General features: G+C 69.2%; 104 protein-coding genes, 5 tRNA genes and 1 pseudogene (2 of these 110 only partly in view). 75 read left to right on the top strand and 35 right to left on the bottom strand.

All coding sequences use genetic code 11. The annotated features are described in order from the left end of the window. Window positions 1-191 carry the 5' end (the start) of an MFS transporter gene (locus ACFYO0_RS32505; RefSeq protein WP_388683285.1) on the bottom strand. It extends 1,363 nt beyond the left edge of the window, so the window shows 191 of its 1,554 coding nt (coding positions 1-191); the start codon lies at window positions 189-191; its stop codon lies off the left edge, out of view. A gap of 97 nt (window positions 192-288) precedes the next feature. On the opposite strand from ACFYO0_RS32505, the gene ACFYO0_RS32510 reads away from it, so the two are divergent. Further along, a complete protein-coding gene (locus tag ACFYO0_RS32510) occupies window positions 289-879 on the top strand; it encodes a TetR/AcrR family transcriptional regulator (protein WP_388683287.1) in 591 nt (196 codons plus the stop codon). Here ACFYO0_RS32510 and ACFYO0_RS32515 read toward each other — a convergent pair. Genes ACFYO0_RS32515 through ACFYO0_RS32530 form a run of 4 tightly spaced genes read right to left on the bottom strand, consistent with a single transcriptional unit; the run spans window position 827 to window position 5,848 of the window. Then, window positions 827-1,546, bottom strand: a complete 720-nt coding sequence (locus ACFYO0_RS32515; RefSeq protein ID WP_388683289.1) for an ABC transporter ATP-binding protein — start codon at window positions 1,544-1,546, stop codon at window positions 827-829. The genes ACFYO0_RS32510 and ACFYO0_RS32515 overlap by 53 nt on opposite strands. Beyond that, window positions 1,543-2,550: an ABC transporter ATP-binding protein gene (locus ACFYO0_RS32520; protein WP_388683291.1), complete on the bottom strand. Its 1,008-nt coding sequence runs from the start codon at window positions 2,548-2,550 to the stop codon at window positions 1,543-1,545. Before ACFYO0_RS32520 ends, ACFYO0_RS32515 begins: the two co-directional genes overlap by 4 nt. Further along, window positions 2,547-4,361 carry an ABC transporter permease subunit gene (locus ACFYO0_RS32525; protein WP_388683294.1) on the bottom strand — a complete coding sequence of 605 codons (1,815 nt, stop codon included), beginning with the start codon at window positions 4,359-4,361 and terminating at the stop codon, window positions 2,547-2,549. The genes ACFYO0_RS32520 and ACFYO0_RS32525 overlap by 4 nt, the downstream gene beginning before the upstream one ends. Beyond that, window positions 4,358-5,848, bottom strand: coding sequence for an ABC transporter substrate-binding protein (locus tag ACFYO0_RS32530; protein WP_388683296.1), 1,491 nt, complete (start codon window positions 5,846-5,848; stop codon window positions 4,358-4,360). The genes ACFYO0_RS32525 and ACFYO0_RS32530 overlap by 4 nt, the downstream gene beginning before the upstream one ends. Before the next feature lie 164 nt (window positions 5,849-6,012). Here ACFYO0_RS32530 and ACFYO0_RS32535 point away from each other — a divergent pair, with 164 nt between their 5' ends. Then, window positions 6,013-6,396, top strand: coding sequence for a metalloregulator ArsR/SmtB family transcription factor (locus ACFYO0_RS32535; RefSeq protein ID WP_388683298.1), 384 nt, complete (start codon window positions 6,013-6,015; stop codon window positions 6,394-6,396). Window positions 6,397-6,401: 5 nt separating this feature from the next. Continuing rightward, window positions 6,402-6,893, top strand: coding sequence for an SRPBCC family protein (locus ACFYO0_RS32540; RefSeq protein ID WP_388683577.1), 492 nt, complete (start codon window positions 6,402-6,404; stop codon window positions 6,891-6,893). A 20-nt stretch (window positions 6,894-6,913) separates the two neighbouring features. Here the strand turns inward: ACFYO0_RS32540 and ACFYO0_RS32545 are convergent, their stop codons facing one another. Continuing rightward, window positions 6,914-8,107, bottom strand: a complete 1,194-nt coding sequence (locus ACFYO0_RS32545; RefSeq protein WP_388683301.1) for a PucR family transcriptional regulator — start codon at window positions 8,105-8,107, stop codon at window positions 6,914-6,916. A gap of 179 nt (window positions 8,108-8,286) precedes the next feature. Here ACFYO0_RS32545 and ACFYO0_RS32550 point away from each other — a divergent pair, with 179 nt between their 5' ends. The 3 genes from ACFYO0_RS32550 to ACFYO0_RS32560 all read left to right on the top strand — a co-directional run bounded on the left by ACFYO0_RS32550 (window position 8,287) and on the right by ACFYO0_RS32560 (window position 12,090). Beyond that, a complete protein-coding gene (locus ACFYO0_RS32550) occupies window positions 8,287-9,213 on the top strand; it encodes a proline dehydrogenase family protein (RefSeq protein ID WP_388683304.1) in 927 nt (308 codons plus the stop codon). Between the two features lie 187 nt (window positions 9,214-9,400). After that, complete coding sequence (gene pruA / locus ACFYO0_RS32555) at window positions 9,401-11,032, top strand: L-glutamate gamma-semialdehyde dehydrogenase (RefSeq protein WP_388683307.1); 1,632 nt, start codon at window positions 9,401-9,403, stop codon at window positions 11,030-11,032. A gap of 161 nt (window positions 11,033-11,193) precedes the next feature. Continuing rightward, entirely contained in the window at window positions 11,194-12,090 is an 897-nt protein-coding gene (locus ACFYO0_RS32560; RefSeq protein ID WP_388683311.1) for a LysR family transcriptional regulator, read from the top strand. 71 nt (window positions 12,091-12,161) lie between these two features. Here ACFYO0_RS32560 and ACFYO0_RS32565 read toward each other — a convergent pair whose 3' ends face one another. The 3 genes from ACFYO0_RS32565 to ACFYO0_RS32575 form a co-directional block, all read right to left on the bottom strand. Beyond that, window positions 12,162-12,950, bottom strand: a complete 789-nt coding sequence (locus ACFYO0_RS32565) for an SDR family oxidoreductase (protein ID WP_388683313.1) — start codon at window positions 12,948-12,950, stop codon at window positions 12,162-12,164. A 342-nt stretch (window positions 12,951-13,292) separates the two neighbouring features. Beyond that, on the bottom strand, window positions 13,293-15,200 hold the full coding sequence (locus tag ACFYO0_RS32570; RefSeq protein ID WP_388683579.1) for a glycoside hydrolase family 97 catalytic domain-containing protein: 1,908 nt from the start codon (window positions 15,198-15,200) through the stop codon (window positions 13,293-13,295). A 155-nt stretch (window positions 15,201-15,355) separates the two neighbouring features. Continuing rightward, window positions 15,356-16,303 (bottom strand): NADP-dependent oxidoreductase, encoded by a 948-nt coding sequence (locus ACFYO0_RS32575; RefSeq protein WP_388683315.1) that lies wholly within the window; start codon window positions 16,301-16,303, stop codon window positions 15,356-15,358. 137 nt (window positions 16,304-16,440) lie between these two features. Here ACFYO0_RS32575 and ACFYO0_RS32580 point away from each other — a divergent pair, with 137 nt between their 5' ends. Both ACFYO0_RS32580 and ACFYO0_RS32585 read left to right on the top strand, forming a co-directional pair. Continuing rightward, window positions 16,441-16,989, top strand: a complete 549-nt coding sequence (locus ACFYO0_RS32580) for a GNAT family N-acetyltransferase (protein WP_388683317.1) — start codon at window positions 16,441-16,443, stop codon at window positions 16,987-16,989. Window positions 16,990-17,246: 257 nt separating this feature from the next. Beyond that, on the top strand, window positions 17,247-17,375 hold the full coding sequence (locus tag ACFYO0_RS32585) for a hypothetical protein (RefSeq protein WP_121406138.1): 129 nt from the start codon (window positions 17,247-17,249) through the stop codon (window positions 17,373-17,375). A gap of 72 nt (window positions 17,376-17,447) precedes the next feature. On the opposite strand, the gene ACFYO0_RS32590 is transcribed toward ACFYO0_RS32585, so the two are convergent. Beyond that, window positions 17,448-19,049 (bottom strand): fibronectin type III domain-containing protein, encoded by a 1,602-nt coding sequence (locus ACFYO0_RS32590; protein WP_388683320.1) that lies wholly within the window; start codon window positions 19,047-19,049, stop codon window positions 17,448-17,450. Between the two features lie 177 nt (window positions 19,050-19,226). Between ACFYO0_RS32590 and ACFYO0_RS32595 the strand changes: the two genes are divergently transcribed. From ACFYO0_RS32595 to ACFYO0_RS32615, 5 genes are all read left to right on the top strand, one after another. After that, window positions 19,227-20,267 carry a 3-isopropylmalate dehydrogenase gene (locus tag ACFYO0_RS32595; protein ID WP_388683323.1) on the top strand — a complete coding sequence of 347 codons (1,041 nt, stop codon included), beginning with the start codon at window positions 19,227-19,229 and terminating at the stop codon, window positions 20,265-20,267. Between the two features lie 242 nt (window positions 20,268-20,509). Further along, window positions 20,510-21,598, top strand: a complete 1,089-nt coding sequence (locus tag ACFYO0_RS32600; RefSeq protein ID WP_388683326.1) for a branched-chain amino acid aminotransferase — start codon at window positions 20,510-20,512, stop codon at window positions 21,596-21,598. 230 nt (window positions 21,599-21,828) lie between these two features. Beyond that, window positions 21,829-23,088: a TolB family protein gene (locus ACFYO0_RS32605; RefSeq protein ID WP_388683328.1), complete on the top strand. Its 1,260-nt coding sequence runs from the start codon at window positions 21,829-21,831 to the stop codon at window positions 23,086-23,088. A 332-nt stretch (window positions 23,089-23,420) separates the two neighbouring features. Further along, window positions 23,421-25,046, top strand: coding sequence for a citramalate synthase (cimA, locus tag ACFYO0_RS32610; RefSeq protein ID WP_388683330.1), 1,626 nt, complete (start codon window positions 23,421-23,423; stop codon window positions 25,044-25,046). Between the two features lie 97 nt (window positions 25,047-25,143). Then, the gene (locus tag ACFYO0_RS32615) at window positions 25,144-26,475 is read left to right on the top strand and encodes a hypothetical protein (RefSeq protein WP_388683332.1); all 1,332 of its coding nucleotides are present in this window, start codon (window positions 25,144-25,146) and stop codon (window positions 26,473-26,475) included. A 133-nt stretch (window positions 26,476-26,608) separates the two neighbouring features. Here ACFYO0_RS32615 and ACFYO0_RS32620 read toward each other — a convergent pair whose 3' ends face one another. From ACFYO0_RS32620 to ACFYO0_RS32635, 4 genes and pseudogenes are all read right to left on the bottom strand, one after another. Continuing rightward, on the bottom strand, window positions 26,609-27,391 hold the full coding sequence (locus ACFYO0_RS32620; protein ID WP_388683334.1) for a S1 family peptidase: 783 nt from the start codon (window positions 27,389-27,391) through the stop codon (window positions 26,609-26,611). A 279-nt stretch (window positions 27,392-27,670) separates the two neighbouring features. Further along, the gene (locus ACFYO0_RS32625) at window positions 27,671-28,522 is read right to left on the bottom strand and encodes an alpha/beta hydrolase (RefSeq protein WP_388683336.1); all 852 of its coding nucleotides are present in this window, start codon (window positions 28,520-28,522) and stop codon (window positions 27,671-27,673) included. Between the two features lie 328 nt (window positions 28,523-28,850). After that, window positions 28,851-29,345, bottom strand: coding sequence for an N-acetyltransferase (locus ACFYO0_RS32630; protein ID WP_388683338.1), 495 nt, complete (start codon window positions 29,343-29,345; stop codon window positions 28,851-28,853). Between the two features lie 145 nt (window positions 29,346-29,490). Continuing rightward, a pseudogene (locus ACFYO0_RS32635) lies at window positions 29,491-30,096 on the bottom strand (MFS transporter); the annotation flags it as partial. Between the two features lie 49 nt (window positions 30,097-30,145). On the opposite strand from ACFYO0_RS32635, the gene ACFYO0_RS32640 reads away from it, so the two are divergent. Both ACFYO0_RS32640 and ACFYO0_RS32645 read left to right on the top strand, forming a co-directional pair. Beyond that, complete coding sequence (locus ACFYO0_RS32640; protein ID WP_388683341.1) at window positions 30,146-30,367, top strand: hypothetical protein; 222 nt, start codon at window positions 30,146-30,148, stop codon at window positions 30,365-30,367. Window positions 30,368-30,464: 97 nt separating this feature from the next. Next, on the top strand, window positions 30,465-31,103 hold the full coding sequence (locus tag ACFYO0_RS32645) for a YdeI family protein (RefSeq protein WP_388683343.1): 639 nt from the start codon (window positions 30,465-30,467) through the stop codon (window positions 31,101-31,103). On the opposite strand, the gene ACFYO0_RS32650 is transcribed toward ACFYO0_RS32645, so the two are convergent. Further along, window positions 31,075-31,710, bottom strand: a complete 636-nt coding sequence (locus ACFYO0_RS32650; protein WP_388683346.1) for a hypothetical protein — start codon at window positions 31,708-31,710, stop codon at window positions 31,075-31,077. The genes ACFYO0_RS32645 and ACFYO0_RS32650 overlap by 29 nt on opposite strands. Before the next feature lie 185 nt (window positions 31,711-31,895). Beyond that, on the bottom strand, window positions 31,896-32,501 hold the full coding sequence (locus ACFYO0_RS32655) for a YceI family protein (RefSeq protein WP_386356746.1): 606 nt from the start codon (window positions 32,499-32,501) through the stop codon (window positions 31,896-31,898). Window positions 32,502-32,783: 282 nt separating this feature from the next. On the opposite strand from ACFYO0_RS32655, the gene ACFYO0_RS32660 reads away from it, so the two are divergent. The 7 genes from ACFYO0_RS32660 (at window position 32,784) to ACFYO0_RS32690 (ending at window position 42,267) form a co-directional block, all read left to right on the top strand. Beyond that, complete coding sequence (locus ACFYO0_RS32660) at window positions 32,784-34,142, top strand: serine protease (protein ID WP_388683348.1); 1,359 nt, start codon at window positions 32,784-32,786, stop codon at window positions 34,140-34,142. Beyond that, window positions 34,139-36,445, top strand: coding sequence for a tetratricopeptide repeat protein (locus ACFYO0_RS32665; RefSeq protein ID WP_388683351.1), 2,307 nt, complete (start codon window positions 34,139-34,141; stop codon window positions 36,443-36,445). Before ACFYO0_RS32660 ends, ACFYO0_RS32665 begins: the two co-directional genes overlap by 4 nt. Window positions 36,446-36,530: 85 nt before the next feature. Continuing rightward, on the top strand, window positions 36,531-37,940 hold the full coding sequence (locus tag ACFYO0_RS32670) for a hypothetical protein (RefSeq protein ID WP_388683353.1): 1,410 nt from the start codon (window positions 36,531-36,533) through the stop codon (window positions 37,938-37,940). After that, entirely contained in the window at window positions 37,937-39,016 is a 1,080-nt protein-coding gene (locus ACFYO0_RS32675; protein WP_388683355.1) for a hypothetical protein, read from the top strand. Before ACFYO0_RS32670 ends, ACFYO0_RS32675 begins: the two co-directional genes overlap by 4 nt. After that, the gene (locus ACFYO0_RS32680; RefSeq protein ID WP_388683358.1) at window positions 39,013-40,272 is read left to right on the top strand and encodes an ABC transporter substrate-binding protein; all 1,260 of its coding nucleotides are present in this window, start codon (window positions 39,013-39,015) and stop codon (window positions 40,270-40,272) included. The genes ACFYO0_RS32675 and ACFYO0_RS32680 overlap by 4 nt, the downstream gene beginning before the upstream one ends. A gap of 155 nt (window positions 40,273-40,427) precedes the next feature. Beyond that, the gene (locus ACFYO0_RS32685; RefSeq protein ID WP_388683360.1) at window positions 40,428-42,032 is read left to right on the top strand and encodes an acyl-CoA carboxylase subunit beta; all 1,605 of its coding nucleotides are present in this window, start codon (window positions 40,428-40,430) and stop codon (window positions 42,030-42,032) included. Window positions 42,033-42,078: 46 nt separating this feature from the next. Further along, on the top strand, window positions 42,079-42,267 hold the full coding sequence (locus ACFYO0_RS32690; protein WP_344392590.1) for an acyl-CoA carboxylase subunit epsilon: 189 nt from the start codon (window positions 42,079-42,081) through the stop codon (window positions 42,265-42,267). A gap of 210 nt (window positions 42,268-42,477) precedes the next feature. On the opposite strand, the gene ACFYO0_RS32695 is transcribed toward ACFYO0_RS32690, so the two are convergent. The 8 genes from ACFYO0_RS32695 to ACFYO0_RS32730 form a co-directional block, all read right to left on the bottom strand. After that, entirely contained in the window at window positions 42,478-43,059 is a 582-nt protein-coding gene (locus ACFYO0_RS32695; RefSeq protein WP_031224757.1) for an ATP/GTP-binding protein, read from the bottom strand. Continuing rightward, entirely contained in the window at window positions 43,040-43,639 is a 600-nt protein-coding gene (locus tag ACFYO0_RS32700) for a DUF742 domain-containing protein (protein WP_388683363.1), read from the bottom strand. Before ACFYO0_RS32700 ends, ACFYO0_RS32695 begins: the two co-directional genes overlap by 20 nt. Window positions 43,640-43,734: 95 nt before the next feature. Further along, window positions 43,735-44,148, bottom strand: a complete 414-nt coding sequence (locus tag ACFYO0_RS32705) for a roadblock/LC7 domain-containing protein (RefSeq protein ID WP_033321188.1) — start codon at window positions 44,146-44,148, stop codon at window positions 43,735-43,737. A gap of 10 nt (window positions 44,149-44,158) precedes the next feature. Further along, complete coding sequence (locus ACFYO0_RS32710) at window positions 44,159-47,425, bottom strand: nitrate- and nitrite sensing domain-containing protein (RefSeq protein WP_388683365.1); 3,267 nt, start codon at window positions 47,423-47,425, stop codon at window positions 44,159-44,161. Between the two features lie 350 nt (window positions 47,426-47,775). Further along, a complete protein-coding gene (locus ACFYO0_RS32715) occupies window positions 47,776-48,351 on the bottom strand; it encodes an ATP/GTP-binding protein (RefSeq protein WP_388683367.1) in 576 nt (191 codons plus the stop codon). Beyond that, window positions 48,332-48,730 (bottom strand): DUF742 domain-containing protein, encoded by a 399-nt coding sequence (locus ACFYO0_RS32720; protein WP_165339911.1) that lies wholly within the window; start codon window positions 48,728-48,730, stop codon window positions 48,332-48,334. The genes ACFYO0_RS32715 and ACFYO0_RS32720 overlap by 20 nt, the downstream gene beginning before the upstream one ends. 100 nt (window positions 48,731-48,830) lie before the next feature. Beyond that, entirely contained in the window at window positions 48,831-49,244 is a 414-nt protein-coding gene (locus ACFYO0_RS32725; protein WP_033321189.1) for a roadblock/LC7 domain-containing protein, read from the bottom strand. Between the two features lie 9 nt (window positions 49,245-49,253). Continuing rightward, window positions 49,254-53,072 (bottom strand): nitrate- and nitrite sensing domain-containing protein, encoded by a 3,819-nt coding sequence (locus ACFYO0_RS32730; protein ID WP_388683370.1) that lies wholly within the window; start codon window positions 53,070-53,072, stop codon window positions 49,254-49,256. 603 nt (window positions 53,073-53,675) lie between these two features. Between ACFYO0_RS32730 and ACFYO0_RS32735 the strand changes: the two genes are divergently transcribed. The 9 genes from ACFYO0_RS32735 to ACFYO0_RS32775 all read left to right on the top strand — a co-directional run bounded on the left by ACFYO0_RS32735 (window position 53,676) and on the right by ACFYO0_RS32775 (window position 57,715). Further along, the gene (locus tag ACFYO0_RS32735) at window positions 53,676-53,855 is read left to right on the top strand and encodes a hypothetical protein (protein ID WP_388683373.1); all 180 of its coding nucleotides are present in this window, start codon (window positions 53,676-53,678) and stop codon (window positions 53,853-53,855) included. Window positions 53,856-53,986: 131 nt separating this feature from the next. After that, the gene (locus ACFYO0_RS32740; RefSeq protein WP_388683375.1) at window positions 53,987-54,775 is read left to right on the top strand and encodes a fumarylacetoacetate hydrolase family protein; all 789 of its coding nucleotides are present in this window, start codon (window positions 53,987-53,989) and stop codon (window positions 54,773-54,775) included. After that, window positions 54,768-56,243 carry a glutamate--tRNA ligase gene (gltX, locus tag ACFYO0_RS32745; RefSeq protein ID WP_388683377.1) on the top strand — a complete coding sequence of 492 codons (1,476 nt, stop codon included), beginning with the start codon at window positions 54,768-54,770 and terminating at the stop codon, window positions 56,241-56,243. The genes ACFYO0_RS32740 and gltX overlap by 8 nt, the downstream gene beginning before the upstream one ends. Before the next feature lie 121 nt (window positions 56,244-56,364). Then, complete coding sequence (locus ACFYO0_RS32750; RefSeq protein ID WP_388683380.1) at window positions 56,365-57,132, top strand: HAD family hydrolase; 768 nt, start codon at window positions 56,365-56,367, stop codon at window positions 57,130-57,132. 89 nt (window positions 57,133-57,221) lie between these two features. Then, a tRNA-Gln gene (locus tag ACFYO0_RS32755) sits at window positions 57,222-57,293 on the top strand. Window positions 57,294-57,314: 21 nt separating this feature from the next. Continuing rightward, window positions 57,315-57,387, top strand: a tRNA-Glu gene (locus tag ACFYO0_RS32760). A gap of 62 nt (window positions 57,388-57,449) precedes the next feature. Further along, a tRNA-Glu gene (locus ACFYO0_RS32765) sits at window positions 57,450-57,522 on the top strand. A 20-nt stretch (window positions 57,523-57,542) separates the two neighbouring features. Then, a tRNA-Gln gene (locus ACFYO0_RS32770) sits at window positions 57,543-57,614 on the top strand. Between the two features lie 28 nt (window positions 57,615-57,642). Beyond that, a tRNA-Glu gene (locus ACFYO0_RS32775) sits at window positions 57,643-57,715 on the top strand. Between the two features lie 135 nt (window positions 57,716-57,850). On the opposite strand, the gene ndgR is transcribed toward ACFYO0_RS32775, so the two are convergent. Continuing rightward, window positions 57,851-58,567, bottom strand: coding sequence for an IclR family transcriptional regulator NdgR (gene ndgR / locus ACFYO0_RS32780; protein ID WP_381344720.1), 717 nt, complete (start codon window positions 58,565-58,567; stop codon window positions 57,851-57,853). A gap of 188 nt (window positions 58,568-58,755) precedes the next feature. Between ndgR and leuC the strand changes: the two genes are divergently transcribed. The 4 genes from leuC to ACFYO0_RS32800 all read left to right on the top strand — a co-directional run bounded on the left by leuC (window position 58,756) and on the right by ACFYO0_RS32800 (window position 62,075). Next, the gene (gene leuC / locus ACFYO0_RS32785; RefSeq protein ID WP_386346469.1) at window positions 58,756-60,189 is read left to right on the top strand and encodes a 3-isopropylmalate dehydratase large subunit; all 1,434 of its coding nucleotides are present in this window, start codon (window positions 58,756-58,758) and stop codon (window positions 60,187-60,189) included. 11 nt (window positions 60,190-60,200) lie between these two features. Continuing rightward, on the top strand, window positions 60,201-60,794 hold the full coding sequence (gene leuD, locus ACFYO0_RS32790; RefSeq protein WP_388683582.1) for a 3-isopropylmalate dehydratase small subunit: 594 nt from the start codon (window positions 60,201-60,203) through the stop codon (window positions 60,792-60,794). 300 nt (window positions 60,795-61,094) lie between these two features. Next, window positions 61,095-61,325: a hypothetical protein gene (locus ACFYO0_RS32795; protein WP_165258546.1), complete on the top strand. Its 231-nt coding sequence runs from the start codon at window positions 61,095-61,097 to the stop codon at window positions 61,323-61,325. A gap of 138 nt (window positions 61,326-61,463) precedes the next feature. Further along, complete coding sequence (locus ACFYO0_RS32800; protein WP_344392610.1) at window positions 61,464-62,075, top strand: HU family DNA-binding protein; 612 nt, start codon at window positions 61,464-61,466, stop codon at window positions 62,073-62,075. Between the two features lie 139 nt (window positions 62,076-62,214). Here ACFYO0_RS32800 and ACFYO0_RS32805 read toward each other — a convergent pair whose 3' ends face one another. Beyond that, entirely contained in the window at window positions 62,215-62,418 is a 204-nt protein-coding gene (locus tag ACFYO0_RS32805) for a hypothetical protein (RefSeq protein ID WP_235990986.1), read from the bottom strand. Window positions 62,419-62,428: 10 nt separating this feature from the next. Further along, window positions 62,429-63,061, bottom strand: a complete 633-nt coding sequence (cofC, locus tag ACFYO0_RS32810) for a 2-phospho-L-lactate guanylyltransferase (RefSeq protein WP_388683385.1) — start codon at window positions 63,059-63,061, stop codon at window positions 62,429-62,431. Between the two features lie 206 nt (window positions 63,062-63,267). Here cofC and ACFYO0_RS32815 point away from each other — a divergent pair, with 206 nt between their 5' ends. The 3 genes from ACFYO0_RS32815 to ACFYO0_RS32825 are packed head-to-tail and all read left to right on the top strand — an operon-like array spanning window position 63,268 to window position 66,287. Beyond that, window positions 63,268-64,053, top strand: a complete 786-nt coding sequence (locus tag ACFYO0_RS32815) for a lysophospholipid acyltransferase family protein (protein ID WP_388683585.1) — start codon at window positions 63,268-63,270, stop codon at window positions 64,051-64,053. Further along, window positions 64,050-65,069 carry an NAD(P)H-dependent glycerol-3-phosphate dehydrogenase gene (locus ACFYO0_RS32820; protein WP_388683386.1) on the top strand — a complete coding sequence of 340 codons (1,020 nt, stop codon included), beginning with the start codon at window positions 64,050-64,052 and terminating at the stop codon, window positions 65,067-65,069. The genes ACFYO0_RS32815 and ACFYO0_RS32820 overlap by 4 nt, the downstream gene beginning before the upstream one ends. Window positions 65,070-65,129: 60 nt before the next feature. Next, complete coding sequence (locus ACFYO0_RS32825) at window positions 65,130-66,287, top strand: D-alanine--D-alanine ligase family protein (RefSeq protein ID WP_388683388.1); 1,158 nt, start codon at window positions 65,130-65,132, stop codon at window positions 66,285-66,287. 30 nt (window positions 66,288-66,317) lie between these two features. On the opposite strand, the gene ACFYO0_RS32830 is transcribed toward ACFYO0_RS32825, so the two are convergent. Together ACFYO0_RS32830 and ACFYO0_RS32835 are read right to left on the bottom strand one after the other, a co-directional pair. Then, complete coding sequence (locus tag ACFYO0_RS32830; RefSeq protein WP_388683391.1) at window positions 66,318-66,800, bottom strand: DUF3515 domain-containing protein; 483 nt, start codon at window positions 66,798-66,800, stop codon at window positions 66,318-66,320. A 20-nt stretch (window positions 66,801-66,820) separates the two neighbouring features. After that, on the bottom strand, window positions 66,821-67,054 hold the full coding sequence (locus ACFYO0_RS32835) for an Lrp/AsnC ligand binding domain-containing protein (RefSeq protein WP_344392617.1): 234 nt from the start codon (window positions 67,052-67,054) through the stop codon (window positions 66,821-66,823). Between the two features lie 227 nt (window positions 67,055-67,281). On the opposite strand from ACFYO0_RS32835, the gene ACFYO0_RS32840 reads away from it, so the two are divergent. Further along, the gene (locus tag ACFYO0_RS32840) at window positions 67,282-68,247 is read left to right on the top strand and encodes a thiamine-phosphate kinase (RefSeq protein ID WP_388683394.1); all 966 of its coding nucleotides are present in this window, start codon (window positions 67,282-67,284) and stop codon (window positions 68,245-68,247) included. Further along, window positions 68,244-69,047, top strand: a complete 804-nt coding sequence (gene thiD / locus ACFYO0_RS32845; RefSeq protein WP_388683396.1) for a bifunctional hydroxymethylpyrimidine kinase/phosphomethylpyrimidine kinase — start codon at window positions 68,244-68,246, stop codon at window positions 69,045-69,047. The genes ACFYO0_RS32840 and thiD overlap by 4 nt, the downstream gene beginning before the upstream one ends. Window positions 69,048-69,155: 108 nt before the next feature. On the opposite strand, the gene rpmB is transcribed toward thiD, so the two are convergent. Further along, window positions 69,156-69,341 (bottom strand): 50S ribosomal protein L28, encoded by a 186-nt coding sequence (rpmB, locus tag ACFYO0_RS32850; protein WP_003993230.1) that lies wholly within the window; start codon window positions 69,339-69,341, stop codon window positions 69,156-69,158. A gap of 262 nt (window positions 69,342-69,603) precedes the next feature. On the opposite strand from rpmB, the gene ACFYO0_RS32855 reads away from it, so the two are divergent. The 9 genes from ACFYO0_RS32855 (at window position 69,604) to mutM (ending at window position 79,976) form a co-directional block, all read left to right on the top strand. Next, window positions 69,604-71,427: a DAK2 domain-containing protein gene (locus ACFYO0_RS32855; protein ID WP_388683587.1), complete on the top strand. Its 1,824-nt coding sequence runs from the start codon at window positions 69,604-69,606 to the stop codon at window positions 71,425-71,427. 109 nt (window positions 71,428-71,536) lie between these two features. Next, complete coding sequence (locus ACFYO0_RS32860; protein ID WP_388683399.1) at window positions 71,537-74,749, top strand: helicase-related protein; 3,213 nt, start codon at window positions 71,537-71,539, stop codon at window positions 74,747-74,749. A 45-nt stretch (window positions 74,750-74,794) separates the two neighbouring features. Continuing rightward, entirely contained in the window at window positions 74,795-75,382 is a 588-nt protein-coding gene (gene rsmD, locus ACFYO0_RS32865; protein WP_388683402.1) for a 16S rRNA (guanine(966)-N(2))-methyltransferase RsmD, read from the top strand. A gap of 26 nt (window positions 75,383-75,408) precedes the next feature. Next, window positions 75,409-75,888 carry a pantetheine-phosphate adenylyltransferase gene (gene coaD / locus ACFYO0_RS32870; protein ID WP_388683590.1) on the top strand — a complete coding sequence of 160 codons (480 nt, stop codon included), beginning with the start codon at window positions 75,409-75,411 and terminating at the stop codon, window positions 75,886-75,888. A gap of 133 nt (window positions 75,889-76,021) precedes the next feature. After that, window positions 76,022-77,107, top strand: a complete 1,086-nt coding sequence (locus tag ACFYO0_RS32875) for an ATP synthase F0 subunit B (protein WP_388683404.1) — start codon at window positions 76,022-76,024, stop codon at window positions 77,105-77,107. 169 nt (window positions 77,108-77,276) lie between these two features. Next, on the top strand, window positions 77,277-77,930 hold the full coding sequence (locus tag ACFYO0_RS32880) for a YceD family protein (protein ID WP_388683405.1): 654 nt from the start codon (window positions 77,277-77,279) through the stop codon (window positions 77,928-77,930). 2 nt (window positions 77,931-77,932) lie between these two features. Continuing rightward, the gene (gene rpmF, locus ACFYO0_RS32885) at window positions 77,933-78,106 is read left to right on the top strand and encodes a 50S ribosomal protein L32 (protein ID WP_033321093.1); all 174 of its coding nucleotides are present in this window, start codon (window positions 77,933-77,935) and stop codon (window positions 78,104-78,106) included. A 19-nt stretch (window positions 78,107-78,125) separates the two neighbouring features. Further along, window positions 78,126-78,950, top strand: coding sequence for a ribonuclease III (gene rnc / locus ACFYO0_RS32890; protein WP_388683409.1), 825 nt, complete (start codon window positions 78,126-78,128; stop codon window positions 78,948-78,950). Window positions 78,951-79,115: 165 nt separating this feature from the next. Continuing rightward, on the top strand, window positions 79,116-79,976 hold the full coding sequence (gene mutM, locus ACFYO0_RS32895; RefSeq protein WP_388683412.1) for a bifunctional DNA-formamidopyrimidine glycosylase/DNA-(apurinic or apyrimidinic site) lyase: 861 nt from the start codon (window positions 79,116-79,118) through the stop codon (window positions 79,974-79,976). Here the strand turns inward: mutM and ACFYO0_RS32900 are convergent. Next, window positions 79,949-80,338 (bottom strand): winged helix-turn-helix transcriptional regulator, encoded by a 390-nt coding sequence (locus ACFYO0_RS32900; protein WP_388683414.1) that lies wholly within the window; start codon window positions 80,336-80,338, stop codon window positions 79,949-79,951. The two genes, mutM and ACFYO0_RS32900, sit on opposite strands and share 28 nt — an antisense overlap. Window positions 80,339-80,409: 71 nt before the next feature. Continuing rightward, window positions 80,410-81,546, bottom strand: a complete 1,137-nt coding sequence (locus ACFYO0_RS32905; protein ID WP_388683417.1) for a CAP domain-containing protein — start codon at window positions 81,544-81,546, stop codon at window positions 80,410-80,412. 131 nt (window positions 81,547-81,677) lie between these two features. Between ACFYO0_RS32905 and ACFYO0_RS32910 the strand changes: the two genes are divergently transcribed. The 4 genes from ACFYO0_RS32910 (at window position 81,678) to ACFYO0_RS32925 (ending at window position 87,994) form a co-directional block, all read left to right on the top strand. After that, window positions 81,678-81,959 (top strand): acylphosphatase, encoded by a 282-nt coding sequence (locus ACFYO0_RS32910; protein ID WP_388683420.1) that lies wholly within the window; start codon window positions 81,678-81,680, stop codon window positions 81,957-81,959. 390 nt (window positions 81,960-82,349) lie between these two features. After that, complete coding sequence (locus tag ACFYO0_RS32915) at window positions 82,350-82,553, top strand: hypothetical protein (protein WP_165338055.1); 204 nt, start codon at window positions 82,350-82,352, stop codon at window positions 82,551-82,553. 213 nt (window positions 82,554-82,766) lie between these two features. Further along, window positions 82,767-86,348: a chromosome segregation protein SMC gene (smc, locus tag ACFYO0_RS32920; protein ID WP_388683592.1), complete on the top strand. Its 3,582-nt coding sequence runs from the start codon at window positions 82,767-82,769 to the stop codon at window positions 86,346-86,348. Window positions 86,349-86,575: 227 nt separating this feature from the next. Beyond that, on the top strand, window positions 86,576-87,994 hold the full coding sequence (locus tag ACFYO0_RS32925; protein WP_388683423.1) for a sugar porter family MFS transporter: 1,419 nt from the start codon (window positions 86,576-86,578) through the stop codon (window positions 87,992-87,994). Window positions 87,995-88,091: 97 nt separating this feature from the next. On the opposite strand, the gene ACFYO0_RS32930 is transcribed toward ACFYO0_RS32925, so the two are convergent. Then, complete coding sequence (locus ACFYO0_RS32930) at window positions 88,092-89,081, bottom strand: LLM class flavin-dependent oxidoreductase (protein WP_388683424.1); 990 nt, start codon at window positions 89,079-89,081, stop codon at window positions 88,092-88,094. Window positions 89,082-89,384: 303 nt separating this feature from the next. Here ACFYO0_RS32930 and ftsY point away from each other — a divergent pair, with 303 nt between their 5' ends. Continuing rightward, on the top strand, window positions 89,385-90,581 hold the full coding sequence (ftsY, locus tag ACFYO0_RS32935; RefSeq protein WP_388683427.1) for a signal recognition particle-docking protein FtsY: 1,197 nt from the start codon (window positions 89,385-89,387) through the stop codon (window positions 90,579-90,581). Between the two features lie 90 nt (window positions 90,582-90,671). Here ftsY and ACFYO0_RS32940 read toward each other — a convergent pair whose 3' ends face one another. Continuing rightward, the gene (locus tag ACFYO0_RS32940; RefSeq protein ID WP_388683429.1) at window positions 90,672-91,340 is read right to left on the bottom strand and encodes a bifunctional DNA primase/polymerase; all 669 of its coding nucleotides are present in this window, start codon (window positions 91,338-91,340) and stop codon (window positions 90,672-90,674) included. A 438-nt stretch (window positions 91,341-91,778) separates the two neighbouring features. Between ACFYO0_RS32940 and ACFYO0_RS32945 the strand changes: the two genes are divergently transcribed. The 5 genes from ACFYO0_RS32945 to ffh all read left to right on the top strand — a co-directional run bounded on the left by ACFYO0_RS32945 (window position 91,779) and on the right by ffh (window position 99,382). Next, window positions 91,779-93,263, top strand: a complete 1,485-nt coding sequence (locus ACFYO0_RS32945; RefSeq protein ID WP_388683595.1) for a hypothetical protein — start codon at window positions 91,779-91,781, stop codon at window positions 93,261-93,263. A 305-nt stretch (window positions 93,264-93,568) separates the two neighbouring features. Continuing rightward, window positions 93,569-94,852 (top strand): ammonium transporter, encoded by a 1,284-nt coding sequence (locus ACFYO0_RS32950; protein ID WP_388683431.1) that lies wholly within the window; start codon window positions 93,569-93,571, stop codon window positions 94,850-94,852. Then, window positions 94,849-95,187 carry a P-II family nitrogen regulator gene (locus tag ACFYO0_RS32955; RefSeq protein ID WP_165263595.1) on the top strand — a complete coding sequence of 113 codons (339 nt, stop codon included), beginning with the start codon at window positions 94,849-94,851 and terminating at the stop codon, window positions 95,185-95,187. The genes ACFYO0_RS32950 and ACFYO0_RS32955 overlap by 4 nt, the downstream gene beginning before the upstream one ends. A 25-nt stretch (window positions 95,188-95,212) precedes the next feature. After that, window positions 95,213-97,687 (top strand): [protein-PII] uridylyltransferase, encoded by a 2,475-nt coding sequence (locus ACFYO0_RS32960; protein WP_388683435.1) that lies wholly within the window; start codon window positions 95,213-95,215, stop codon window positions 97,685-97,687. 141 nt (window positions 97,688-97,828) lie between these two features. After that, complete coding sequence (gene ffh, locus ACFYO0_RS32965) at window positions 97,829-99,382, top strand: signal recognition particle protein (protein ID WP_388683437.1); 1,554 nt, start codon at window positions 97,829-97,831, stop codon at window positions 99,380-99,382. Between the two features lie 80 nt (window positions 99,383-99,462). Here the strand turns inward: ffh and ACFYO0_RS32970 are convergent, their stop codons facing one another. Then, window positions 99,463-100,347, bottom strand: a complete 885-nt coding sequence (locus tag ACFYO0_RS32970; protein WP_388683439.1) for an SAM-dependent methyltransferase — start codon at window positions 100,345-100,347, stop codon at window positions 99,463-99,465. A gap of 231 nt (window positions 100,348-100,578) precedes the next feature. On the opposite strand from ACFYO0_RS32970, the gene proS reads away from it, so the two are divergent. The 16 genes from proS to dprA form a co-directional block, all read left to right on the top strand. Then, on the top strand, window positions 100,579-102,021 hold the full coding sequence (gene proS, locus ACFYO0_RS32975) for a proline--tRNA ligase (RefSeq protein WP_388683441.1): 1,443 nt from the start codon (window positions 100,579-100,581) through the stop codon (window positions 102,019-102,021). A gap of 303 nt (window positions 102,022-102,324) precedes the next feature. Next, on the top strand, window positions 102,325-102,921 hold the full coding sequence (locus ACFYO0_RS32980; protein ID WP_388683443.1) for a hypothetical protein: 597 nt from the start codon (window positions 102,325-102,327) through the stop codon (window positions 102,919-102,921). Window positions 102,922-103,146: 225 nt separating this feature from the next. Further along, the gene (rpsP, locus tag ACFYO0_RS32985; RefSeq protein WP_388683445.1) at window positions 103,147-103,575 is read left to right on the top strand and encodes a 30S ribosomal protein S16; all 429 of its coding nucleotides are present in this window, start codon (window positions 103,147-103,149) and stop codon (window positions 103,573-103,575) included. Between the two features lie 2 nt (window positions 103,576-103,577). Then, window positions 103,578-103,817, top strand: a complete 240-nt coding sequence (locus ACFYO0_RS32990) for an RNA-binding protein (RefSeq protein ID WP_327353152.1) — start codon at window positions 103,578-103,580, stop codon at window positions 103,815-103,817. 124 nt (window positions 103,818-103,941) lie between these two features. Then, entirely contained in the window at window positions 103,942-104,532 is a 591-nt protein-coding gene (gene rimM / locus ACFYO0_RS32995) for a ribosome maturation factor RimM (protein ID WP_388683448.1), read from the top strand. After that, window positions 104,532-105,365: a tRNA (guanosine(37)-N1)-methyltransferase TrmD gene (gene trmD / locus ACFYO0_RS33000; protein WP_388683451.1), complete on the top strand. Its 834-nt coding sequence runs from the start codon at window positions 104,532-104,534 to the stop codon at window positions 105,363-105,365. The genes rimM and trmD overlap by 1 nt, the downstream gene beginning before the upstream one ends. A gap of 134 nt (window positions 105,366-105,499) precedes the next feature. Next, window positions 105,500-105,850 carry a 50S ribosomal protein L19 gene (gene rplS, locus ACFYO0_RS33005; protein WP_019760519.1) on the top strand — a complete coding sequence of 117 codons (351 nt, stop codon included), beginning with the start codon at window positions 105,500-105,502 and terminating at the stop codon, window positions 105,848-105,850. A gap of 44 nt (window positions 105,851-105,894) precedes the next feature. Then, complete coding sequence (gene lepB, locus ACFYO0_RS33010; protein ID WP_388683454.1) at window positions 105,895-106,635, top strand: signal peptidase I; 741 nt, start codon at window positions 105,895-105,897, stop codon at window positions 106,633-106,635. Further along, the gene (gene lepB / locus ACFYO0_RS33015) at window positions 106,628-107,689 is read left to right on the top strand and encodes a signal peptidase I (RefSeq protein WP_388683457.1); all 1,062 of its coding nucleotides are present in this window, start codon (window positions 106,628-106,630) and stop codon (window positions 107,687-107,689) included. The genes lepB (ACFYO0_RS33010) and lepB (ACFYO0_RS33015) overlap by 8 nt, the downstream gene beginning before the upstream one ends. Beyond that, window positions 107,598-108,557: a signal peptidase I gene (gene lepB, locus ACFYO0_RS33020; protein ID WP_388683460.1), complete on the top strand. Its 960-nt coding sequence runs from the start codon at window positions 107,598-107,600 to the stop codon at window positions 108,555-108,557. The genes lepB (ACFYO0_RS33015) and lepB (ACFYO0_RS33020) overlap by 92 nt, the downstream gene beginning before the upstream one ends. Window positions 108,558-108,641: 84 nt before the next feature. Beyond that, a complete protein-coding gene (gene lepB / locus ACFYO0_RS33025) occupies window positions 108,642-109,388 on the top strand; it encodes a signal peptidase I (RefSeq protein ID WP_388683463.1) in 747 nt (248 codons plus the stop codon). Between the two features lie 22 nt (window positions 109,389-109,410). Further along, window positions 109,411-109,920 carry an NUDIX hydrolase gene (locus tag ACFYO0_RS33030; RefSeq protein ID WP_388683598.1) on the top strand — a complete coding sequence of 170 codons (510 nt, stop codon included), beginning with the start codon at window positions 109,411-109,413 and terminating at the stop codon, window positions 109,918-109,920. 55 nt (window positions 109,921-109,975) lie between these two features. Beyond that, a complete protein-coding gene (locus tag ACFYO0_RS33035) occupies window positions 109,976-110,284 on the top strand; it encodes a DUF2469 domain-containing protein (RefSeq protein WP_003993268.1) in 309 nt (102 codons plus the stop codon). Window positions 110,285-110,435: 151 nt separating this feature from the next. Then, window positions 110,436-110,807 carry a YraN family protein gene (locus tag ACFYO0_RS33040; protein ID WP_388683466.1) on the top strand — a complete coding sequence of 124 codons (372 nt, stop codon included), beginning with the start codon at window positions 110,436-110,438 and terminating at the stop codon, window positions 110,805-110,807. Then, window positions 110,807-112,441: a YifB family Mg chelatase-like AAA ATPase gene (locus ACFYO0_RS33045; RefSeq protein WP_388683469.1), complete on the top strand. Its 1,635-nt coding sequence runs from the start codon at window positions 110,807-110,809 to the stop codon at window positions 112,439-112,441. Before ACFYO0_RS33040 ends, ACFYO0_RS33045 begins: the two co-directional genes overlap by 1 nt. Beyond that, on the top strand, window positions 112,347-112,951 hold the beginning of the coding sequence (gene dprA / locus ACFYO0_RS33050) for a DNA-processing protein DprA (RefSeq protein ID WP_388683471.1). The gene runs 697 nt beyond the window's last position; only the first 605 of its 1,302 coding nucleotides appear in the window; it begins with the start codon at window positions 112,347-112,349; the stop codon falls past the right edge of the window. The genes ACFYO0_RS33045 and dprA overlap by 95 nt, the downstream gene beginning before the upstream one ends.

Consider the following 112,951-nt stretch of genomic DNA (forward strand, 5'->3'; position numbering starts at 1 on the left):
ATGTCGAAGATCCACAACTGCTCTGTGCCGCTCGGCTCCAGGTCCGCGCTGATCGCCGGGACCGCGAAGTAGAGGACCGAGACGTCCATGGACACCAGGAGCAGCGGCAGCATCAGGACGCCGAGCGCGGTCCATTCACGGCGTCCGGCCAGGGGTGTGGGGGTGGTGGTCGCGCCATTCGGGTTCGTCATGCCGAAGAATGTACGGGTGTATTAAACGAATGTCTAGAACAATTGTGTAAGACGTGCGTCTAGGACGGTCGTCTGTCTCGGCGGTACGCTGATCCGCATGGGACATCGTGAGGATCTGCTCGAAGGCGCCAAGCGCTGCCTGCTGGCGAATGGCTTCGCGCGCACGACGGCGCGCGACATCGTCAAGGAGTCGGGGACGAACCTGGCGTCGATCGGCTACCACTACGGATCGAAGGACGCGCTGCTGGCACAGGCCTACGTGTCGCTGGTCGAGGACCTCGGCGATGCCTTCGAGGACGGCGGGAAGATCGAGAGCGGCAGCGAGCCCGGCTCGATCGAGCGGTTCCGGGAGGCGTGGTCCAACATCATCGCCACGATGCGGGAGCCCGGCTCACCGTGGCACCTCAGTATGGAGGTCGTGACCATGGGCGACCGCATGCCCGAGGTGCGCGAACATCTGGTGCGGGCCCAGCGGGAGGCGGGTCGCGGCATCATCCCGCTGTTCATGGGAGGGGCGGAGGAAGACGTCCGGGACGAGACCGTGGACACCCTCGGCAAGTTCTATACGACCCTGATGTCGGGCCTTATCGCGCAGTGGACCTTCGATCCGGAGGGCGCGCCCACCGCGGACGAACTCACCGAAGGGCTGCGGCAGGTGATCGCGCAGGCGGTTCGGGAGTCGTCCTGATGAGGCGGCCGTCGCGCATCTCCGCGACGCGGTCGCAGAAGTGGCGTACGAGCGCCATGTCGTGGCAGATGAACAAGTAGCCCAGGCCCAGGCGTTCCTGCAGTTCGGCCAGGAGGTTGAGGATCCCCGCGCGCAGGGACGGGTCGAGGGCGGAGACCGGTTCGTCGAGGATCAGGAGCTTCGGCTCGCAGGCCAACGCGCGGGCGATACCGGCGCGTTGGCACTGTCCGCCGGACAGCTCGTGCGGGCGGCGGTCGCCGTGGGCCGGGTCCAGGCCGACCCGCTCCAGCAGCTCCGCCACGCGGGCGGGGCCCGTGGTGCGGTCCCAGCTCCCTTGTACGCGCAGGGGTTCCGCGATGGCGTCGCGGATCCGGTGGCGAGGGCTGAGCGATCCGTACGGGTCCTGGAAGACGGGTTGCATGGCCTGCCTCAGCGGCCGCAGCCGTCGCTCGTCCAGTGCGGTCAACTCCCGGCCGTCGAACCAGACTTCACCGCTGTCGGGGCGACGCAGTTGCAGTACGGCCATGGCGGTGGAGGACTTGCCGCAGCCCGACGGGCCGATGAGGCCCAGCGTCTCGCCGGGGGCGATGTCGAAGGAGACGTGATCCACTGCGGTGCGGGTGCCGTGGCGGACCACCAGGTCGCGTACGTCGAGCAGGGGGCTCACACGGACTCCAGGAACAACTCGGCGGGGTTGTCGGTCAGTTCGCGCCAGCGGTGGCAGGCGACGGTGCGGCCGTCGTGGGCCTCGGGTTCGGGTTGCTCCGTGCGGCAGCGGGTGGCGTCCGCCAAGGGGCAGCGGGGTTGGAAGGCGCAGCCGGGTGGGAGATCGGTGGGGGCAGGGGGCGCACCGGCGATGGCGGGCAGCCGGCGTTTGTGCGCCACGGGCCCCGGCGCCACGGGCCCCGGAACCGACGCCAGCAACCCCGCCGTGTATGGCGCCCGAGGCCGTTCGAACACCTCGGCCACCGGCCCTGCCTCGACCAGCCGCCCCGCGTACATCACCAGCATCCGGTCGGCGTGCTCTCGTACCGTCGCGAGGTCGTGTGTGACCAGGACCAGGGCGGCGCCCGCGGCCCCCGTCCGGCTGGCCAGCAGGTCGAGTACCTGCTTCTGCGTTTCCGGGTCCTGCGCTGTGGTGGGCTCGTCCGCGATGACGAGGTTCGGCCGGTGGAGCATCGCCATGGCGATCACCGCCCGTTGGCGCATGCCGCCCGAGAACTCGTGCGGGTACGCCCGCGCCTTGTCCGGCGCGATGCCGACCTCCTCCAGCGCGGCCACCGAACGGGCCCGCGCCTCCTTGCGGGAGACGCGACCCACGGACCGTACGGCGGCGGCGAGTTGGTCGGCGACCTGGTGTACGGGGGAGAGCAACGAGAGGGCGTCCTGGGGGACGAGGGCGACGCGGCGGCCCCAGAGGGCGGTGCGTACGGAGCGGGAGGCGCCGACCAGTTCGTCCGCGCCCAGCCGTACGCTCCCCGTCACCGTTGCCTCGCGCGGCGGAATGCCCAGCAGGGCCCGCGCCGTCAGCGACTTGCCCGCGCCCGACTCGCCCACCACGGCGAGGACTTCGCCCTCGTGGACGTCGAAGGAGAGGCCCCGTACCGCTTCGACGGCGCCGAAGGAGATGCGCAGGTCCCGGACGGACAGGAGGAGTTCGGCGCTGCTCAACGGAGGGACTCCTTACGGGACTTACTGGGACGGAGCGCGGCAAGGGAGACAGCGAACCGGCGCCGCCCGGAGTCGGCCCGCGCGGCGCCGCCCTCCGCGTACGCGGCCAGCGATACCGCGAGGCCGGCCATCACTGCCAGCGCGACGGCGGGGGCCAGGGCCGCCCACGGCGCTCGCTCCACGTACGCGCGGGACTCGTCAAGGAGCAGCCCCCACTCCGGGGCGGGCGGCTGGGCGCCGAGGCCGAGGAAGCCGAGGGAAGCGAGGGCCAGGGCGATGCCCGGCAGGCGGAGCAGCGCGTGGCGGGCGACCGGAGCCGCCACGGAGGGCAGCACGTGGCGGGTGAGGATCCACCACGGGGTTGCGCCGATGGCGCGTTGGGCCTGGAGGAACGTCGAGGCGCGTACCTCCTGGACCAGTGCCGCCGCGTGGGCCGACAGCGCCGGCCAGGAGATCAGGGCCACCGCGAGTGCCGCGCCGCCCGTGCCGGGGCCCATCACCGCCGCGACCAGGATGCCGACGATCACCGGCGGCAGCGCGTTGGCGATGTCGGAGGCCCCGGACGCGACGGAGGGCACAAAACCCAGGGCGAGCGCGAGGAGCAGGCCGATCAGGCAGACCACTGCCGCCGTGCCGACCGTCGACGCCGCGCCGTGCCCGAGCCGGGCCAGCACGTCACGGCCAAGACCGTCCGTGCCGAGCGGGTACGCCCAGGACGGTGCCTGGAGCCGGGCGGTCGTGTCCACGGCGTACGGGTCGCGCAGCAGCCCCCAGCCGATACACGTCAGCAGAACGGTCCCGAGCGCCACCGAAACGGCCGGATGCGCGCGGACCGGACGCGCCGCGGGCAGCGTCAGCCCGGCGTCCCGCAGTGCGGGGCCCAGCAGACGGCGTCGTACGAGGGCCGCCAGCACGCCCGCGACCAGGCCCAGGGTGAGCAGCGCGAGGACCGAACCCTGGAGCAGCGGAAGATCCTGCGACTTGGCCGCCCCCAGCGCCGTACGCCCGATGCCCGGTACCGCGAACACGACCTCAACGGCGACCGCTCCGCCCGTAAGACCGACGGCGACCATGCCGAACTGCGGTACCAGCGGCGGCAGTACGCGACGCAGCGCGGCGGCCAAGATACGTGCCTGACGGACCCCGGCACCCCGCCACAGCTCGACCCACCGCTCTTCGAGGACGGCGGGCAGCGCGTCGGCGACCAGGCGGCCGAGCAGCCCGCCCGCGGGGATGCCCAGCGCCAGCGCGGGCAGCACCATGTACCGGGGGCCGATCCAGCCGGAGGTCGGCAGCCAGCCCAGCCACACCCCGCCCACCAGCAACGCGATCGTGGCGAGCAGGAATTCGGGCAGCGCGACGAGCATCGCGGCGAAAGCACCTGCTGACGCACGGGCACGTACGAGCACGGGCACGACCAGGGCGCAGGCGACCAGCAGCGCGACGACGAGGGCCGCGCCCATCAGGGACAGCGACACCTGGAGCCCGGCGACGACCGACGGCAGTACGTCGGTGCCCGACACCCACGAGGTGCCGAGGTCGCCGCGCAGCAGCCCGGAGGCCCAACTCCCCAGCAGGGAAAGGGGACCCGCGTCGAGGCCGAGGTCCTCGCGGATCGCGGTCAGTGCCTCCGGCGTCGCCTCCTGCTCGGCGGACCGGGCGCGCAGCACGGTGAGCGCGGGGTCGCGGCCGGAGAGCCAGGGGAGCAGTCCGACGGTGGCGAGGACTGCGGCGAGGCAGCCGAGCCGGGTGAGTCCGGCCCGGCCGCCCGGTGTCCACGCGGCCTTCAACAGGCGTGCCACGAGCGTCACTTGACGTACGTCTCCATGGTGATCAGCTCGCGCTCGCGCGGGTCGTGCGCGACGTCCACGACGCCGGCCGCGTCGCCCTGGATGACCCGCTCGTGCAGCATCGGCACGGCGGCGTCGGTGGCGAGCACCGCGGCCTCGGCGTCGACAACGGCCTTGCGGCGCCCGTCACCGGACTTCATCGCGGTGGCCTTGTCCAGGGCCGCGTCGACGGTCTTGTCCGACAGCTGGGAGATGTTGAAGGAACCCTTGGACCCGAAGTCGCTGTAGAGGTACGCGGCCGGGTCGCCGGAGTCGAGCACGGTCGCCCGGGACAGGATGAAGGCGTCGAACTTGCCCGCCAGCGCGTCGGACTCGATGTTCGCGTACTCGCGGACGTCCAGCTTCACCTTGAACCCGGCCTTCTGCAGCTGCTGTTGCAGCGTCTGGGCCACCTCGGGCAGCTCGGCGCGGTCGGTGAACGTACCGATGGTGATGGCCTTCCCGGCAGGGTCACCGGCCTTGGCACGCCGTACCGGCGGGCGCAGGTCGGCGGCCCACGGCAGCGCGGGCCCGAGCAGGCCCTCGGCGACGTCGGCGCGACCCTCGTACACACCGTTGACGATCGACTCGGCGTCGATGGCCTCGCGGGCTGCGGCCCTCAACGCGGCGTCCTTGAAAGGCCCTTCGGAAGTGTTCAGGTACAGGGTGTTGGTGCGCGGCATCGGCACCTCGGTGATCTGGTCCTCTTCGAGCAGCGCGGCCTGCGAGACCGGTATCGCCTCGACGACGTCGGCCTCTCCACTGCGCAGGGCGGCGGCACGGGCGGTGCCGTCCGGCACGAACTTCACGTCGATTCCGGGGGACTTGGCCTTGCCGCCCCAGTAGTCGTCGTAGCGGTCGAGGGACGCGGAGGAAGTGCCGTTCACCTTCTTCAGCTCGAAGGGACCGGTACCCGCACCGACGGGGCTGACCGTCCTCCCCTCGTACGCCTTCGCCGACAGGATCGACAGCTGCGGCGAGCTCAGCCGCTGCGGGACGAGCGGGTCCTCGGTGGCGGTGGTGACGGCGACCGAGTCGCCCTCGGCCTTCACCGTCAGGTCCACGCCGTCGAGGATGCGGGGCTTGGGGGAGGCGGTGGCGGCCTCGGTGAGCGACCGTACGACGGCCTCGGCGGTGAGCTTCGTACCGTCGTGGAAGGTGACGCCGTCACGTATCTCGAAGGTCCAGGTCTTCCCGTTCTGCTGCCACTTCGTGGCGAGCGCGGGTTGGGCGTCGCCCTCCGCGTCGAGCTTGACGAGCGTCTCGGCGGTCGACCAGCGGGACAGCTTGAAGGCGTCGTCGGACAGCGGCGAGAGCTCGGAGCGCGGCGGCAGCATGTGCGCTACGCGTACGCGCTTCTCGCCGCCCTCGACGGAGCTGTCCGAAGCGGCTCCCGAGAAGCAGCCGGTGAGCAGGGCGGACGCGGCGGCGACCGCGGACACGGGGAGAAGGCGGGCGGGCAGGCGCACGGGACCCTCCGGTAAAGGGGTGGTCAAGGGGACGTATGCCTGACCGTAGCATGATGACAATCGTTTTCAGTAGCGGCGTCCGGATTCCGGCTGTCCGGTGGGCGGCCCCAGCAGGCAATCCCGAAGACCGGGTGAACGCGTAACCTGTGGGTTACGCTTCAGTCGTGGACGAACTGACCGAGGTGGCCGACGCCATCGCCGATCCGGTGCGCCGGGAGATCCTGGTCATGCTGCGCCACGCCCCGCTGACCGCGGGCGAGATCGCCTCACGGTTCACCATCAGCCGACCCGCGGTGAGCCGTCATCTGCGGGTGCTGCGGGAGAGCGGCCTGGTGCGGGACGAGCAGGTGGGACGTCATCGGCGTTACTCGCTCGTACGCTCCCGGCTGGCCGGACTGGCCGCGTGGCTCACCCGGTTCGACGAACGGCACCTCGACTGGCCGACGCGCCTCGCGGCACTGGACACCGAAGTGCACCGCACGCGCCGGGACCGCGACCGGGCACAGCCCACCGACACCGCGCACCACTCCAGAGAGGACACGGCATGACTGGCATCACCCCTGAACCCACCGGTCGGCTCGTACCCACTGCGACGGGATACGACCTGATCCTCACCCGCACCTACCGCGCCCCCGTCGACGACGTGTGGGCGAGCGTCACCGAGCCGGAGCGTACGGCCCGCTGGTTCGGGCCGTGGCGCGGCGAGGCGGCGCCGGGCCGCACCATCGAGGCGCAGATGGCCTTCGAGGAGTCGGCGCCCTGGATGCCGATGCGCATAGAAGCCTGCGAACCGCCGCACCGGCTCGCCGTCACCACCGAGGACGAGGCAGGCGTCTGGTCGCTGGAGCTGCTCCTGGCCGAGACCGACGGCACCACCGAGCTCCGTCTGGTCCACCACCTCACCTCCACTGAGGACCTCGGCTCGACCGGCCCGGGCTGGGAGTACTACCTGGACATGCTCACCGCCGCCCGCACGGACGGCCCCCGCCCCGACTTCGACGACTACTACCCCGCCCAGAAGGCCTACTTCGAGTCCTTGGCCTGAGCCTCGCCGGCCGGGAGCGTTTATAGACGGTGTGCCTTCAGCGTCATGTGCAGGAGGAGGCGGTCCTCGCCGTCGTCCAGGTCCAGGCCGGTGAGCTGTTCGACGCGGGAGAGGCGGTAGTAGAGGGTCTGGCGGTGGATGCCCAGGTGGGCTGCCGTGCGGCCCGCCTGCCCCGCGCAGTCGAGGAACGCCTCGGCGGTGCGGGCCAGTTCACGGTGGGCCGGGTCCAGCAGGGGGACTACGACCGGGTCGTGGGCCGCCTCCGCGGGCAGCGCCGTCAGCAGGCGGTACGGGCCGATGGCGGCCCACTCGGCGATCGGGCCGATCCCCGGTTCGGCCAGAGCCGCACCGGCCGCGGCCGAGGCCTCCTGCCAGGCGGCACCCAGTCCGGCGAGGCCACTGCGGGGCGCCGCGATTCCCGCCGCCGGGCTTTCCGAGGCCGTTCTCGTCCCCTCCGCCTCCCTCAGCAGCCGCGCAGCCGCCGAAGTCGCCGGTGTCAGCACCGTCGACGAGCGCAGTCGCACCAACAGGGCGAGGCTCTGGCCGGTGGTGCCCCAGGGGACCGTGCACAGGGCCGTCGCCCCAGGGATCGTACGGACCGAAGGCGCGTCGTCCGGGTCGGCGGACGGCCAGGGGGTCACGCAGACCATCGTGTGCAGTCCCTCGCCGCGCACGCCCAGTGCCGTACGGAGTTCCGCCACCGCCATGTCCCGTGGCCAGCCGCGCTCGGCGGTCAGGACGGCGCGCAGTTCACGGGTCAGGTCCGCGCCCGCCTGGGCCTCGTCCGCCAGGAGGTCGCCGATCCGGGCCGTCACCTCCATGGCCGCGTCGAGCTGCTCCTTTGTGGGGCCCGGATCGTCGGCGAGCAGCCATACGTAACCGAGGACGAGCTCCCGATGGCGTACCGGAAGGCAGACGCGCCCCCGGTACACCCCGGCCTCCGGCGTCGGCGGGATACGGACCGGGCCGGTGGCACGGGCGATGCCGAAGCTCTCGAACCAGGTGCGGACCGCCGTGGTGGAGCGGCGGGTGAGGATCGAGCGGGTGCGCACGGGGTCCAGGGCGGACTCGTCGATCTCGCTGTCGCTGTCGTACGCGCCGAAGGCGATCAACTCGAAGTCCCGGTTCTCCAGCGTCGCGGGTGCGCCGAGGAGGCCCGAGATCTCGTCGACAAGTTCCTGGTAGTCGCCTTTCACTCGGGCATTCTCCCGCATTTCCCGCGCCCTTCATACAGATGTCTGAGATCCAGGGCACGGATGCGTGACGTCTGTCGATGGCCCACGATCGGAGGGATCCTTAAGTTTCACGGTGGTTCTCCGCGCCGTCGCCGAGGCGTTCACCCGCGAACGTTCGGTCACGGCCCCCTGCTGGTCGCTGTTGTGGAGGTTGCCCCGTGTTGGGACCCGTGATTCTCGCCGCCTCGCGCAGCGACAGGATGCGCCGCCTGGTGTCGGCGGCGCCGGTGACGAAGCCGGTCGTCGAGCGGTTCATCGCCGGTGAGTCGGTCGACGACGCCGTACCGGTCGTCAAGCACCTCACCGACCGGGGGCTGGAGGTCAGCCTGGACGTGGTCGGCGAGGACATCACCACGCCCGAGCAGTCCACGGCGGCGCGCGACGCGTATCTGCAGCTGATCGACCACCTCGAAGGTCTCGGCCTGGGCGAGCGGGCCGAGATGTCGGTCAAGCTGTCCCTGTTCGGCCAGGCGCTCCCGGAAGGCCATGAGCTGGCGCTCGCCAACGTCCGTCCCGTCGTCGAGGCCGCCGCCCGCATCGGCACCACGATCACGCTGGACGCTGAGGACCACACCACGCTCGACTCGATGTTCGCCGTCCATGAGGAGCTGCGGAAGGACTTCCCGCAGACCGGCTGCGTGATCCAGGCCTACCTGTACCGCACCGAGGCCGACGCCCGCCGTCTCGCCGCGAGCGGCAGCCGCGTGCGTATCGTGAAAGGGGCGTACAAGGAGCCCGCGTCGGTCGCGTTCCAGAAGAAGGCCGAGATCGACAAGGCGTACGTCCGCATCCTGAAGATCCTGATGGAGGGCGAGGGCTACCCGATGATCGGGTCCCACGACCCACGCCTCGTCGCCATCACCCAGGAGCTGGCCCGGCGCGTGGGACGCAAACTCGAAGACTACGAGTTCCAGATGCTGTACGGCATCCGCGGCGAGGAGCAGACCCGGCTCGCCGCCGAAGGGCACCGCGTACGCGTCTACACGGCATACGGCACCGACTGGTACGGCTACTTCATGCGCCGGTTGGCGGAGAAACCGGCGAACTTGCGCTTTTTCGCCCGCAGCATGCTGACCCGAGGCTGAGACATGACAGACACACGGAGTTTCGGCCGGGGGTCCGGCCCGTGGCGCAGCCACAGTCGGATGCTGCGTCCCCCGGGAAAGCACAGCATGCGCCGCCTCGCGGAGAAGCCGGCGAACCTCCGGTTCTTCGCCCGCTCGATCCTCACCAAGGGCTGACCCCACCGCTCAGTTAAGGAGTACGGAACACATGGACGCTGTGACCCAGGTCCCCACCCCCGTCAACGAGCCGGTGCACGGCTACGCCCCCGGCTCTCCCGAGCGCGCCCGGCTCGAGGCCAAGCTCAAGGAGCTGGCCGAGAACCCCCTCGACCTGCCCTGCACCATCGGCGGCGAGAAGCGGATGGGCGGTGGCGAGCCGTTCCAGGTCGTGCAGCCGCACCACCACAAGGCCGTGCTCGGCACCTTCCGCAACGCGACGCAGCAGGACGCGCAGGACGCGATCGACGCGGCCCTGGCCGCCGCGCCCGCCTGGCGTGCGATGTCCTTCGACGACCGCGCCGCGATCATCCTGCGCGCCGCCGAGCTGCTGTCCACGACCTGGCGCGAGACACTGGCCGCCTCCACCATGCTCGGCCAGTCGAAGACCGCGCAGCAGGCCGAGATCGATACCCCCTGCGAACTGATCGACTTCTGGCGCTTCAACGTCAAGTACGCCCGTGACCTGCTCGCCGAGCAGCCCGTGGCGAACTCGACGGGCGTCTGGAACCGCCTCGACCACCGCCCGCTGGAGGGCTTCGTCTACGCGATCACGCCGTTCAACTTCTCGGCGATCGCGGGCAACCTGCCGACCGCGCCCGCCCTCATGGGCAACGTCGTCGTGTGGAAGCCGTCCCCGACGCAGACCCACGCGGCCGTCCTGCTCATGCAGCTGCTGGAGGAGGCGGGCCTGCCCAAGGGTGTCATCAACCTGGTGACGGGCGACGGTCTGGCCGTCTCCGAGATCGCCCTGAACCACCGTGACCTCGCGGGCATCCACTTCACCGGCTCGACGAAGACGTTCCGGCACCTGTGGAAGACGGTCGGCGCGAACATCGACAAGTACCGCACGTACCCGCGTCTGGTCGGCGAGACGGGCGGCAAGGACTTCCTCGTCGCGCATCCCTCCGCGGACCGCGCCGTGCTGAAGACCGCGCTGACCCGGGGCGCCTTCGAGTACCAGGGCCAGAAGTGTTCGGCGACCTCACGCGCGTACATCCCGGCCTCCATCTGGAACGGCGGTTTCAAGGAGGAGTTCGCCGCCGAGGTCGACGGCATCAAGATGGGCGACGTCACCGATCTGTCGAACTTCATCGGTGCCGTCATCGATGAGCGCGCCTTCGCGAAGAACAAGGCGGCGATCGACCGGGCCGCGGAGGACCCGAAGTGCGCGATCGTCGCGGGCGGTTCGTACGACGACTCGGTGGGCTACTTCGTCCGCCCGACCGTCGTCGAGTGCTCCGACCCGGCCAACGAGGTCTTCACGACGGAGTACTTCGGCCCGTTCCTCGCGGTGCACGTCTACGACGACGAGAAGTACGAGGAGATGCTGACCCAGATGGAGTCGGTGTCCGACTACGCCCTCACGGGCGCCGTCATCGCGAACGACCGCGCGGCGGCGGCATACACGGCGGAGAAACTCCGCTACGCCGCCGGCAACTTCTACATCAACGACAAGTCCACCGGTGCCGTCGTCGGCCAGCAGCCCTTCGGCGGCGGCCGCAACTCCGGCACCAACGACAAGGCCGGCGCTCCCCAGAACCTCCAGCGCTGGACCCTCACCCGAGCCGTCAAGGAAACCCTGGTTCCGCCGACGGACTACCCGTACCCGCACATGGGCTGATCCGGTCGTCGGACCACCGAAGTCCTCGACCGCCTCGGCCTGTTCACGGACGACCGCGCTCCAGCCGCCGAACCGGTGGCTGGAGCGCAGCGGTTAGCCTCGGTCTACAAGGATGACAACGGGGTGGACCGCGGCCCACCGCAGGGAGGGGACGGGCGCCAATGAGTCTTCGTCAGTACGAGTACGCCCTGGCCGTTGCCGAGGAGGGCTCGGTGACGGCGGCGGCGGAGCTGCTGCACGTCGCTCAACCGTCTGTGTCCCAGCAGATCCGCGGCCTGGAGCGGGAACTTGGCGTGAAGCTGTTCGCCCGCACGCCGACCGGACTGGTGCCCACCGTGGTCGGCCGCGCGTTCCTGCGGGAGGCGGAGGTCGCGGTGACCGCGTCGCGGCGGGCGAGGGCGACGGCGCGGGCCGGTGCCGACGAGCTGGTGGGCGAGCTGGTGGTCGCGGTGCAGATGGGCTTTGGCACCCAACAGCTGCCGAGCGCGCTGGGCACGCTGCGTCGCCGCTTCCCGCGGCTGGAGGTCACCGTCTTCGAGGAGCCGAGCTCCGCCGAGCTGGAGCGGCTGTGCCGCCGGGGCGTGGTGGATCTCGCCCTGATGGCCTCGTGCGAGCGGAGTCCCTCCGACGCCCACCACCTCGGCGACGAGGAGTTCGTCGTGGTGCTGGGCGCCGGACACCGGCAACTCGCCGCGGACCGGGTCGAGCTGCGCGAACTGGAGGGGGAGCCGTGGGTGAGGTTCGACCGCGACAGCGCGCTCGACGGCGTGCTGCTGAGCGTGCTGCGGGACAACGAGCTGACCCCGGCCACGGCCGCCCGCGTGTCCCAGACGGCGACGGCCGTGCGCTGGGCTGCCCACGGGCTGGGGGTCACGCTCGTCCCGGCCTCCGCGGTGCCCCACGGTCACCAGGACCTTGTTCGCCCGGTGTTCCCGGTCGTGTCCCAGCCCGTCATCGCCGTGGTCCGGCAAGGCGCGGGCCCGGCGGAGACGGCGCTTCTCGAACTCCTGCGTCAGGAAACCTGGTCCGAGTCCACTTTCTTCTCACCGGTTTCCTGACGGCCGGGAACGAGACGGGCGACCGCTGAATTCTTCTTTTCGGAACCGGCGTTCCGGAATTCCGGTCGGCGTCAACCCATGGGGAATTCGCCGCCGTCCACGATGAGATTCCTCCCGGTCAGCCAGCTCGCCCGCTCGGACACGAGGAACAGCACCGCGTGGGCGATGTCTTCGGGCTGACCATCGCGCCCCAGCGGCGGGGTGTCGTCGGCGTTGGTCTCCGCCGGTGCCGCGCCCATGCGCGCGGACACCTCCGCCCACTGCTCCCGCGTTTGTTCGCCGCCGGGGGTGGCGGTTCTGCCGGGAGACACGGCGTTGACCCGGATTCCGAGCGGGGCCAGCTCCAGGGCCAGTCCCCGGCTGTAGTTCTCCAGCGCCGCCTTCGCCGTGGTGTAGTGCAGAAACGGTGCCATCGGGGTGAGGACCGCGGACGAGGAGACGTGCACGATCATCCCCGAACGCCGTTCCCGCATCCCCGGTATCAGCAGTGAGTCCAGCCGCACCGACGCCAGGAAGTTCAGGTCCAGCGCGTCCTGCCACTCCTCGTCGGGGATGGCCGAGCTGCCCTCGTGCGGTCGCGCCCCACCCGCGTTGTGGACCAGGACGTCCACGCCGCCGAGCACCTCCTGTGCGGCGGCGGCGAGTGCCTCCGCACCAGCCCGTGTCCGCACGTCGGCCTCCACGAAGGTGGCCCCCTCCGGCACCGTGCTCGTCGCCGACCTGGCCGTCGTGAGCACCTCGGCGCCCGCATCCAGGAGTTGGCGCACGACGGCCGCTCCGATTCCGCGCGAACCACCCGTGACCAGGGCCCGCTTTCCCGCGAGTTCTCGCGTTCCCGATCCGTTCTCGATCGTGGTCATGCCACCGGTCCTCTCGATCGCGTAATTGTCCGCTCGACGGAAAAAGGATCGACGTGCGCAGAGCGCGAATCTTCGGGAGAAATCGCAGCGAGCACCTCGTCGAGCTGTTTCACGGTACGTACGGAAAAGAACGAGAGGCAAAGACGAAATGTCAGCACGTGCTATAGGGGATTCCTATGTCGTCCCGGCCCTTCCGTCAGTGACCGGCGCAGGAAGCGGATCGAGGCGACCCCCGTCCTGGTCCTGAAGGGCTGAAAGCCGCTCAACCGGCCTGGGGCGGGCAACCTTCGCGCCGCGAGACGGGCGGTTGCCCGTCTCGCGGCGCTGAACGTCGTGCGGTGGTCAGCGGTCGCAGGTCGTGCGGCCCGCGTACCAGCGGCAGGCGAGGGCCGCGAAGCCGCCGTCCGTCACGACCGGGACGGTGAGGGTGCCGCCGCCGTGGACGACGCGCGGCTCCCGGACCAGACCCGACGGGCCGTCGGTCACGGTCTCCACGAGCCATTTGCCCGCGCCGAGACGCATGGGTACGTCCACACTCTGGGCCGCGCCCGCGAACGTACCGCCGATGAACCAGCGGCCGTCCGGAGCTTTCCGTGCCAGGACCGCGGAGCGGCCCGGGTCGCCGGTGAGCAGGCGGGTCTCCTCCCAGCCGGTGGGAAGCTGCTCCAGGTAACGGCGGGCCTCGGGGCGGGCGTCGTACGACTCCGGAGTGCCGGCGAGATTCTGGATGCCGGACTCGTAGAGCACGCTCAGGCCCAACTCACCGGCGTCCGACTGGACGTTGGGGCGGTACGGGCGGTGGAAGGCGCCCGGGGTGAAGTCCATGGAGCCGATGACGTTGCGGGTGAAGGGCAGTGCGGCCAGCTGCGCCGGGGTGTTGTTGCGCTTCTCCTCGCCGCCGACGCCCTCCAGCGTCATGACCTGGGGCCAGGTGCGCTGCATGCCCTTGGGGATCGTGGAGCCATGGAAGTTGACCATGAGGCGATGCTTGGCGGTGTCCTTCAGTACGTCGTCGTACCAGCTCATCCGCTCCTGCGACTCAGAGTCCATGAAGTCGATCTTCACGCCCTTGACGCCCCACTTCTCCAGCGTGGAGAGCCACTTCTCGCGTTCGACGGGGTCGGTGAGGAGGGTGTAGTGCAGCCAGACGTGGATGCCGACGCCGCGTTCCTTGCCGTAGCGCACCAGCTCCGGCATCCAGCTGTTCGTCTGCCAGTCCGGGTCGATGACCTCCCACTCGCCGGGCTTGAAGTACCAGCCCGCGTCCACGACTTCGTAGGGCCAGTTGCGCTCGGCCGCGTAGTCCACGTACTTCTTCTGCGCCTCCAGGCTCTGCCCGGCCTCCTTGCCGCCGGCCAGCCAGGTCCACAGCGCCGCGCCCGGCTTGATCCAGGAGGTGTCGCGGACCCGGGACTTGGGGGCGAGGTCGTCCGTGAACGTCGACTCTGTGACGGTCGCCAGATCACCCGTGATCACCGTGCGCCAGGGGGTGGTGAGCGAGCCGGACACCTGGATGGGGTCGTTGTTCCACAGACCGACGCCGTACGTCGGCGAGTCGGCGGCGTGGGTGAGGTGGGCGCCCGCGTAGCTGCCGGTCAGGTCCGACTCGGCGATCAGGGCGTAGCCGCCGTCCGTCTTGAAGAGGGCCTGCATCGAGTACGTGCCCTCAGGCGCGGCGGCTGCCGACTCGTAGCGGATGAAGGGGAGTTCGTTGTCCGCACGGTAGCGGTTGATGACGGCCTCGGCGGTGGCGGGGAAGGTGAAGGCGGAGGCCTCGCGGACGACGTCCCCGTGGTCGCCCGGCAGGACGTAGCGGTAGGCGACGCCGTCCGGTGCGACACGCGTGAGCAGGTCGAGCCGGGCGCCGTCGGCTGTACGGAAGCGGAAGCGGGACTCGGTCATCCGGGCAACGCGCTTGTGGGACTTGCCGGTTGAAATGGTGTAGCGCTCGTTGATCGTGCGGTCGGTACGGCCGGTTAAGGTCAAGTCCTTGGAGAAGTCGGCCTGTTCGGTGACGAGCCCGAGCGGAGACGGTTCGAGGACGGTGCGGCCCGCGCGTCTCACGGTGAGCGTCGGCCGGCCGTCGTCGAGAGCCACCACGGCCGTGGGGGAGCCGTGCGGGCCGCGCACCTCCCAGGATGCCGGGGCCGCGGGGGCCTCGGCGCGAGCGGGAAGCGCCGCGGTGGCCGTGGCGAGCAGTGCGGAGCAGAGCGTCAACACGATGGTGCGGGCCCGGAGTTGGACCGCCATGTAGAACCCTCCTGTCACAGACATCGGATGACTGTGAGGGTGAAGGGGCTCTTGAGGAGTGTCAAGGAGTCTGACAGCATCAGACATCGGATTGCTGATGAATGGTTCAGTACAGAGACCGGCCCTACAGCGTGGGAGGCGGCCGGAGGGAGGCGTCAGTCCGGGAGCGCGAGGACGAGCTTGCCCTGGACGTGTCCGGACTCGCTCAGCTCATGGGCCTTGGCCGCCTCCGCGAAAGGCAGGACCGCCTCCACGTGGATACGCAGGCGATTGCTCGCCAGGAGCGAGGCGATCTTCCCCAGGCGGACGCCCGACGGCTCCGTCTGGACGACCGCGAAGCGCATGCCTCGGGCGTCCACGTCCTCGGGGGAGAGGCCGAGGTCGCCGGGGATCGCCGAGATCAACAGACCTCCGGGACGCAGGGTGTTGAGCGTGCGCGGGCCGTAGTCGCCGCCGATCAGGTCGAGGGCCACGTCCATGTCGTGTACGACGGTGGCGAAGTCCGTGGCCGTGTAGTCGACCGCCTCGTCGATGCCGAGGTCGTACAGGAAGCCGTGCTTGTCGGCGCGCGCCGTGCCGATGACATACGCGCCCTCCGCCTTGGCGAGCTGTACTGCCGCGTGGCCGACACCGCCCGCCGCCGCGTGCACCAGCACACGTGTGCCCGGGGCGACTTGGGCCAGGTCGACGAGGGCCTGCCAGGCGGTGAGCGTCGCCGTGGGCGCGGCTGCCGCGTGGACGTGGTCCAGTGTCGTGGGCTTGGCCGCGAAGTGCTCGGCCGGCGCGGTGACGTGCTCCGCGTAGCCGCCGGCCGGGATCTTGCCGAAGACCTCGTCACCGGGGCGGAGCAGCGTGACACCCTCACCGGTCGCCTCGACCACGCCCGAGACATCGCCGCCCAGGGTGAACGGCGGCTCCCCGAGGACCGGAGCCGCCCCTGAACGCACCAGCCGGTCAAGGGCGTTGACCCCCACCGCACGCACCCTCAACAACACCTCACCCGGACCTGGAGCGGGCCGCTCCCGCTCCTCGATCACCAGAACCTCCGGTCCGCCGAACCGGTGCTGGGCCATCACACGCGTACGTGGGAGTGCGGTGGTCATCGGGTCTCCCTCCCGAAGCCGAAGCCGAAGCCGAAGCCGAAGCCGGAATCGCGAACCGCTCCACTCCCCATCGTGCTCCCGAAGCGAGCCGTCCGCACCCCGCCTTCCGCACCCGCCGCCCCCGCGATACTGGCGCGATGACCCTCCGACTGCGTACCGCTCACACGGCCGATCTCGCCCCCGCAGAGCTCCGCGCCGTCCGCACTCTCCTGGACGACGCCTTCGAGGGCGACTTCAGCGAGGAGGACTGGGACCACACGCTCGGCGGCGTCCACGCCCTCGTGCACGACGACACCGGTCTCGCCGCACACGGCGCGGTGGTCCAGCGCCGGGTGCTGCACCACGGCCGCTCGCTGCGCACCGGTTACGTCGAGGGCGTCGCGGTCCGCGCGGACGTCCGGCGCCAGGGGCTCGGCGGCCGGGTCATGGCCGCCCTGGAAGGGGTCATCGACCGCGCGTACTCACTCGGCGCGCTCTCCGCCACGAACGAGGGCGAGGGCCTGTACGCCGCTCGCGGCTGGCAGCCTTGGCCGGGCCGGATCCACGCCTTCAGCCCGGACAGCCCGGACGGCATCGTGCACCTCCCGGACGAAGAGGTCTGGCTCTTCCTCCGCCCTGCCTCCGTCGGCCGGCTCGACCCTGCGTACGAACTTGTCTTCGACTGGCGCGACGGCGACGTGCTCTGACCGGATCGGTCATCTACGCAGGTCAGGCGGGTGTGACTCATTCCACCGTCTCAGATAGTAGGAAGTCCGAGTAATTGTGGAGACAGACGCCCGGTCCTCGCTTAGCTTTGTAGAAGCCGAACGTCTCGCTCGATCAAGCGAATGGCGGTCGTGAGCCGGAGCCCTAGGCAGGCAACCCCTGCGGCCCGCTCGCCCGCCCCACCCGGCGTCTCGTAACCCCTTCCGCACTCCGTGCTGTCATAAGGAGTCGATTTCCCATGGCCGAGACGACCGTCCGCCGAGTCCGTCACGTCTCCCGTACGAGCGAGTCCGACCGTAAGAACGCCGCCGCCGCACTCCAGCGCGCCCTCGACCGCAGGGACAACGGCGGCGCGACGGGCCACTGAGCCCCCGCCTTCGATGGGCCGCTGAGCCCTCGGCTTCCGGGAGCCGCAACCCGTAAGTGGTGCGGCGCGGCCTCAACTGCCGCGCCGCACCTCGAAGTAGTCGATGCGCCCACCGTTCTGCGCGAGCGCCGACACCTTGAGTTTCGCGGACGAGCCGGTCTCCGCCTCGATCGCGAGAAACGAAAAGCCGGTGTAGCGAACCCGGGACCACTCCACGGTCTCCGGGTTCTCCGACTTCCCCTTGGTCCAGCGGAAGCTGTCGACCGACTCTCGGTCGTTCACCTTCCCCTCGTAACTGTCCTCCACCCCGTCCGGAAAGCCGTACAGCTCCTTGCCGGCGCCGCCCGCGGTGACGTACACGGTCCCGTCGCGCGTCGGATCCGTCGAGGCGCCCACGGGCACACGCTTGCCGACCTCGCCGCCCTTGATCGCATCGGTCCGTTCGTAGACGTGGTTGTGCCCGTTGATGACCAGGTCCACCTGGTGCTTGGTGAACAGCGGCAGCCAGGCGTCGCGCAGGCCGCCGTCCGAGGCGTGCGTCGACGTCGAGTACATGCAGTGGTGGAAGAACACCACAATGAAATCAACGGACTTGCGCAGCTCCCCGAGCCGCTTGTCCAGCCACTCGCTCTGCTTCCCGTCCGAGTAGCCGAGGTTGGCGGGTATCTCGTACGAGACGTCGTTCGCGTCGAGCGCCACGATGCCGACATTGCCGTACGTGAACGAGTAGACGCCCGGCGACCTCTTCGGATCGAAGCCGTTGTCCGGGAGTGACCAGCGGGCCGCCTGGCCGCCGTAGCCGTCGGGGGAGTACCAGGCCTCCATGTCGTGGTTGCCGGTCGTCACCATCCAGGGCACGGACTTCGCGACGGACTCGGTCTGTGCGAGGAACTGGTCCCAGACCCGGGCGTCGTATGTGTCCGAGTCCTTGCCGTGGCCCGTCGTGTCGGCGTAACAGATGTCGCCCGCGTGGAGGTGGAAGGACGGGTTCTGGCCGAGGATCACCTGGTCGTTGGCGAGCGCGTCATAGCTGACGCCCTGGTCGCCGAAGGCCGTGAACACGAACTGCTCGGGGCGTGCGGGCGCCGTACGGAATGAGCCGACCGTCGACAGGCGTTCTGCCGACGTCGGGTCGAAGCCCTCGTGGCCGACGCCGTAGTAGTACGTCGTGCCGGGCTTGAGGCCGTCGAGAGCGGCGTGCAGGTAGTACTGCTCGACCGCGGGCAGCTTCTTCGACAGGGATGGCGTGCGCAGGTCCCGGACCTCGGCGTCGATCCTGCGGCTCAGGTCCCAGGGCTTCGAGCCCACCCGCACATATGGCTTCCTGACGGCGAAAGGCACCTGCCAGGAGATCCGCATCTGCGTCTTCGGGTCGGCGCCGAAGGCGAGATGGCGGCCGAAGGGCGCGACCACGGAGCCGGGGACGCGACCCGTGACGGGATCCGTCACCGGTGAGGACGTCGTCCGCGCGGGGCTCGCCGAGTCCTCGCCCGTACAGCCGGCCAGCAGCCCCGCGCCCGCGAAGGCGCCGGCGGTCACCAGCGCGCGCCGCGACAGTCTCGCCCGCAGGTACTCGTGCTGCTCCGCCATGCTCATACGGCGGGCCAGCTGCTCGGGGATGCCGACGTTCGGGACGGGGTGCTCGGGCGGTGACCCGCCGGGTGGAACAGTCATGGTGGGAGAACTTCCCAGCGAGTCCCAACACAGGCCTGACTTCTGGGTGAACGGAGACTGACCAGCCGATGCGGCGTCACCCGACGCTCCGCAGACGGGCTATAGATGGGTCATGCATGTTGTCCGTATCGCGGACGCGTCGTGTCATCCCGTGGGACGGAGGAGTAGGGTGCCGACATGTCTCGCAGCCTCAATCTCGCAGTGATCCCCGGTGACGGCATCGGCCAAGAGGTCGTTGCCCAGGGCCTGAAGGTGCTCTCCGCCGTCCTTCCGCAGGATGTGAAGCTGGAGACCAAGGAGTACGACTTCGGCGCCAAGCGTTACCACGCCACCGGAGAGACCCTCACCGACGCGGACGTCGACGCGCTCAAGAAGCACGACGCGATCCTGCTCGGCGCGATCGGTGACCCGAGCGTGCCGTCCGGCGTCCTGGAGCGCGGCTTCCTGCTGAAGCTCCGCTTCCTCTTCGATCACCACGTCAACCTGCGTCCGTCGAAGCTCCTGCCGGGCGTCGCCACCCCGCTCGCGGGCCAGCCCGAGATCGACTTCATCGTGGTCCGCGAGGGCACCGAGGGGCCGTACACCGGCAACGGCGGCACCATCCGCAAGGGCACCCCCCACGAGGTCGCCACCGAGGTCTCCGTCAACACGGCCTTCGGTGTCGAGCGCGTCGTCCGCGACGCCTTCGCCCGTGCTCAGGCCCGCCCGCGCAAGAAGCTGGCGCTGATCCACAAGAACAACGTGCTGGCCTTCGCGGGTCACCTGTGGACCAACATCTTCAACAAGGTGGCCGAGGAGTTCCCCGACGTCACCACCGAGTACATGCACGTGGACGCGGCGACGATCTACCTCGTCACGCAGCCCGAACGCTTCGACGTGATCGTCACCGACAACCTCTTCGGCGACATCATCACCGACCTCGCCGCGGCCGTCTCCGGAGGCATCGGCGTCGCCGCGAGCGGGAACATCAACCCGTCCGGCGAGTTCCCCTCGATGTTCGAGCCCGTGCACGGCTCGGCGCCCGACATCGCAGGCCAGGGCAAGGCCGACCCGTCCGCCACCGTCCTGTCCGTCGCCCTCCTGCTGCGTCACCTCGGCTTCGAGGCCGAGGCCGCCCGCATCGAGGACGCCGTCTCGGTCGACCTCGCGGAGCGCGGCACCACGACCCGTACGACCGACGAAATCGGCGACGCGCTCGCCGCCCGAGTATCCGGCTGACCCGCCGGAACTCCTCGAGCCGCCGGGTCGCTTTCGCACCCGGCGGCTTTTCCTATGTCCCGCCGGGTGCCACCATCATCCCCTGGGCCGCATTCACACCCATATCCTCCACGGCTCCGTTCACGCGATAATCGAACGTGGAGCCGCGGATTGAGGGAATGCTCGGGCGTCCTAGCACTGGCCATCGGCCAGTATGGGCGTGAGCGCGGCCCCTACAGACAACCGGTGAAGGACAACCACTCATGACGACGCCCACGATCGAGCTCAAGCCCTCCGCGCAGCCGCTCTCCGACGCGGAGCGGGAGGCGATCCTCGCCAGCCCCGGGTTCGGCCGCCACTTCACCGATCACATGGTGACGGTCAAGTGGACCGAGGGTCGCGGCTGGCACGACGGGCAGCTCGTGCCGTACGGGCCGCTCTCCCTCGACCCCGCGACCAACGTCCTGCACTATGCGCAGGAGATCTTCGAGGGCCTCAAGGCCTACCGGCAGCCGGACGGCTCGGTCGCCACCTTCCGTCCGGAGAAGAACGCCGAGCGCTTCCAGCGGTCCGCCCGCCGTCTCGCCATGCCCGAGCTGCCCGTCGAGACGTTCATCGAGGCCTGCGACCTGCTCGTCCGGCAGGACAAGGCATGGGTGCCGGCGCATGGCGGCGAGGAGTCGCTCTACCTGCGCCCATTCATGATCGCGACCGAGGTCGGTCTGGGCGTGAAGCCCGCGAACGAGTACCTGTTCATGGTCATCGCCTCCCCGGCCGGCGCCTACTTCCCGGGCGGCGTGAAGCCCGTCTCGATCTGGGCCTCCGACGACCGCGTGCGCGCCGTCCCCGGCGGCATGGGCGACGCCAAGACCGGCGGCAACTACGCCGCGTCCCTGCTCGCCCAGGCCGAGGCCGCCGCGAAGGGCTGCGACCAGGTCTGCTACCTCGACGCCGTCGAGCACAAGTGGGTCGAGGAACTGGGCGGCATGAACCTGTACTTCGTGTACGGAGACAAGATCGTCACCCCCACACTGACGGGCTCCATCCTGGAGGGCGTCACCCGGGACTCGCTGCTCTCGGTCGCCGCCGACCTCGGTTACCAGTCCGAGGAGGCGCGCATCTCCATCGACCAGTGGCGCGACGACACCGCGAACGGCAGCCTCACCGAGGTCTTCGCCTGCGGCACCGCCGCCGTCATCACGCCCGTCGGTACGGTCAAGTGCCACGCCGGCGAGTGGCAGCAGAGCGGCGGACAGCCCGGCGCGGTCACACTGAAGCTGCGCGAGGCGCTGCTCGACATCCAGCGCGGGGTGAGCGAGGACAAGCACGGCTGGATGCACAACCTCGGCTGACGGCCTTTGTCCGAAGCCGTGTTGGTCCCCGCACTCCCCAATTGGAGGGCGGGGACCGGTTGTTCACGGTCCCGGAACGCCAACCGCCTGACACGCACGGACGCCTGACGCACCGTCCAGGTTGTACGCATTCCGTCTGATTGACCCCGTACCGCTGGTGCGTTTGTATCCCTGTGGGCCCCGGCGCTGGGCCGGGGGAGCAAGCGACCAACGGGGAACATGGGGGAAGCATGACCACTGCACGGAGGGTTGCGCTCGGCGCTGCCCTGATCACCGCGCTCACCGGCGTCGCGTTGCCCGCGTCGGCCGCGCCACAGCCCGTGCCGCGCACCGAGAAGGCCAGCGTGGCACCGGACGGCACCGATGGGGACGCCTGGTCGACGGCTGAGGGGTTAAGCGCCGACGGACGGTACCTCGCCTTCACCTCGCAGGCCACGAATCTCGTCCCGGGTGACACGAACGACGCGCGGGACGCCTTCGTACGGGATCTGAGAACCGGTGAAACCCGCCGGGTGAGCACCGCAGCGGACGGCACGCAGGCCGACACCGGAGTCCACGACATCTCGCTGAGCGCCAACGGCCGCTACGCGGCGTTCAGTTCCAACGCGAGCAACCTGGTGCCCGGTGACACGGGCGGCCGCACACACGTCTACGTGAAGGACCTCAAAACGGGTGCGGTCGACCGGATCAAGGACGTCGCGCCCGGATACGACACCGAGAACTCGCCGGTGATCAGCGCGAACGGACGCTATGTCGCCCTCGTCGCCGGACGTTCCGAACCCGTCCAGGGCGACGCGTGGGGCAGTGTCCACCGGGTCGACCGCAAAACGGGCACGGCGGTCAGGGTCAGCCAGGTCCCCGCACCCAACCGGCCCAGGTCGGTCACCAACATCTCGATCAGTGCCGACGGCGAACGGGTCGGCTACCAGTTCTTCGTCCCGTTCCCCTCCAGCGGCGACTGGAGCGACATCTACGTCCGCGACGTACCGAGCGGGAAGCTGTGGCAGGCCGACAAGGCGCCGGACGGTGCGGTCTCCGACGCTCAGTCCGAGTACTCGTCCCTCAGCGCGGACGGCCGTTATGCGCTGTTCCGCTCGCTCGACTCGAAGCTGACGCCGGGCGACACCAACAACGGACACAACGCGTTCATCCGCGACCTCGAGACCGGTGAGCTGCATCGGATCGACGCAACGGACCCGTCGGAGTCCACCGGGTCCGCCGTGCTCAGTGCCGACAACCGCCGTCTCGCGTTCGTCTCGTCCCGGCCGAACACCGGCGACCACACGAGCCATGTGTACGTACGCGATCTGCGCACCGGGCGCACCGAGCTGGTCAGTCCCGACAGCGAGGGCGGCCTGAACGACGACTCGGCGATCTCGCCGGTGATCGACGCGCACGGTCGCCGGGTGGCCTTCAGCTCGTACTCGGCCGACCTGGTGCCCGGCGACACCTACGACCATCAGCACGCGTACGTCCGCCATCTGCGCTGAGGTGCTCCCGACCCGGCGCACCCATGCGCTGGGTGACGTCCCGCTCGCATTCTGAGACAACCATGAGCACGGGGGCAGTCTGTGCCACACTGCCCCCGTGCTCTCGTTCGCCACGATTATTGGCAGCAGGCGCGCCGGTCCGCAGTGACCGCCCCGTACGACCACGTACGGGCGGACACCGTCGTCCTCGACCCGCGCGCAGACCTCTCGCACCCGCGAGAGGTTTTTCTGTTTCCCGGCCCAACCGCAGCCGGGGCCGGAGCGCAAGGGATTATGAGGGCGGTGGAGCCGGTCATTCCGGTAGACCGCATCCCACACAGGAGCCAGTAGAGATGACAGACGCAACCGACGAGAATCAGGGTCCCTCCAACGTCGACGACGACTTCCACGTCTTCGACACGACGCTGCGCGACGGTGCGCAGCGCGAGGGCATCAACCTCACCGTCGCGGACAAGCTGGCCATCGCACGGCACCTGGACGACTTCGGCGTGGGCTTCATCGAGGGCGGCTGGCCCGGCGCCAACCCGCGCGACACCGAGTTCTTCGCCCGCGCCGGGCAGGAGATCCACTTCAAGCACGCCCAGCTCGTCGCCTTCGGCGCCACACGCCGCCCGGGCGGCAAGGCCGCCGAGGACGCCCAGGTCAACGCGCTCCTCGAGTCCGGCGCGCCCGTCATCTGCCTGGTCGCCAAGTCCCATGACCGGCATGTCGAGCTGGCCCTGCGTACGACACTCGACGAGAACCTGGAGATGGTCCGCGACACGGTGTCGTACCTCCGCTCCCAGGGGCGCCGGGTGTTCGTCGACTGCGAGCACTTCTTCGACGGCTACCGGGCGAACCCCGAGTACGCGAAGGCGGTCGTACGGGCGGCCTCGGAAGCGGGCGCCGACGTGGTCGTGCTCTGCGACACCAACGGCGGCATGCTGCCGGCCCAGGTCCAGGCCGTGGTCGCCACGGTCCTGGCCGACACGGGCGCCCGGCTCGGCATCCACGCCCAGGACGACACGGGGTGCGCGGTCGCGAACACCCTGGCCGCGGTTGACGCGGGTGCGACGCACGTCCAGTGCACGGCGAACGGATACGGGGAGCGGGTCGGCAACTCGAACCTGTTCCCGGTGGTGGCGGCACTGGAGCTGAAGTACGGCAAGAAGGTCCTCCCCGAGGGCGCGCTGTCCGAGATGACGCGCATCTCGCACGCGATCGCCGAGGTCGTGAACCTCACGCCGTCCACGCATGAGCCGTACGTAGGGGTCTCGGCCTTCGCGCACAAGGCGGGACTGCACGCGTCGGCGATCAAGGTCGACCCGGATCTGTACCAGCACATCAACCCCGAGCAGGTCGGCAACACCATGCGGATGCTGGTCTCCGACATGGCGGGCCGGGCGTCGATCGAGCTCAAGGGCAAGGAACTGGGCATCGACCTGGGCGACGACCGTGAGCTGGTGGGCCGGGTCGTGGAGAGGGTCAAGGAGCGCGAGCTCAAGGGGTACACGTACGAGGCTGCCGACGCCTCCTTCGAGCTTCTGCTCCGGGCGGAGGTGGAGGGCAAGGTCCGTAAGTACTTCGAGGTGGAGTCCTGGCGGGCGATCGTCGAGGACCGTCCCGACGGCTCCCACGCCAACGAGGCCACGGTCAAGCTCTTCGCCAAGGGCGAGCGCATCGTCGCGACGGCGGAGGGGAACGGTCCGGTGAACGCGCTGGACAAGACTCTGCGCGTGGCCCTGGAGAAGATCTACCCGCAGCTGGCCAAGCTCGACCTGGTCGACTACAAGGTCCGCATCCTGGAGGGCAAGCACGGCACCTCCTCCACGACACGGGTCCTCATCTCCACGTCGGACGGTGCGGGGGAGTGGTCGACGGTGGGCGTGGCGGACAACGTGATCGCCGCGTCGTGGCAGGCCCTGGAGGACGCGTACACGTACGGCTTGCTGCGGGCCGGGGTCGAGCCGGCGGAGTAGAGGGAGCAAGGGGGCAAAGAGGGGCAAGGTGGACGGTGCTGCTCCCGGAGTGCACCGTCCACCCCACTTTGTGCCGTGCAGGAGTAAATTCGATGGTATGAAGGCCGCACTGAACCGTGGACTGACCATACTGGTGATCGCGTTCGCGGCCTTGGCGGTGCTCTCCGTCGGGGCCACGCGCGCCCATGCCGCAACAGATGTCTCGACGGTCGCGGAGGCCCTGCAGGAGAGCCCCGTGTACGTCGACCCGTCCATGTCCGGGCAACTGCCGAAGGCCGACGCCGAGGCCCTGGCCGACAAGATCGAGGACGCCGACAAGCCGGTCTTCGTCGCGGTACTTCCCGCCGACTTCCCGAAGCAGGACCTGTTCCAGAATCTGCGCACGGCGACCGGGGTCACCGGCCTGTACGCGATCCGGCTCGGTGACGAGTTCGACGCGAAGGCCGACGCGGCCGTCCTGCCGCCGAACGGCGTGGAGAACCTCGTCAACAGCGTCGAGGACGAGGACGGCACCAAGAACCAGCTCGACGACTTCACGGACCGCGCCCTCATGAACGTCGGTGGCTCCGCCCCCAGCAGCTGGACCAACGGTGGCGACGACGTCCCGACCGGCGCGCTGATCGGTGCCGGTGCGGTGCTCGCGGCCGGTGGCGCGGGTGCCTACACGCTCGTACGCCGCAACCGCCGTATGAAGGAAGAGGAGCGGCAGGCGGCGCTCGAGAAGCTCCGCGTGGTCGTCGACGAGGACATCACAGCGTTCGGTGAGGAGCTCGACCGGCTCGACTTCCACCCCGCCGAGAAGGGCGCGGACGACGCGATGCGCGCCGACTACGAGCGCGCCCTCGACGCGTACGAACAGGCGAAGTCGTTCATGGCCGCGGCGCAGCGTCCCGAGGAGGTACGCGCGGTCACCCAGGCGCTGGAGGACGGCCGCTTCTCACTCGCCGTGCTCGCCGCGCGTCGCGAGGGCCGTCCGCCGCCCGCGCGCCGTGCCCCCTGCTTCTTCGACCCGCGACACGGCCCGTCGGTCGCCGACACGACCTGGACACCCGACGGCGGCACACCCCGCGAGGTGCCGGTCTGCGCCGCCGACCGCACCCGCCTGGCCGACGGCCTCGACCCCGCCGCCCGGGAGGTCGACACCGACACCGGCCGCCGTCCCTACTGGGAGGCGGGCCCGGCCTACGGCCCCTGGGCCGGCGGCTACTTCGGCGGCGGCATCCTTCCCGGTCTCCTCATCGGCACGTTGCTCGGCTCGATGATGGCCAGCCCCTCGTACGCGGCCACCTACGGCTCCGGCTACGGCGACTTCGGAGGCGGCGGCTACGAGGGCGGCGATGTCTCCGGCGCGGACTTCTCCTCCGGTGACTTCGGAGGGGGTTTCGGCGACGGTGGCTTCGGTGGGGGCGACTTCGGAGGCGGTTTCTGAGGCATCCCGTAATCCCGTAAAGGGCAAGGGCAAGGGCAAGGGCAAGGGGAACGGGTCCGGCGCAAAGGGCGCCGGACCCGCGTACGTTCGTACGAAGCTGTGCGTCGGTACGAGGCGTCGTACCAGGCCTACGTCAGAGAGAAGCCGCCGCCGAAGCGATCGCCGAGGCGAACGTGGAGACCTCCGTGTAGACGCCCGGAGCGTCCGGTCGAGCGCAGCCGTCGCCCCAGCTGACTATGCCGACCTGGATCCATTCACCGGCGTTGTCCTTGCGGAACATCGGCCCGCCGGAGTCACCCTGGCAGGTGTCGACGCCGCCCTGCTCGAAGCCGGCGCAGATCTCTTCGCCCGCCACGAGGTCACTGTAGAAACCGCCGTAGCCCTCACACGTGGCGTCGTCGATGAACGGCACGGTCGCCTTGAGCATGTAGCGCTGCTGGGCCCCGCCCTCGGTGGCCGCACCCCAGCCGGCGACGGTGAAGTCACCGGTGTTGTACTGGCTGTTGGTGGCGATCTTCAGCGTCGGCAGGTTGATGGGCTGGGCGAGCTTGATGAGCGCCCAGTCCTTGCCGGTGCCGTTGTAGCCCGGGGCCTGGAGGACCTTGGTGGAGCGCACCTGGACACGGCCGCTCGAGCTCTGCAGGTCCACGACGCCGGCGGTGGCCGTGATGCTGGTGTTGTTGCCCGAGCGGCTCACGCAGTGCGCGGCGGTGAGGACGATCTGCTGGGTGTAGAGCGCACCTCCACAGCCCATGGAGAGCCGCACCATGAACGGGAACTCACCCTGCGCGGCGCGGGTTCCGCCCACGACGGGCGGAGTGGCGGCCGTAGCGCTGACGGGCTGAAGGCTGACGATCGCGAGGGCGGCGGCGCCGAGGACGGCGCATCTCTTGAACGCCTTGAGGAGCTTCTTCAACGTGATGCCTTCCGTGGGGGGTTGGGCATTGATGTTGGTTGATTTATGTCAGGAGCATGCCAAAGAGGTAACAGAAGATCGCACCTTCAGCGGCATGAGCTGGTGTTTTCTGTTGGAGGATTATGAGAACGCGGCACGCGCCGCCACAAGGCACGAATTCCGGCCATCCGTGTCCGATTCCCGGGCGGGGGCGCCCCCGCCCGGGGCACGTGGATTTGCGGCTCCGTCGGGTCGAAGGCTCCGACACCGGCACTGTCCGCTGCTGAAAGCCGAAAAAGTTCAGTTCAGCGTGGCAAGTTCACCCAGGACTCGGGCTGCCGGAGCCGGGGTGACCAACCACTTCAGGTGACTGCCCTCAAGAGTGCGGACGTCGTACGGATTGTCCGGCGTCAGCTCATTGCCCTCGCGGATCAGCCGGTCCTGCATGGCGAGCGGCATGCTCGCGTCGTCGGCCAGGCGGACGAAGGTCTTCGGGACGCGCCCCCACGTCGCTGCCTGCGCCCGGTCGGTGGAGGTGCCGACGTCCAGGTTCTCGTCGGGCTGGAAGGTGTTCAGGAAGGTCAGGAACTCCTCGTCGGTGCCGTCGGCGAGGAAGGCCGCCTTGAGCGCCGCGAGGGCGTCCGGATCCGCGGTGCGGAAGTTGACGCGGAGCAGGCCGAGTTCGGCCGGGTTCCCCGCCATCGCCGAAACCAGGGAGGCGGCGTCGACCGTGGTCATCTCCGGCTCGGCGTAGTAGTCGCCGACATCGAGAGCGACCGGGCACCAGGCCGCGACATAGACGATGCGGTCGATCAGGTCCGGCCGCGCGTTGGCCGCGGCCGTGGCCGTGGCACCGCCCCGGCTATGGGCGACAAGGATCACGGGGCCATTCCGCTTGGCCCGTTCCAGGATCCCGATCAGGTGCGCAGCGTTGTCGGCGAGCGTGACACCCTTGATCGAACCGGGCGCGGTGGCGAGCGCGTCCAGATCCTGGGGCGCCTGATAGGCGCGGGGGAAGGTCGCCCCGAAGCCGTGGCCGGGAAGGTCGACGGCGACCGAACGGTGTCCCAGGAGGCCGAGTTCGGCCTGGAGCGGTGCCAAGGAGAAGGAGTTCGCGAAGGCTCCGTGGACCAGTACGAACGTCGGTTGCATCTTTCTGCTCACTCTCTGGCGTCGGCGGCACGCGCATCGTCAGCCCCATCGCCACGAGTAACCTCGCGGCCGAGGAACGCGCCTTCGTCCTGCGGCACACCGTCCCCGCCGCAGCGACGTCTGGTGCGTGGTGAGCGCCAGCCGGTGAAGCGCGGAGCCTTCAGGCAGCGTGCGGACAGCTGTTTGGTCCGGCGGATCACACTACCCAGCGGAAGATCATCGGCACTACCCGTATGAGCCCTTCCGCTTGGGGCCTTCGCCCCGTCCGCGACCTCGACGGACAGACCCTGTTGTCACCGGAAGAAGGCTCCCGCACAAGCGACCCGCTTCAGCCGGCATCCGGCAGAGCCAGCCACTCCTTCCACGACAGATCCCGGCCGATGAACCGCGGCCGCTCGAAGGGCCACGCCTCCCCGATCCAGCGAGGCACGAACGCGTCGAGCTCCCGCTCCAGTTCAGTCCCGACGACGTCGTCCACCACCCACCACGAGACCTCGGCATCGGCGCCCGCCTTCTCCGGCGGATCGATGTAGACACACCCGTACTCGGTGGTGCCCGCCGCGTCGAACAGCACGTAATTGAACGACTCATGAGCAGCGATCTCAGCCGCGTGCCGCTCAAGATCCGCCTTGTTCGCCTCATAGGTGATGGTCTCCGCAGGCCACCCCCAGGCCTCCCCGAAGATGCTCCACAACCGTTCCCGCGACCCCATCACAGCGGGATAGTCGATCGGAGCGTCAGCTCCGCTGATCGGCCGGAGGTACTGCCCGCCGGGCAACTCGACACGTAGGGGATGGACGAAGTCCGAGGGCAGCCAGGTCATGGCGGAAGCGTACGGGCGAACGACTTGTCGCGCACCGGGTTAAGACGCTGCTGGCCAATCCCCTCTGCCGGGGCACCAGTTGCGCAAGCGTGAACACTTTCGGAAAGTGTTCACGCTTGCGCGGAGGGTACGCCTGGATCCCGTGTCACCGGCCGGATTCGCCAACAGGAACCGTCCGTGGACGTGACCTCTGCCGCGTGAGCCGCAGCCGCCCGGCCACTCTCATGGTGAGTGCGAGAGCCACAAGCACGGCACTCACCCACAACGGTGAGCGATATCCGAGCCCTGCGCCGATCACGACCCCACCGACCCACGGGCCCACCGCGGCGCCGACATTGAACGCCGCCGTGGCGAAGCCGCCCGCCAGGGTCGGGGCGTCGGCCGCCGCGTACAGGGCCTGGGAGATCAGCGTGGATCCGACGGCGAACGAGAGCGCGCCCCGAACGAAGGCGAGCGCGACCGCGGCCACCGGATCCCCCGCCGTCGGGGCGAAGACGCCCCATCCGACCAGGAGCGCCGACCCACCGACCACGAGGAGCGGTGCGGGCCGGGCATCAGCGATCCGTCCCCCGACGCACTCCCCCACAAACGACCCCAGCCCGAACAGCGCCAACACAACGGGCACCCATGCGGCCCCGAGCCCGGTGACCGAGGTGACCACCGGCGCGAGATAGGTGAACGTGCAGAAGGTCTCCCCGTTCACCAACGCACCCAGGAGCAGGGCCAGTTGAAGCCGCGGCCCTCGCAACGCCCACGGCACGGTCCCCGATCCGGCGGCGCAGGCGAGTCACGAGATCGACGTGGTGGTACGCGGCGCCGTGGGGCAGGACAACGGAGTCCTTCTCTCGCTCGGTGAGGCCAAGTGGGATCAGGTCATGGGCGCCGGACACCTCGACCGCTTGCGTCACGTCGAGTCCCTGCTCGCGGGGCGTGGGGTCGACACGTCAGCCGTGAGGCTCATCTGTTACAGCGGTGCGGGATTCACGGATGACCTGCGAGCCGCCGAGACCAAGGGGACGTGATCCTGGTGCATCTGCGGCGCTTGTACGGAGGGAAGTAGTAACCGACGTTGCATCTGTAGGACAGAAACCATCCTATACCCGCCCTACGGTGCCTCTCATGGACATTCTCGACGGCCTGGAGATCAAGGTTTTCGATGGCGCGGAACAGTTGGACGCCTGGCTCAGTGCTCATGCCGGTTCTGAGCGCGGGATCTGGCTGAAGATCGCCAAGAAGGGCTCCGGCCGGACCACCGTCACCGTGGCGGAGGCCCTCGACGTGGCCCTCTGCCATGGGTGGATCGATGGTCAGCGCAGGCGCTGCGACGAGACGTACTTTCTGCAGAAGTACACCCCGCGCCGGGCGCGCAGCGAGTGGTCCAAGGTGAACGTGCGCAAGGTCGAGGCCCTCACGAGGGCCGGGCGTATGCGGCCCCGTGGGCTCGCGGAGGTGACGGCGGCCAAGGCGGACGGGCGTTGGGCGGCTGCGTACGAGTCGCAGCGGAGCGCCACGGTTCCGGACGATCTCGCCGCCGCGCTGGAACGTGATCCCCCTGCGAAGGAGGCCTTCGCGCGGCTCGGCAGGACCGGGCAGTATTTGGTCATGCTGGGGCTGATGAAGGCGAGGACTCCGGAGGTCAGGGCCGCTCGGCTGGAGAAGGCGATCGCCGAGCTGGGGGGACCCCCGTCCCAGGCCGGCAGCCCCAGTCCCACGTCCCAGGCGGCCGGACCTAGTCCAGCCCCTCCTCCGCGTACTTGATGAGCCGCGAGAAGTCGATCGCTCCAGGATCCCCGTGCAGGTTCTCGGGGACATGCATATGCCCGCACACCCCGTTGAAGTCGTTCCACTCCGCACCGCTCATCCGCTGTCCCTCGTCGTTTCCGTACGACTTCGGGTAGGCGGGCCACGCCTTCGGGCCGGACAGCGGTACGTCGTGCTCGCTGTGCATCCAGGCCAGGAAGCGGGCGACTCCGCGCAGGGCCCAGTCGGGTGCCTTCGGCCAGTAGATGTGGGACTGGCCTGCCTCTTCCCACTTGGCGTGGGTGCTCGGGTCGCAGGTGCCGACCAGTTCGATCTGGCAGACGTTGAGCGCGTTCGTCTCCACGCCGCCCGACTCGTTGACCAGGGCACGGGACGAGGTCTCGATGTCGAAGTGCTGGTACCAGCGCAGCTTCTCGGCGGCCAGGTCCGGCACCGCCGTGAGGTTCGGGGCCGAGGCCCCGCCGCCGTAGTCCGGCAGGGTGCGGCCCTCCGTGGTGTGCAGGACGACGGCGTTGACCTCCATCGCGTCGCCGCCGTACTCGTCCTGGTACCAATGCGTCCGGCTCGCACCGGGGTAGCGCTGCGGTCCCGTCTTCGTGCTCAACTGCGGCTCCTGGAACTGGACTTCCCTGACTCCCCATGCCGGGTCGCCAGGAAGGTTCATCGTGCGTCAACAGCCGTACTGGGTACGGCTGTTGCACATTACGCACACGAAATGGTCGCAGGAGTTCCGCCCGCCCCGGAGAGGCGGGACGTGACAGAACGTGCAGAGAGACCGACCCCGCAGGATCAGGCGGCGTTCTTGATCGCCGAGATGTCGAAGTTCAGCTTGATCTTGTCGGAGATGAGGACGCCGCCCGTCTCCAGCGCCGCGTTCCACGTGAGGCCCCACTCCGAGCGCAGGATCTCCGCCTTGCCCTCGAAGCCGACGCGCTCGTTGCCGAAGGGGTCCTTCGCGGCGCCGTTGAACTCCAGGTCGATGGAGAGCTGCTTGGTGGTGCCGAGGATGGAGAGGTCGCCGGTGATGCGGTAGTCGTCGCCACCGAGGGACTCCGCCTTGGTGGAACGGAACGTCATCGTCGGGAACTCGTCCGTCTTGAAGAAGTCGGCGCTCTTGAGGTGGCCGTCACGGTCGGCGTTGCCGGTCTCGATGCTGTCCATCTTGACGTCGATGGTCGCGGTCGAGCGGGACGGGTCGCTGCCGTCCAGGTGCAGGCTGCCGGAGAAGTCGTTGAAGCTGCCCTTGACGTTGGTGACCATGGCGTGCCGGGCGACAAAGCCGATGGTGGTGTGCGACGCGTCGATGGTGTAGTCGCCGGTGAGGGCGGACAGATCGGCGGCGGGGGCAGCGGCGGTGGCGGTGTCGCTGGTGTTCTTGCTGCTGAAGAGGCCCATGACTGGCTCCTTGGGGGACGAGCCTCGGCTCTGCACCGAGGCTGGTTCAACGTTCAACGAAGTCCACCATAGAACTATTCCGGGTCTCATGCGGATATTCGTACGGGGTCGTTCTTACGGGTCGTGCTCACGAGGCACACCGAAACCGTCGGCGGAGCCCGGCAGAACCGGCCGGGTCCAGGCTCGCCTGCGCCATACCCCGTCCCCCTTCCGCTCATCGGCCGATCGATCCTGGTCACGAGTCTAGGGAGAGGCCATGTGACGCGCGTACGCTGATGCGGCATGGGGGAGCTACGGGCGGATTGGCGGTTGAGGCTGCGGCGCGGGGATGCGAACGGGCCGGTGTGCGGTGCGGGTGTGCTGATCGCCCCGGACACCGCGATGACGTGTGCGCACGTGGTGCGCGACCCGGGCGACGTGATGTGGGTGGAATTCGCCGAGAGCCGGGAGATCGAACCGGTGGCGGCACGTGTCGCCGAGGGCGGCTGGCTGCCCGGTCCCGACGGCCGGGGCGAGGACATCGCGTTACTCCGGCTGGAGAGCCCGCGCCCGCAGGCGCGCCCCGCCACGCTGGAGTCCCGGATGTGGGCCGGTCTCCAGGTGTACGCCACGGGGTACGCGAAGGGATTCGAGGACGGGATGTCCCTGCACGGCACGATCGGCGGCGTGAGCGGCGAGTGGGTGCAGGTGGACGCCGTCCACCGCAGGGGGGTCGTCCGCCGGGGCTTCAGCGGCGCCGCCGTGTGCACCAGGCCGGACGAGCGGATCTCGGCCCGGGTGATCGGGCTGATCGTCAGCTGGCGTGGCGATATGGGAATGCCGCTGCCCGACGACAACCGGCTGGCCTTCTCGTATCTGATCCCCGTCGAGCGCATCGCCGAACTGTCGTCCACGGTCAAGGAGTTGATCGGTCCGGATGCCTGGGACCACGGCTTCGAGGACCGGCTGCTCACCTGGTTCGAGGACCCCGGCGAGGATCCGGTGAAGATCACCGTCGTACCTCCGGACAGCGGCAAGGACCGCTCGCTGCAGTTCTTGCTGAACCGGGCCGGGCTGCGCTACCAGGGCGGTCGCTCCAGCAGACCCGGACTGGCAGACCATGCCATGGGTTACGTCGCGCACACGCCCGGACGGCAGTACCTGGCGTACTGGGACTGGCTGCTCGGCACCAGGCACCGGTCGGACCCGCCGACCCTGCGCGATCCCCGTCACCCCGTCACGGTCGCCGTCGACGGCCTGGACCAGGAGCCCGACCCCCGGCCGTTGATAGAACTCCTGGACAGGTTGCGCAGGGTGGGCTTCAGGCTGCTGATCGTCTTCCGTACCGAGGGCGGCACCGGCTGGACGGCGGCCCGCGACATACTGCTGACGCCGGCACTCGAGGACCACGCAGACCTGCTGCTCACCCGTCTGAACACCTTCGAGGTCAACCGCGCGGTCAAGGAGGGCGTGGTCAGCAGCGGCTCGCTGGGCTCGGAGTCCTTGGTGGCCGATCTGCGCCGCGCCGAACGTCGCGCGATCGACGGCATCAGCGATCCGCAGGAGCGGCTGAAGCGGCTGCGCAAGCTGATCAAGAGCCTGCGTGCGGACATCCGCGCCTATGTGCCCGCGGACCTCCGCTCCCACGGAGGGCCGGCATGACCTCCTGCCTGCACCGCCGCTTCACCGGCGCCCCGTGCGGCGGCGCCGTCCTGCCCACGGGTTACTGCGCCGAGTGCGGTCGCGCCGAGAAGAACGACCCGGGCCTGCCCCAACTCCCCGAGACAACCTTGGAGTTCGGCCCCCGGGAGCTGCTGGCCCTGCCCGAACACGAGCCGCGGGCACCCGAGGAGCGCCTGATCAGCGGCGAGGCCCCGCTGCGTATCCGGATGACCTGCTCCTCGGCGGACTGCGGCATCACCTTCGCCCCGCCCTTCACCGAGGGCCCGGTGCCGATAGAGGGCTACTGCCCGGCCTGCGGTGAGCGCTACTCGTACCGGCCCGAACTGACTCGAGGCGCTGTGCTGGGCGACAAGTACGAGATCATCGGGCCCATCGCGCACGGCGGCCAGGGCTGGGTCTATCTCGCCCGCGACACCAACCTCCGCGACATCGTCGCCGTCAAGGGCCTGCTCAACCGGTACGAGCAGGACGGCGCCAAGCACGCGGACGTGGAGCGCCGCAATCTCGTCGCCATCCGCCACCCCCGCATCGTCCAGATCCGCGACTTCGTCAGCCACCGCGACAAGTCCGGCAAGGTCACCGGCGGCTACATCGTCATGGACGACGTAGGCGACCGCACCCTCCAAGCGGTCATGGAGGAGACCCGGCGAGGGGAGTACGTGCTCGACATCGAGGATGTCGCTGCGTACGGCTGTCAGATCCTCGAAGCCCTCGGTGATCTGCACGCCGGGGGCGAGAAGCAGTTCGTGTACGGGGACATGAAGCCGTCGAACGTCGTGCACCACAAGGACGGCGTCAAGGTCATCGACCTCGGAGGGATGCGCGAGCAGGGCCAGAGCGAGCCGCCCGCCCACGTCACCCCCGGCTACATGGCGCCCGAGTCGGAGAACACCGCCACCCTCACCGTCGCCCACGATCTGCACACCGTCGGCGTCACCCTGCGCGAACTGGCCACTTATGCCGTCGGCGACGACGTACCGGGGCTCGGCACCGCCTCCTTCCACTGGGTCGTCGAGCGCACCACCCGTAAGGATCCCGGCCGCCGCTTTGCCGACGCCCAGGAGATGGCCGGCCAACTGCGCGGCGCACTGCGGGAGATCCGCGCCCTGCGCGGCAAGACCGACCCGCCCGAGCCCTCCGCGTACTTCCGGCCCTCCGCCCAACTGCTCGGCGCGCGGCTCGGCACTGTGCCCGGGATCGACCACTGGCGGTTCCGTCCGCGCCGCGACCGGCACAGCCCGCCCACCGCGCCCGCCCTGGACCTCGGCGCGCCCACGCCCACCGAGATCGCCCGGTATCTGCCGGTGCCGCGGCGCTATCCGGGCGATCCGCAGACCAGCCAGTTCGAGATAAGCAGTGGCTACGACCCCGGCAAACTTCTGAGCCAGGACACCGAGCGACCCACCTCGGTGGAGATCTGCTTGCACAACGTACGGGTCCTCCTGGGCCGGTACCGCAGGGACGACCTGGAGCGAGCGCAGGAGGAGCTCGACACCGCCGACTCCATCCCCGGACCCCGGGCCGTACGTGACTGGCGGCTCCAGTGGTACCGCGGCCTGATCGCGCTGCGCCGCGCCGACCTCCACAACGATCCGCGCCAAGTCGCCGAGGCCCAGGAGCACTTCACCCAGGTCCGCTTCGACCTGCCCGGCGAGTACGCGCCGAAACTGGCGCTCGCCTACTGCCTGGAAATGCTCAGCGAGGCCGCGCGAGCCGGAGCCGGAGTGGGCGGGGGCGGGGAGCCGACCGCCCGGCAGCTGTACGAATCGGTGCTCGCCCGAAACCGCTCGCACGGCGGCGCCGCCCTGGGCCTGGCCAGGATTGCGCTGCGCACCGGTGACCGCGCGGCCGCCCTGGACGTGCTCGGCCGGGTCCCCGTCGGCTCGCTCGACCACACCGTGGCCGCCATCGCCGCCCTGCGCGTCCGGGCCGCACGGCTGCCCGCCGGGTCACGTCCGCTGCCCGCCCCCGCCGACGTGGACGCCGGCCTCGACGAGCTGCGGCGCGCCGGCGAGCAGGCACCGGGCGCCTCCGAGCTGCGGCTCTCCGAGGACGAGGCCTTGCGGCTGCGTACCGAGCTGTACGAGTGGAAGCTCGACGCGCTGTACGCACGCGGCGACCGCCTCGGGCCGCGCCGCCCGCTGCCGGCCGCGGAGCGCGACGTACGCGAACAACTCGAACAGCACTACCGGCAGTTGGCCGTACGCCACCAGGACTCGGCCGCCGCACACGAGCACTTGGTCGACCTGTCCCACGCGATACGACCGCAGACCCTCGTCTGACCCCGGCCCGACCCCGCACAGGCACAGCGACAGCCACACCGAAGCACACACGAGCGCACCAAGCCGAAGGAGCGCTGGAGGATTCATGAGCAGCCCCACCCGGCCGCCACATCTGGACATTCGGCTCTCCGTCGATCACGAACGCGATCTGCCGCCGCACCGCGGCGCACAGCTCGAAGCCCACTTGCGAGTCGAGATCGCCGACACCGGCGTCCCCGCCGAACTCCCGGCCGTCGAACTGGCCGTGATCATCGCCCTCGACGTCGCCGAGCCGCGCCGCCACACCGTGCGGCACGCCCTGCCAGCGGCACTGCGCGCCCTGCCGGACGGCATCTCCTACGCCGTACTCGGCTCCGGCCCCGAGCCGGAACTGTGCTACCCGGTCGGCGGCGAGGAGTGGGCCATAGCCGACACGCACGACAAGCGCCGCGCCGCCTTCGCGGCCCAAGCCCTCGCCCTGCACCGGGACGGCTCGCGCCCGGCCGGGTACGCCGTTTGGATGGCCCGGGTACGGGCCCTGCTCGCCGCCCGCCCCTTGTCCGTACGTCATCTGCTGTTGATCACCGACGGCAGCAGCGGCCCCGGCGAAACCCGCCTGGAGGAGGAACTCGACGCCTGCGCCGGGCAGTTCACCTGCGATGTGCTGGCCATCGGCACGGACTGGGAGCCCGAACCGCTCCTGACCATCGCCGAACGCCTGCACGGCACCGCCGAGTTCGTGGAGGAACGGCTCGGCAACGCGATCACGGGGGCGATCCGGCGGCTGCGCCGGGTGCACAGCCCCGAGCTGCCCATCGAGGTGTCGGCCCGGCTCGCCGTCCGCCAGGTCGCCCTCGGTGAGAAGGCGCCACGGCCGCACCGGCTCGGCGGTCTGTTCGAGCCGGGAGAGCCGGGACGCCCGCACCGCTGGCAGTTCCCGACGTACCAGTGGGAGTCCGGTGTCCGCGACTACCTGCTCACCCTGGCCGTCGACGCCGAGGGCGACCCGCTGGAGACCGACCTTCAGTTCGCCGTGGTCAGCATCGGCGATCAGTCCGTGCCCGTGATAGCCCGCTGGCATCGCGCCGACGAGCGAAAGCCCTGCGTCGTGGACCCGGCAGGAGGCGCAAGCGTCCGCAGCATGCAAGACGTCACTGCCATGCACCTCGCTCTGCGCACCGGCCTTCGCGCCCTCGATCCGCTGCAACGCGAGATCGCCGAGCGGCACTTGGGCGAGGCCGCGCGCATTGCCACGCGGCTCGGCGTCGAGCATGTGCTGGAGAACATACGTGTGTTCGCGGACCTCATCGACGCCGAGGCGGGCCGGGTCCGGCTGCACGCCACGGTGAACACCGAAACGCTCGGCCAGAAGATCCTGTGGGCCGGATCGCGGCCCGGCGGACCGCTGATCCAGGCCCCGGCCAGGACGGGCAGCGGCCCGCGCTGCAGGGACTGTCAGCACCGCGCGGGCCGTGAGGCCCGCTACTGCATCAAGTGCGGAGGGCAACTGCTGTGAGCGACCAGGCGACGAAGCGTCCCGCCGCACCGGCCGGCGCCCGCCCTCGCACAGGAACGGGGCCGTCAGCCGCGTACCGCAGACGACTCAGCCGCTACCGGACCCGCAGGCTCCTGGAGTTCCACCTCCTGGCGATGGCCCTCGCAGCGGTCGTCGCGGTCAGCGCGCTCCTCGTCTCGTACCGCGAGGTGGTGCTGAGCGCAGACGGCCTGCGGTCACAGGCGGCCCCCGCCGTGCAGGACGTGGCCGCGACCCGGCTCGCGCTGCTGCGCGCCGACTGGGAGGCCAACTGGGTTCGGGAGAAGCTCAACGGGGTGCCGGGAGCGGAGGAAAGCTATCAGTCGCAGCTCTCGGCGGCAGACCAGAGCCTGTCCCGGCTCGCCGAGAGGACCAGTGACGATCTCGGCACGATCAACGGCCTGCTCGACTCGTACGGCACCTCCATCACGAACGGCGCCCTCTTCTATTACGACGACACGCCCATACAGGACCAGAAGTTCAGCGAGGCGGGCTCGCTGCTCAACCGCTCAGAGGTGGGCCTGCTGCCGCGCCTGGACAAGCTGCAGAACCGGCAGATGGATCGCGCGGAGGGGCTCGCCACGATGGGAGCACTCGGATACACCGGCTGGGTCGTCGCCGAACTCGCCCTGCTTGTCCTCGTTGTGACGCTGCTGTCCGCGCTGTGGGTACTGCGCGACCGCTGCGGCCGTGACTACAACCCATGGCTGCTCAGCGCCCTCGTACTCACCGTCGCCCTCACCGTGGTCCCACTCCTCGCCACAACCGTCACCCAGCGGCACCTGGACAACGCCCGAGACAAGCTCACCGCGATCACAACCATCGCGAAGCAGACCAAGCCCGAAACGAACGTGGACAACACCGACGCGCGCGCGAAGCTCGACCGCGACCAGAACGACGTCTCCAAAAAGTCTCAGGAAGTACGCAAGGAACTCAGCGCACGCGAGTGGCAGAACTCGGTGTACTACGGCGCGCTGGGCGGCGGCATCCTGGTCGTCCTCCTGCCCGCCACCGGCATCGGACGCAGGCTCAACGCCGACTACTGGAGGGCCCGTTGACCAGGCTCCGCACCGTACTCCTCGTCTGCGCCCTGCTCTTCACAGCATCGGGTTGCGAACTTGCCGTGCCGGGCCAGGCGGAAAGCGAGGAGAAGGTCACCATCCTCGGCACGTGGACCGGCTCCCAGGAAGTGGAGTTCAGGAAGCAACTGGAGGACATCGGCATCCCGTACGAGTACCAGGGCACAGCCGCGCAACGTGAGGTGCTGCTCTCCCAGGTGCAGGCGGGCGAGCCCCCGGACATCGTGATCATGCCCGGACTCGGTGAACTCGCCGATTACGCCAACCAGAGGCGCCTCACGGTGCTGACAAGCGACGTCTACAACAAAAGCGAGTACGGCCCGCCCTGGCAGCCCTCCGGCAAAGGCGCGGAAGAGGTGTACTGGGTGCCGCTGAGGGCCGACCTGAAGAGCATCGTCTGGCACGGGAAGGACACCGAACCGCCCAAATCACCCGCGCCGCCGACCAGTTGGTGCATGGGCATGGGCGACGACGGTCCCTCGGGCTGGCCCGGCAGCGACTGGATCGAGGACCTGGTGCTACAGCGCTCCGGACCCAAGGTGTACGAGCAGTGGGTGCGAGGCAAACTGAAATGGACTTCGAAGCCGGTCATGGAGGCCTGGTATGCCTGGGGCGACCTGCTCACCCAAGGCGACAAGGGGTTGGCAAGGCGGGCCCTGATCGCCGACCATCGGGGTCCCGATCGCAGTAATGGACTCCTGTTCAGCCAGGAGGGATGCACGCTGGAGCACCAGGGCTCCTTCGCGCCCTTCTTCTACAAAGGCAGGGCTGAGGAGGCCACCTTCACGGACTCGGCCGACCTGTTGCCCCGCGGCCCTTACGACGTGCAGGCCCACGAGGTGACCGGAGACTTCGCCGCCCTCTTCAGCGGCAGCACTCAGGCCAAGGAACTGCTGAGCGAGCTCGCTTCCAAAGAGCACCAGCAAACCTGGGCCGACGACGCCGGAGTATTCTCCGCCAACAACAAGGTCCGCCCCAGGAAGGGTGATGTCGCGCGCGCGATCACCAAACGGCTCACCTCCCCAGAAACCCCTCGCTGCCTGGACGCCTCGGACGTGATGCCCCCCGCGGTACGCGACGCGTTCCACGAGGCGACTCTGCTGACCCTCACCCGCTACAGCCAGGGCAAGGGGCCGGAGAGTATCAAGGGCATCCTGGACGACGTCCAGCTGGTGCAGAAGCATCAACCCGAGAACCGGTTCGCCCGCACCGACGTGTGCAGCACGCCACAGTAGCCCCCTTTGTAGAACCCCGACAAGCCAGACCGCCCCTGAGCTGGTGGTTGACCCGCATGCCTCCCGGGTTCTGTTCAGGGGTACCAGGAAAACGACTCGGAGACTGTGAGGAGTCGACGGCCCGCTTTCGTAGGTGGACTTCGTAAGGTCGCTACATGACCGTTTTGGACGATGCCGGATCCTCCGCCCCAGAAGCCGCAGGAGAACCCACCGACGCCCGCGGGCGCGTGGCCGAACTGCACGCGATCCGTGCGGAGGCCCTGCGCGGACCCAGCGACAAGGCGACCGAGGCACAGCACGCCAAGGGCAAGCTGACCTCCCGGGAGCGCATCGAGCTCCTGCTGGACGAGGGCTCGTTCAACGAGGTCGAGCAGCTGCGTCGGCACCGGGCCACGGGCTTCGGCCTGGAGGCCAAGAAGCCCTACACGGACGGTGTGATCACCGGCTGGGGCACGGTCGAGGGACGTACGGTCTTCGTGTACGCCCATGACTTCCGGATCTTCGGCGGTGCGCTGGGCGAGGCCCACGCCACGAAGATCCACAAGATCATGGACATGGCCATCGCCGCCGGGGCGCCCCTCGTGTCGCTGAACGACGGCGCGGGAGCCCGTATTCAGGAAGGTGTCAGCGCTCTCGCCGGCTACGGCGGCATCTTCCAGCGCAACACCAAGGCGTCCGGCGTCATCCCGCAGATCAGCGTGATGCTCGGTCCGTGCGCGGGCGGCGCCGCCTACAGCCCGGCGCTCACGGACTTCGTGTTCATGGTCCGCGACACCTCGCAGATGTTCATCACCGGGCCGGACGTCGTCAAGGCGGTCACCGGCGAGGAGATCACTCAGAACGGCCTCGGCGGCGCGGACGTGCACGCCGAGACCTCCGGTGTCGCGCACTTCGCGTACGACGACGAGGAGACCTGCCTCGCCGAAGTCCGCTACCTCCTGTCGATGCTGCCGTCCAACAACCGCGAGAACCCGCCCCACGCGGACTCCGAGGACCCCGCCGACCGCCGCTCCGAGGTCCTGTTGGACCTGGTGCCCGCGGACGGCAACCGGCCGTACGACATGACCAAGGTCATCGAGGAACTCGTCGACGACGGCGACTACCTGGAGGTCCACGAGCGCTGGGCCCGCAACATCATCTGCGCCCTGGCCCGCTTCAACGGCCAGGTGGTCGGCATCGTCGCCAACCAACCGCAGTCCCTGGCCGGTGTCCTGGACATCGAGGCCAGCGAGAAGGCCGCGCGCTTTGTGCAGATGTGCGACGCGTTCAACATCCCGATCGTCACTCTTCTGGACGTCCCCGGCTTTCTGCCCGGGGTCGACCAGGAGCACGGTGGGATCATCCGCCACGGAGCGAAGCTGCTGTACGCGTACTGCAACGCGACCGTGCCCCGGATCTCGCTGATCCTCCGTAAGGCGTACGGAGGCGCCTACATCGTGATGGACAGCCAGTCCATCGGTGCCGACCTCACATACGCCTGGCCGACCAACGAGATCGCAGTGATGGGAGCCGAAGGTGCCGCCAATGTGATCTTCCGCCGGCAGATCGCCGAGGCCGCCGACCCCGAGGCCATGCGAGCCCGCATGGTCAAGGAGTACAAGGCCGAGCTGATGCACCCGTACTACGCGGCCGAGCGCGGTCTGGTGGACGACGTGATCGACCCCACCGAGACCCGCGAAGTGCTGATCCGCTCGCTGGCGATGCTCCGCACGAAGCACGCCGATCTGCCGTCCCGCAAGCACGGCAACCCGCCGCAGTAACGCCGCGGTCCCCCTGCGGAAACCTCACTCACGGAGACTTACGCCCATGAGCACCCCTGACATTCGCGTCGAGAAGGGCCACGCCGAGCCCGAGGAAGTCGCCGCCATCACGGCCATCCTCCTGGCCCGCGCCGCCGCCGCTCCCACGACCACGGCTCACCGCGGCCGCACCAAGGCCGGCTGGCGCCGCCTTGAGCGCGAGCCGGGCTTCCGAGCCCCGCACAGCTGGCGCTGAGACCCGCGGCCCCGAAGGAGGCCGCAGGCCTCTCAGGGGCGCGGGGCTGTATCAATATGCGGCTCTGCCGCGTGGGCGCGACCAGCCACATACGGCCTGCGGGCGGCCAACTACCCGTAGGGGCAGCCCGGTAGCCGCGCTAAAGCGAAAAAAAGGGGGCGCCCTCTCCAAACGGAGAGGGCGCCCCCTTCGTGCACCGCGCGGCCAGCGCTAGCGCAAGCGCGCCATCAGTGCGTGCTCAACCAGAGTGATGAGGGTCGACTTCGCATCGGCCCGATGCCGCGCGTCCGTCGTGATGATCGGGGTGTCCGGGCCGATCTGCAGGGCCTCGCGGACCTCGTCCGGGTTGTACGGCTGGTTGCCGTCGAAGCCGTTGAGGGCGATGACGAACGGCAGTCCGCTGTTCTCGAAGTAGTCGACGGCCGGGAAGCAGTCGGCGAGACGCCGGGTGTCGACCAGGACGACCGCGCCGATGGCGCCGCGTACCAGGTCGTCCCACATGAACCAGAAGCGGTCCTGGCCGGGCGTACCGAACAGGTACAGGATCAGGTCCTGGTCCAGGGTGATACGGCCGAAGTCCATGGCGACGGTGGTCGTCGTCTTGTCTCCGGTGTGGGTGAGGTCGTCGATGCCCGCGGACGCGGACGTCATGACGGCCTCGGTACGCAGCGGGTTGATCTCCGAGACGGCCCCGACGAACGTGGTCTTGCCCACGCCGAAGCCACCCGCCACCACGATCTTCGCCGAGGTGGTTGAGCGGGAAGGACCGCCGCTAGAGCTTGCGAAGTCCACTGAGCACCCTTTCGAGCAGTGTCACGTCTGGCTGGCCGCCGGCGTTCTCGTCGCCGCCGGGCTGATGGATGGCGACCAGGCCCGCCTCCGCCAAGTCGGCGACGAGAATCCTGGCCACGCCGAGAGGGATGGTGAGCAGGGCCGAGACCTCGGCCACCGACTTGATCTCCCGGCAGAGGTTGCAGATCCGCTGATGCTCGGGCAGCTGGCCCTGCATCTGGTGCGGCTGCGCGGTGGTGTGCACCAGCGCCTCGATGGCGAGCTGGTACCGCGGCCTGGTGCGGCCGCCCGTCATGGCGTACGGGCGCACCAGAGGGTTTGACGCCCCGCCGGCAGGGGACGGCTCAGGGGAGCGGCGATGCGGCTGCACGGGCTGGATGCGCGGGGCCGACGGCTGGTCGTACGGCGAGGGACCAGGGCCCTGGGGGCTCTGGGGCGCGTACGGCTGGCGCTGCCGGTGGCTCGGGCCGGAGGGGAAGTTGTACCGGTTCGGGTTCTGCGAACCGGCACCCTGGTCCTGGCCCTGGCCAGGGCCGTAAGACCAGTTGCCCGAAGACGAACCGCCTGGGGGTGTTGCCACTTTCTCCTCCTCCGACTGTGCCGGGCACCCATCACTCTGGATAGCCGTGTCCGAAACCTTACGGCCACGGGACGCCAAAATGTATCGCTTGTCTGCTAGTTGAGAAGGCTGCCCTGGAGCTCAGCACGCAGATCAGGCGTCAGAACCGTACCGGCACGGTCCACCAGAAGGGCCATCTCGTACCCAACGAGACCGATGTCCGCTTCCGGATGTGCAAGGACCGCGAGCGAAGAACCATCGGAAATGGACATGATGAAGAGGAATCCTCGCTCCATCTCCACAACCGTCTGGTTCACACTGCCACCCTCGAAGATGCGGGACGCGCCCGCGGTCAGCGAGGTAAGACCCGACGCGACGGCCGCCAGCTGGTCGGCGCGGTCGCGCGGAAAGCCTTCGGACATCGCCAGAAGGAGTCCGTCGGCGGAGACCACCACCGTGTGAGACACCCCGGGGGTGTTGTCCACGAAGTTGGTGATCAACCAGTTCAGGTTCTGCGCCGCCTGGCTCATCGGGCTCACACTAACGCTCCTGGTTGTAGGTGCTGTCAGGACCGAAGCCCTGGCCGTTCGTTTCACTACCTGCGTTACGTCCCCGCTGGACGCCCCGGCGCAGGTTGCTCAGCCTGCCCCGGACATCCTCGGGGGCGCGGGAGACCTGGGGGCCGCCCTGGTGCGTGGATTCGGCGGTGCCCTCGACCAGGTTGGCCTTGGGTACCCGCCGCGGCAGGCCGGAGGAGGTGACCCCGCCCGCCTTGGGCTTCTTCAGCTGTTCGGCGCGCTGCCACCGCTGGTCGTTGGCCGACCGCCAGTCGCCGCTGCCGTTGCTGCCGTTGCCGTTGCCGTTGCTGTCCGAGGTGGCCGGCGCTTCCTGGCTCACGGGCTGCCGACTGCTCGCGCCGTTTGCGGGGGCACCGCGGCGCGGAAGCCCGGCGTCGGTCAGCTCGTGCGCGGCGGAGGGGGCCGGTCCCGGACGATCGAAGCCTACGCGGTCCTGCTCGGCCACGTCAGCGGCCTGCGCGGATTCCGTTTCCGGAGCGTACTCGGATCGATACCCGTTCCCGTATTCGTCCTGCTGAGGCCAGTCGTCCTGGTAGGACTGACCTTCGAACGCCGAGAACCTGTCCTGCGGGGATCCGTGGGCCTGCGGCTGCTCCTCCTGGACCGGCTCCGCATAGGAGGGTTCCGGGTAGCCGCCGTTCGACGGGTTCGACGGGAAGTACGTCTCGTCGTACGTCGGCCGCTGCTGCTCCTCGTACGCCGTCTGCTGGTCGTACGCGGGCTGCTCGCTGTAGGCGGACGGTGCGCCGTCGTATGCGGGCCTGCCGTCGTCGTAGGCGGGCTGCTCGGTTTCGTAGCCGGACTGGTTGCTGTCGTAGCCGGACCTGCCGTCGTCGTATCCGGGCTGCTGCCGGTCGTAGTCCTCGCGGAAGGACCCGGCCTCGAGCTCCGGCTGCTGCGACTGGGCCTCCAGGGCCGCTCGGCGCTCCTCACGCATCAGTGAACGGCCGACGGGGTCCAGCTCGCGTATGTCGTCCGGGACGTTGTCATAGCGGCTGTCGTCGAAGCCCAGCTCGGCGGCCGTGCGCAGGGGCGGACCCTGGAAGTTCTCGCCCGGGAAGGACTGCTGCTCCGGGATGATCTGCGAGACGGTGAACTCGTCGCCCTGGAGGTTCTGATCGCCACCGCCACCATGGGTGATCGCGTCGGGCAGCATGACGAGCGAGGTCGTACCGGCCTGCTCGCCGGAGGGGCGCAGCTGGACCCGGATGCCGTGCCGGTCGGACAGCCGGCCGACCACGAACAGGCCCATGCGCTGCGAGATCGCGGCGTCCACGGTCGGCGGGTTGGCCAGCTTGTGGTTGATGTCCGCGAAGTCCTCGGCGGTGAGGCCGATGCCCTTGTCGTGGATCTCGATCATCACGCGGCCGTCGGGGAGACGGGTCGCGGTGACGCGGACCTTGGTCTGCGGGGAGGAGAACGTGGTGGCGTTCTCCAGGAGCTCGGCGAGCAGGTGCACGAGGTCGGTCACGGCGCGGCCGTGGATCTCGGCCTCCGGGACGCCGGAGAGCTCGATGCGCTCGTACTGCTCCACCTCGGAGGAGGCCGCGCGCAGCACGTCGACCAGCGGGACCGGCTGGTCCCAGCGACGGCCGGGCTCCTCGCCGGCGAGGACCAGGAGGTTCTCGCCGTTGCGGCGCATACGGGTCGCCAGGTGGTCCAGCTTGAAGAGGTTCTCCAGCTGGTCCGGGTCGGCCTCGTTGTTCTCCAGGTCGGTGATCAGGGTCAGCTGGCCCTCGATCAGCGACTGGTTGCGGCGCGAGAGATTGGTGAAGATCGCGTTGATGTTGCCCCGCAGCAGGGCCTGCTCGGCGGCGAGCCGGACCGCCTCGCGGTGCACCTGGTCGAAGGCGCGGGCGACCTCGCCGATCTCGTCCGTGGAGGTGATCGGGATGGGTGCGACCCGGGTGTCGACCCGGCCGGGGTCGGTGCGCGAGAGCTGGTCGACCAGCATCGGCAGGCGCTGCTCGGCGACGCCGAAGGCCGCGTTGCGCAGCTGGCGCATCGAGCGGCTCATCTGGCGGGCCATGAGCGAGGCGATGATGAACGCGGCGAGCAGGGCGATGATGACGATCGCACCGTTGATGATGGCGTCGCGCTGGGCGTCGGAGGCGATCTGGTCCGCGTCGGCGACGGCCCTGTCGATGAGGTCGGCCTCGATCTGGTCGTAGCCGTCGAACTTGGCGGTGGCCGCGCCCATCCAGGTCGCCGGGGTGATGCCTTGCGTGACCAGTTCGTCGGGGCGCCCGGCGGCGACTCCCTGGACCATCTTGTCCAGCGCGGGCGGGGCCACGAACTCGCGGCCCGCGGCCTCGGCCTGGCGCTTGGCCTCGGCGACCTGCTGCTTGCCCTCCTCGGTCTTCTGCGCCATGACCGCACGGAGCTTCTCGGCGTCCTGCGCCGTACCGCCGGAGATGTACTCCTGGACGGCGATGCCCTCCAGGTAGGCGTAGGAGGTGAACGCGACACGCTGCCGGTTGTACGTGGCCTCGTCCTCGCTGGGCCTGACGAGCAGATGCATACCGATCGAGCGCTGCAGCGAGGCGGCGCCCTTGGCCAGCGCGACGGCGTACACGGTGCGGCCGTAGCTGGTGATGTTGCCGGTGCCGAGACCCAGCTCGTTCGTGAACTCGAGCAGATAGTGCTCGATGTCGACGTAGTCCTCTTCGGTCTTCACCGGTTCCTGCGACGTCTTGTACGCGTTCTTGCGCAGGTCCGCGAGTTTCGGCTCGGCCCCCTCCACGAGGCGGAGGCGGCGCTCCAGGCCGTATCCGGAGGGCATGCCCTCGACGGACTTGTGGAAGGCTTCGGCCTTCTCGTCGGTGGTGGCGCGGACGTCTTCGACGACCTTCTCGTCCTTGGCGGACGGGTTCTCCTTGAGGCGTGGCTCCGCGGAGAGGTCGCGCTCGTTCAGCAGGGCCGCGGCGTACTCCGAGGCGGAGGCCACGATCTGCGCGATCTTCTCGGCGTCCTGAGCTTCGTTCCAGGTGTCGATCGAGCTCTTGACGTTGAAGCCGCCCATGACGAGGCCTACCAGCACGGGTATGAGCAGGATGGCATTCAGTCTGGTCGGTACGCGCCAGTTACGCGGAGACAGCCGGCTGCCGCTGGACGCGGGTGGGGCCGTCGGCTCCGCCTTCCGGGGCGCGGGTGCGGGTGCCGCTCCTCGCGGCGGCGGGGTGAAGTTGCCCCGCGCCGACGGCTCGGGACCGTTCTTGCTTCGCCTCACTCGACCAACAACCTCTCGGCGTCGGCACCAACGTTGTGCCGCGTGTGTCTTCCCAGCCCTGGGCTACCGGGCAGTTCAGGCATTCCAGCACGTCAGGCTGTGCTCGTCCAAACACTCGGAACCGAGGATTCCGGGCTGCGTAAGCCCCAGATAAAACGGTCATAAAGAGCGAGCCCCGCCAAAAGGCGGGGCCGATATGAGCACAGCGGCACCATGCGACCGCGACGCGTGTCGATGCCACGCAATTTCTCTGTCGAAACGTTATGAACAGCCTGGCCGGCCGTGTCAAAGGACACAGCCGGCTCCAAGGCTTCTACGACAACTGCCGTATGACATGGCTGATTTCAGTGCTATCGAAGACGCGCCATGAGCGCGTGCTCGACCAGCGTGATCAGCGCACTCTTGGCGTCCGCGCGATGCCGGGCGTCCGTCGTGATGATCGGGGAGTCGGGGCCGATTTGCAACGCCTCCCTCACTTCGTCGGGGGTGTACGGCTGGTGCCCGTCGAAGCCGTTGAGGGCGATGACGAACGGCAGTCCGCTGTTCTCGAAGTAGTCGACGGCCGGGAAGCAGTCGGCGAGACGCCGGGTGTCGACCAGGACGACCGCGCCGATGGCGCCGCGTACCAGGTCGTCCCACATGAACCAGAAGCGGTCCTGGCCGGGCGTACCGAACAGGTACAGGATCAGGTCCTGGTCCAGGGTGATACGGCCGAAGTCCATGGCGACGGTGGTCGTCGTCTTGTCTCCGGTGTGGGTGAGGTCGTCGATGCCCGCGGACGCGGACGTCATGACGGCCTCGGTGCGCAGCGGGTTGATCTCGGAGACAGCTCCGACGAACGTGGTCTTGCCCACGCCGAAGCCACCCGCCACCACGATCTTCGCAGAGGTGGTCGCCCGCCCTCCGTCAGAGCTTGCGTAGTCCACTGAGCACCCTTTCGAGCAGTGTCACGTCCGGCTGGCCACCGGCGTTCTCGTCGCCGCCGGGCTGATGGATGGCGACGAGACCGGCCTCCGCGAGGTCCGCGACGAGAATCCGTGCCACGCCCAGGGGCATGGACAGGAGCGCCGACACTTCGGCGACAGACTTCACCTCACGGCAGAGGTGGCAGATGCGCTGGTGCTCGGGGAGCAGCCCCATCAGCTGCGCCGGGTCGGCCGTGGTGCTGATCAGTGCCTCTATGGCGAGCTGGTAGCGCGGCCGGGTCCGGCCGCCGGTCATCGCGTACGGACGTACCAGCGGCTGGTCGCCCTCGTCTCCGTACGGCTCTGCGTACGGATCGTGAGAGGCGGTGGGCGGGGTCATGAATCCTCCGGGCGGGACAGCATGTCGGTCATTCGTGCCGTCGATGAGGGCCGGTGGGGGAACGGGCGGCCTGACGGTGGGTCTTGCCTTGTGGGGCGATCTAGTGCAACAGGCTGCCTTGCAGTTCGGCCCGCAGATCGGGCGTCAGTACGGCGCCCGCACGGTCGACGAGCAGGGCCATCTCGTATCCGACGAGACCGATGTCGCAGTCCGGGTGGGACAGGACCGCGAGCGACGAGCCGTCGGAAATGGACATCAGGAAGAGGAAGCCGCGCTCCATCTCGACCACCGTCTGCGCCACCGTGCCGCCCTCGAAGATCCGGGAGGCACCGGCGGTGAGCGAGGTCAGTCCGGAGGCGACGGCCGCGAGCTGGTCCGCGCGGTCGCGCGGAAAACCCTCCGACAACGCCAGAAGGAGACCGTCGGCGGAGACGACGACGGTGTGGGACACCCCGGGGGTGTTGTCAACGAAGTTGGTGATCAACCAGTTGAGGTTCTGTGCCGCCTGGCTCATCTGGCTCAACTAACGCTCCTGCTGGTGAGTGGGGCTGGGGAAGCTGCCGGTCTGGCCCGAACCGGCCTGGCGACCCTGCTGGATGCCCCGACGGAGATTGGTCAGCCGGCCGCGTACGTCATCAGGCGCACGCGAGACCTGCGGACCGCTTTGGTGCTGTTGCTGCTGAGCCGTCCCCGCGACGAGGTTCGCACGGGGCACCCGGCGCGGCAGACCCGAGACGGTCACGCCACCCGCGGTGGGCTGGCGTACCTTCTCGGCCTGGCGGCCGAGTTCGTCATTGGGAGAGGCCCGCCAGGACGACGTGACGGCCGGAGCCGGCTCCGGCGCCGGGCGCTGTGGGGCCGCGGGTGCCCGGTTGGGCTGCGGCGGGGTGTCCATGGAGGACGCCGAGGACGCCGACTCGGTCCGGGAGCCGTTGCTCCGGCCCTGGTCCTGGTCCTGACCTCCCTGACCCTGGTGGAACCAGTTGGTCTCCAGGGTGTCGTACAGCGGTGTACGTCCGTCGCCGGGACCCGACGCCGGAGGCAGACCCTCCGGCTCACGCGGGGGATGCGACGGCTGCGGGGGGAGCGAGGGGCGCCGACGCGGCTGCGGACGCTGGGGGCGCCGGCTGCCGTTCGGACCGTTCGTCCCGTTGGTTCCGGGTCGCTCGAACTGGCCGGTGTCTCCACCGCCCTGGCGCTCGCCGCGGCCGTCCCGGTCCGTGGTGGAACCGTTGTAGCCGGACGCCGGGGGCTGCCCGTTCGAGGGCTGGTCCTGGCGGCCATCGCGACCCGGCACGGCGAACTGGCCGGTCGAGGACGGGTCCTGCCTGGCGGAAGGATTCGGTGGACCGAACACATCCGGGCGTACGAACTGTCCGGTGCCCTGGCCGGGACCCGGGATGCCGAAGTCGGCGGGACCCGTACCAGCATCGGAACCGGGACGCTGAGCGTCGAAGTCCGGCCGGGCGTACTCACCCGTGGAACTCGAACCCTGGCGGTCGTCGATCCGGGGGATCTCCTCGGTCGAGCCCGGACCCTGGCGGCCGTCCACGCGCGGCATGCGCGAGGTGGCGTCCGGCTCCTCGTGGCCGCGCGGGGCGTCCATCGAGTCCCGCCGGCCCGGCTCGTCGCTCCAACTGCTCACGCGCGGCTTGGGATTGCCACCGGGCAACTCGGCACGAGGACCACCGGGCGGCGGCAGCTGCGGCTGCCCGGGACGATGGCCCTGCTCGAAGTTGTCGCTCTCGGGGCGCCGCTGCGGCGGTACGGGACCACGGGAGCCGAACGCGTCCTGGCGGCCACTGTCGCTGAAACCGTCGAAGCCCTGCGGAGTACCCGTACCGGCGCCCTGAAGACCCTGCGGAGCACCGGCCGGAGCCGGCCTGCCCTGCGGGGGCGCGGGCGGCATGGGCGGCTGTGGTCCACGTGAGCCGCCCGGCCCACCCGGACGACCACCCGAGTCGCTGCCGGTCAGCGCAGGCCTCGGACCCGAGCCCGCACCGACCTGCCCGCGCTGCGGACCCGCGTTCAGGCGCCCGGGGCCACCGGGCGCACCGGCACCAGCACCCGCGCCGAGCGCGGGACCGCTGCCGGCCCCGCCACGACGGGCTGCCGCGACACCGGCCGCGGCCTGCGCGGCGGCCGGACCGCCGGAACCCGCACCCTGGCCGGGCTTGCCCGGCGCCTTCTTGCCGCCCTGGGCGACATCGACGGGGAGCATGACCAGCGCGGTCGTACCACCGGAGTCGGAGGGACGCAGCTGGATTCGGATGCCGTGCCGTTGCGAAAGACGGCCGACCACGAACAGACCCATACGGCGGGAGACCGAGACGTCCACGGTGGGCGGCGAGGCGAGCCGCTCGTTGATCGCCGCGAGGTCCTCGGGGGAGAGACCGATACCGGTGTCGTGGATCTCGATCAGTACGCGGCCGTCGGGCAGCGCGTGACCGGTGACCTTGACCTTGGTCTGCGGCGAGGAGAACGAGGTGGCGTTCTCGAGCAGCTCGGCGAGCAGGTGCACGAGGTCGTTGACGACCCGGCCGGCGACCTCGGTCGCGGGGACCGAGGCGAGTTCGATGCGCTCGTACTGCTCCACCTCGGACGCGGCGGCGCGGAGCACGTCGACCAGCGGGACCGGGCGGGTCCAGCGACGGCCGGGCTCCTCACCCGCGAGAACGAGGAGGTTCTCACCGTTACGGCGCATACGGGTCGCGAGGTGGTCCAGCTTGAACAGCGAGGACAGCTGGTCCGGGTCGGCCTCGCGGGACTCCAGCTCGGAGATCAGCGACAGCTGACGCTGGATGAGGCCCTGGGAGCGCCGCGAGAGGTTGGTGAACATCGCGTTGACGTTGCCCCGCAGCAGGGCCTGCTCGGCGGCCAGTCGTACGGCCTCGCGGTGCACGTCGTCGAAGGCCGCGGCCACCTGGCCGATCTCGTCCTTGGAGTGCACACCGACCGACTGCACGGAGGTGTCGACGTCCTGCGGGTCGGACTCGGACAGCTGCTTGACCAGTTCGGGCAGCCGGTCCTGGGCGACCTTGGTCGCGGTGTCCTGGAGCCGGCGCAGCGAGCGGATCATGGATCGGGCCACCACGAAGGCGCCGACGAGAGAGACACCCAGCACGAGCAGGATCAGCGCACCGGAGATGATCGCTTCCTGCTCGGACTCGTTGCGCAGCTCACGGGCCTTCTGCTCCATCTGGTTGAGCAGCGTGAGCTCGATCTTGGACATCTCCTGGAGCTTGGCCGAGTCGGCGTCGACCCAGTCCAGGTACGAGCGCTTCTCCCGCTGCTCCAGGCCGTCCTGCCGGCCGAGCACGCGCTGCGCGTAGTTGTCGGCTTCCTCGATGGTCGGGCTGCCGTCGTCGATCGGCTTCATCAGGGCCGACGCGTTGCCGTCGTAGATGCTGGCGAAGCCGGAGAGTTCGGACTCCTGGTTGTCCAGCGCGGAGAGGGCGTACTGGCGGTCGTTCTCCGAGAGAGAGCCGAACGTCTTGTTGGTCGCGGGCAGCGCCGCGGCGATCACGGCACGCTGGATGGACGCGTACTCCTTGGCGGAGGAGAAGGCCGCCAGGGCGCGCGTGCGCTGGATCATCTCCGGGTTGCTGGTCGCCTGCGCCATGTCCTGGGAAAGGCCCAGCAGCCGCTCGATGAGCCGGTGGTACGCCTCGACCGTCTGGGAGGAGTTCTCACGGTCCGTGTAGGCGCTGTTGCGGATGTTCTTGATCTTGCTCAGCTCGGAGACGATGGAGACGACGTTGTCGCGGACGCCGTCGAGGGTTTCGTCATTGCTCGCGTCGTCGATCTCGCGCGAGCCCTCCATGAAGGCGGTGCGCGCGCGGTCCGTCTTGTCCCGTACACCCTTGACCGTGAACTCGGTCCCGTCCGCGCCGTGCGAGAGCGGTCCGGCCGACTTGTCGCGCTCCTCCTGGAGCGCCGCGGCGAGCTCGGTCGCCTGCTTGGTCATGTCGGTCAGCAGCCTCATGTTGTCGAGCTGCTGGATGTCGTCCATGGAGTCGCTGATGCGCAGCGCGCCGAGCGAGGTCGCGGCGACCACGGGGAGCGCGAGCAGCGAGACCAGGCGGGTGGAGATGCGCCAGTTGCGCAGCGCTATTCGGGAGCCGGGGCCGGTCGGGCCCTTCGGCTTCGCCACCGGGGCGGCGGGTGCCGAGGCGGCGGGTCCGCCCGACGGACCTGCCAGGCCTGGGCGCGAGCCGCGATCACCGCTGTCGCCGGTCTGTGCCGGTCCTTGGTTCTGGGCGTGCTGGGGCGACGAACCGCGGTCGGTCCCGCCGTGCGGCTCCGCCGAAGCGCTGCCATCCCTCTTGAAACGTCCCTGCACTAGCGTCGCAACCTCTGGACCAGGCGCCCCTCCGCAAAACGGTGGGACGGTGTCGGCGTCGTACCGGCGCAATGCGCCTTTTGTCGGTCTCCGGTGACCGGCGCTGGCTTCCCTTCCCGCCGCCACGCGGCGCTGCGTTGCGCCCCCTGTGCGCCGGTTCTGTCCCGCGGCGGTTCGTGGAATTCCAGCACAGTGCCCGATCTCCAACAAGGGCCATGGGTCATGCTGTGACCTACGTGACCCCTTGTGAGGGGCGAGTCACCGGTCGTAGAAAGTGATCCCCCGCAAAACGGCCACAACCGGGCGATCCGCTCGTGCGCGAGACGTGTCCCAGTCGCCATGATCAGGAGCGGAATGATGTATTCAGTGGGGCAATGTCCGTTTTGTTTGCGTGGAAGGTCGGCGTGAATTGACCGTTTTGACGGGCGGTTCGTGAGGAAACTCACACGGTGATCATGGGGTCTTCACAACTTTCTCCGGGAACCGGACGTTTAGCCTGAGGCTTTACAGGCACAGCAAATCCGACAACACGCGCTTGTGCGACGGCCGTTGGCCGCGCAGGCGCCCGTACGACGGGGTCGAACACCGCACATGAAGACGCTGATGTTCCAGAACATAGCCAATCCGCGACGCACCACGCTGGCGCATCTCGAAGACGCCGGCGAGCTGCGCACGGAGCAGCAGGAACACCAGGAGCACGCCGTCGAGCTCCCCGCCCAGACCGCCAACCCCCGCCGCACGGTCCTGGTGGACGTCCCGGAGGGCGCGGGCGCCGAGCAGTAGGGCCGCAGTACGACTCGGAGTCGAGGACGAGCCCTACCGGCCCCGCGTAATTGCGTGAGGTGGCACCCCTTCCCCGCGTTAGCCTGGAGCGTCATACTCCGGCCGGCTCAGTAGAGGGGCGCAAGGTTCCCGTGCGCATCGCCAGGTTCTCCATCGACGGCAACGTCGCGTTCGGCGCGGTCGAGGGCGACAGCCCTCCTGGATCGACCGACGGGCTCGTCCTCGACATCATCAAGGGCATCCCCTTCACGGACTTCGAACTCTCCGGTACGAAGCTGCCGCTGAGCAAGGTCAGGCTCCTCCCGCCGGTGCTCCCGAACAAGGTCGTGGCCTTCGGCCGCAACTACGCGGAGCACGCGAAGGAACTCGGCAACGAGGTGCCCGACGCCCCCTTTGCCTTCTTCAAGCCGTCCACCTCGGTGATCGGCCCCGGCGACGAGATCGCGTACCCCGCCTTCTCGCGGGAACTGCACCACGAGGCCGAGCTGGCTGTGGTCATCGGCCGGATGTGCCGCGAGGTCCCGCGCGAGCGCGTCAAGGACGTCATCCTCGGCTACACCTGCGCCAACGACGTCACCGCGCGCGACGTCCAGAAGCGCGAGAAGCAGTGGGCGAGGGCCAAGGGCTTCGACTCCTCGTGCCCGCTCGGCCCCTGGGTGGAGACGGATCTCGACCCCTCCGACCTGACGATCCAGTGCACGGTCAACGGCCAACAGCGACAACTGGGTCGTACCAGCGAGATGATCCACCCCATCGAGGATCTGATCGTGAACATCACGGAGGCCATGACGCTGCTCCCCGGCGACGTGATCCTCACGGGCACCCCGGCAGGGGTCGGCCCGCTCAGTGTCGGCGACGAGGTCGCCGTCACCATCGAAGGCATCGGCACTCTCACCAACAAGGTGATCAAGCGTGGCTAACGCGAACGTCCGCGTACGTTTCTGTCCCTCGCCGACCGGCAACCCCCATGTGGGCCTGGTCCGCACCGCCCTGTTCAACTGGGCGTTCGCCCGCCACCACGGCGGCACCCTGGTCTTCCGCATCGAGGACACCGACGCGGCCCGCGACTCCGAGGAGTCCTACGAGCAGCTGCTGGACTCCATGCGCTGGCTCGGCTTCGACTGGGACGAGGGCCCTGAGATCGGCGGGCCGCACGCGCCGTACCGCCAGTCGCAGCGGATGGACATCTACAAGGACGTCGCCCGCAAGCTCCTGGACGCCGGCCACGCGTACTACTGCTACTGCTCGACGGCGGAACTGGACGCCCGCCGCGAGGCCGCCCGCGCGGCGGGCAAGCCCTCCGGCTACGACGGCCACTGCCGCGCGCTCACCGATGAGCAGATCGCCGCGTACAAGACCGAGGACCGCGAGCCCATCGTCCGCTTCCGCATGCCCGACGAGGCGATCACCTTTACCGACCTGGTCCGCGGCGAGCTGACGTTCACCCCGGAAAACGTTCCGGACTTCGGGATCGTTCGAGCCAACGGAGCGCCCCTCTACACGCTCGTGAACCCCATCGACGACGCCCTCATGGAGATCACGCACATCCTGCGCGGCGAGGACCTGCTGTCCTCCACCCCGCGGCAGATCGCCCTCTACAAGGCACTGATCGAGCTGGGCATCGCCAAGTCCGTACCGGCCTTCGGGCACCTGCCGTACGTGATGGGCGAGGGCAACAAGAAGCTCTCCAAGCGGGACCCGCAGTCCTCGCTGAACCTCTACAGGGAGCGCGGTTTCCTCCCGGAGGGCCTGCTCAACTACCTCTCCCTGCTGGGCTGGTCGCTCTCCGCCGACCAGGATGTCTTCTCGATCGACGAGATGGTCGCGGCCTTCGACATCAAGGACGTCGTCCCGAACCCGGCCCGCTTCGACCTGAAGAAGTGCGAGGCGATCAACGCCGATCACATCAGGCGGCTGGACGTCAAGGCGTTCATCGAGGCGTGCGGGCCGTGGCTGAAGGCACCGCACGCACCGTGGGCGCCGGAGGACTTCGACCAGGCCAGGTGGGAGGCGATCGCCCCCCACGCACAGACACGCCTGACGGTCCTGTCCGACATCACGAAGAACGTCGACTTCCTGTTCCTGAGGGAGCCCGTCGAGGACGAGGCGTCCTGGACGAAGGCTATGAAGGAGGGCTCGGACGCGCTCCTGCGCACGGCCCGCGCGAAGCTGGAAGCCGCGGACTGGACATCACCGGAGTCCCTGAAGGACGCCGTCCTCGCGGCCGGCGAGGAGCACGGCCTCAAACTGGGCAAGGCCCAGGCCCCCGTCCGCGTAGCCGTCACCGGCCGCACGGTGGGCCTCCCCCTCTTCGAGTCCCTGGAAGTCCTGGGCAAGGAGAAGACCCTGTCCCGCATCGACGCGGCCCTGGCGAAGCTGACCGCGTAGCGCACCCTGCAAGGAGGGGCGGCACCCACGCCGGTGCCGCCCCTTCGCGCTGCGTGCCCGAAGGGGTCTGGCGGCGCAGCCCCCAGTTTCGGGAAGGGGCGGGGCTGGGGAAGGTCACACCATGACGATCAGAGCCGTGGTCTGGGATGTGGACGACACGATCTTCGACTACACCGCGGCCGACCGGGCCGGAATGCGCGGGCATCTGGCGGCCGAGGGCCTGCTCGAGGGGTACGCGTCCGTGAAGGAGGCGCTCCGGCGGTGGCGGGAGATCACCGATCAGCAGTGGGCCAGGTTCGCGGCCGGAGAGGCCTCCTTCGAGGGGCAGCGGCGGGACCGGGTGCGGGCCTTCCTGGGGGAGGAGCTGACCGACGCCGAGGCCGACGCCTGGTTCCTGCGGTACATCGACCACTACGAGGCTGCCTGGGAGCTCTTCCCGGACGTTCTGCCCGCGCTCGACATCCTCGCCGTCAGCCACCGACACGCCGTGCTGTCCAACTCCAGCCTCCACGTCCAGGACCGCAAGCTCCGCGTCCTTGGTGTATACGACCGCTTCGAGGCGGTGTTGTGCGCGGCCGAGCTCGGCGTCTCCAAACCGGAGGCCCAGGCCTTCCACGCCGCCTGCGAGGCACTTGCGCTGCCCCCGCATCAGGTCGCGTACGTCGGTGATCACCCGGAGATCGACGGACAAGGTGCGGCCGACGCAGGGCTCTTCTCGGTCTGGATCGACCGCACGGGCGTGAGCGCGGTCACCGGCGCGGGCCCGGACGCCGGCGCACGGGCCGCTCCGGATCAGCCCGCCGGCCTGCGCCGCATCACTTCACTGGCCGAACTCCCCGCGATCCTTGCGGCCGATACCCGTTTTGGAGCGCCGTCCACCTTCGGGTAATGTTCTTCCTGCGCCCACCGGGAGCGGGTCGAACGGCCGACCCGGAAGCGCAAACTAAGACAAGATCCCCGCCGGGGGTTGCGTTTCAGTGGCCTATGGTGTAATTGGCAGCACGACTGATTCTGGTTCAGTTAGTCTAGGTTCGAGTCCTGGTAGGCCAGCTCGCAGAGCTCATCTGCAATGCCCCCGTTGTGTAGCGGCCTAGCACGCCGCCCTCTCAAGGCGGTAGCGCCGGTTCGAATCCGGTCGGGGGTACAGATCCTTCCCAGGGAGACAGTCCGGGTCGCACCCGCTGCTTCTCATGCAGGATCGCTAGGGCCCCCGTTGTGTAGCGGCCTAGCACGCCGCCCTCTCAAGGCGGTAGCGCCGGTTCGAATCCGGTCGGGGGTACAAACTGGTCTAAACCACTTTGGTCTATGGTGTAATTGGCAGCACGACTGATTCTGGTTCAGTTAGTCTAGGTTCGAGTCCTGGTAGACCAGCTCGGATCTGCGGAAACGCAAGATCCTCGCCCCCGTTGTGTAGCGGCCTAGCACGCCGCCCTCTCAAGGCGGTAGCGCCGGTTCGAATCCGGTCGGGGGTACGTGACGAAGAAGCCCTCCCCAGCAGGGGAGGGCTTCTTCGCGTTGATTCCTCGTGTTGAGTTGAACGGCAGGACAACCTCAACGCCAGCCGGTCGCTGCGGCGTTGAAGCGACCGGTCGGATCGACTCGGTGTATCAACCGGTGCGGCGCAGCGCCTCCGAGAGGCGGGAGGCCGCGTCGATGACGGCCTGGGCATGCATCCGGCCCGGGTGCCGGGTCAGGCGCTCGATCGGCCCGGAGACCGAGACGGCGGCCACCACCCGGTTCGAGGGTCCGCGCACCGGCGCAGAGACGGACGCGACGCCCGGCTCGCGCTCACCGATCGACTGAGCCCAGCCCCGGCGCCGTACGCCCGACAGCGCCGTCGCCGTGAAGCGGGCGCCCTGCAGGCCACGGTGCAGGCGCTCCGGCTCCTCCCAGGCCATCAGGATCTGGGCCGAGGAGCCCGCCTTCATGGTGAGCGTCGAGCCGACCGGGACCGTGTCCCTGAGGCCCGACAGACGCTCCGCCGCGGCGACGCAGATACGCATGTCGCCCTGGCGGCGGTAGAGCTGCGCGCTCTCGCCCGTGACGTCACGGAGGTGGGTGAGGACCGGCCCCGCGGTGGCGAGGAGACGGTCCTCACCGGCCGCCGCGGCCAGCTCGGCCAGCCGCGGACCGAGAATGAAACGGCCCTGCATGTCCCGCGCCACCATGCGGTGGTGCTCAAGTGCCACGGCGAGACGATGTGCCGTGGGTCGTGCCAGTCCGGTCGCCGCGACCAGGCCCGCGAGGGTGGCCGGACCGGACTCCAGAGCGCTCAGGACAAGGGCTGCCTTGTCCAGAACGCCGACGCCGCTACTGTTGTCCATGCAACGATACTCGCGTCTCACTCTGTGAAACGCAAGTTCAATTTTCCGTGGAACGCGCCACCCTGTACGTACAACGGCCCGTAGACCAGCGGGCCCGGCGGCGGACGTCCGGTGCGGGGGTGACGGACGCGGCCATCCCGAAGTCTCTAGTTGGGCCGGCGCCATACAGGCCGGCCGGAGGGAAAGCGATGGGTAGGACACTCGCGGAGAAGGTCTGGGACGACCATGTCGTCCGGCGCGCGGAGGGCGAGCCCGACCTTCTCTTCATCGATCTGCACCTGCTGCACGAGGTGACCAGCCCGCAGGCCTTCGACGGCCTCCGCAAGGCGGGGCGCCCCGTGCGCCGCCTCGACCTCACCATCGCGACCGAGGATCACAACACTCCGACCCTCGACATCGACAAGCCCATCGCCGACCCGGTCTCGCGCGTCCAGCTGGAGACGCTGCGCAAGAACTGCGCCGAGTTCGGCGTACGCCTGCACCCGCTCGGCGACGTCGAGCAGGGCGTCGTCCACGTCGTGGGACCCCAGCTGGGACTGACACAGCCTGGCATGACCGTGGTCTGCGGCGACTCGCACACCTCCACGCACGGCGCCTTCGGTGCTCTGGCGTTCGGCATCGGCACCTCTCAGGTCGAGCATGTGCTGGCCACCCAGACGCTGCCGCTGGCCCGCCCGAAGACCATGGCCATCACGGTCGACGGTGAACTGCCTGAGGACGTCACGGCCAAGGACCTGATCCTGGCGATCATCGCCAAGATCGGTACGGGTGGCGGCCAGGGCTACATCCTGGAGTACCGCGGCTCCGCCATCGAGAAGCTCTCGATGGAGGCCCGGATGACCATCTGCAACATGTCCATCGAGGCCGGTGCCCGCGCGGGCATGATCGCCCCCGACGAGACCACCTTCGAGTACATCAGGGGCCGCGCCCACGCTCCCGAGGGCGAGGACTGGGACGCCGCCGTCGCGTACTGGAAGACCCTCAAGTCGGACGAGGATGCGGAATTCGACGAGGAGGTCGTCATCGACGCCGCCTCCCTCGCGCCGTTCGTCACCTGGGGCACCAATCCCGGTCAGGGCTCGCCGCTTTCGGCGTCCGTCCCCGACCCTGCTTCGTACGAGGACGCTTCGGAGCGCCATGCCGCCGAAAAGGCCCTGGAATACATGGGGTTGACCGCCGGGCAGCCGCTGCGCGACATCAAGGTCGACACCGTCTTCGTAGGCTCCTGCACCAACGGCCGTATCGAGGACCTGCGTGCCGCCGCCGCGATCGTCGAGGGCCGTAAAGTCGCCGACGGCGTACGGATGCTGGTCGTTCCCGGCTCCGCGCGCGTGGGGTTGCAGGCCGTCGAGGAGGGACTGGACCTCGTCTTCAAGGAGGCCGGCGCCGAATGGCGGCACGCGGGCTGCTCGATGTGTCTGGGCATGAACCCCGACCAGCTGGCCCCCGGTGAGCGTTCCGCGTCCACCTCCAACCGCAACTTCGAAGGCAGGCAGGGCAAGGGCGGCCGTACGCACCTGGTCTCGCCGCAGGTCGCCGCCGCCACCGCCGTGCTGGGCCACCTGGCGTCCCCCGCCGACCTGAACGATCAGTCTGCCGTCCGTACGCCCGCTGGAGTCTGAGAACCATGGCCATGGAAGCATTCACCACACACACCGGACGGGCCGTCCCGCTGCGCCGCAGCAACGTCGACACCGACCAGATCATCCCCGCCCACTGGCTCAAGAAGGTCACCAGGGACGGCTTCGAGGACGGACTGTTCGAGGCCTGGCGCAAGGACCCGTCCTTCGTCCTCAACCAGCCTGAGCGCAAGGGCGCCACGGTCCTCGTCGCGGGTCCCGACTTCGGTACGGGTTCCTCGCGCGAGCACGCCGTGTGGGCGCTGCAGAACTATGGGTTCAAGGCCGTCATCTCGTCGCGTTTCGCCGACATCTTCCGCGGCAACTCGCTCAAGAACGGTCTGCTCACGGTCGTTCTGGAGCAGAAGATCGTGGACGCGCTGTGGGAACTCACGGAGAACGACCCGCAGACTGAGGTCACTGTTGACCTTGAGGCCCGTGAGGTTCGCGCGGAGGGAATCACCGCCTCCTTCGAGCTCGACGAGAACGCCCGCTGGCGGCTGCTGAACGGGCTCGACGACATCAGCATCACGCTCCAGAGCGAGGCGGACATCGCCACGTACGAGTCCAAGCGGCCCGCCTACAAGCCGCGGACACTCCAAGTCTGAGCGGACGCTCTGAGTCTCGGAGTCCGAGAACGAACGGACCCAAGCCCGCAAGGCTGATTCCAGCCACCTCAATAGGCCTCAGTACCCCCAATCGTGGACGGTTGGGGGTACTGCCGTATGTGCCGGAGGACGAGGTCAGCGGCCTGTTCTGATTGGCTTCAACTCCCCTTGTTTCAAGGGGGTTTGTTGGGGTAGTCGAGCCTTGGCACAGCCTTGTGCGGAGGGACGCGGGAAGCGCCTGGGAGGCGGCAGTTACCCCCACCGCAGGCGACAACTCGCCCCAGATGGCACAATCTGTGCATGGAACACGACGGCCAACTCGAGCTCTATACGGCAGTCGCGTCCCAACTCAAGGAAGCGCACGCAAGGGTGCGCGCACTGCAAGTCCCGGAGGGCGTACGGATGGCGCTGACCCGGAAGCTGCTGGTCATTACGGCCGTGGCCAAGCACGATCTCGCCGATGCGACAAGGCGTCTGGAGCGGTTCACCGCGGACCTCGATGAGGGGCGATTCCCCGAAGAAGGTCTCTGAGGAACTCCGCGACAGTCCTGGTTCGTTGCGGCACTAGGGTGATTAGCCCGTTTCGTGTTTGATTTGCGGTATATATCTGCCTAACGTGCGAAAAAGCTAGAACACTTTCGTTCTGGCAATGTCTCCGAAGGGGAAGACGTGAACAAGGCGCAGCTCGTAGAAGCGATTGCGGACAAGGTCGGCGGGCGTCAGCAGGCCGCCGACGCGGTCGACGCCGTACTGGACGCCGTGGTCCGTGCGGTTGTCGCAGGGGAACGGGTCTCGGTCACCGGTTTCGGTTCCTTCGAGAAGGTTGATCGTCCGGCCCGCTATGCACGTAACCCCCAGACCGGGGAGCGTGTTCGGGTCAAGAAGACCTCCGTGCCGCGGTTCCGCGCGGGCCAGGGTTTCAAGGACCTGGTGAGCGGTTCGAAGAAACTCCCGAAGCACGATGTGGCGGTCAAGAAGGCGCCCAAGGGCAGCCTGTCCGGAGGCGCTGCCGCCACGGTCAAGAAGGCGGCGGCCAAGAGGACCGCCGCCAAGAAGGCGGCGACGCCCGCCAAGAAGACCACGGCCAGGAAGACGACCGCCGCCAAGAAGGCGACGACCGCCAAGACCGCGGCCAAGAAGACCACCACCAAGAAGGCGGCGACCGGCAAGACCGCTGCGGCCAAGAAGACCGCCGCCAAGAAGGGGGCTGCCAAGAAGGCGCCCGCGAAGAAGTCGACGGCGCGCAAGACCACCGCCAAGAAGACCACCGCCCGCCGGTAGACAGGGCGCTGGGACACTCACGCGCCGGGCCGGGCTCCACACGGAAGAGAGCCCGGCCCGCGGCGTATTCAGAGATCTTGGGGCCTTGGGTACGGCCCTGAGGGTCTTCAGGGCGTCATCAGGGCGTCTTCAAGGGGCTTCAGAGGGTTTGCAGCGTGACCAGAGTGATCCGGCGCGCGTCCCCCTCGCCCTCCGTCTCGATCCGCACCCGCTGCCCCGGCCGCAACAGCCTGAGCCCGCCCGCCTCGAACGCCGGGCCGTCGAAGGGCACCGGAGTGCCGTCATCGAGCAGCACCTGACCGCTACGGGTCTCGGGGTCGTACGTATACGCGGTCGCCTGCATGAGGCCCAGACTAGGCGACGTTCAACGCCGCGACCGCTGCCGCCGTGCGCGGGCCCACGCCCAGGGCCAGAGCCGCTCGCAGGTCGTCGCCGGTGTCCACGTCCTGACGTACGGAATCCACCGCGTCCAGGGGGAGTTCCACGGCGCCCGATGCCCGGTGGCGGGCGCGGGAATCCAGGCCGAACGTGGGGAGCAATTCACGGTCCGCGGACGCGGTCAGCAGAGTAGTGCCGGTTCCGGCGGCATCCGCGAGAAAGGCGCGAGGGAATTCGGTGGCCGCGTCGAGGACGCGGGCCAATTCCAGGGGGCGCAGTGCGGGGAGATCGGCGTTCAGGGCCGCCAGAGGGCTTTCGGGGCTTTGGGAGCGTACGAGCGACGCCCCGTGCGCGAGGGCGGCGTTCAGGCCGCCCGCGGGCTCGTCCGGGACGATCCGGGCGCCCAGAGCGGCCAGTTCGCGGCCGGCCAGCACGTCGTCCGTGACGACCGCCACATCGCGTACCGCGGCACAGGCGAGGGCCGCCGCCACGGTGTCCTGCGCGAAGGCGAGGGCGAGCCCGGGGCGCAGTCCGTCGGCGGCGGTGTCCGACAGCCTGCTCTTCGCCCGCGTGAGGGCTTTCAGGGGTATGACCAAGGTCCACTGCACCAGCGATCCATCCCTCTCTTGTCGCGCCCATTGTGACCTGGACAGTGAGTGAGACACCCTGGCGGGGCCGGTCCCCTGAGCGCAGGGGGCGAAGCTCCTTGCCAGGGCGGTGGCGGGAGACGGGCGGGCGTACGGTGTTCTCGACAGACCGTCGGCCTGGAGCGACACTTGTGCGGCCCACCCAGGTCCTGGAGGAAGGTGTCCGCGTGCCCCGCCGCAGAATCGGCTTCTGGTACCGCTTCGCAGCGGTCCTCTGCAAACCACCGCTGGTGGTTCTGGTCAAGCGGGATTGGCGTGGAATGGAGAACATTCCGGCCGAGGGCGGATTTATCACCGCGGTGAACCACAATTCTCATGCGGATCCGTTCGCCTACGGGCATTATCAGTACAACACCGGGCGCGTTCCACGTTTTCTGGCGAAGGCCGGGCTTTTCAAAAAGGGATTCGTCGGGGCCGCGATGCGCGGTACTGGACAGATTCCCGTGTACCGCGAGAGCACCGACGCGCTGAGCGCCTTCCGGGCCGCTATCGACGCCGTGGAACGGGGGGAGTGCGTCGCCTTCTATCCGGAAGGCACCATTACCCGCGATCCCGGCCAGTGGCCGATGATCGGCAAGACCGGTGCCGCACGCGTCGCGCTGCAGACCAAGTGTCCGGTCATTCCGGTCGCCCAGTGGGGAGCCAACCTGCTGCTGCCGCCGTACGCCAAGAAACTCAACATCCTTCCCCGCAAGACCCATCACGTGCTCGCGGGCCCCCCGGTGGATCTGTCGCGCTTCTACGACAAGGAGATGACCCCGGAGGTCCTGAAGGAGGCCACCGAGGTCATCATGGCGGCGATCACCGTGCAGCTGGAGGTGATCCGCGGCGAGAAGGCACCCCAGACGCCGTACGACCCGAAGCAGGTGCGCATCGAGCAGCGGCGCAGGGCGCGGGCTCACGAAACGCGGCCACACGAAATGACAGAACAGGAAGAGGGGCACGGCAAGTGACGACATCCGGCAAGCCCGTCAGGGCGGCCGTCTTCGGGACCGGATCGTGGGGCACGGCCTTCGGCATGGTGCTCGCCGACGCCGGATGCGAGGTGACCCTGTGGGGACGGCGGGCCGACCTCGCCGAAGCGGTCAACTCCACGCGTACGAACCCCGACTACCTGCCGGGCATCGAACTCCCCGAGAACCTGCGCGCCACCACGGACGCGGCCGAGGCGGCGCACGACGCCGATTTCACCGTGCTTGCCATCCCGTCGCAGACGCTGCGCGGAAACCTCGCCGAATGGACCGGGCTGCTCGCGCCCGGCACCGTCCTCGTCTCGCTCATGAAGGGCGTCGAACTCGGTTCCGCGATGCGGATGAGCGAGGTCATCGAGGACGTCGCCAAGGTCGGCGCGGACCGCATAGCGGTCGTCACCGGACCCAACCTCGCCCGGGAGATCGCCGCCCGGATGCCGGCCGCCGCGGTGGTCGCGTGCAGCGACGAGGCGGTGGCCCAGCGCCTCCAGGCCGCCTGCCACACGCCGTACTTCCGCCCGTACACCAACACCGACGTGGTCGGCTGCGAACTCGGCGGCGCCGTCAAGAACGTGATCGGCCTCGCCGTCGGTATCGCGGACGGCATGGGGCTCGGCGACAACGCCAAGGGTTCGCTCATCACCCGCGGGTTGGCGGAGACCACCCGCCTCGGCCTCGCCATGGGCGCCGACCCGCTGACGTTCTCCGGACTCGCGGGCCTGGGCGACCTCGTTGCCACCTGCTCCTCGCCGCTCTCGCGCAACCACACCTTCGGCACCAACCTGGGCAAGGGCATGACCCTTCAGGAGACCATCGCGGTCACCAAACAGACCGCAGAGGGCGTCAAGTCCTGTGAGTCCGTGCTGGATCTGGCACACCGCCACGGCGTCGACATGCCCATCACGGAGATGGTCGTCGGCATCGTTCATGACGGCAAGCCGCCCGTGGTCGCCCTCAAGGAGCTGATGGCGCGCAGCGCCAAGCCGGAGCGGCACTGACACTCGGGAGCCCGGCAGGCGCTGACTCACCGCACTACCAACGGGTACTCTCAACGCGATATGAGCACCGAGAACCTCCCCCAGAGCCCTGGGCAGAAGCCTCGTAAGCCGCGTGTGGCCGTCGTGTTCGGCGGCCGCAGCTCCGAACACGGGATCTCCATCGTCACCGCCGGCGCCGTCCTGCGCGCCATCGACCGGACGAAGTACGACGTCCTGCCGATCGGCATCACCCAGGACGGCCGCTGGGCCCTCACGGCGGACGAGCCCGAGCGGATGGCCATCGTCGACCGGCGCCAGCCGAGCGTGGAGCAGCTCGCCGAGTCCGACGAGGGCGGGGTGATCCTCCCCGTCGACCCCTCCAACCGCGAAGTCGTCTACAGCGAACCCGGTTCGGTCCCCAAGGCCCTCGGCGAGGTGGACGTCGTCTTCCCGGTGCTGCACGGCCCGTACGGCGAGGACGGCACCCTCCAGGGCCTCCTGGAGCTGTCCGGTGTCCCGTACGTCGGCTCGGGTGTGCTCGCTTCGGCCGTCGGCCAGGACAAGGAGTACATGAAGCGGGTGTTCACCTCCTTCGGGCTGCCCGTCGGCCCGTACACGGTGATCCGCCCCAGCGAGTGGGAGCGCGACGAAGCAGCGGCCCGCAGGAAGATCGTCGACTTCGCGGGCGAGCACGGCTGGCCGCTGTTCGTGAAGCCCGCGCGCGCGGGGTCGTCGATCGGCATCACCAAGGTCGACGGTCTGGGCGGTCTCGACGAGGCGATCGCGGCGGCCCAGCAGCACGACCCGAAGATCATCGTGGAGGCGCTGCTGCGCGGTCGCGAGATCGAGTGCGGGGTCCTGGAGTTCGAGGACGGGCCGCGCGCCTCGTTGCCCGCCGAGATTCCGCCGGTGCAGTCCCACGAGTTCTACGACTTCGAGGCGAAGTACATCGACTCCGCCCCCGGGATCGTGCCCGCGCCACTCACCGACGAGCAGACCGCCGAGGTGCAGCGGCTGGCGGTCGAGGCCTTCGAGGCGGCATCGTGCGAGGGTCTCGTACGGGCGGACTTCTTCCTCACCGAGGGCGGCGACTTCGTGATCAACGAGATCAACACGATGCCGGGCTTCACGCCTATCTCCATGTACCCGCGCATGTGGCAGGAGAGCGGGGTCAGCTACCCGGAGCTGGTGGACCGTCTGGTGCAGGCGGCGCTGCGGCGCTCCACGGGGCTGCGCTGAGCCCTGGCGATCCCCTTCGTGGAGTGCGAGCTAGTCGGCGATCCCTTCGGGGATCGCCTTCTTGATGGGCTCGGCAAAGTCGACGAGCGGGCCCGCGCCCTTCGCGGCCTGTTCCTTGTTGAACGCGACCTCCACGTATGCCTCGCGCAGGCCCGTGGTGAAGACGTACGAGCCGTCGTCCTGTTCCTGTACGAGCCAGGCCACGCCGTTCACCTCGGTCGTGGACGCCTTGGGGTCCAGCATCTCGGCGGGCTGTTCGACGCCGCAGCGCAGTATGATCGCCGGGCCTCCCCAGCCCGCGGTCAGCGTGGACCGGGGCTCGGGATCCTCCCGGTCGAGACCGTCCACCTTCGGCGGCAGCCGTTCGTCCAGGTTCTGGCACAGCTTGGTGACCTTCGTGTCCGGGCTGGGAACCGCGGCCGACGCGCTGTCGTCTGCCGAGGAGCAGCCTGTGGCGGAGATCAGCAGGACAAGGGCGGGGAGACCGAACAGCCGGGAACGGAACAAGTTCACCGGCACAGGGTAGACGGGGGCTACAGGTGCACCACCGGGCAGGTCAGGGTACGGGTGATGCCGTCCACTTGCTGGACTTTCGCGACCACCAAGCGGCCGAGATCGTCAACGGTGTCGGCTTGGGCCCGCACGATCACGTCGTACGGTCCGGTCACGTCCTCGGCCTGGATCACCCCCGAAATCTTGCTGATCGTCTCAGCGACGGTCGACGCTTTGCCGACCTCCGTCTGGATCAGGATGTACGCCTGTACCACGGAACCTCCAGGGCGGCCACGAGGATCATGTGGGGAAAAGGAACGCCACGGTATCGCGTCGCCGCTCACCGCGGGGAGACCCGCGGGGGCCGATCTTGCACGCCGAGGTGCATGGACGACAGAAGTTGCCGGTCGACTCGACCGTACCCAGGTCCGTGACAGCTCGCGACCGGGCGGCGGCAAGTGACAGGCCGGGTAGCGGCAGTAACAGAAGGAGACGTACGACAATGAAGGGAACCGTGGGCGAGTTGGGGGAGTTCGGGCTCATCAAGGAGCTCACCTCACGGCTCACCACCACACCGGCGGTACGCGTCGGGCCGGGCGACGACGCCGCCGTGGTGGCCGCCCCCGACCGCAGGGTCGTGGCGAGCACCGACATCCTCCTGGAGGGGCGGCACTTCCGTCGCGACTGGTCCACGGCGTACGACGTCGGGCGCAAGGCGGCGGCGCAGAACCTCGCGGACATCGCCGCCATGGGGGCCGTACCCACCGCGCTGCTGCTCGGCCTGGTCGTCCCGGCCGAACTCCCGGCCACCTGGCCCTCCGAGCTGATGGACGGCCTGCGCGACGAGTGCCAGGTGGCGGGCGCGGCCGTGGTCGGCGGCGATGTCGTGCGCGGTGACACCATCATGGTCTCGATCACCGCGCTCGGCGATCTGCGCAACCACGAGCCGGTCACCCGCGCGGGCGCCCAGCCCGGTGATGTCGTCGCCGTCACGGGCTGGCTGGGCTGGTCCGCGGCCGGCCACGCGGTGCTCTCGCGCGGCTTCCGCTCGCCGCGCGCATTCGTCGAGGCCCACCGGCGGCCCGAACCGCCGTACCACGCGGGCCCCGCGGCCGCCGGGCTCGGCGCGACCTCGATGACAGACGTCAGCGATGGGCTGATCGCCGACCTCGGACACATCGCGGAAGCCAGCAAGGTACGGATCGACGTCCGCTCCGGCGCCGTCGACATCCCCTCGCAGATGAACGACATCGGGCAGGCCGTCGGCGTCGATCCGCTCCAGTGGGTGCTCACCGGCGGAGAGGACCACGCGATCGTCGCCACCTTCCCCCCGGATGTGAAGCTGCCCGCACGCTGGAAGGTGATCGGCGAGGTCCTCAACCCCTCGGCCCTGCCCCAGGTCACCGTCGACGGGGCGGCGTGGACCAGCAAGGGCGGCTGGGATCACTTCGCGGACATCGAGTCATGAGCGCTCCGCCGCGTGTGCTGACGGTCGCGGGTTCCGACTCCGGTGGAGGGGCCGGAATCCAGGCCGACTTGAAGACGATGCTGGCTTTCGGCGTGCACGGCATGAGCGTGCTCACGGCGGTCACCGCCCAGAACTCCCTGGGCGTGCAAGGCGCTTGGGAGCTTCCGGTGGAGGCAGTGCGGGCCCAGTACCGCAGCGTGGTCGACGACATCGGGGTGCAGGCGGTCAAGACCGGGATGCTGGCCTCGGCCGAACTCGTCGAGACCGTCGCCGAGTTGATCGGTGGCACGGACGCGCCCACGGTCGTCGACCCGGTCGGCGTCTCCAAGCACGGTGACTCCCTGCTGGCCGAGGACGCCCTGGATTCCCTACGCACAAAGCTGCTGCCCGTCGCCACAGTGGCCACCCCGAACCTCGACGAGGTCGCCCAACTCACGGGCGTACGGGTCGAGTCGGAGGACGGGATGAGGCGGGCCGCGGCGGTCCTGCTCTCGTACGGGCCGCAGTGGGCCCTCATCAAGGGCGGCCATCTCGTAGGTGACGCCGTGGACTTCCTCACCGACGGCTCCGAGGAACACTGGCTGCGTGCTCCCCGTCTCGACAACCGGCACACCCACGGCACCGGCTGCACACTCGCGTCCGCGATCGCCTCGGGGCTGGCGAAGGGGCGGTCCGTGCCGGAGGCGGTGGCCGCGGCCAAGGAGTACGTCACCGGGGCGATCGCGGCGGGGTTCGCGCTGGGGAGCGGGATCGGGCCGGTGGATCATGGATGGCGGTGGGCGGCGGGGCGGCGCGCGTAAGCGTTCGCGTAGACGTGTGCGCGCCGTCCGGGCACAGCAAGAAGCCGGCCCACCCTCCGGTGGACCGGCCATGCAGCGAACCAGCAGTGGCCGCGCGCTAGCAGAGCGTCAGCGCGAGACCTTGCCGGCCTTGATGCACGAGGTGCAAGCGTTCACGCGCTTCGGCGTCCCGCCCACCACGGTACGGACGCGCTGGATGTTCGGGTTCCAGCGACGGGACGTACGGCGGTGCGAGTGCGAGATGTTGTTGCCGAAGCCCGGCCCCTTGCCGCAGACGTCGCAGTTGGCAGCCACGGGTCACTCCAAAGACTTCAGATGCTCTTACGGTTGATCCCGGCATGCCGGAATCAGGATCTAGGAATCCAGGATCTGAGTGGCGGTGCCAGGGGAAGGCCCGATCGGATCGGGCAACCGGAGCAGCATACAACGACTGCGTCCGTGCAACGAAACTACCATGGTCGGCCCGGGGCCCGCCCCGGCCCACTACCGGCGGAAACCTGACCCGGGTCTACGCTGCGTCCCACGTTCGCTGCTCAAGGAGGCGCAGGTGCCGCAGGTGCCAGAGAGGGAGGAGCGGCCCGAAGGGCCTCGGTTGAGGGCGGCGGTGGGAGACGGGCGGGCATTGGACGCTGTCGCGGTGCGCGCCTGGTGCGGATTCGCGCTCGAGGCACTCGGCCGCGCGCGCGAGGAGATCGACGCGATCAACGTCTATCCGGTCGCGGACGGGGACACCGGTACCAATCTGTATCTGACCGTGGAGTCGGCGGCCGGGGCGGTCGAGGCGGTGTTCGCGGCGCACGACGCGGTCTCCGGTGGTGCCTCCGAGGCCTCTGGTACTTCCGGCGCTTCCGGCGTTTCCGGTGCCTTCGGCGAAGGAGCGGCGGGGGCGGTCGAGCGGCCGACGCTCGCCGACGCGGTACGTGCGATGGCCCACGGCGCGCTCATCGGGGCCCGGGGGAACTCCGGGACGATCCTCGCTCAGCTCCTGCGGGGCATGGCCCAGGTGCTCTCCGCCGACGGCGAGACCGCCCGCACCGACGGCCAGGGACTGCGGCTCGCCCTCAGACAGGCGGCCGACTCGGCACGGCATGCCGTCGCGCACCCCGTCGAGGGCACGGTCCTCACGGTCGCCTCGGCCGCCGCGGACGCGGCCTCCGGGGCCGAGGGCGACTGCGGGGCGGTGGCACGGGCGGCGTACGAGGGCGCTCGGGCCGCCCTGGCGGCGACTCCGGGGCAGTTGGCGGCCCTGAAGCGGGCAGGAGTGGTGGACGCGGGCGGGCGCGGGCTCGTGGCCGTACTGGCCGCGCTGGTCGAGACGTTCACGGGGGAGGCGCCCGGTGCCTCGGGCGCGGTGCCGGTTCTCATGGGGCACGCGCGCGTGGAGGCCGCTGCCGTGGAGCCGCTCGGGGACCTGGGGGAGTGCGCGGACCCGGCCCCGGCTCCGGAGGAGGGCGGGCCCGCGTTCGAGGTGATCTATCTCCTGGAGGCGGAGGACGCCGCTGTGGACCGGCTGCGGGAGCGGCTCGACGGGCTGGGCGACTCGCTCGTCGTGGTCGGCGGTGACGGGCTGTGGAACGTCCATGTGCACGTCGACGACGCGGGCGCGGCCGTGGAAGCGGGCGTCGAGGCCGGGCGGCCGTACCGGATCCGGATCACGCACTTCGGGGCCGGTGACGCGCATATGGCGGGCGCCGCCGGGCGGCCGGTCCGTGAGCGGGTGCAGCGCGCGGTCGTGGCCGTGGTCCCCGGAGAGGGGCTGGCCGGGCTGTACAGCGAAGCCGGAGCGACCACCGTCCTCGCGCGCCCGGAGGAGCCGCCCGCGAGCGGAGAGCTCGTCGAGGCGATACGGCGGGCCCACGCGCGCGAGGTGGTGCTGTTGCCCAACGACGCCGAACTGCGGCACACGGCTGCCGCCGCGGCCGAGCAGGTCCGCGCGGACGGAGTCCGGGTCGCCCTGATCCCCACGCGTTCCGCGGTGCAGGGGATCGCGGCGCTCGCCGTGCACGAGCCGGAGCGGCGCTTCGACGAGGACGTCGTGTCGATGACCTCGGCGGCCGGGGCGACCCGCTATGCCGAACTCGCCGTCGCGGAACGGGAGTCCTGGACCATGGCCGGCATCTGCCAGGCCGGGGACATCCTGGGCCTCATAGAGGGCGATGTCGCGGTGATCGGCACCGACATCACGGCCACCGCCGAAACCGTCCTCGACCGCATGCTCTCGGCGGGCGGCGAGATGGTCACTCTGGTCCTGGGCGACGAAGCTCCCGACACGATCGCCGCCCACCTCGAAGCCCGGGTGCGCGAGTCCTACCTGGCCGTCGACACGGTGGTGTACCGGGGCGGTCGACAGGGCGCGTTGCTGCTGATCGGCGTGGAGTAGCCCGGGAGCTGAGGGCGTGGGTTCGGGCAAGCCGAACCGCTCGAGAGCGGATCCGACTGACCAGCGGATTTCCGTGACGTATACGGCATTGTCAGTGGTGTGGTGTGCAATGGATCTCGTGCCCGCGCTAGATGAACCACTGAGCAAAGTGCTCGGCCCCGCCACCGCGAAGGTGATGGCCGAGCACCTCGGCCTGCACACCGTCGGCGACCTGCTGCACCACTATCCGCGCAGGTACGAGGAGCGTGGCCAGCTCACCCACCTCGCCGACCTGCCCATGGACGAGCACGTCACGGTGGTCGCTCAGGTCGCCGACGCCCGTCTGCTCACCTTCGCCTCGCCCAAGGCGCCCCGCGGGAAGGGCCAGCGCCTCGAGGTGACCATCACGGACGGCAGCGGCCGTCTCCAGCTGGTCTTCTTCGGCAAGGGCGTCCACAAGCCGCACAAGGAGCTCCTGCCTGGCACGCGCGCGCTGTTCGCGGGCAAGGTCTCCGTCTTCAATCGCCGACTCCAACTCGCCCATCCTGCCTATGAGTTGCTCCGTGGAGACGGCGAGGAGGCCATCGACAAGTGGGCAGGATCGCTCATCCCGATCTACCCGGCCACCGCCAAGCTGGAGTCCTGGAAGATCGGCAAGTCCATCCAGACCGTACTGCCGAGCGCCCAGGAGGCCGTCGATCCGCTGCCGGACTCCCTCCGGGCCGGCCAGGGCCTGGTCCCCCTCCCCGAGGCGCTGCTGAAGATCCACCGCCCGCACACCAAGGCGGACATCGAGGACGCCCGCTCCCGCCTCAAGTGGGACGAGGCCTTCGTCCTCCAGGTGGCCCTGGCCCGCCGCCGCCACGCAGACGCCCAACTCCCGGCGGCGGCCCGCAAACCCAAGCCCGACGGTCTCCTCACGGCCTTCGACGACCGCCTCCCCTTCACCCTCACGGAGGGCCAGCAGAAGGTGTCGAAGGAGATCTTCGACGACCTGGCGACTGAGCATCCGATGCACCGGCTGCTGCAGGGAGAGGTCGGATCGGGTAAGGCTCAGCCCCTCGACTCACTCGTGCTCACGCCTGCTGGTTTCCGCCGGATGGGGGAGTTGAGGGCCGGGGACGAAGTCGTCGCACCGGACGGGGAGATCGCACTGGTCGACGGTGTCTTCCCGCAGGGAGAACGCGATGTCTGGCGGCTGGTTCTCTCCGACGGAAGCTCCGTCGAATGCGACGACGAGCACCTCTGGATCGTTGGTACGAGTTGTGCGTGGCATCGAGGTCAGGCTCCCAAGATCATGACAACTCGGGAGATCCGCCTGGACACCTTCGAGGCCAACGGATCTTCGAAGTGGTACCTCCCGGCAGCCACTCCGGTCGATCTCGGGGGCGACTCCGGGCTGCCTCTCGATCCCTACCTGTTCGGCCTCCTCCTGGGAGACGGCTCATTCCGGCATGACCTGCGTCTGTCCACGATGGACGCCGAGATCCGTGATGCAGTGGCGACGGCCGTGGCACCCGAATGCCTCCTGGTTCCGGTGAAGGGGTCCCGCTGCGACTACACGATCCAGTCGACCAGCCGTACAGGAGACGTTCGCAATCCAGTGATCCAGGTCTTGCGTGGCTTGAGCCTTTGGGGTGTGACCTCGCATGGCAAGTTCGTTCCTGACGTATTCAAGAACACGTCGATCAAGAACCGTCTCGCTGTCCTCCAAGGGCTCATGGACACCGGTGGCACCGTGCACACAGGCGGCCTCAGCGCCTCGTTCTGCTCGGCCTCGCTCAGTCTCGCGGAGGATGTCGCCTGGCTGGTGCGCTCGCTTGGAGGACGAGCGCGAATCCTGCCGAAGCGGGCGGCAATCAACGTCTCGGTGTCCCTGCCTGACCTGTACGCCCCGTTCAGGCTGACGCGCAAGGCCGAACAGGTAGGTCCCCGCCCGAAATACAACACCTTCCGACGCGGAATTCGCGCGGTCGAGTACGTGGGGCGAAAGCCGGTCCAGTGCATCAGCGTCGCTCACCGGAGCCACGCCTACATCACTGACAACTTCACAGTGACCCATAACACAATGGTCGCCCTCCGCGCCATGCTCGCCACCGTCGACGCCGGCGGCCAGGCCGCCATGCTCGCCCCCACAGAGGTCCTCGCCCAGCAGCACCATCGTTCCATCGTCGAGATGATGGGCGAGCTGGCCGAGGGCGGAATGCTGGGCGGCGTCGAGCACGCCACCAAGGTGGTGCTGCTCACCGGCTCGATGGGGACGGCAGCACGCCGCCAGGCCATGCTCGACCTGGTTACCGGCGAAGCCGGAATCGTGATCGGCACGCACGCGCTGATCGAGGACAAGGTGCAGTTCCACGACCTGGGCCTGGTCGTGGTCGACGAGCAGCACCGGTTCGGGGTCGAGCAGCGCGACGCCCTGCGCGGCAAGGGCAAGCAGCCGCCACACCTGCTGGTCATGACCGCCACACCCATCCCGCGCACGGTCGCGATGACCGTCTTCGGTGACCTGGAGACGTCCGTCCTCGACCAGCTCCCCGCCGGGCGCTCACCCATCGCCAGCCATGTCGTCCCGGCCGCCGACAAGCCGCACTTCTTGTCGCGCGCGTGGGAGCGCGTGCGCGAGGAGGTCGCGGGCGGCCATCAGGCATACGTCGTCTGCCCCCGTATCGGGGACGAGGAAGACGGCTCGGTCAAGAAGAAGTCCACCGAGGACGAGGCCGAGAAGCGTCCGCCCCTCGCCGTCCTGGACGTCGCCGACCAGCTCGCCAAGGGCCCGCTCCAGGGGATCAAGGTCGAGGTACTGCACGGCCGTATGCAGCCGGACGACAAGGACGCCGTGATGCGCCGCTTCGCCGCGGGCGAGACGGACGTGCTGGTCGCCACGACGGTGATCGAGGTGGGGGTGAACGTCCCGAACGCCACGGTGATGGTGATCATGGACGCGGACCGGTTCGGTGTATCGCAGCTGCACCAGCTGCGCGGCCGGGTCGGCCGGGGCTCGGCTCCGGGGCTGTGCCTCCTGGTCACCGAGATGCCGGAGGCCGGCGCGGCCCGGGCCCGCCTCGGTGCCGTGGCCGCCACGCTCGACGGCTTCGAGTTGTCCCGCATCGACCTCGAACAGCGCCGCGAGGGCGACGTCCTCGGCCAGGCCCAGTCCGGCGTGCGTTCCTCGCTGCGCATGCTCACCGTCATAGAGGACGAGGACATCATCGCCGAGGCCCGCGAGGAGGCGACCGCGGTCGTCGCCGCGGACCCCGATCTCACGGGCCTGCCCGCCCTGCGCACCGCTCTCCAGGCCTTGCTGGACGAGGAGAGGGAGCAGTACCTGGAGAAGGGCTGACAGACTGGGACTGTCACAGCCGCTCGTTCCACGACAAGGACAGAGATGACCCGCGTGATCGCCGGCCGAGCCGGCGGACGCCGCTTGGCCGTCCCGCACGGAACCCGTACCCGGCCCACCTCCGACCGGGCACGCGAAGGCCTCTTCTCCACCTGGCAGTCCCTGCTCGGCGGCCCCCTGGAGGGCGAGCGCGTCCTCGATCTGTACGCCGGCTCCGGCGCCGTGGGCCTGGAGGCACTGTCGCGCGGCGCCGGGCACAGCCTCCTGGTCGAGGCCGACGCCCGAGCGGTGCGCACCCTCAGGGAGAACGTGAAAACGCTCGGGCTGCCCGGCGCCGAGGTGAGATCCGGCAAAGCGGCGCAGATCATCCGCGCGGGGGCGCCGACAGCCCCGTACGACCTGATTTTTCTCGATCCGCCGTACGACGTCCCGGACGACGATCTTCGCGAGATACTGCTCACACTCCGTGCAGAGGGCTGGCTCGTGGGCGAAGCTCTCGTCACCGTTGAACGCAGTACTAGAGGCGGCGAATTCCGGTGGCCCGGCGGCTTCGAGGCACTGCGCTCCCGTCGTTACGGCGAGGGAACGTTTTGGTACGGTCGCGCCGCCTCTACGTGCGAAGACGCACGATGACCGGACCGGAGAGCGAGGGACCTCAGTTGCGCCGCGCCGTCTGTCCCGGGTCATTCGACCCGATCACCAACGGACACCTCGACATCATCGCCAGAGCGTCCAAGCTGTACGACGTCGTGCACGTCGCGGTGATGATCAATCAGTCCAAGAAGGGCCTCTTCGAGATCGACGAGCGGATCGACCTGATCCGCCAGGTCACCGCGGAGTTCGGGAACGTCGAGGTGGAAGCCTTCCACGGCCTCCTCGTCGACTTCTGCAAGCAGCGCGACATCCCCGCGATCGTCAAGGGACTCCGCGCGGTCAGCGACTTCGACTACGAGCTGCAGATGGCCCAGATGAACAACGGCCTCTCCGGAGTCGAGACCCTCTTCGTCCCCACCAACCCCACCTACAGTTTCCTGTCCTCCTCGCTCGTCAAGGAGGTCGCGGCCTGGGGCGGCGACGTCTCCCACCTGGTGCCGCCGGTGGTCCTCGAAGCTCTCACCGAACGCCTCAAGAAGGACTGAGCCGGGCGCCTCAAGGAGACCGTGCCGGCCCCTGCGGGCTGACAGTGCGTCATCCGGTGTCGGATGGTGCGGGAGTGGCCGTACAGTCGATCCGTCCGTCTCCATCACAGCTGTAGAGAGTGGCGAGCACACGGTGGACGTGCAGAAGAAGCTCGATGAGATCGTCTCGGCGGTCGGCAGCGCCCGTTCCATGCCCATGTCGGCCTCGTGCGTGGTCAACCGCGCCGAGCTCCTCTCCCTGCTCGAAGAGGTGCGCCAGGCCCTGCCCGGCTCCCTCGCCCAGGCCCAGGAACTCATCGGCGGGCGCGAGCAGTTGGTCGAGCAGGCCCGCGAGGAGGCCCAGCGGATCATCGAGTCCGCGCACGCCGAGCGCGGCTCGCTGATCTCCGGCACCGAGGTCGCCCGTCGCTCCCAGGACGAGGCCGATCGCATCCTCGCCGAGGCCCGCAAGGAGGCCGAGGAGATCCGCGCGGAGGCCGACGACTACGTCGACTCCAAGCTCGCCAACTTCGAGGTCGTCCTCACCAAGACCCTCGGCTCCGTCGGCCGGGGCCGCGAGAAGCTCCTCGGCACCGGACCCGGCCTCGACGAGCACGGTTACGAGGACGAGGACGCGCCCGAGCGCAGCCACGACCCTCAGACCTTGCGTCGCAATGCCGATGAATACGTCGACGTCAAGCTCGGCGCCTTCGAGGCCGTCCTCGCCAAGACCCTGGAGGCCGTCGGCCGCGGTCGCCAGAAGTTGCACGGTCGTATCGCCTCCGACGACCTGGGCGCGCTCACGGACGACGGTTCGCCCGTGCAGCACACCACGGACGCCGAGTACCTGGACGGCCTCGCGGCTCCCGCGGACACCTCCGCCCGGCCCGCCGGACCCGCCCCTGCCGTTCCCGCCCAGCAGCCGTACGGCGGGCAGGACCAGCAGCAGTACGCGTATCAGCAGCACACCGACGCGTACGGCTATCAGCAGGCATACGGGCAGCAGGATCAACAGCAGTTCGCGTACCAGCAGCAGGCCGATCCGTACGCTGCCTATCCGCAGCAGGCCTACGACCCGAACGCCCAGCAGGCCGGATACGACCCCGACCAGGGGCAGCAGGCCTACGGGCAGCAGCCCGAGCCGCAGGCGCACGCCCTCGACGAGACCAGCCTCTTCGACACGAGCATGATCAGCGCCGAGCAGCTGCGCCAGTACGAACAGGAGCGCGGCGGACGCTGAGGGGTGCTCCCAGCGGCGTACGCCGGTGTCCTGGACGGCCGGTGCGCACCGGATTGGGCCGAGAGCGCAAGGTCCAGTATCCTGGCTCTTCGGTCGCGCGTTCGTCCGCGATCCACGCTGCCCGGGAACATAGGGCGGCGAACTCTGAGTTTCAAGATCGAAAGCAGGAATGGCCCTGAACGCCCGCCTCGACCACCGCAACCCTCTCGTGTTCGACACACACGAGCTGGGGCGACGTCCTGGTGCGCTGCAGCGGCTGACCCGCGCGGTCGGCGCTCCCAAGGACTTCGGTATCCAGGGAGTCATCGGAGTGCCGGAAGGCGCGCCGGTGGAGCTCGAACTCCGGCTCGAGTCGGTCATGGAAGGTGTGCTGGTCACAGGCACCGCCCGGGCCGTCGCCGAGGGGGAGTGCGTAAGGTGTCTGGAGCCGCTTCAGCTGGAGCTCGAAGCGGACTTCCAGGAGATGTTCTCGTACCCTGACGCCGACGACCGGGGCCGCCCCAAGGCGGAACCGGCCGACGACGCCGAGGGATCCACAGAAGACGAGGACAGGCTTTTCATCGAGGACGGCTTGTTCGACCTCGAGCCTGTGCTGCGTGATGCGGTGGTGCTCGCACTGCCGATGCAGCCGGTGTGCCAGGAAGACTGTGAGGGACTGTGCTCCGAGTGCGGAGTACGTCTCTCGGACGAACCGGGCCACCACCATGACGCCGTCGACATCCGTTGGGCGGCACTGCAGGGACTCGCCGGTTCACTCGAAGATGGCGAGAAGGACGAGATCAGCGGCGCCGAATCGGGCGCCGACGAGAAGCAGGAGAAGTAGCCGTGGCTGTTCCGAAGCGGAAGATGTCGCGCAGCAACACGCGCCACCGCCGGTCGCAGTGGAAGGCTGCGGTCCCCAACCTGGTTGCGTGTGAGCGCTGCCACGAGCCCAAGCTGCAGCACATCGCGTGCCCTGCTTGCGGCACCTATAACAAGCGCCAGGTCCTCGAGGTCTGAGCGGCTGGTGAGAGGCTTCATGTCTGACGCCAAGGCGGATTCGAACGCCAAGAAAAAGGCGGACAACACAGCCTCGTCCCACACGCTTCTGGAAGGGCGGCTCGGCTACAGGCTCGAGTCCGCCCTTCTGGTGCGTGCGCTGACCCACCGTTCGTACGCATACGAGAACGGCGGTCTGCCGACCAACGAGCGACTGGAGTTCCTCGGGGACTCCGTGCTCGGCCTGGTCGTCACGGACACGCTGTACCGCACCCACCCCGACCTGCCCGAAGGCCAGCTGGCCAAGTTGCGGGCCGCGGTGGTCAACTCGCGTGCGCTGGCGGAGGTCAGCCGCGGGCTGGACCTGGGCTCCTTCATCCGGCTCGGCCGGGGCGAAGAGGGCACGGGCGGCCGGGACAAGGCTTCCATCCTTGCTGACACCCTGGAAGCGGTGATCGGCGCGGTCTATCTCGACCAGGGGCTCGACTCGGCGGCGGAGCTGGTGCACCGCCTGTTCGACCCGCTGATCGAGAAGTCCTCGAATCTCGGTGCCGGCCTGGACTGGAAGACCAGTCTCCAGGAGCTCACCGCGACCGAGGGGCTCGGCGTTCCCGAGTACCTGGTCACGGAGACCGGCCCGGACCACGAGAAGACCTTTACTGCTGCCGCCCGCGTCGGAGGCGTCTCGTACGGCACCGGCACCGGCCGCAGCAAAAAGGAAGCGGAGCAGCAGGCCGCGGAGTCCGCCTGGCGGGAGATCCGCTCCGCCGCGGACGAGCGCGTGCAGGCGACGAAGGCCGCCGCGGACGCCAAGGGGGAGGCCGACATCCCCTCCGCCGCGAGCTCCGACGCCGCTCCCGCCTGACCCACGGCCACAGCCGTAGCCGATCGCCCGCCCCCTGACAGCACGTAGGGGGCGGGCGATCGTGTTCCGCGACCCCACTCGGGCCCGCCCATGGCGCGGCGGTACGCTGCGGGCGCGCGGCCCCAGGGGGCGCCCGAGTCGTCCACGCATCCCGAAGGAGAAACCGTGCCCGAGCTTCCTGAGGTCGAGGTCGTACGGCGCGGTCTGGAGCGCTGGGTCAGTGGACGGATCGTCGCCGACGTACAGGTGCGGCATCCGCGCGCGGTGCGCCGGCACATCGCGGGCGGCGAGGACTTCGGGGCCCGGCTGAAGGGGCACCGGATCGGGCTGCCTCAGCGTCGCGGCAAGTACCTCTGGCTACCGCTCGCGGATCAGCCGAGTGCCGTTCTCGCGCACCTCGGTATGAGCGGCCAGCTGCTCGTCCAGCCGGAGGGCGCGCCCGACGAGAAGCACCTGCGCATCCGTGTTCGCTTCGACGACACCCTCACCACCGAACTCCGCTTCGTCGACCAGCGCACCTTCGGCGGGCTCTCCTTGCACACGACCACCCCCGAAGGGCTGCCCGACGTCATCGCGCACATCGCCCGCGACCCACTGGACCCGCAGTTCGACGACGCCGCCTTCCACGAGGCGCTGCGGCGGAGACGTACGACCATCAAGCGGGCTCTGCTCGACCAGTCGCTGATCAGTGGCGTCGGCAACATCTACGCGGACGAGGCGCTGTGGCGCGCGCGACTGCACTACGAGCGCCCGACCACCGGTTTCACGCGCCCGCGCACCGCCGAACTCCTCGGCCACGTACGGGACGTGCTGTACGAGGCCCTCAGCGCCGGCGGCACCAGCTTCGACAGCCTGTACGTCAACGTGAATGGTGAGTCCGGCTACTTCGACCGGTCCCTCGACGCGTACGGGCGGGAGGGCGAACCGTGCCGGCGTTGCGGCACCGCGATCCGGCGGCGGCCCTGGATGAACCGGTCCAGCTACTTCTGCCCGCGCTGTCAGCGGGTGCCGCGCGCCTCGTCGTAACGCTCGCGCGCCGCCAGGACCTCGCCCATGCGCCCCTCCGTGAAGTGGATGAGGGCCAGCAGCCGCTCGGCGACCCCGCGGCCGAGCGGCGTCAGTTCGTAGTCCACGCGCGGCGGATTCGTGGGCTGCGCCTCGCGGTGCACCAGACCGTCGCGCTCCAGTGCGTGCAACGTCTGCGACAGCATCTTCTCGCTCACGCCGTCGACGCGCCGCCGCAGCTCATTGAAGCGGAACGGGCCTTCGTACAACGCCCCGAGCGTGAGTCCGCCCCAGCGCCCCGTGACGTGCTCCAGGGTGCCCCGCGAGGGACACCCCTTGGAGAACACGTCGAACGGAAGATCCTGTGTCTCCGTGAGGTCCATACCTTCAGCGTACTCCGGCGCAGCGCCTACCAACAGGTGGCGCTAACCAAGAGAAACCGCTCAGTGGTCGCTCAGTAGCCGAAGTCCTGCGTCCACCAGGGGCCGCCCGCAGCGAAGTGGGCGCCGACTCCGAGGGTCTTGAAGTCGCAGTTCAGGATGTTCGCGCGGTGGCCGGGGCTGTTCATCCAGGCCTCCATGACCGCCTCGGCGTCGGCCTGGCCACGGGCTATGTTCTCGCCGCCGAGGTTCGCTATGCCGAGTACATCCGCCCGGTCCCACGGGGTGGCCCCGCTCGGGTCGGTGTGGTCGAAGAAGTCCCGCTCGGCCATGTCCTCGCTGAATGCCTGGGCCAGCTTGGCGAGCGTGCCGGACGCCGTCACCGGGCTGCAGCCCGCCTTCTCCCGCTCCTGGTTCACCAGCTTGAGTACCTCGGCCTCAGCCGCGGTCTGCGGGGACACCGCCTTGGGCGGGGTCGGCTTGGGCACCTTCGTGGCCGTACGCGACGGAGTCGGAGTGGGCTTCGGCTTCGACTTCTCCGGAGTTTTCGTGGTCGGCTTCGCCGAAGGCTCCTTTGCGGGCTCCTTCGTCGGCTTCGTGGGCGTCGGCGAAGGCGAAGGGGAACGGTCGGCGTCACGGCTCGTGCCGGAACCGTCGCGGTCGTCGGCGGAGCCGTCCGCACCGCCCTGGGTGCCCAGGCCGGTCGGGAAGTCCGAGGTCTGCACCTTGCCCGCGTTGTTGCCGCCGGCCGTGTTGGTGTCACCGCCGCCCGGAATCAGCCCGGAGGCGACTGCGACGGCGCCCATCGCGACGGCCGCGGAGGCCCCGAGCAGACCGGTGCGCACGGGCACTGCGGCCTTGGCCTTCTTGCGGCGGCGGTGCGAGCGCCCGCCGCGGGGGCCGGGGACGGACGCGAAGCTGGTCGTGGCGTACGCGTCGACGTCGCCCGTCGCGTAGAGGTACGCGGCACTCCCCGGAGCGGTGTCGCCCTCTGCGAAGAGATATGCGTCACTGTGCGCGTAGGCATTGTTCTGCGGGTGGAGGGCATGCCCCTCGTAACGGCCCTGCCCGGCCGCCGAGATGGCGTCGGTCGCGTAGTAACCCGCACCGGCCGTTGAGTAGCCGCCGGTGCGTGATCCGTACGTTTGCGTGACGCCGGTGGCGCGGCCTGTGGCGGCGCGGCCGGCGGCGGAGCGTCGGTGGCGTCCCATCTCCTGGCCTTCCTCATCCTTGCAGTCAACGTTCCTCACCCGAACGAGTGAGGTGCATTGCGTCGGGACGGTACCGCATGACGCATGAGGAGGAAGTGCTCAGGAACCAAATGACTGGTTAGCGTGCACCCATGAACGACGATGTGCGACTCGTGGCCTGGGTGCGCGGAAGCGTCCAAGGTGTGGGTTTCCGCTGGTTCACCCGTGCCAAGGCGCTGGAGCTCGGCGGCCTGAGTGGCTTTGCTCTCAATTTGCAGGACGGCCGGGTTCAGGTGGTCGCCGAGGGGCCGCGGGCCGGCTGTGAGGGACTGCTCGACTGGCTGCGAGGGGACGACACACCCGGCCGGGTCGACGGAGTCACCGAGATTTGGGACACACCCCGCGGCGGCTATGACGGCTTCGCCATCCGCTGAGATCCACTGCTCCTCGCGGGCCGCAACACCGCAGGCCGGGGAGCGTGAGCGTCCTGGGGCACCTGCCGGAGGCAGAAACTACCTGGTGGTTGCCAAGAACGGCTTGCCGTGGCAGGCTCGCGAAGGAAGGATGATCTCTACGCCCTCGGGGCCCCGCAGGAGAGGCAGCGCCGCCCGTTTCCAGGCCGCGCGCCCCGGGTCGCCCGTCAATACGGGGCGTGATCGTGTTGACCGTCAAACTTTTTGGTGAGACGCTGAAAGCCCCGCGCACCTTAGCTGTTTGGCATGTAAGAACGGCAGCAACAACTGAACAGTGCCAAGCACCACGGGTGCGATTCCCTCACGACCCAACCGCTTCGGTCGGTCACTCATTGTGGAGGACCATCCATCATGGCAAAGGCGCTTCTCGGTTACGTCGGCGGCTCTGACCCGCGACTCCTCGCCGAGATGCGACGGCTCCAGCAGCGCGTCCAGGACCTGGAATCCGAGCTCGTACGGATCCAGGCCGAGAACGACGAGCTGACGGCTGCCGCTTCTCACGAACAGCTTCTGAAGAGCATCGACGTACCCCAGGCGGAGCCTGCGCTCACCTGACCACTACGGCAAACGACGCCGCCAGTGATCAGGCTGTCCGTGTCAGCCGCTAACCAGAATTGCAAGGGACGCTTCGGCGTCCCTTCTTTTTTGGCCCCGCCTCTGTCCCGCGCACTCTTTCACTGTCTTTAACGTCTGGTCTGCCCTGCACGTTCATGGGTGAAACCGTTCGTTCATGGAGTGAGACAGACCCGGACGGTAGAGTCCGGCGGCGTGCACCTCAAGGCCCTGACCCTGAGAGGGTTCAAGTCGTTCGCTTCGGCGACCACGCTCCGGTTCGAGCCGGGGATCACGTGTGTCGTCGGTCCCAACGGTTCGGGCAAGTCCAATGTCGTGGACGCGCTCAGCTGGGTCATGGGCGAGCAGGGCGCCAAGTCGCTGCGCGGCGGCAAGATGGAGGACGTCATCTTCGCCGGCACGACCGGGCGACCGCCCCTCGGCCGCGCCGAAGTGTCCCTCACCATCGACAACTCCGACGGTGCGCTGCCCATCGAGTACGCCGAGGTCACCATCACGCGGATCATGTTCCGCAACGGCGGCAGTGAGTACCAGATCAACGGTGATACGTGCCGATTGCTGGATATTCAGGAGCTGCTGTCCGACTCCGGCATCGGCCGCGAGATGCATGTCATCGTCGGCCAGGGACAGCTCGACTCCGTGCTGCACGCCGATCCGATGGGCCGCCGTGCCTTCATCGAGGAGGCCGCGGGCGTCCTCAAGCACCGGAAGCGCAAGGAGAAGGCGCTGCGGAAGCTGGACGCGATGCAGGCGAACCTCGCGCGCGTGCAGGACCTGACGGACGAACTGCGGCGCCAGCTCAAGCCGCTCGGCCGCCAGGCGGCCGTCGCGCGCCGGGCCGCCGTCATTCAGGCCGACCTGAGGGACGCCCGGCTGCGGCTGCTCGCCGACGATCTCGTACGACTCCGCCAGGCGCTCCAGGCCGAGATCGCCGACGAGGCCGCACTCAAGGAACGCAAGGACGCCGCCGAGGCCGAGCTGAAGAAGGCCCTCCAGCGGGAGGCGCAGCTCGAGGACGAGGTGCGGCGCCTCACACCGCGGCTCCAGCGGGCACAGCAGACCTGGCACGAACTGTCGCAGCTGGCCGAGCGGGTGCGCGGCACGATCTCGCTGGCCGACGCCCGGGTCAAGAGCGCGACCTCCGTGCCGCCCGAGGAGCGGCGTGGGCGCGATCCCGAGGACATGGAGCGCGAGGCCGCACGGATCCGTGAACAGGAGGCCGAGCTCGAAGCGGCCCTCGAGGCGGCCGAGCGGGCACTGGAGGACACGGTCGCGCACCGGTCCGAGCTGGAGCGCGAACTGGCGCTGGAGGAACGGCGACTGAAGGACGTGGCCCGCGCCATCGCCGACCGCCGCGAGGGGCTCGCCCGGTTGAACGGCCAGGTCAACGCGGCTCGTTCGCGTGCCGCCTCCGCCCAGGCGGAGATCGACCGCCTGGCCTCCGCACGGGACGAGGCCCAGGAGCGGGCGGTCGCGGCGCAGGAGGAGTACGAGGCGCTCAAGGCCGAGGTCGACGGCCTGGACGAGGGAGACGCGGAGCTGGCCGAGCGGCACGAGTCGGCCAAGTCCGCGCTGGCGGAGGCGGAGTCCGCCCTGGCGGCGGCCCGCGAGGCGACCACCTCCGCGGAACGCAAGCGCGCCGCCACCCAGGCCCGCCACGAGGCCCTGGCCCTCGGCCTGCGTCGCAAGGACGGCACGGGGGCCCTGCTCGGTGCAAAGGACCGTCTCACCGGCCTGCTGGGCCCGGCCGCCGAACTCCTGTCGGTCACCCCGGGCTACGAGGTCGCCCTGGCCGCCGCCTTCGGGACGGCAGCGGACGCCATCGCGGTGACCACCCCGAACTCGGCCGCCGACGCCATCCGCCTGCTCCGCAAGCAGGACGCCGGGCGAGCGGCCCTGCTGCTTGCGGGGGCACCCGAGGAGGTGCCGGCATCGGGCGACGGCGCCCCCAGTGGTGTAACCCCGGGGCACGACAGACCTCCGTACGCCGCCGACCTGGTCCGAGGACCCGCCGAACTCATGCCCGCCGTACGGCGCTTGCTGCGGGGCATCGTCGTGGTGGGGACCCTGGAGGACGCCGAGGATCTGGTGAGTGCGCGGCCGGAGTTGACCGCGGTGACCGCCGAAGGCGATCTGCTCGGGGCGCACTTCGCGCACGGAGGGTCGGCCGGGGCGCCGAGTCTGCTCGAGGTGCAGGCCTCCGTCGACGAAGCCGCAGCCGAGCTGGAAGAACTCGCCTTGCGATGCGAGGGGTTGACCGAGGCGCAGCATTTCGCAGCCGAGCAGCGCAAGGAACGGGCCGCGCTCGTCGAGGAGTTGGGGGAGCGGCGGCGAGCCGGGGAGCGGGAGAAATCAGCGGTCGCCCAGCAGCTCGGGCGGCTGGCCGGGCAGGCCCGAGGGGCGTCAGGAGAGGCCGAGCGCAGCACCGCCGCTGCCGCGCGGGCGCAGGAAGCCCTGGACAGGGCCCTGGAGGAAGTCGAAGAGCTGGCCGAACGGCTCGCCGTGGCCGAGGAGATGCCCGTCGAGGAGGAGCCCGACACCTCCGTACGGGACCGGCTCGCCGCGGACGGCGCCAATGCGCGGCAGACCGAGATGGAGGCCCGGCTCCAGGCACGTACGCACGAGGAACGGGTCAAAGGGCTGGCCGGACGGGCCGATGCGCTCGACCGGGCCGCGCGCGCCGAACGTGAGGCACGCGCGCGTGCCGAGCAGCGCAGGGCGCGGCTGAGGCACGAGGCCGCCGTCGCCGAAGCCGTCGCCTCCGGTGCGCGGCAACTGCTCGCGCACGTCGAGGTCTCGGTGGGCCGGGCGGAGGAGGAACGCACGGCGGCAGAGAGCGCCAAGGCCCTGAGGGAGCAGGATCTCGTCGTCGCCCGCAACGAGGGGCGGGACCTCAAGGCCGAACTCGACAAACTCACGGATTCAGTGCACCGCGGCGAGGTACTCGGCGCCGAGAAGCGGCTGCGTATCGAGCAGTTGGAGTCAAAGGCGCTGGAGGAGCTCGGTGTGGAACCGGCGGGTCTCGTGGCCGACTACGGCCCCGACCGGCTTGTGCCGCCCTCGCTCGCCGCCGAGGGCGAGGAGCTGCCCGAGGACCCGGAGCACCCGCGCAACCAGCCCCGGCCGTTCGTCCGCGGAGAGCAGGAGAAGCGGCTCAAGTCGGCCGAACGGGCCTACCAGCAGCTCGGCAAGGTCAACCCGCTCGCCCTGGAGGAGTTCGCGGCGTTGGAGGAACGTCACCAGTTCCTCAGCGAGCAGCTGGAGGACCTCAAGAAGACGCGTGCCGATCTACTCCAGGTCGTGAAGGAGGTCGACGAGCGCGTCGAGCAGGTCTTCACCGAGGCGTTCCGGGACACGGCCCGCGAGTTCGAAGGCGTCTTCAGCCGGCTGTTCCCGGGCGGCGAGGGACGGCTGATCCTGACCGATCCCGACAACATGCTCACCACGGGCGTGGATGTGGAGGCCCGGCCGCCGGGCAAGAAGGTCAAGCGCCTCAGCCTGCTCTCCGGCGGCGAGCGCTCGCTGACCGCCGTGGCGATGCTCGTGTCGATCTTCAAGGCGCGGCCCAGCCCGTTCTATGTGATGGATGAGGTCGAGGCGGCGCTCGACGACACCAACCTGCAGCGGCTCATCCGCATCATGCAGGAGCTGCAAGAGGCCTCGCAGCTGATCGTGATCACCCACCAGAAGCGCACGATGGAGGTCGCCGACGCGCTGTACGGCGTCTCCATGCAGGGCGACGGGGTGTCGAAGGTGATCAGCCAGAGGCTTCGGTAGCTCGGCATCGCCGACTCTCCGGATGGCCGGACGGTTGCTCGATGGTCACAACATGGGCTAGCCATTCAAGTTTCGAACACAAAACCCTTACCTGCTTATAGCCCTGGCCTCATCTGGCCCGGTTGACTTCGAGACTTGAATGAATAACCTCGAAAACGTTGCCTTCACCTTCAGTTGAAGGTCTTGCCCACCCCCCGGCAGCGAGGCCGGCGGCCCGAGGAGTACACGTGACCCGCGCAGCGCAGCTACCCAAGTCAGGGGCCCGAGAGGCTCATCCCGAACACCTCGGGCACGTCATCTTCATCGCGGCGGCGGCCGCGATGGGCGGCTTCCTCTTCGGCTACGACAGTGCCGTGATCAACGGCGCCGTCGAAGCCATCCGGGACCGCTACGACATCGGCTCCGCGGCCCTGGCGCAGGTGATCGCCATCGCGCTGATCGGCTGCGCGATCGGCGCCGCCACGGCGGGCCGCATCGCCGACCGCATAGGCCGCATCCGCTGTATGCAGATCTCGGCCGTCCTCTTCATCGTCAGCGCCGTCGGCTCCGCACTGCCCTTCGCGCTGTACGACCTGGCCTTCTGGCGCATCGTCGGCGGCTTCGCCATCGGCATGGCCTCCGTGATCGGCCCCGCCTACATCGCCGAGGTCGCCCCCGCCGCGTACCGCGGACGCCTCGGCTCCTTCCAGCAGGCCGCGATCGTCATCGGCATCGCCGTCTCCCAGCTGGTCAACTGGGCCATCCTGAACGCCGCGGACGGCGACCAGCGCGGCAAGCTGATGGGCCTGGAAGCCTGGCAGGTCATGCTCGGCGTGATGGTCATCCCCGCCATCCTGTACGGCCTGCTCTCCTTCGCGATCCCCGAGTCACCCCGCTACCTCATCTCCGCCGGCAAGGAGACCCGCGCCCGCGAGGTGCTCGCCGAGGTCGAGGGCAAGAACGTCGACCTGGACGCCCGCGTGCGGGAGATCGAGCACGCCATGAAGAGCGAGCACAAGTCGACCTTCAGGGACCTGCTCGGCGGCAGCTTCTTCTTCCGGCCCATCGTCTGGATCGGCATCGGGCTCTCCGTCTTCCAGCAGTTCGTCGGCATCAACGTCGCGTTCTACTACTCCTCGACGCTGTGGCAGTCCGTCGGCGTCGACCCGACGGAGTCCTTCTTCTACTCGTTCACGACGTCGATCATCAACATCGTCGGCACCGTGATCGCCATGATCTTCGTCGACCGCATCGGCCGCAGGCCCCTCGCGCTCATCGGCTCCGTCGGCATGGTCCTCGGTCTCGCGCTCGAAGCCTGGGCCTTCTCCTTCGACCTCGTCGACGGCAAGCTGCCGGCCACCCAGGGCTGGGTCGCGCTGATCGCAGCCCACGTCTTCGTGCTCTTCTTCGCCCTCTCGTGGGGTGTGGTCGTCTGGGTCTTCCTCGGTGAAATGTTCCCGAACAAGATCCGCGCCGCCGCCCTCGGCGTCGCCGCCTCCGCGCAGTGGATAGCCAACTGGGCCATCACCGCGAGCTTCCCGTCCCTGGCCGACTGGAACCTCTCCCTGACGTACGTGATCTACACCGTCTTCGCCGCACTCTCCATCCCCTTCGTGCTCAAGTTCGTCACGGAGACCAAGGGCAAGGCGCTGGAGGAGATGGGATAGATCTGCTTCGAAAGGGCCCCGAAAGGCCCCCGAGCACGAGGAGACGGGCCAAGTCCCCGCTGCCCTCTCCTCGTTCCGTAAGGCGTGCTGCCCCGGCTCAGCCCTCGTGGTTCTCGAGGTTCTTGAGCCGGGGCAGTACGTTTTCGCAGAACAGATGCATGCTGCGCCAGCCCTCGTCGACCGGCATCCCGCCGGACAACGGATGCAGTACGTAGTTGTCGAGGCCCTGGGCCAGGCACTCGTCCGGCGTCACGATCCGGTACACGCCCTCGGCGCGCAGCTCGCCGACCGTCGTGGCCTCCGACTTCACCGCCGAACGGACATCGCCGGACTGCCAGGACGCGTACGTCCGCGCCTCGTGCAGGAAGTGCTCGCCGTGCTCCGCCCACACGCGGTCCGGGTCCTCGGCCAGGTGCAGCAGCGGGGTCTCGGCCGGAGGCATCATGGTCCAGCCCTCCGTGCCGTACTCCACGAGACGCTCCTTGTAGTACGCCTCCAGCTCCGGCAGATGCGCGCTCGGGAAGAACGGCAGTCCGAGCCGTGCGGCACGCCGGGCCGCCGCCTGCGAGGAGCCGCCGACCAGCAGCAGCGGATGCGGCCGGGTGTACGGGCGCGGGGTGATCCGAACCGTACGGCCCCGGTACTCGAAGTCCTCGCCCGTCCACGCTTTGAGCAGCGTCTCCAGCAGCTCGTCCTGGAGCTTGCCGCGCCGCTTCCACTCGACGTCGAAGAGCGCGTACTCCTCGGGTCGGTAGCCGATCCCCGCGACCGTCACCAGCCGGCCGCCGCTGATCAGATCGAGTACGGCGATCTCCTCGGCCAGCCGCAGCGGATCGTGCAGCGGACCAATGATCGCCGAGACCGTGACCGCGATCCGGCGGGTGGCGCCGAAGACCGCGCCCGCGAAGGTGAAGGGTGAGGGCAGCCAGTTATTGGCGACGCCATGGTGCTCCTCTGTCTGCACGGTACTCATCCCGCGGTCGTCGGCGTAGGCGGCCATTTCGAGGGCGGCCTGGTAACGGGCGCTGAGGGATTCGCTCGTCGCGTCGGGCTCCACCAGGTTGAAACGTACGACCGTCACGGGCATGGCGGGTCCTCCTTCGGGCTGGTGCCGGGGAAGGGGGACGGTAGCTGACGGGGCGTCAGACAGCCAGGGGTCGACAGGCCCCTTGTACGAGGGTTGTGGCAACCCACGTCATGAGCTGCCACAACGCCCTGTGCGCCTCGCGCACGATACGGAACCGCATACCGGTCCCGTTGTGACTCCGCCCCAATGGGCTTCTCGCCGAACCGGGGCAAGGCGACGGGCCAGCCCGGCCCGCAGGGACAAGGAGTCCCCGCGAGGGGAACGAACGATCGCCGGCCGGGTCACGCGCATACTGGTGGGGTTATGGAAATCGTCATCCTTCTTGTAGTCATCGCCGTAGTCGTGATCGGTGCGCTCGGCGGGCTCGTCGTCGGCAGCCGCAAGCGGAAGCAGCCGCCCCCGCCGCCCCCCGCCACGCCCGACATCACCGCCCCTCCGGCCGAGCCGCACGTCGGCGACGAGGCCGAGACGCCGCGCGAGGAACCGCGCCGCACGATCGAGGAGGTGGATCTTCCGGACACCTCGGGGGCCGTCGCCGTCGAGGAACGACCGGCCGCACCCGAGATCGAGATCCCGGAGCCGGCCGCGGGGCGCCTGGTGCGTCTGCGCGCCCGGCTCTCCCGCTCGCAGAACGCGCTCGGCAAGGGGCTGCTCACCCTCCTGTCGCGCGAGCACCTGGACGACGACACCTGGGAGGAGATCGAGGACACGCTGCTCACCGCCGATGTCGGCGTTCAGCCCACCCAGGAGCTTGTCGAGGGGTTGCGTGAACGAGTGAAGGTGCTCGGCACCCGTACGCCCGAGGAGCTGCGCGGCCTGCTGCGCGAGGAGCTCCTCAAGCTGGTCGGCACCGATATGGACCGCACCGTGAAGACGGAGCCCGAGGCCAGCAAGCCCGGGATCGTGATGGTCGTCGGCGTCAACGGCACCGGCAAGACCACCACCACCGGCAAACTCGCCCGCGTTCTTGTCGCGGACGGGCGCACCGTCGTCCTGGGTGCCGCCGACACCTTCCGTGCCGCCGCCGCCGATCAGCTCCAGACCTGGGGCGAGCGGGTCGGCGCGTACACCGTGCGCGGGCCCGAGGCCGGCGATCCTGCCTCCGTGGCCTTCGACGCGGTCAAGGAGGGCAAGGAGATGGGCTCGGACGTCGTGCTCATCGACACCGCGGGGCGCCTGCACACCAAGACCGGTCTCATGGACGAGCTCGGCAAGGTCAAGCGCGTGGTCGAGAAGCATGCGCCGCTGGACGAGGTGCTGCTCGTCCTGGACGCCACCACCGGTCAGAACGGCCTCGTCCAGGCCCGTGTCTTCGCCGAGGTCGTCGACATCACCGGCATCGTCCTGACCAAGCTCGACGGCACGGCCAAGGGCGGCATCGTCATCGCCGTCCAGCGCGAGTTGGGCGTACCGGTCAAGCTCGTCGGCCTGGGCGAGGGCGCGGACGACTTGGCGCCGTTCGAGCCGGAGGCGTTCGTTGACGCTCTTATCGGAGAATGAGCAGCTACTGAAAGTAATAGGTGCTGGGAGAAGCGCGCGTTCCCGAGGTGCAGTCGGGGACGCGCGCTTCGCTGTTGCCGCCCCGCAGGGCTACGCCCGCGAGCGGTGCGCCACGTAGGCCAGTGTCCCCAGCAGCAGTCGTGCCGCGGGCGGCTTTGTCGCCGAGTCGAGGGCGGGGGAGCGGAGCCAGCGGACCGGGCCGAGGCCGGCGCGGTCGGAGGGCGGGGCCGTGATGTACGTGCCGGGGCCGAGGTCATGCAGGTCGAGGGTGGCGTCGTCCCAGTCCCAGCCCATGCGGTAGAGGAACTCGGGCAGTTCGGCCGCGGTGCCGGGGGCGACGAAGAAGTGGGCGCGGCCGTCCGGGGTCGCCGTCACGGGACCCAGCGGGAGGCCCATCCGTTCGAGGCGGATCAGTGCGCGTCGCCCGGCGGGTTCGGCGACCTCGATCACGTCGAAGGCGCGTCCCACCGGCAGCAGGACCGCGGCGCCGGGGAATTCGGCCCAGGCTTCGGTCGCCTGGTCGAGCGTGGCACCGGCCGGGACGACCGGTGCGAAGTCCAGCGGGTGCGCGCCGGGTGCCGGGCAGTCCGCCCGGCCGCATGAGCAGGAACCCGCGACCGCTCGGGCGCCGGGCACCACGTCCCAGCCCCACAGTCCGGTGAACTCGGCCACAGCGGTGCACTCCGAGGCGCGGCCGCGGCGACGTGAGCCGGGCCTGATCTCGCGCATCCCACGGCTGCCGCCGATCGTGAAGCCCATGCCCCCTCCAACAGGTTCAGCGCACCGATGGTTACGTGACGGAATCGGAATGTAACCCTGCGTTCCCGGCGTCGACTTGGAGCAAGCAGCGTCCAGAAGCGTTCCGGGTGGTGCGCTTGTCTTCGCGCGCCCCGGCGTGCACCGTTCCGCCACCCCTGGCCGCCCTGTGTCAAGTGAATCGCGGACAGGCAACCGTGAGTTCATTCGAAGGGGTGGCGAATGGTGGCGTTTCCGCATCCGCCATGGCCGGGGAGGTGATCGTAGGATTACTGTGAGTGCACGACTCCTGGGAACGCTCAACTCGTGAGTATGCCGGAGGCAAGTCGGCTCTCCGTTCGACAGGTGAGAACCGCCGGACGGGCGACCGTATGTACCGGCAATCTGGTAGGGCTTGGCGCACACAGCGCAACAAGTGGTTTCAGGAATGGGGGCGTGCCAGTGGGCGGCAACGGCGGAAGCGGGACGACCGCGGCTGGCGCTGACAAGCGCCCCAATGAGCTGCTCGGCTCCTGGTTCGTGCGCAGCGGCTGGTCCAAGGGCGAGCTGGCGCGTCAAGTGAACCGGCGGGCCCGCCAGTTGGGCGCCAGTCACATCTCCACGGACACCTCCCGTGTACGCCGCTGGCTGGACGGGGAGAATCCGCGCGAGCCGATCCCGCGCATCCTGTCCGAGCTGTTCTCCGAGCGCTTCGGCTGCGTCGTCGCCATCGAGGACCTCGGCCTGCGCTCCGCCCACCAGTCACCGTCCGTGTCCGGCGTCGACCTGCCGTGGACTGCCCCGCAGACCGTCGCCCTGATCAGCGAGTTCTCCCGCAGCGACCTGATGCTGGCCCGCCGCGGCTTCCTCGGCACCTCGCTTGCCCTCTCGGCCGGTTCGTCCCTGATCGAGCCCATGCAGCGCTGGCTGGTCCCCAGCCCCGCGGGCCCTCGCGAAGAACCCGAACCCCAAGGCGTCACGCGCCGCGCGAGCCGGCTGTCCCAGCCCGAGCTCGATCTGCTGGAGGCCACCACGGTCATGTTCCGGCAGTGGGACGCGCAGTGCGGCGGCGGCCTGCGCCGCAAGGCCGTCGTCGGCCAGCTGCACGAGGTGACGGACCTCCTCCAGGAACCTCAGCCCGCGGCCACCGCCAAGCGCCTGTTCAAGGTCGCCGCAGAGCTGGCCGAGCTGGCGGGCTGGATGAGCTACGACGTCGGGCTGCAGCCCACCGCGCAGAAGTACTTCGTCCTCGCCCTGCACGCCGCCAAGGAAGCCGCCGACAAGCCGCTCGGCTCGTACATCCTGTCCAGCATGAGCCGCCAGATGATCCACCTCGGGCGGCCCGACGACGCCCTGGAACTGATCCACCTCGCACAGTACGGAGGCCGCGACTGTGCGAGCCCTCGTACACAGTCCATGCTGTATGCGATGGAGGCCCGGGCGTACGCCAATATGGGCCAGCCCGGCAAGTGCAAGCGCGCCGTCCGGATGGCCGAGGACACCTTCGTCGATGCCCAGGAGTTCGACGAGCCCGAGCCCGACTGGATCCGCTTCTTCAGCGAGGCTGAGCTGCACGCCGAGAACTCCCACTCCTACCGTGACCTCGCCTATGTCGCGGGCCGCAGCCCCACGTACGCCTCGCTCGCCGAGCCCGTGATGCAGACGGCCGTCGACCTCTTCGCGAAGGACACCGAGCACCAGCGTTCGTACGCACTCAACCTCATCGGGATGGCCACGGTGCACCTGCTGCAGCGGGAGCCCGAGCAGGGTGCGGCGCTCACCAGGAAGGCGCTCACGGTCGCCAAGAAGGTCCGCTCCGAGCGGGTCAACACCCGTATCCGAAAGACCGTCGACACGGCCGTACGCGATTTCGGGGACCTCGTCGAAGTGGTGGATCTGACCGAGCAACTGGCCTTGGACCTGCCCGAGACCGCCGACGCGGTCTGACTCGCAAAGCCCCGGCCGCGGCCCGCCGTCCCTTACCGCCCGACTCGGCTCCCCACGCCAGGTCATCGGATGGCAGGCCGCGGTCGGCTGCGCGCTTTCGCCGGAAGGTTGCGCCACGATAACGATCGCGCGAGCGGACATCCGGCAGTTCATCAACGCGTAACACGCAAGGCGTCTTCGTCACGGCGGCGAAACATCGAGGGGCCTCGACGGAAACGGCGCTGCGTCAATCTCCTAGCACAGTCGGCCCTCCCCACAGCTTGAGCATCCGCACGGGCCGTTCCGACGACGAGGAGATATCGGCCTTGAACGGCACAGATACCGGATTCGTATTGATCAGCGCGGCGCTCGTCATGTTGATGACGCCGGGCCTCGCCCTCTTCTACGGCGGCATGGTTCGCTCCAAGAGCGTGCTGAACATGCTGATGATGTCCTTCATCTCGCTGGGCATCGTGAGCGTCCTGTGGGTCCTGTACGGGCACTCCCTCGCCTTCAGCGGCGACGTGGGCGGCTTCATCGGGAACCTGGACATGATCGGGCTGAAGGGCGTCAACGCCGACAGCACGATGGAGAACTTCGCCGGCGAGAAGATCTCACTCCTCGCCTTCTCCCTCTTCCAGATGCTGTTCGCGGTCATCACCGCCGCCCTGATGAGCGGTGCGCTGGCCGACCGCGTCAAGTTCAGCTCCTGGATGGTCTTCATCGGCGCGTGGGTCACCGTGGTGTACTTCCCGGTCGCCCACTGGGTCTGGGGCGGTGGCTGGCTCGCCCAGCTCGACCCGGCCGTGATCGACTTCGCCGGTGGTACCGCGGTGCACATCAACGCCGGTATCGGCGCCCTCGCGGCGGTCCTCGTCGTGGGCAAGCGGGTCGGCTTCAAGAGGGACCCCATGCGCCCGCACAACCTGCCGCTGGTCCTGCTCGGCACCGCCCTGCTGTGGTTCGGCTGGTTCGGCTTCAACGCGGGCTCCGAGCTCGGCGTCGACGGCACCACCGGTCTGATGGCGTTCAACACGCAGATCGCGACCGCGGCCGCCATGCTCGGCTGGCTCATCTACGAGCGCATCCGCCACGGAGCGTTCACCACGCTGGGCGCCTGCTCCGGTGCCGTCGCCGGTCTCGTCGCGATCACCCCCTCCGGCGGCAGCGTCAACGCCTTCGGCGCCCTGCTGATCGGTGTCGTAGCCGGTGCGCTCTGCTCCTGGGCCGTCAGCCTCAAGTACAAGCTGGGCTACGACGACTCGCTGGACGTCGTCGGTGTCCACCTCGTCGGCGGTGTCATCGGCACCCTGATGGTCGGCTTCCTGGCCATCGGCGGAGTCGGCGGCGGCAGCCAGTTCCTGTCCCAGGTCATCGGTGCCTTCTCGGTCATGGGCTACACCTTCGTCGTGACCTTCATCCTCGCCTTCCTGATCAAGAAGACGATCGGCTTCCGGGCCTCCGAGGACGACGAGATCAGCGGTATCGACCAGGCGGCCCACGCCGAGACTGCATACGACTTCAGCTCTGCTGCCAGTTCCCACATGACCGCGTCCACCACTTCCGCGCAGAGCAGCGACGCTGCTGAGGCCAAGAAGGTTGAGGCATGAAGCTCATCACCGCAGTCGTCAAGCCGCACCGGCTCGACGAGATCAAGGAAGCCCTGCAGGCCTTCGGGGTGCACGGCCTGACGGTCACCGAGGCCAGCGGTTACGGTCGTCAGCGGGGACACACCGAGGTCTATCGCGGCGCCGAGTACACCGTCGACCTGGTCCCCAAGATCCGTATCGAGGTGCTGGCCGAGGACGACGACGCCGAACAGCTGGTCGACGTCATCGTCAAGGCGGCCCGTACCGGCAAGATCGGAGACGGCAAGGTCTGGTCCATCCCGGTCGAGACGGCCGTCCGGGTCCGGACCGGCGAGCGCGGACCCGACGCGCTGTAAAGAGAAGAAGAACAGGAGTCGCTGGGTGACGAGTACGGACGTACGTACGGAAGCAGAGGACTCGGGACCCAGCGGCTACGCGGCGGCCCGGCTGCGCCTCCTCCAGGAGGGGGCGCGGTCCGGGCCGCCGCGCCGTGCGGCCCTCGCGGAACTGACCGACGACTGGCTCACCGGTCTGTTCGACGCCGGAGCCGAAGGACTGCGCGGCGTCTCCCTCATCGCCGTCGGCGGCTACGGCCGCGGCGAACTCTCGCCCCGCAGCGACCTCGACCTGCTGCTCCTGCACGACGGCAGCGCCGACCCGGACGCGGTCGCCGCCCTCGCGGACCGCATCTGGTACCCCGTATGGGACCTCGGCCTCGCCCTCGACCACTCCGTCCGTACGCCGGCCGAGGCGCGCAAGACCGCGGGCGAAGACCTGAAGGTCCAGCTCGGCCTGCTTGACGCCCGCCATCTCGCGGGCGACCTCGGCCTGACCGCCGGACTGCGTACGGCCGTCCTCGCCGACTGGCGCAACCAGGCGCCCAAACGCCTCCCCGAACTCCAGGAGCTGTGCGCCGAACGGGCCGAGCGCCAGGGCGAGCTGCAGTACCTCCTCGAACCCGACCTCAAGGAAGCCCGCGGCGGCCTCCGCGACGCCACCGCCCTGCGCGCCGTCGCCGCATCCTGGCTCGCGGACGCCCCGCGCGAGGGCCTCGCCGACGCACGCAAGCGGATACTCGACGTCCGCGACGCCCTGCACCTCGCGACCGGCCGCGCCACCGACCGGCTCTCGCTCCAGGAACAGGACCAGGTCGCCGCAGAACTCGGTCTGCTGGACGCCGACACCCTGCTGCGCCAGGTGTACGAGGCCGCCCGCGTCATCTCGTACGCCAGTGACGTCACCTGGCGTGAAGTGGGGCGCGTGCTCAAGTCGCGCGCTGTACGCCCGCGCCTGCGTGCCATGCTGGGCGGCGGCAAGCCCGCCCCCGAGCGGTCCCCGCTGGCAGAAGGTGTCGTCGAGCAGGACGGCGAGGTCGTCCTCGCCCGCGCCGCCCGCCCCGACCGCGACCCCGTACTGCCGCTGCGCGCCGCCGCCGCGGCCGCCCAGTCCGGACTGCCGCTCTCGCTGCACGCCGTCCGCCGGATGGCCGCCGCGGCCCGCCCGCTCCCCACGCCCTGGCCCGCCGAGGCCCGCGAACAGCTCGTCACCCTGCTCGGCTCCGGGCGCCCCACCGTCGAGGTCTGGGAGGCGCTGGAGGCGGAGGGCCTGATCACCCAGCTGCTGCCCGACTGGGAACGCGTACGCTGCCGCCCGCAGCGCAACGCCGTGCACATCTGGACCGTCGACCGGCACCTCATCGAGACCGCGGTGCAGGCCTCCGAGCTGACCCGCCGCGTCGGTCGCCCCGACCTCCTCCTGGTCTCCGCGCTGCTGCACGACATCGGCAAGGGCTGGCCGGGCGATCACTCCGTCGCCGGCGAGATCATCGCGCGCGACGTGGCCGCCCGTATCGGCTTCGACCGCACGGACGTCGCGACACTCGCCACCCTCGTACGCCACCACCTGACGCTCGTCGAGACGGCGACCCGGCGCGACCTGGAGGACCCGGCCACCGTGCGCTCCGTCGCAGAGGCGGTCGGCTCGCAGGGCACGCTGGAGCTGCTGCACGCGCTCACCGAGGCGGACGCGCTGGCCACCGGGCCCGCCGCCTGGTCCTCGTGGCGCGCGTCCCTGGTGGCCGACCTCGTCAAGCGGGTCTCGGCCGTACTCGCCGGGGACGCCCCCGAGGAGCCGGAGACCGCCGCGCCCACCGCCGAGCAGGAACGTCTCGCGATCGAGGCGTTCCGCACCGGCAGCCCCGTACTGTCCCTGCGCGCCCAGACCGAGCCGCCGGCCGAGGACCCCTCGGGCGAACCGGAACCTCTCGGTGTGGAACTGCTCATCGCGGTACCGGACCAGCCCGGGGTGCTGCCTGCCGTGGCCGGCGTGCTCGCGATGCACCGGCTCACCGTGCGTACGGCGGAACTGCGCGCACTGGATCTGCCGGACTCCGTCCAGGAGTCCGAGGACTCCCCGGCTTCAGAGGGCTCTGTGCTGCTCCTCGACTGGCGTGTCGCCGCCGAGTACGGCTCGCTGCCGCAGGCCGCCCGGCTCCGTGCCGACCTCGTCCGCGCCCTCGACGGCTCCCTCGACATCGCGGGACGGCTCGCCGAGCGGGACGCCGCATATCCCCGGCGGCGGGGGATCATCGCGCCGCCGCCGCGGGTGACGGTCGCTTCGGTCGGGTCGCGGCGGGCCACCGTGATCGAGGTGCGGGCTCATGACGCGCCCGGGCTGCTGCACCGCATCGGCCGGGCCCTGGAGGACTCGGACGTACGGGTGCGCAGCGCGCACGTCAGTACCTTGGGGGCGAACGCGGTGGACGCCTTCTATGTGACGGGTCCCGAGGGGGCGCCCCTGCCGGGCGAGGAGGCGGCATCGGTGGCTCGGGCGCTGGAGGAGACGTTGCGGGAGTAGGCGGGGGGCGCCTGCGGCGCCGTACGACTGAGGGCGCCCTCCGGCTTCGTACGAACGGGGTGAAGACCCCACTTGGCGCGTGCGGATACCCTGGAGGGCGACCCTGTCCGCCTGCTCCCAACTTGAGGATTCGCGACCGCCGTGTTCGACACTCTTTCCGATCGCCTCGCAGCGACATTCAAGAACCTCCGCGGCAAAGGGCGCCTCAGCGAGGCGGACATCGACGCCACGGCGCGTGAAATCCGTATCGCCCTGCTGGAGGCGGACGTCGCGCTGCCCGTGGTGCGCGCCTTCATCAAGCAGGTCAAGGAGAGGGCGACCGGGGCCGAGGTCTCCCAGGCGCTCAACCCGGCCCAGCAAGTGATCAAGATCGTCAACGAGGAACTGGTCGGCATCCTCGGTGGCGAGACCCGGCGGCTGCGCTTCGCCAAGCAGCCGCCGACCGTGATCATGCTCGCGGGTCTCCAGGGTGCCGGTAAGACGACCCTCGCCGGAAAGCTCGGCAAGTGGCTCCAGAGCCAGGGCCACGCCCCCGTGCTGGTCGCCTGCGACCTCCAGCGCCCGAACGCCGTGAACCAGCTGAGCGTCGTCGCCGAGCGTGCGGGCGTCGGCATCTTCGCGCCCGAGCCGGGCAACGGCGTGGGCGACCCGGTGCAGGTCGCCAAGGACTCCATCGAGTACGCGAAGCAGAAGCTGCACGACGTCGTCATCGTCGACACTGCCGGCCGCCTCGGTATCGACACCGAGATGATGCAGCAGGCCGCCGACATCCGTGACGCGGTCTCGCCCGACGAGGTCCTCTTCGTCGTCGACGCGATGATCGGTCAGGACGCGGTCAACACCGCGGAGGCCTTCCGTGACGGCGTCGGCTTCGACGGGGTGGTCCTGTCGAAGCTCGACGGCGACGCCCGCGGTGGTGCGGCGCTGTCGATCGCGCATGTCACCGGCCGCCAGATCATGTTCGCCTCGAACGGCGAGAAGCTGGACGACTTCGACGCGTTCCACCCGGACCGCATGGCGTCCCGCATTCTCGGCATGGGCGACATGCTCACGCTGATCGAGAAGGCCGAGCAGACCTTCTCGCAGCAAGAGGCCGAGAAGATGGCCTCCAAGCTGGCGTCCAGCAAGGGCAAGGACTTCACGCTCGACGACTTCCTGGACCAGATGGAGCAGGTCAGGAAGATGGGCTCCATCTCCAAGCTGCTCGGCATGCTTCCCGGCATGGGCCAGATCAAGGACCAGATCAACAACCTCGACGAGCGCGACGTCGACCGTACGGCCGCGATCATCAAGTCGATGACTCCGGCCGAGCGCCAGGAGCCGACGATCATCAACGGCTCGCGCCGCGCCCGTATCGCCAAGGGTTCCGGTGTCGAGGTCAGTGCGGTCAAGGGCCTGGTCGAGCGGTTCTTCGAGGCCCGCAAGATGATGTCCCGCATGGCCCAGGGTGGCGGTATGCCGGGTATGCCTGGGATGCCGGGCACGGGAGGCGGCGCCGGCCGGACGAAGAAGCAGGCCAAGAAGGCCAAGGGCAAGCAGCGCTCCGGCAACCCGATGAAGCGCAAGCAGCAGGAGCAGGAGGCCGCCGCCCGCCGGGAGGCCGCGAGCCAGGCCGGGGGTGCCCTGGGCCTGCCGGGCGGTCAGCAGCCGCAGGACTTCGAACTGCCCGACGAGTTCAAGAAGTTCATGCGCTGACGGCTATTCCCGTACGCCTTTTCTCGTACGTCGCTGGGGGCGCCCTTCTCCGGGAGGGCGCCCCCAGCGACGTATCGGGCCTAGGGCATACGTGCGATGAGGTACCGGAACACATTCGGCATCCACACCGTGCCGTCGTGCCGCTGATACGGATGGAGCGCTTCCGCCAGCTCCTTGTCGACCTGGGCCTGGTCGGTCGCGGCGGCGGCTGCGTCGAAGAGCCCGGTGGACAGGAGTCCGCGTACGGCGTTGTCCATGTCGGCGTACCCGAAGGGGCAGGCCACCCGTCCGGAGCCGTCGGGCCGCAGGCCGGCGCGCTGGGCGACCTCCTCCAGGTCGTCGCGGCGGGCGGGGCGCCAGCTGCCCGTGCTGCGCAGGGGGTCCGCCAGTTTGGTGGCGACCCGCAGCACGGACGAGGTGGTGCAGCGTTCCGGCGGGCCCCAGCCGACGAGTACGGCCGGTGTGCCGCGAGCGGCTAGCGGTGTTGCGGCCTCCAGGAGTTCACCGAGTCCCTCGGAGTCGCCGGCCGTGCAGCCGATCGGTTCGAAGGCGGTCACCAGGTTGTACGCGGGCGTCTGCGCGTCGGCGGCATCCGCGTCGTCTGCGGCGTCTTCAGGGGGCCCGTCGACCAGCCGTACGTCTCGTACGTCGGCACGCGCGCGCGTGCCCCACGCTTCGGGCAGCAGACGTTCCCGCGCGAGGGCCAGCCGTTCGGGTGTGCACGAGTCGACACCGGTGACCGTGGCGCCCCGTGACGCCGCCATCAGGAGAGCGAGGCCGGAACCGCAGCCGAGGCCGAGCAGGCGGGTCGAGTGGCCTACTTCGAGTCGTTCGTAGACGGCTTCGTAGAGCGGGACGAGCATCCGTTCCTGGATCTCGGCCCAGTCACGCGCGCGTGAGCACGGGTCCACACGGGACGTGGGTCCTGCGTGAGGCAGGTGCTGCCGCACGAGCGTAGGTGTCATAAAGCGCCCCAATCCACCGAGAGTTGCTGCTGTGCCCCGTTTCCTTTGCCCCCGTGCAATGCGCTCTTACTCCCCCCGTATGCCAGGAAACTCCGCGCTCGTCGTGGCGTCCAGGGGTTGCGGCCTTCTGCTTGAGTGCCACCTGTGTGCGCCTCAATGCGCCCTGGCCGCTTCGAGTGCGGAGGAATAAATCGGTCACGATCGGGACAGTGGCCGCCGTACCCTTCGCGCATGGCGAAGGCACCTGTTCTCACTCCCAGGGCGGACGATTTTCCGCGCTGGTACCAGGATCTGATCACCAAGGCCGAGCTGGCCGACAACGGTCCGGTGCGCGGCACCATGGTGATCCGACCGTATGGGTACGGGCTGTGGGAGCGGATGCAGCAGGACATGGACGCCCGCATCAAGGAGACAGGCACCCAGAACGCGTACTTCCCGCTCCTGATCCCGCAGTCGTACCTCGCCAGGGAGGCCGATCACGTCGACGGTTTCGCGCCCGAGCTGGCCGTGGTCACCCATGGCGGCGGCAAGGAACTCGAGGAGCCCGCCGTCGTACGCCCCACCTCAGAGATGATCATCAACGCTTCCTTCTCGAAGTGGGTGCAGAGCTACCGGGATCTGCCGCTGCTGATCAACCAGTGGGGGAACGTCGTGCGCTGGGAGCTGCGCCCGCGCTTGTTCCTGCGGACCACCGAGTTTCTGTGGCAGGAAGGGCACACCGCGCACGCCACGTACGAGGAGGCGCGTGATTTCGCGGCACGTATCCAGCGCCACGTCTACGCGGACTTCATGGAGAACACCCTCGCGATGGATGTCGTCCTGGGCCGCAAGACCGTCAAGGAGCGTTTCGCGGGCGCCATCAACACCCTCACGCTCGAGGGCATGATGGGCGACGGCAAGGCCCTCCAGCTGGGCACCAGCCATGAACTCGGCCAGAACTTCGCGAAGGCGTTCAACACCCGCTTCCTGTCGAAGGAAGGCACGCAGGAACTGGTCTGGCAGACCTCCTGGGGATCGACGACCCGCATGATCGGCGCTCTGGTGATGATGCACGGCGACGACGACGGACTCCGTGTCCCGCCCCGTCTCGCCGCCGTCCAGGCCGTAGTCCTCGCCGTGAAGGGCGATGAGGCGGTTCTGGCCAAGGTCCGGGAAATCGGCGACCGGCTGAAGGCGGCAGGCGTACGCGTCCACGTGGACGACCGCACGGATACGCCGTTCGGCCGCCGCGCCGTCGACTGGGAGCTCAAGGGCGTTTCCGTGCGCATCGAGGTCGGCCCCCGTGACCTGGAGAGCGGCACCGTGATGCTGGCCCGGCGCATTCCTGGGTGCACCTCCGGGACGGAGTCTGGTGGAGGCAAGGAGCCGGTGGCGATCGACTCGCTCGCCGGCCGGCTGCCCGCTGTCCTCGAGGAGGATCAGGCGCTGCTTCTGCGGCAGTCGCGCGAGCGCCGTGAGTCCCGTACGGCTCAGGTGTCGACAATCGAGGAGGCCGTCGAGGCGACCGCCGCGGGCGGCTGGGCGCACATCCCCTGGGCCGATCTCGGCGCGGAAGGCGAGGCCAAGCTGGCCGAGCACGCGGTGACCGTGCGCTGTCTGGTCGCCGAGGACGGGTCGGTTCCCGGGTCCGAGGACGCACCCGGTAACGTCGCCGTTGTCGCGCGCGCCTACTGAGGCCCCCGACAGCGGCTGAAACGCCTCTTGCGCAACTGATGACTCCAGGTGCCCCGACGCGCGGACATCGTCTACGTGCCAGACCAAAAGGGCGGCCCGCAGGGCCTCAGTTGAGGGTGGTGGTGGGAGACGGGTGGGCGTACGCATTACTACGTACCGGCTTGGTATGAGCTGCGAGGCTTCTCCGCAGATCAGCGCACCCGCCCTCGTCCGGACGTATCAGCGGCAACTGACGGGTACGTGCAAATTATTTGGGATGCCCCGGAATAGGAACACACGGGCACTCAGGCTCGTTGTCACGACGTGAGCACGACACCACCTGTTCTCGCCGCAGAGCTGGCAGGGGCGTGGGCCGACATTCAGCGGCACCACTCCGAACTGCCGGATCTTGCCGCGCCCGAGTCCCTGATCGGGGAGTCGTCGTCCGCCTGCGGACGCGAGCTCTCCTTCGAGCGACTGCTTCACGAGGCAGTCCACGGCATCGCCGCCGCCCGAGGAGTCCGTGACACCTCGCGCGCCGGTCGCTACCACAACCGCAGATTCCTCGCGATCGCCGAGGAGCTGGGCCTCGACCACCCCGAGGAGCCGCATCCCAGCAGTGGCTTCTCGCTGGTCACGCTCAGTCCCGAGGCGAAGCGGCGCTATCGCCCGACGATCGAGCGGCTGACCCGCGCCCTCAAGGCGCACTCCGCCGCGACCGCGGCCGACACGGCCCGCAGCTTCCGGGGTCCGGCCGCCCGGCACGGCTCCTCCGGAGGCGGTGTCCGAGTCAAGGCGGTCTGCGACTGTGGGCGTAACGTCCGTGTCGTCCCGTCGGTCCTCGCCCAGGCCCCCATCGTCTGCGGCGGCTGCGGGAAGCCGTTCCGCATCCCCGAGGTGGTCGGCGCCGCAGCGGGCTGAGCGGCGCCCCTCACGGGCCGGTGACGCCCGTGGTCGTCCTGGTGACGGCCACGGCCCCGGTTCGGCATGCCCGTCCACGTATGGCAGAATGGCTGGCTGTACTCGACAGCCGAACAGGACCCCTCTCTCCTCCGGCTGACGCGTCCATCGGGCACTCGGGTACCGCAACCCCACGCGGCAATCTCGCCGTGCCCAACCACGTCAAGACCAGGAGACACCACTTCCGTGGCAGTCAAGATCAAGCTGAAGCGTCTGGGCAAGATCCGTTCGCCTCACTACCGCATCGTCGTCGCCGACTCCCGTACCCGCCGTGACGGCCGGGCCATCGAGGAGATCGGCCTGTACCACCCGGTACAGAACCCCTCGCGCATCGAGGTGGACTCGGAGCGCGCGCAGTACTGGCTGTCCGTCGGCGCCCAGCCGACCGAGCCGGTTCTCGCCATCCTGAAGAAGACCGGCGACTGGCAGAAGTACAAGGGCGAGCCCGCCCCGCCGCCGCTGCTGCAGCCGGCCGAGAAGGCCGCGCGTCCGTCGTTCGAGGCCCTGGGCGGCGACGACGAGGGCAAGGGTGAGGCCATCACCCAGAAGAAGAAGGCTGAGAAGAAGGACGAGGCCAAGGCCGAGTCGTCTTCGTCTGAGTCGACCGAGGCCTGAGCATGCTCGAGGAGGCTCTCGAGCACCTCGTGAAGGGCATCGTGGACAACCCCGACGATGTGCAGGTCGCCTCGCGCACCCTGCGCCGCGGGCGCGTCCTCGAGGTCCGGGTGCACCCCGACGACCTCGGCAAGGTGATCGGTCGCAACGGCCGCACCGCGCGCGCCCTGCGCACTGTCGTGGGCGCCATCGGCGGCCGTGGTGTCCGCGTCGACCTAGTCGACGTGGATCAGGTTCGCTGACGTATACGCAACACCGGCTCGGGCCGGGGAGGGCCACTGGGCCGTCCCCGGCCCGTAGTCGTCTACGAGTAATGCCGTAGGCACACGACTAATGCGGCAGGCACACGACAGGAGATCAAACACAGTGCAGCTGGTAGTCGCTCGCGTCGGCCGCGCCCACGGCATCAAGGGCGAGGTCACCGTCGAGGTACGCACCGACGAACCGGAGCTGCGGCTCGCGCCCGGCGCAGTACTGGCCACGGACCCCGCCTCGGCCGGTCCGCTGACCATCGAGACGGGCCGTGTGCACAGCGGCCGGCTGCTGCTGCGCTTCGAGGGCGTACGCGACCGGAACGCCGCCGAGGCCCTGCGCAACACCCTGCTGATCGCCGAGGTCGACCCGGATGCGACGCCCGAGGATCCGGACGAGTACTACGACCACCAGCTGATGGACCTGGACGTCGTCACGAAGGACGGCGCCGAGGTCGGACGTATCACGGAGATCTCGCATCTGCCCTCGCAGGACCTGTTTGTGGTGGAGCGGGCCGACGGCAGCGAGGCGCTGATCCCCTTCGTCGCGGAGATCGTCGTAGAGATCGACCTGGAGGAGCAGCGGGCGGTCATCGACCCGCCGCCGGGACTGATCGACGACCAGGTCGCCCGCGACGAAGTCGCTGATGGACACAGCGTCTCCTCCAGGGACGTCGAGAACACGTCCTCCGGGGAAGAGGCGTAATGCGGCTCGACGTCGTCACGATCTTCCCCGAGTACCTGGAGCCCCTGAACGTCTCCCTCGTCGGCAAGGCACGCGCGCGTGGACAGCTGAATGTGCACGTGCATGATCTGCGGCAGTGGACGTACGACCGGCACAGCACCGTCGACGACACCCCCTACGGCGGCGGCCCCGGCATGGTCATGAAGACCGAGCCCTGGGGCTGCGCCCTGGACTCCGTACTCGCCGACGGCTACGAGACCGGCTCCCACGAGCCCGCCCTGGTCGTCCCCACGCCCAGCGGACGGCCCTTCACCCAGGAACTCGCCGTCGAGCTCTCCGAGCGGCCCTGGCTGCTCTTCGGGCCGGCTCGCTACGAGGGCATCGACCGCCGCGTCATCGACGAGTACGCGACCCGGATGCCCGTCCACGAGGTCTCCATCGGCGACTACGTCCTGGCCGGCGGCGAGGCTGCCGTACTCGTGATCACGGAGGCCGTTGCGCGACTGCTGCCCGGAGTCCTGGGCAATGCCGAGTCACACAGGGACGACTCCTTCGCACCCGGCGCCATGGCGAGCCTCCTGGAGGGGCCCGTTTATACGAAGCCGCCTCAGTGGCGCGGCCGAGGCATCCCGGACGTCCTGCTCAGCGGCCACCACGGGAAGATCGCCCGCTGGCGCCGCGACGAGGCCCTGCGGCGTACGACAGCCAACCGGCCGGACCTCATCGAGCGCTGCGACCCCTCGGTCTTCGACAAGAAGGACCGAGAAATGCTCTCCACCCTGGGCTGGGCGCCGGACCTGGAGGGGAAGCCCCACGGCCGATTTTGGCGCAGGCCAGAGGGCGTGGAAGAATAGACCGCTGCTGTACGTCGTCCAGCGTGCGCCCCTGCCACAGGGGGATAGGACGCCCGCCCCGACATGGCAGCACACCTCCCGGAAACCTAGTTCCCGTTGATGACCTGTGGCATCAGCGAAGAAAGCAGACGATCATGTCTCACCTGCTCGACTCCGTCGACGCCGCGTCGCTGCGCAGCGACGTCCCGGCCTTCCGCCCGGGCGACACGGTCAACGTCCACGTCCGCGTCATCGAGGGCAACCGCTCCCGTGTGCAGCAGTTCAAGGGCGTAGTCATCCGTCGCCAGGGCGCCGGTGTCCGCGAGACCTTCACGGTCCGCAAGGTCTCGTTCTCCGTCGGCGTCGAGCGCACCTTCCCGGTGCACACCCCGATCGTAGAGAAGATCGAGCTCGTCACCCGCGGTGACGTGCGTCGCGCCAAGCTGTACTACCTGCGCGACCTGCGCGGCAAGGCTGCGAAGATCAAGGAGAAGCGCGAGAGCTGAGCTCGCGCCGGGGTCCACAAGAGGGCCGGATAGCATCTGGCCCGATGGACGCCGAACCACAGTCGACGGAGCGCGACCGCTCCTCCCGCCCCACCGAAGCCGAGGAGCTCTCGGCCACAGAGGGGACGGAAGGACGGTCGCGTTTCTCGTTGGTCTCCCGGACCGCCGACTGGCTTCCCGGTGGTCGCATCAGCCTCACAGTGCTCGCCTCCTTGGTTTTTCTGCTGCTTTTGAGTCGGTTTGTGATGCAGCCGTTCCAAATTCCCAGTGGTTCGATGGAGCCAGGATTGAGGATCGGGGACCGCGTTCTCGTAAATAAGTTGGCGTACCGTTTTGGTGCCGAGCCGAACCGCGGCGATGTCGTCGTGTTCGACGGCACCGGCCATTTCGGTACCGCCGACTACATCAAACGAGTAGCCGGTGTGGGGGGAGACCGTGTGGTCTGCTGCGACAGGCAGGGGAGGATCGAGGTGAACGGCCGGTCGGTCGACGAATCGACGTTTCTGTACCCGGGGGACAAGCCGTCCGAGGCCCCCTTCGACGTCGTTGTGCCAGACGGCACCCTGTTCGTCCTCGGAGACCACCGCGGCGACTCCAGCGACTCCCGCGACCATCTGGGCTCACCGGGCGGAGGCATGGTCCCCGTCGGTGACGTGATCGGCAGAGCCGACTGGATCGCCTGGCCCACTGACCACTGGACCCGCCTGGATCCCGCCGATGTCTACGCGCGCGTGCCCGACCCGGAGGCGAACGAGCTGAACACGACGGTCGGTGCGCATGGGTAACCGAGGACGACCGCGCGGAAGCCACCGCGTCGACACCCGACTGCCCACCGGATACCGGCCCACCAGTGGCCGCGTAGGCCCCGGCCGGGCCGAGCGGCGCAAGCTCGCCCGCAAGGTCAAGCGGCGCAGACAACGCTCGGCGATCAAGGAGATACCGCTCCTCATCGGTGTCGCCCTGCTCATAGCCCTCGTTCTGAAGACGTTCCTCGTCCAAGCCTTCGTGATCCCGTCGGGCTCCATGGAGCAGACGATCCGGATCGGCGACCGCGTCCTGGTCGACAAGCTCACCCCGTGGTTCGGCTCCAAGCCCACACGCGGCGACGTCGTCGTCTTCAAGGACCCCGGGGGATGGCTCGAGGACGAGCAGCCGATCGCGAAGAACGAAGACCCCATCGTCGTGAAGCAGGTCAAGCAAGTGCTGACCTTCATCGGCCTGCTGCCCTCCGAGAACGAACGGGACCTGATCAAGCGGGTCGTCGCGGTCGGCGGTGACACCGTCAAGTGCTGCGACGCCCAGGGCCGCGTCACCGTCAACGGCATGCCTCTCAATGAGGCTTACATCCATCCCGGCAACAAACCCTCCTCGATCCGGTTCGAGGTGAAGGTGCCCGCGGGCCGTCTGTGGGTAATGGGCGACCACCGGGAAAACTCCGCCGACTCCCGATTCCACCGCACCGAGGCCTACAACGGCACCGTTTCCGAGGAGGAGGTCGTCGGCCGCGCCATGGTCATCGCCTGGCCCATCGGCCACTGGCGAGGCCTGGAAGAACAGGACACCTATGTGTCCGTGCCCGACGCGCCCGGCGGGTCGACCACCGCCCTCGGCGCTTCGCATAGGCTGGCCAATGCGGATCGATACGGATTGATCCCGCTCCCGAGCCCTGCGGAACTCCCGCTCGTTATGGGAGTGGTGGGCCTGCGCCGCATCGGGCGCGGCCGATGGCACGGATTGAGGAGTGGATGTGGGGGATTTGGCGGTCGGAGCACGGTCCGGACACGAGGGTCCGGAGGAGAAACCGGAGCGCCCCGAGAAGACGGCTCCCCCGGCCACTGAAGACGTCGTGCCCTCCGGGGGTGACTCCGGTTCCGGAGCCGGAGACGGCGATAACGGGGACGAGCAGGGCGGCGGGGACGCCCCGAAGCCGAAGAAGCAGCGGTCCTTCTGGAAGGAACTCCCGCTCCTGATCGGTATCGCGCTGGTCCTCGCACTGCTGATCAAGACCTTCCTGGTGCAGGCGTTCTCGATCCCCTCGGACTCGATGCAGAACACCCTTCAGCAGGGTGACCGCGTCCTGGTCGACAAGCTCACCCCGTGGTTCGGCTCCGAGCCCGAGCGTGGCGAGGTCGTCGTCTTCCACGACCCAGACGGCTGGCTGGCGGGCGAACCGGTCCCGAATCCGAACGCGGTCCAGACGGCCCTCAGCTGGATCGGCCTGATGCCGTCCGCCGATGAGAAGGACCTCATCAAGCGGGTCGTCGCGGTCGCCGGAGACACCGTCGAGTGCAAGGGCACCGGGCCGCTGAAGGTCAACGGCAAGGAGCTGGACGAGCCTTACGTGTACCCAGGGGACACGCCGTGCAGCAACGACGACTCGGGCGGCCAGTTCAAGAAGACGGTACCCCCGGGCAAAATCTGGGTCATGGGTGACCACCGGCAGAACTCGCTGGACTCCCGCTATCACCAGCAGGACGACAACGACGGCTTCGTCCCCGCGGACAACGTCGTGGGCCGCGCCATCGTGGTCGCCTGGCCGCCCACCCGCTGGTCCACGCTGCCGGTGCCGGAAACCTTCGACCAGGGACTCAGCGCCGCGGCTCCCGGCGCGCTCGGCCTCGCGGGCGCGGTGCCCCTGGTGTGGTGGCGCAGGCGCCGGATCACCGTCGAAAACACCAGGGTTTCTGGGCGGGGTACTGCCAGGTAGGGTGCCGTCCCAGATCGCCGATCTTCCGGGCCGGGGCCACAACGAGCGCCCCGGGGTCGATTCTCCGAGTTGGGGAGCACTGGGATGAGCCAGACACGTCGTACGGACGAGGGTCAGGGACGGCTCGGCAGCATGCTGTCGAACCTGGCTGTGGCCCTCGGCTGTGTGCTCTTCCTCGGAGGGTTCGCGTGGGGCGCGGTCGTCTACCAGCCCTACACCGTGCCGACGGCCTCGATGTCGCCCACCATCGCGGCCGGCGACCGGATCCTCGCCGAGCGGATCGACGGCAGTGAGGTCCAGCGCGGCGACGTCGTCGTCTTCAAGCAGGCCAGCTGGGGCAACGTCCCCATGGTCAAGCGGGTCGTCGCGGTCGGCGGCGACACGGTCGCCTGCTGCACGGACGGCAAGCTGACCGTCAACGGCAAGCAGATCGACGAATCGTATCTGGCCAAGGGCTCCGAGGCCCGGGCGAGCAAGATCCCGACCATCACGGTTCCCGAGGGCCGGCTCTTCCTGCTCGGTGACGAGCGCAGCGGCTCCCTCGACTCGACCGCCCATCTCACGGAGGCCGGTAACGGTTCGGTGCCGCGCGGTTCGGTGGACGCGCGGGTCGATGCAGTGGTGTGGCCCATGAACGGGATTCTCGACCGTGCCACCGGCTTCGAGACACTGGGCGGCATTTCCCAGCCCGGACCCCTGAGGCTGGTCCTCGCCGTGATCGTGGCGGGCGCGGTGCTCGTCCTCGGCGGGGCCGCGTACGGGCCGCTCGCCAAGCGGGCGGCGCGGCGGCGGAGCGGTAGGCCGGCCAAGGAGCAGGTTCTTGTCGGCTGAGGTGCCTCAAGACCTCGGGGGGATGCCGCCCGAGGGGCAGGAGGGGCTCGGTGAGCTGCGGAGAGTCGCGCGGGTGGTGCTTCTCGATCCGCGGGACCGCATCCTGCTGCTGCACGGCCACGAGCCCGGGGATCCGTCGGACAACTGGTGGTTCACTCCGGGTGGCGGCGTGGAAGGCGACGAGACGCGCGAGGAAGCCGCATTGCGGGAACTCGCGGAGGAGACCGGCATCACCGACGTCGAGCTCGGCCCGGTGCTGTGGCGACGGATGTGCTCCTTCCCGTTCGCGGGGCGCCGCTGGGACCAGGACGAGTGGTACTACCTGGCCCGTACGAGCCAGACGGGGACCCAGGCCCTGGGCCTGACCGAGCTGGAACGGCGCAGTGTCGCAGGTGCACGCTGGTGGACGTGCCAGGAACTACTCCAGGCACATGAGACGGTGTATCCGACCAGACTCGCCGAGTTGCTGCGAAGGCTGCTCGACGAGGGGCCCCCGGCCAGGCCCGAGATCCTGGACACCGAAATCGTCTAGGGGTTCGCGGGGCTGGCGCACAATAGGGGGACGCACGGCTGAAGGGGAACATGCCATGAGCGCCGAGGACCTCGAGAAGTACGAGACCGAGATGGAGCTGAAGCTCTACCGGGAGTACCGCGATGTCGTCGGTCTGTTCAAATACGTGATCGAGACCGAGCGGCGCTTCTACCTCACCAACGACTATGAGATGCAGGTCCACTCGGTTCAGGGTGAGGTGTTTTTCGAGGTGTCCATGGCGGATGCCTGGGTGTGGGACATGTACCGGCCTGCTCGTTTCGTGAAGCAGGTCCGCGTACTCACGTTCAAGGACGTGAACATTGAGGAGCTGAACAAGAGCGACCTGGAGCTGCCGAGCGGCTGACCCGGACCTGTCGGCGGCCGCTGACTGGAGGTGCCGGCGGCCGCTGATCACCCGCAGGAGCGGCGACTTTGTCCACAAGCCCACGGTTGTCCACCAAGATCCAATAGCTTGCTGAGCTGCCCTCATCGTTGGCGCCGGAGGTGGTGCCGACATGAACGCACGCAATGCACGCGGCGCACTCGGCCGGTACGGCGAGGACCTGGCCGCGAGGCGGCTGGGCGAGGCCGGGATGACGGTCCTGGAGCGCAACTGGCGCTGTGGCAGGACCGGTGAGATCGACATCGTGGCCCGGGACGGCGACGCGGTGGTCGTCTGCGAGGTCAAGACCCGCCGGGCCGGTGCCTTCGAGCACCCGATGGCCGCCATCACGCCCCTCAAGGCGGAGCGACTGCGAGGCCTGGCCGAGCGCTGGGTGCAGGAACACGGAGGGGCGCCGCCCGGCGGTGTACGGATCGATGTCGTCGGCGTCCTTCTCCCCGACCGCGGCGCGCCCGTCGTCGAGCATGTACGGGGGGTGGCCTGATGGGGTTCGCCCGTACGTGCTCGGTGGCTCTGGTCGGCGTGGAGGGCGTCGTCGTCGAGGTCCAGGCGGACCTGGAGCCGGGGATCGCGGCGTTCACGCTGGTGGGGCTGCCCGACAAGAGCCTGACCGAGAGCCGGGACCGAGTCAGGGCGGCCGTGGTCAACTCCGGCGGCGAGTGGCCCCAGAAGAAGCTCACGGTGGGACTCAGCCCGGCGTCGGTGCCGAAGGGCGGCAGTGGGTTTGATCTCGCCGTCGCTTGCGCCGTACTGGGGGCCTCCGAGCGGATCGACCCACGGGTCCTACCCGACATCGTGATGATCGGGGAGCTGGGCCTGGACGGCCGCGTGCGGCCGGTACGGGGCGTGCTGCCCGCGGTGCTGGCGGCGGCCGACGCCGGATACGAACAGGTGGTGGTGCCCGAGTGCGCCGCTGCCGAGGCTTCGCTGGTGCCCGGCGTCTCGGTGCTCGGCGTCCGCAGCCTGCGCCAGCTGATCGCCGTCCTCACGGACGAACCGGTGCCCGAAGAGGAAGCGGACGAACAGGGCCGCCCCGACCCGCTCCTCGCGGGCCTGCGCATGCCGGGTACACGCGCCGCCTCCGGCATGCACAGCATGGGCGCCGGGCAGCACGATCATGACCATGACCTCGCCGATGTCGTCGGCCAGACGTCGGCGCGGACGGCGGTGGAGATCGCCGCGGCCGGCGGACACCATCTGTTCTTGGAAGGCCCGCCAGGTGCAGGCAAGACGATGCTCGCCGAGCGGCTGCCTGCCATCCTGCCGCGGCTGGGCAGGGAGGAGTCCCTCGAGGTCACGGCGGTCCATTCCGTCGCGGGCCTGCTCCCTCCGGGAAAGCCGCTCATCGACATTCCGCCCTACTGTGCGCCCCACCACTCGGCGACGATGCAGTCCCTGGTCGGTGGCGGCCAGGGTGTCGCACGACCCGGCGCGGTTTCGCTGTCTCACCGCGGCGTTCTATTTCTGGACGAAACCCCAGAATTCAGCAGCCGGGCGCTGGACGCGCTGCGCCAGCCTTTGGAGGCGGGACACATCGTGATCGCGCGCACCGCGGGTGTCGTACGCTTCCCGGCGAGATTCCTGATGGTGCTCGCGGCCAATCCATGCCCCTGTGGCCGCTTCTCGCAGGCGCCGCAGGCGGGTAGCTCGTGCGAGTGCTCTACTCCGATGATCCGCCGGTACCAGGCCAGACTCTCCGGTCCGCTGCTCGACCGGGTCGACCTCAGGGTCGAGGTGGACCGTGTCACGCGCTCGGCGCTGATCGACGCAGGCATGCGGGGCGAATCCACCGCGACAGTCGCCGACCGGGTACGAGCGGCCAGGGAGCGCGCGGCCGCCCGCCTGACAGACACACCGTGGCGGACGAACAGCGAGGTCCCCGGAAGCGAACTGCGCAGCCGGTGGTACGCCACGATCGGTGCCATGGACGAAGCCGAACGGAGCCTGGAGCGCGGCCTCCTCACCGCCCGCGGTCTCGATCGCGTACTGCGCGTGGCCTGGACCGTCGCGGACCTCGTCGGCCATGACCGGCCCGAGGCCACGGACGTCGCCCTCGCCCTGCAATTGCGCACAGGGGTGCCGCGGGGAGTGCCCATGGCGATCGGAGCCATGCCGTGAGCGGGGTGATGAGCGCGTGAGTGGGGACAGCGAGGGCAGGAGCGGACGCGGCGACCGGCTGATCGGGGACGAAGAGCGGCTCCACCGGGTTTTCCTCACCCGCGTCATCGAGCCCGGGGACGAGGTCTGCGGGCGCTGGCTCCGGCGGTTCGGGACCGGCGAGGTAGTGCGCCGCCTCTTCGGACAAGGGGAACAGCTGCCGGGGGTGACGGACAAACGGTGGGCGGGCCTGCGGGCCAGGGCAGAGCGGGCGAATCCGGAGCGGGTCCTGGCGGCAGCGCGGGACGTCGGGATGCGTTTCGTGTGTCCTGGGGACCCCGAGTGGTCTGCGCAGCTCGACGACCTGGGGGACGCGCGGCCCATCGGACTGTGGGTGCGAGGGCGGCCCAACCTGCGGATATGGGCGCTGCGGTCCGTCGCGGTCGTGGGCGCCCGTGCCTGCACCGAGTACGGCGCCCATATGGCGGCCACCCTCGGCGCGGGGCTCGCGGAGCGGGGCTGGGTCGTGGT

This window comes from Streptomyces sp. NPDC006365, assembly GCF_042870755.1.
GTDB classification, from domain to species: Bacteria; Actinomycetota; Actinomycetes; order Streptomycetales; family Streptomycetaceae; genus Streptomyces; species Streptomyces xiangluensis.

What these genes read in the sequence shown, in the direction of transcription:
- ACFYO0_RS32510 (WP_388683287.1), top strand. Translation starts at nt 289, where the DNA reads ATGGGACATCGTGAGGATCTGCTCGAAGGCGCCAAGCGCTGCCTGCTG.
- ACFYO0_RS32545 (WP_388683301.1), bottom strand. Translation starts at nt 8,107, where the DNA reads ATGCGGGAGAATGCCCGAGTGAAAGGCGACTACCAGGAACTTGTCGAC.
- pruA (WP_388683307.1), top strand. Translation starts at nt 9,401, where the DNA reads ATGGACGCTGTGACCCAGGTCCCCACCCCCGTCAACGAGCCGGTGCAC.
- ACFYO0_RS32560 (WP_388683311.1), top strand. Translation starts at nt 11,194, where the DNA reads ATGAGTCTTCGTCAGTACGAGTACGCCCTGGCCGTTGCCGAGGAGGGC.
- ACFYO0_RS32565 (WP_388683313.1), bottom strand. Translation starts at nt 12,950, where the DNA reads ATGACCACGATCGAGAACGGATCGGGAACGCGAGAACTCGCGGGAAAG.
- ACFYO0_RS32570 (WP_388683579.1), bottom strand. Translation starts at nt 15,200, where the DNA reads ATGGCGGTCCAACTCCGGGCCCGCACCATCGTGTTGACGCTCTGCTCC.
- ACFYO0_RS32575 (WP_388683315.1), bottom strand. Translation starts at nt 16,303, where the DNA reads ATGACCACCGCACTCCCACGTACGCGTGTGATGGCCCAGCACCGGTTC.
- ACFYO0_RS32580 (WP_388683317.1), top strand. Translation starts at nt 16,441, where the DNA reads ATGACCCTCCGACTGCGTACCGCTCACACGGCCGATCTCGCCCCCGCA.
- ACFYO0_RS32585 (WP_121406138.1), top strand. Translation starts at nt 17,247, where the DNA reads ATGGCCGAGACGACCGTCCGCCGAGTCCGTCACGTCTCCCGTACGAGC.
- ACFYO0_RS32590 (WP_388683320.1), bottom strand. Translation starts at nt 19,049, where the DNA reads ATGACTGTTCCACCCGGCGGGTCACCGCCCGAGCACCCCGTCCCGAAC.
- ACFYO0_RS32595 (WP_388683323.1), top strand. Translation starts at nt 19,227, where the DNA reads ATGTCTCGCAGCCTCAATCTCGCAGTGATCCCCGGTGACGGCATCGGC.
- ACFYO0_RS32600 (WP_388683326.1), top strand. Translation starts at nt 20,510, where the DNA reads ATGACGACGCCCACGATCGAGCTCAAGCCCTCCGCGCAGCCGCTCTCC.
- ACFYO0_RS32605 (WP_388683328.1), top strand. Translation starts at nt 21,829, where the DNA reads ATGACCACTGCACGGAGGGTTGCGCTCGGCGCTGCCCTGATCACCGCG.
- cimA (WP_388683330.1), top strand. Translation starts at nt 23,421, where the DNA reads ATGACAGACGCAACCGACGAGAATCAGGGTCCCTCCAACGTCGACGAC.
- ACFYO0_RS32615 (WP_388683332.1), top strand. Translation starts at nt 25,144, where the DNA reads ATGAAGGCCGCACTGAACCGTGGACTGACCATACTGGTGATCGCGTTC.
- ACFYO0_RS32625 (WP_388683336.1), bottom strand. Translation starts at nt 28,522, where the DNA reads ATGCAACCGACGTTCGTACTGGTCCACGGAGCCTTCGCGAACTCCTTC.
- ACFYO0_RS32630 (WP_388683338.1), bottom strand. Translation starts at nt 29,345, where the DNA reads ATGACCTGGCTGCCCTCGGACTTCGTCCATCCCCTACGTGTCGAGTTG.
- ACFYO0_RS32645 (WP_388683343.1), top strand. Translation starts at nt 30,465, where the DNA reads ATGGACATTCTCGACGGCCTGGAGATCAAGGTTTTCGATGGCGCGGAA.
- ACFYO0_RS32655 (WP_386356746.1), bottom strand. Translation starts at nt 32,501, where the DNA reads ATGGGCCTCTTCAGCAGCAAGAACACCAGCGACACCGCCACCGCCGCT.
- ACFYO0_RS32660 (WP_388683348.1), top strand. Translation starts at nt 32,784, where the DNA reads ATGGGGGAGCTACGGGCGGATTGGCGGTTGAGGCTGCGGCGCGGGGAT.
- ACFYO0_RS32665 (WP_388683351.1), top strand. Translation starts at nt 34,139, where the DNA reads ATGACCTCCTGCCTGCACCGCCGCTTCACCGGCGCCCCGTGCGGCGGC.
- ACFYO0_RS32670 (WP_388683353.1), top strand. Translation starts at nt 36,531, where the DNA reads ATGAGCAGCCCCACCCGGCCGCCACATCTGGACATTCGGCTCTCCGTC.
- ACFYO0_RS32685 (WP_388683360.1), top strand. Translation starts at nt 40,428, where the DNA reads ATGACCGTTTTGGACGATGCCGGATCCTCCGCCCCAGAAGCCGCAGGA.
- ACFYO0_RS32690 (WP_344392590.1), top strand. Translation starts at nt 42,079, where the DNA reads ATGAGCACCCCTGACATTCGCGTCGAGAAGGGCCACGCCGAGCCCGAG.
- ACFYO0_RS32705 (WP_033321188.1), bottom strand. Translation starts at nt 44,148, where the DNA reads ATGAGCCAGGCGGCGCAGAACCTGAACTGGTTGATCACCAACTTCGTG.
- ACFYO0_RS32720 (WP_165339911.1), bottom strand. Translation starts at nt 48,730, where the DNA reads ATGACCCCGCCCACCGCCTCTCACGATCCGTACGCAGAGCCGTACGGA.
- ACFYO0_RS32725 (WP_033321189.1), bottom strand. Translation starts at nt 49,244, where the DNA reads ATGAGCCAGGCGGCACAGAACCTCAACTGGTTGATCACCAACTTCGTT.
- ACFYO0_RS32735 (WP_388683373.1), top strand. Translation starts at nt 53,676, where the DNA reads ATGTTCCAGAACATAGCCAATCCGCGACGCACCACGCTGGCGCATCTC.
- ACFYO0_RS32750 (WP_388683380.1), top strand. Translation starts at nt 56,365, where the DNA reads ATGACGATCAGAGCCGTGGTCTGGGATGTGGACGACACGATCTTCGAC.
- ndgR (WP_381344720.1), bottom strand. Translation starts at nt 58,567, where the DNA reads ATGGACAACAGTAGCGGCGTCGGCGTTCTGGACAAGGCAGCCCTTGTC.
- leuC (WP_386346469.1), top strand. Translation starts at nt 58,756, where the DNA reads ATGGGTAGGACACTCGCGGAGAAGGTCTGGGACGACCATGTCGTCCGG.
- leuD (WP_388683582.1), top strand. Translation starts at nt 60,201, where the DNA reads ATGGAAGCATTCACCACACACACCGGACGGGCCGTCCCGCTGCGCCGC.
- ACFYO0_RS32795 (WP_165258546.1), top strand. Translation starts at nt 61,095, where the DNA reads ATGGAACACGACGGCCAACTCGAGCTCTATACGGCAGTCGCGTCCCAA.
- ACFYO0_RS32805 (WP_235990986.1), bottom strand. Translation starts at nt 62,418, where the DNA reads ATGCAGGCGACCGCGTATACGTACGACCCCGAGACCCGTAGCGGTCAG.
- ACFYO0_RS32825 (WP_388683388.1), top strand. Translation starts at nt 65,130, where the DNA reads ATGAGCACCGAGAACCTCCCCCAGAGCCCTGGGCAGAAGCCTCGTAAG.
- ACFYO0_RS32840 (WP_388683394.1), top strand. Translation starts at nt 67,282, where the DNA reads ATGAAGGGAACCGTGGGCGAGTTGGGGGAGTTCGGGCTCATCAAGGAG.
- thiD (WP_388683396.1), top strand. Translation starts at nt 68,244, where the DNA reads ATGAGCGCTCCGCCGCGTGTGCTGACGGTCGCGGGTTCCGACTCCGGT.
- ACFYO0_RS32860 (WP_388683399.1), top strand. Translation starts at nt 71,537, where the DNA reads ATGGATCTCGTGCCCGCGCTAGATGAACCACTGAGCAAAGTGCTCGGC.
- rsmD (WP_388683402.1), top strand. Translation starts at nt 74,795, where the DNA reads ATGACCCGCGTGATCGCCGGCCGAGCCGGCGGACGCCGCTTGGCCGTC.
- ACFYO0_RS32880 (WP_388683405.1), top strand. Translation starts at nt 77,277, where the DNA reads ATGGCCCTGAACGCCCGCCTCGACCACCGCAACCCTCTCGTGTTCGAC.
- rnc (WP_388683409.1), top strand. Translation starts at nt 78,126, where the DNA reads ATGTCTGACGCCAAGGCGGATTCGAACGCCAAGAAAAAGGCGGACAAC.
- ACFYO0_RS32900 (WP_388683414.1), bottom strand. Translation starts at nt 80,338, where the DNA reads ATGGACCTCACGGAGACACAGGATCTTCCGTTCGACGTGTTCTCCAAG.
- ACFYO0_RS32905 (WP_388683417.1), bottom strand. Translation starts at nt 81,546, where the DNA reads ATGGGACGCCACCGACGCTCCGCCGCCGGCCGCGCCGCCACAGGCCGC.
- ACFYO0_RS32910 (WP_388683420.1), top strand. Translation starts at nt 81,678, where the DNA reads ATGAACGACGATGTGCGACTCGTGGCCTGGGTGCGCGGAAGCGTCCAA.
- ACFYO0_RS32915 (WP_165338055.1), top strand. Translation starts at nt 82,350, where the DNA reads ATGGCAAAGGCGCTTCTCGGTTACGTCGGCGGCTCTGACCCGCGACTC.
- ACFYO0_RS32930 (WP_388683424.1), bottom strand. Translation starts at nt 89,081, where the DNA reads ATGCCCGTGACGGTCGTACGTTTCAACCTGGTGGAGCCCGACGCGACG.
- ftsY (WP_388683427.1), top strand. Translation starts at nt 89,385, where the DNA reads ATGGAAATCGTCATCCTTCTTGTAGTCATCGCCGTAGTCGTGATCGGT.
- ACFYO0_RS32940 (WP_388683429.1), bottom strand. Translation starts at nt 91,340, where the DNA reads ATGGGCTTCACGATCGGCGGCAGCCGTGGGATGCGCGAGATCAGGCCC.
- ACFYO0_RS32955 (WP_165263595.1), top strand. Translation starts at nt 94,849, where the DNA reads ATGAAGCTCATCACCGCAGTCGTCAAGCCGCACCGGCTCGACGAGATC.
- ACFYO0_RS32970 (WP_388683439.1), bottom strand. Translation starts at nt 100,347, where the DNA reads ATGACACCTACGCTCGTGCGGCAGCACCTGCCTCACGCAGGACCCACG.
- proS (WP_388683441.1), top strand. Translation starts at nt 100,579, where the DNA reads ATGGCGAAGGCACCTGTTCTCACTCCCAGGGCGGACGATTTTCCGCGC.
- ACFYO0_RS32990 (WP_327353152.1), top strand. Translation starts at nt 103,578, where the DNA reads ATGCTCGAGGAGGCTCTCGAGCACCTCGTGAAGGGCATCGTGGACAAC.
- trmD (WP_388683451.1), top strand. Translation starts at nt 104,532, where the DNA reads ATGCGGCTCGACGTCGTCACGATCTTCCCCGAGTACCTGGAGCCCCTG.
- rplS (WP_019760519.1), top strand. Translation starts at nt 105,500, where the DNA reads ATGTCTCACCTGCTCGACTCCGTCGACGCCGCGTCGCTGCGCAGCGAC.
- lepB (WP_388683454.1), top strand. Translation starts at nt 105,895, where the DNA reads ATGGACGCCGAACCACAGTCGACGGAGCGCGACCGCTCCTCCCGCCCC.
- lepB (WP_388683457.1), top strand. Translation starts at nt 106,628, where the DNA reads ATGGGTAACCGAGGACGACCGCGCGGAAGCCACCGCGTCGACACCCGA.
- lepB (WP_388683463.1), top strand. Translation starts at nt 108,642, where the DNA reads ATGAGCCAGACACGTCGTACGGACGAGGGTCAGGGACGGCTCGGCAGC.
- ACFYO0_RS33030 (WP_388683598.1), top strand. Translation starts at nt 109,411, where the DNA reads ATGCCGCCCGAGGGGCAGGAGGGGCTCGGTGAGCTGCGGAGAGTCGCG.
- ACFYO0_RS33035 (WP_003993268.1), top strand. Translation starts at nt 109,976, where the DNA reads ATGAGCGCCGAGGACCTCGAGAAGTACGAGACCGAGATGGAGCTGAAG.
- ACFYO0_RS33040 (WP_388683466.1), top strand. Translation starts at nt 110,436, where the DNA reads ATGAACGCACGCAATGCACGCGGCGCACTCGGCCGGTACGGCGAGGAC.
- ACFYO0_RS33045 (WP_388683469.1), top strand. Translation starts at nt 110,807, where the DNA reads ATGGGGTTCGCCCGTACGTGCTCGGTGGCTCTGGTCGGCGTGGAGGGC.